The 112,681-nt window shown below is 72.2% G+C and carries 102 protein-coding genes and 8 pseudogenes (2 of these 110 only partly in view); 57 read left to right on the top strand and 53 right to left on the bottom strand.

Features of this window, described 5'->3' with window-relative positions; translation table 11 throughout:
* Positions 1–694 carry the 3' portion of an FAD-dependent oxidoreductase gene (locus AB0C59_RS02905; protein WP_363000351.1) on the top strand. The gene continues 653 nt to the left of window position 1, outside the view, so 694 of the gene's 1,347 nt are visible here — the last part of the coding sequence; the start codon falls outside the window, past its left edge; it ends in the stop codon at positions 692–694.
* 554 nt (positions 695–1,248) lie between these two features.
* Here AB0C59_RS02905 and AB0C59_RS02900 read toward each other — a convergent pair.
* Positions 1,249–1,854: a hypothetical protein gene (locus AB0C59_RS02900; protein WP_363000350.1), complete on the bottom strand. Its 606-nt coding sequence runs from the start codon at positions 1,852–1,854 to the stop codon at positions 1,249–1,251.
* Positions 1,855–2,134: 280 nt separating this feature from the next.
* On the opposite strand from AB0C59_RS02900, the gene AB0C59_RS02895 reads away from it, so the two are divergent.
* From AB0C59_RS02895 to AB0C59_RS02885, 3 genes are all read left to right on the top strand, one after another.
* Positions 2,135–3,220, top strand: coding sequence for an exo-alpha-sialidase (locus tag AB0C59_RS02895; RefSeq protein ID WP_363000349.1), 1,086 nt, complete (start codon positions 2,135–2,137; stop codon positions 3,218–3,220).
* Between the two features lie 123 nt (positions 3,221–3,343).
* On the top strand, positions 3,344–4,021 hold the full coding sequence (locus AB0C59_RS02890) for a uracil-DNA glycosylase (RefSeq protein WP_363000348.1): 678 nt from the start codon (positions 3,344–3,346) through the stop codon (positions 4,019–4,021).
* 247 nt (positions 4,022–4,268) lie between these two features.
* On the top strand, positions 4,269–5,192 hold the full coding sequence (locus AB0C59_RS02885) for a hypothetical protein (protein ID WP_363000347.1): 924 nt from the start codon (positions 4,269–4,271) through the stop codon (positions 5,190–5,192).
* Positions 5,193–5,421: 229 nt separating this feature from the next.
* Here AB0C59_RS02885 and AB0C59_RS02880 read toward each other — a convergent pair whose 3' ends face one another.
* Both AB0C59_RS02880 and AB0C59_RS02875 read right to left on the bottom strand, forming a co-directional pair.
* The gene (locus AB0C59_RS02880; RefSeq protein ID WP_363000346.1) at positions 5,422–6,477 is read right to left on the bottom strand and encodes a lactonase family protein; all 1,056 of its coding nucleotides are present in this window, start codon (positions 6,475–6,477) and stop codon (positions 5,422–5,424) included.
* Between the two features lie 90 nt (positions 6,478–6,567).
* A complete protein-coding gene (locus tag AB0C59_RS02875; RefSeq protein WP_363000613.1) occupies positions 6,568–8,067 on the bottom strand; it encodes an FUSC family protein in 1,500 nt (499 codons plus the stop codon).
* Between the two features lie 231 nt (positions 8,068–8,298).
* Between AB0C59_RS02875 and AB0C59_RS02870 the strand changes: the two genes are divergently transcribed.
* Positions 8,299–8,775, top strand: coding sequence for an Lrp/AsnC family transcriptional regulator (locus AB0C59_RS02870; protein ID WP_363000345.1), 477 nt, complete (start codon positions 8,299–8,301; stop codon positions 8,773–8,775).
* 182 nt (positions 8,776–8,957) lie between these two features.
* Here AB0C59_RS02870 and AB0C59_RS02865 read toward each other — a convergent pair whose 3' ends face one another.
* Complete coding sequence (locus AB0C59_RS02865) at positions 8,958–9,782, bottom strand: LysR family substrate-binding domain-containing protein (RefSeq protein WP_363000344.1); 825 nt, start codon at positions 9,780–9,782, stop codon at positions 8,958–8,960.
* A 58-nt stretch (positions 9,783–9,840) separates the two neighbouring features.
* Here AB0C59_RS02865 and AB0C59_RS02860 point away from each other — a divergent pair, with 58 nt between their 5' ends.
* Positions 9,841–10,254 (top strand): DUF5997 family protein, encoded by a 414-nt coding sequence (locus AB0C59_RS02860; protein WP_363000343.1) that lies wholly within the window; start codon positions 9,841–9,843, stop codon positions 10,252–10,254.
* A gap of 108 nt (positions 10,255–10,362) precedes the next feature.
* A pseudogene (locus AB0C59_RS02855) lies at positions 10,363–10,485 on the top strand (SAM-dependent methyltransferase); the annotation flags it as partial.
* 75 nt (positions 10,486–10,560) lie between these two features.
* Here the strand turns inward: AB0C59_RS02855 and AB0C59_RS02850 are convergent.
* The 3 genes from AB0C59_RS02850 to AB0C59_RS02840 form a co-directional block, all read right to left on the bottom strand.
* On the bottom strand, positions 10,561–11,688 hold the full coding sequence (locus AB0C59_RS02850; RefSeq protein WP_363000342.1) for a DUF5954 family protein: 1,128 nt from the start codon (positions 11,686–11,688) through the stop codon (positions 10,561–10,563).
* Between the two features lie 84 nt (positions 11,689–11,772).
* Positions 11,773–12,996 (bottom strand): SpoIIE family protein phosphatase, encoded by a 1,224-nt coding sequence (locus AB0C59_RS02845; protein WP_363000341.1) that lies wholly within the window; start codon positions 12,994–12,996, stop codon positions 11,773–11,775.
* Positions 12,996–14,573 carry an ATP-binding protein gene (locus AB0C59_RS02840; RefSeq protein ID WP_363000340.1) on the bottom strand — a complete coding sequence of 526 codons (1,578 nt, stop codon included), beginning with the start codon at positions 14,571–14,573 and terminating at the stop codon, positions 12,996–12,998. Before AB0C59_RS02840 ends, AB0C59_RS02845 begins: the two co-directional genes overlap by 1 nt.
* Positions 14,574–14,691: 118 nt before the next feature.
* Between AB0C59_RS02840 and AB0C59_RS02835 the strand changes: the two genes are divergently transcribed.
* Both AB0C59_RS02835 and AB0C59_RS02830 read left to right on the top strand, forming a co-directional pair.
* Positions 14,692–15,072 (top strand): hypothetical protein, encoded by a 381-nt coding sequence (locus AB0C59_RS02835; protein WP_363000339.1) that lies wholly within the window; start codon positions 14,692–14,694, stop codon positions 15,070–15,072.
* Positions 15,073–15,075: 3 nt separating this feature from the next.
* Complete coding sequence (locus AB0C59_RS02830; protein WP_363000338.1) at positions 15,076–15,510, top strand: response regulator; 435 nt, start codon at positions 15,076–15,078, stop codon at positions 15,508–15,510.
* A gap of 18 nt (positions 15,511–15,528) precedes the next feature.
* On the opposite strand, the gene AB0C59_RS02825 is transcribed toward AB0C59_RS02830, so the two are convergent.
* Both AB0C59_RS02825 and AB0C59_RS02820 read right to left on the bottom strand, forming a co-directional pair.
* Complete coding sequence (locus tag AB0C59_RS02825; RefSeq protein WP_363000337.1) at positions 15,529–16,413, bottom strand: serine hydrolase; 885 nt, start codon at positions 16,411–16,413, stop codon at positions 15,529–15,531.
* Entirely contained in the window at positions 16,410–17,348 is a 939-nt protein-coding gene (locus AB0C59_RS02820) for a LysR substrate-binding domain-containing protein (protein ID WP_363000336.1), read from the bottom strand. Before AB0C59_RS02820 ends, AB0C59_RS02825 begins: the two co-directional genes overlap by 4 nt.
* A 115-nt stretch (positions 17,349–17,463) precedes the next feature.
* Between AB0C59_RS02820 and AB0C59_RS02815 the strand changes: the two genes are divergently transcribed.
* The 8 genes from AB0C59_RS02815 to AB0C59_RS02780 all read left to right on the top strand — a co-directional run bounded on the left by AB0C59_RS02815 (position 17,464) and on the right by AB0C59_RS02780 (position 25,894).
* The gene (locus tag AB0C59_RS02815) at positions 17,464–18,477 is read left to right on the top strand and encodes a PHB depolymerase family esterase (RefSeq protein ID WP_363000335.1); all 1,014 of its coding nucleotides are present in this window, start codon (positions 17,464–17,466) and stop codon (positions 18,475–18,477) included.
* Between the two features lie 42 nt (positions 18,478–18,519).
* Entirely contained in the window at positions 18,520–19,566 is a 1,047-nt protein-coding gene (locus tag AB0C59_RS02810) for a DUF2804 domain-containing protein (protein WP_363000334.1), read from the top strand.
* A 442-nt stretch (positions 19,567–20,008) separates the two neighbouring features.
* Entirely contained in the window at positions 20,009–20,368 is a 360-nt protein-coding gene (locus AB0C59_RS02805; RefSeq protein ID WP_363000333.1) for a hypothetical protein, read from the top strand.
* Positions 20,365–22,473, top strand: a complete 2,109-nt coding sequence (locus AB0C59_RS02800) for a bifunctional polysaccharide deacetylase/glycosyltransferase family 2 protein (protein WP_363000332.1) — start codon at positions 20,365–20,367, stop codon at positions 22,471–22,473. Before AB0C59_RS02805 ends, AB0C59_RS02800 begins: the two co-directional genes overlap by 4 nt.
* On the top strand, positions 22,470–23,639 hold the full coding sequence (locus AB0C59_RS02795; protein ID WP_363000331.1) for an LCP family protein: 1,170 nt from the start codon (positions 22,470–22,472) through the stop codon (positions 23,637–23,639). Before AB0C59_RS02800 ends, AB0C59_RS02795 begins: the two co-directional genes overlap by 4 nt.
* Before the next feature lie 129 nt (positions 23,640–23,768).
* Complete coding sequence (locus AB0C59_RS02790; RefSeq protein WP_363000330.1) at positions 23,769–24,464, top strand: alpha/beta fold hydrolase; 696 nt, start codon at positions 23,769–23,771, stop codon at positions 24,462–24,464.
* Between the two features lie 99 nt (positions 24,465–24,563).
* Positions 24,564–25,148 carry a sigma-70 family RNA polymerase sigma factor gene (locus AB0C59_RS02785; RefSeq protein WP_363000329.1) on the top strand — a complete coding sequence of 195 codons (585 nt, stop codon included), beginning with the start codon at positions 24,564–24,566 and terminating at the stop codon, positions 25,146–25,148.
* On the top strand, positions 25,145–25,894 hold the full coding sequence (locus AB0C59_RS02780) for an anti-sigma factor (RefSeq protein WP_363000328.1): 750 nt from the start codon (positions 25,145–25,147) through the stop codon (positions 25,892–25,894). Before AB0C59_RS02785 ends, AB0C59_RS02780 begins: the two co-directional genes overlap by 4 nt.
* A 28-nt stretch (positions 25,895–25,922) precedes the next feature.
* Here AB0C59_RS02780 and AB0C59_RS02775 read toward each other — a convergent pair whose 3' ends face one another.
* The 8 genes from AB0C59_RS02775 to AB0C59_RS02740 all read right to left on the bottom strand — a co-directional run bounded on the left by AB0C59_RS02775 (position 25,923) and on the right by AB0C59_RS02740 (position 33,630).
* A complete protein-coding gene (locus AB0C59_RS02775) occupies positions 25,923–26,744 on the bottom strand; it encodes a DUF1295 domain-containing protein (RefSeq protein ID WP_363000327.1) in 822 nt (273 codons plus the stop codon).
* A gap of 82 nt (positions 26,745–26,826) precedes the next feature.
* Entirely contained in the window at positions 26,827–28,101 is a 1,275-nt protein-coding gene (locus tag AB0C59_RS02770; RefSeq protein ID WP_363000326.1) for a cyclopropane-fatty-acyl-phospholipid synthase family protein, read from the bottom strand.
* Positions 28,098–28,850 (bottom strand): DUF1365 domain-containing protein, encoded by a 753-nt coding sequence (locus tag AB0C59_RS02765; RefSeq protein WP_363000325.1) that lies wholly within the window; start codon positions 28,848–28,850, stop codon positions 28,098–28,100. Before AB0C59_RS02765 ends, AB0C59_RS02770 begins: the two co-directional genes overlap by 4 nt.
* On the bottom strand, positions 28,847–30,106 hold the full coding sequence (locus AB0C59_RS02760) for an FAD-dependent oxidoreductase (protein ID WP_363000611.1): 1,260 nt from the start codon (positions 30,104–30,106) through the stop codon (positions 28,847–28,849). The genes AB0C59_RS02765 and AB0C59_RS02760 overlap by 4 nt, the downstream gene beginning before the upstream one ends.
* A 205-nt stretch (positions 30,107–30,311) precedes the next feature.
* On the bottom strand, positions 30,312–30,971 hold the full coding sequence (locus tag AB0C59_RS02755; protein ID WP_363000609.1) for a fasciclin domain-containing protein: 660 nt from the start codon (positions 30,969–30,971) through the stop codon (positions 30,312–30,314).
* A gap of 97 nt (positions 30,972–31,068) precedes the next feature.
* The gene (locus AB0C59_RS02750; RefSeq protein ID WP_363000324.1) at positions 31,069–32,679 is read right to left on the bottom strand and encodes a molybdopterin-dependent oxidoreductase; all 1,611 of its coding nucleotides are present in this window, start codon (positions 32,677–32,679) and stop codon (positions 31,069–31,071) included.
* A 124-nt stretch (positions 32,680–32,803) separates the two neighbouring features.
* A complete protein-coding gene (locus AB0C59_RS02745) occupies positions 32,804–33,334 on the bottom strand; it encodes a hypothetical protein (protein ID WP_363000323.1) in 531 nt (176 codons plus the stop codon).
* Positions 33,331–33,630, bottom strand: a complete 300-nt coding sequence (locus tag AB0C59_RS02740; protein WP_363000322.1) for an Ada metal-binding domain-containing protein — start codon at positions 33,628–33,630, stop codon at positions 33,331–33,333. The genes AB0C59_RS02745 and AB0C59_RS02740 overlap by 4 nt, the downstream gene beginning before the upstream one ends.
* 153 nt (positions 33,631–33,783) lie before the next feature.
* Between AB0C59_RS02740 and AB0C59_RS02735 the strand changes: the two genes are divergently transcribed.
* Positions 33,784–34,767 (top strand): carbohydrate kinase family protein, encoded by a 984-nt coding sequence (locus tag AB0C59_RS02735; protein ID WP_363000321.1) that lies wholly within the window; start codon positions 33,784–33,786, stop codon positions 34,765–34,767.
* Positions 34,768–34,852: 85 nt separating this feature from the next.
* Positions 34,853–35,746, top strand: a complete 894-nt coding sequence (gene metF, locus AB0C59_RS02730; RefSeq protein ID WP_363000320.1) for a methylenetetrahydrofolate reductase [NAD(P)H] — start codon at positions 34,853–34,855, stop codon at positions 35,744–35,746.
* A gap of 35 nt (positions 35,747–35,781) precedes the next feature.
* Here the strand turns inward: metF and AB0C59_RS02725 are convergent, their stop codons facing one another.
* Both AB0C59_RS02725 and AB0C59_RS02720 read right to left on the bottom strand, forming a co-directional pair.
* Positions 35,782–37,290, bottom strand: coding sequence for an FAD-dependent monooxygenase (locus tag AB0C59_RS02725; RefSeq protein ID WP_363000319.1), 1,509 nt, complete (start codon positions 37,288–37,290; stop codon positions 35,782–35,784).
* A gap of 103 nt (positions 37,291–37,393) precedes the next feature.
* Positions 37,394–39,046 (bottom strand): FAD-binding protein, encoded by a 1,653-nt coding sequence (locus AB0C59_RS02720; protein ID WP_363000318.1) that lies wholly within the window; start codon positions 39,044–39,046, stop codon positions 37,394–37,396.
* Positions 39,047–39,263: 217 nt separating this feature from the next.
* Here AB0C59_RS02720 and AB0C59_RS02715 point away from each other — a divergent pair, with 217 nt between their 5' ends.
* The 4 genes from AB0C59_RS02715 (at position 39,264) to AB0C59_RS02700 (ending at position 43,622) form a co-directional block, all read left to right on the top strand.
* On the top strand, positions 39,264–40,070 hold the full coding sequence (locus tag AB0C59_RS02715; protein ID WP_363000607.1) for a 2-amino-3,7-dideoxy-D-threo-hept-6-ulosonate synthase: 807 nt from the start codon (positions 39,264–39,266) through the stop codon (positions 40,068–40,070).
* Positions 40,067–41,176: a 3-dehydroquinate synthase II gene (locus AB0C59_RS02710; RefSeq protein WP_363000317.1), complete on the top strand. Its 1,110-nt coding sequence runs from the start codon at positions 40,067–40,069 to the stop codon at positions 41,174–41,176. Before AB0C59_RS02715 ends, AB0C59_RS02710 begins: the two co-directional genes overlap by 4 nt.
* Before the next feature lie 66 nt (positions 41,177–41,242).
* A complete protein-coding gene (locus AB0C59_RS02705; RefSeq protein ID WP_363000316.1) occupies positions 41,243–42,625 on the top strand; it encodes an AMP-binding protein in 1,383 nt (460 codons plus the stop codon).
* A gap of 85 nt (positions 42,626–42,710) precedes the next feature.
* A complete protein-coding gene (locus AB0C59_RS02700) occupies positions 42,711–43,622 on the top strand; it encodes an Ada metal-binding domain-containing protein (protein ID WP_363000315.1) in 912 nt (303 codons plus the stop codon).
* Between the two features lie 458 nt (positions 43,623–44,080).
* On the opposite strand, the gene AB0C59_RS02695 is transcribed toward AB0C59_RS02700, so the two are convergent.
* Genes AB0C59_RS02695 through AB0C59_RS02685 form a run of 3 tightly spaced genes read right to left on the bottom strand, consistent with a single transcriptional unit; the run spans position 44,081 to position 47,476 of the window.
* Positions 44,081–45,301 (bottom strand): MFS transporter, encoded by a 1,221-nt coding sequence (locus tag AB0C59_RS02695; protein ID WP_363000314.1) that lies wholly within the window; start codon positions 45,299–45,301, stop codon positions 44,081–44,083.
* Between the two features lies 1 nt (position 45,302).
* The gene (locus AB0C59_RS02690) at positions 45,303–46,883 is read right to left on the bottom strand and encodes a 4-hydroxyphenylacetate 3-hydroxylase N-terminal domain-containing protein (protein ID WP_363000313.1); all 1,581 of its coding nucleotides are present in this window, start codon (positions 46,881–46,883) and stop codon (positions 45,303–45,305) included.
* Between the two features lie 26 nt (positions 46,884–46,909).
* Positions 46,910–47,476 (bottom strand): flavin reductase family protein, encoded by a 567-nt coding sequence (locus AB0C59_RS02685; RefSeq protein ID WP_363000312.1) that lies wholly within the window; start codon positions 47,474–47,476, stop codon positions 46,910–46,912.
* A gap of 202 nt (positions 47,477–47,678) precedes the next feature.
* Between AB0C59_RS02685 and AB0C59_RS02680 the strand changes: the two genes are divergently transcribed.
* A complete protein-coding gene (locus AB0C59_RS02680; protein ID WP_363000311.1) occupies positions 47,679–48,341 on the top strand; it encodes a class I SAM-dependent methyltransferase in 663 nt (220 codons plus the stop codon).
* 62 nt (positions 48,342–48,403) lie between these two features.
* Here the strand turns inward: AB0C59_RS02680 and AB0C59_RS02675 are convergent, their stop codons facing one another.
* A complete protein-coding gene (locus AB0C59_RS02675) occupies positions 48,404–50,077 on the bottom strand; it encodes an FAD-binding oxidoreductase (RefSeq protein WP_363000310.1) in 1,674 nt (557 codons plus the stop codon).
* Between the two features lie 222 nt (positions 50,078–50,299).
* On the opposite strand from AB0C59_RS02675, the gene AB0C59_RS02670 reads away from it, so the two are divergent.
* The 3 genes from AB0C59_RS02670 to AB0C59_RS02660 all read left to right on the top strand — a co-directional run bounded on the left by AB0C59_RS02670 (position 50,300) and on the right by AB0C59_RS02660 (position 53,857).
* A complete protein-coding gene (locus AB0C59_RS02670; protein ID WP_363000309.1) occupies positions 50,300–50,926 on the top strand; it encodes a cupin domain-containing protein in 627 nt (208 codons plus the stop codon).
* A 128-nt stretch (positions 50,927–51,054) separates the two neighbouring features.
* Positions 51,055–51,861, top strand: coding sequence for an SDR family oxidoreductase (locus tag AB0C59_RS02665; protein WP_363000308.1), 807 nt, complete (start codon positions 51,055–51,057; stop codon positions 51,859–51,861).
* A 493-nt stretch (positions 51,862–52,354) separates the two neighbouring features.
* Entirely contained in the window at positions 52,355–53,857 is a 1,503-nt protein-coding gene (locus tag AB0C59_RS02660) for an MFS transporter (RefSeq protein WP_363000307.1), read from the top strand.
* On the opposite strand, the gene AB0C59_RS02655 is transcribed toward AB0C59_RS02660, so the two are convergent.
* Positions 53,811–54,656, bottom strand: a complete 846-nt coding sequence (locus AB0C59_RS02655) for an AfsR/SARP family transcriptional regulator (protein WP_363000306.1) — start codon at positions 54,654–54,656, stop codon at positions 53,811–53,813. The two genes, AB0C59_RS02660 and AB0C59_RS02655, sit on opposite strands and share 47 nt — an antisense overlap.
* A gap of 83 nt (positions 54,657–54,739) precedes the next feature.
* Positions 54,740–56,503: an FAD-dependent monooxygenase gene (locus tag AB0C59_RS02650; protein ID WP_363000305.1), complete on the bottom strand. Its 1,764-nt coding sequence runs from the start codon at positions 56,501–56,503 to the stop codon at positions 54,740–54,742.
* A gap of 226 nt (positions 56,504–56,729) precedes the next feature.
* On the opposite strand from AB0C59_RS02650, the gene AB0C59_RS02645 reads away from it, so the two are divergent.
* The 11 genes from AB0C59_RS02645 (at position 56,730) to AB0C59_RS02595 (ending at position 68,788) form a co-directional block, all read left to right on the top strand.
* Entirely contained in the window at positions 56,730–58,448 is a 1,719-nt protein-coding gene (locus tag AB0C59_RS02645; protein WP_363000304.1) for a class I adenylate-forming enzyme family protein, read from the top strand.
* A 2-nt stretch (positions 58,449–58,450) separates the two neighbouring features.
* Positions 58,451–59,464: a methyltransferase gene (locus tag AB0C59_RS02640; protein ID WP_363000303.1), complete on the top strand. Its 1,014-nt coding sequence runs from the start codon at positions 58,451–58,453 to the stop codon at positions 59,462–59,464.
* 61 nt (positions 59,465–59,525) lie between these two features.
* The gene (locus AB0C59_RS02635) at positions 59,526–61,496 is read left to right on the top strand and encodes an FAD/NAD(P)-binding protein (protein WP_363000302.1); all 1,971 of its coding nucleotides are present in this window, start codon (positions 59,526–59,528) and stop codon (positions 61,494–61,496) included.
* Positions 61,493–62,902: a lyase family protein gene (locus AB0C59_RS02630; protein WP_363000301.1), complete on the top strand. Its 1,410-nt coding sequence runs from the start codon at positions 61,493–61,495 to the stop codon at positions 62,900–62,902. Before AB0C59_RS02635 ends, AB0C59_RS02630 begins: the two co-directional genes overlap by 4 nt.
* A 34-nt stretch (positions 62,903–62,936) precedes the next feature.
* Positions 62,937–64,157, top strand: a complete 1,221-nt coding sequence (gene metK, locus AB0C59_RS02625) for a methionine adenosyltransferase (RefSeq protein ID WP_363000300.1) — start codon at positions 62,937–62,939, stop codon at positions 64,155–64,157.
* Positions 64,158–64,615: 458 nt separating this feature from the next.
* Positions 64,616–65,443, top strand: coding sequence for an AfsR/SARP family transcriptional regulator (locus AB0C59_RS02620; protein ID WP_363000299.1), 828 nt, complete (start codon positions 64,616–64,618; stop codon positions 65,441–65,443).
* A gap of 52 nt (positions 65,444–65,495) precedes the next feature.
* Positions 65,496–66,086, top strand: a complete 591-nt coding sequence (locus tag AB0C59_RS02615) for an RNA polymerase sigma factor (RefSeq protein ID WP_363000298.1) — start codon at positions 65,496–65,498, stop codon at positions 66,084–66,086.
* Positions 66,083–66,883, top strand: a complete 801-nt coding sequence (locus AB0C59_RS02610; RefSeq protein ID WP_363000297.1) for an MGMT family protein — start codon at positions 66,083–66,085, stop codon at positions 66,881–66,883. Before AB0C59_RS02615 ends, AB0C59_RS02610 begins: the two co-directional genes overlap by 4 nt.
* Positions 66,884–66,920: 37 nt before the next feature.
* On the top strand, positions 66,921–67,466 hold the full coding sequence (locus AB0C59_RS02605) for a methylated-DNA--[protein]-cysteine S-methyltransferase (protein WP_363000296.1): 546 nt from the start codon (positions 66,921–66,923) through the stop codon (positions 67,464–67,466).
* Positions 67,467–67,642: 176 nt separating this feature from the next.
* Positions 67,643–68,329 (top strand): 2OG-Fe(II) oxygenase, encoded by a 687-nt coding sequence (locus tag AB0C59_RS02600; protein WP_363000295.1) that lies wholly within the window; start codon positions 67,643–67,645, stop codon positions 68,327–68,329.
* Positions 68,330–68,452: 123 nt separating this feature from the next.
* Positions 68,453–68,788: a beta/gamma crystallin domain-containing protein gene (locus AB0C59_RS02595; protein WP_363000294.1), complete on the top strand. Its 336-nt coding sequence runs from the start codon at positions 68,453–68,455 to the stop codon at positions 68,786–68,788.
* Positions 68,789–68,925: 137 nt separating this feature from the next.
* Here the strand turns inward: AB0C59_RS02595 and AB0C59_RS02590 are convergent, their stop codons facing one another.
* Together AB0C59_RS02590 and AB0C59_RS02585 are read right to left on the bottom strand one after the other, a co-directional pair.
* Positions 68,926–69,195, bottom strand: a complete 270-nt coding sequence (locus AB0C59_RS02590) for a hypothetical protein (RefSeq protein ID WP_363000293.1) — start codon at positions 69,193–69,195, stop codon at positions 68,926–68,928.
* Between the two features lie 592 nt (positions 69,196–69,787).
* Positions 69,788–70,354 (bottom strand): rhodanese-like domain-containing protein, encoded by a 567-nt coding sequence (locus AB0C59_RS02585; RefSeq protein ID WP_363000292.1) that lies wholly within the window; start codon positions 70,352–70,354, stop codon positions 69,788–69,790.
* Positions 70,355–70,438: 84 nt separating this feature from the next.
* On the opposite strand from AB0C59_RS02585, the gene AB0C59_RS02580 reads away from it, so the two are divergent.
* Positions 70,439–70,717: a metal-sensitive transcriptional regulator gene (locus AB0C59_RS02580; protein WP_363000605.1), complete on the top strand. Its 279-nt coding sequence runs from the start codon at positions 70,439–70,441 to the stop codon at positions 70,715–70,717.
* Positions 70,718–70,738: 21 nt separating this feature from the next.
* On the opposite strand, the gene AB0C59_RS02575 is transcribed toward AB0C59_RS02580, so the two are convergent.
* The 3 genes and pseudogenes from AB0C59_RS02575 to AB0C59_RS02565 form a co-directional block, all read right to left on the bottom strand.
* A complete protein-coding gene (locus AB0C59_RS02575) occupies positions 70,739–71,482 on the bottom strand; it encodes a sulfite exporter TauE/SafE family protein (protein WP_363000291.1) in 744 nt (247 codons plus the stop codon).
* Positions 71,479–71,843, bottom strand: a pseudogene (locus AB0C59_RS02570) (rhodanese-like domain-containing protein). Before AB0C59_RS02570 ends, AB0C59_RS02575 begins: the two are co-directional and overlap by 4 nt.
* Positions 71,844–71,881: 38 nt before the next feature.
* A complete protein-coding gene (locus AB0C59_RS02565; protein ID WP_363000290.1) occupies positions 71,882–73,246 on the bottom strand; it encodes an MBL fold metallo-hydrolase in 1,365 nt (454 codons plus the stop codon).
* Between the two features lie 434 nt (positions 73,247–73,680).
* On the opposite strand from AB0C59_RS02565, the gene AB0C59_RS02560 reads away from it, so the two are divergent.
* A complete protein-coding gene (locus AB0C59_RS02560) occupies positions 73,681–75,345 on the top strand; it encodes a serine/threonine-protein kinase (RefSeq protein WP_363000289.1) in 1,665 nt (554 codons plus the stop codon).
* On the opposite strand, the pseudogene AB0C59_RS02555 reads toward AB0C59_RS02560, so the two are convergent.
* From AB0C59_RS02555 to AB0C59_RS02540, 4 genes and pseudogenes are all read right to left on the bottom strand, one after another.
* A pseudogene (locus tag AB0C59_RS02555) lies at positions 75,304–75,621 on the bottom strand (transposase); the annotation flags it as partial. The gene AB0C59_RS02560 and the pseudogene AB0C59_RS02555 sit on opposite strands and share 42 nt — an antisense overlap.
* A gap of 60 nt (positions 75,622–75,681) precedes the next feature.
* Positions 75,682–75,897, bottom strand: a pseudogene (locus AB0C59_RS02550) (amino acid permease); the annotation flags it as partial.
* Positions 75,846–76,421 (bottom strand): DUF4118 domain-containing protein, encoded by a 576-nt coding sequence (locus tag AB0C59_RS02545; protein ID WP_363000288.1) that lies wholly within the window; start codon positions 76,419–76,421, stop codon positions 75,846–75,848. The pseudogene AB0C59_RS02550 and the gene AB0C59_RS02545, both read right to left, overlap by 52 nt.
* Positions 76,418–78,916: an ATP-binding protein gene (locus AB0C59_RS02540; protein WP_363000287.1), complete on the bottom strand. Its 2,499-nt coding sequence runs from the start codon at positions 78,914–78,916 to the stop codon at positions 76,418–76,420. The genes AB0C59_RS02545 and AB0C59_RS02540 overlap by 4 nt, the downstream gene beginning before the upstream one ends.
* Before the next feature lie 237 nt (positions 78,917–79,153).
* Here AB0C59_RS02540 and AB0C59_RS02535 point away from each other — a divergent pair, with 237 nt between their 5' ends.
* From AB0C59_RS02535 to AB0C59_RS02520, 4 genes are all read left to right on the top strand, one after another.
* Complete coding sequence (locus AB0C59_RS02535; protein ID WP_363000286.1) at positions 79,154–80,728, top strand: Na+/H+ antiporter; 1,575 nt, start codon at positions 79,154–79,156, stop codon at positions 80,726–80,728.
* A gap of 257 nt (positions 80,729–80,985) precedes the next feature.
* Positions 80,986–82,944, top strand: a complete 1,959-nt coding sequence (locus AB0C59_RS02530; RefSeq protein WP_363000285.1) for an amino acid transporter — start codon at positions 80,986–80,988, stop codon at positions 82,942–82,944.
* A gap of 109 nt (positions 82,945–83,053) precedes the next feature.
* Positions 83,054–83,572: a hypothetical protein gene (locus AB0C59_RS02525; protein ID WP_363000284.1), complete on the top strand. Its 519-nt coding sequence runs from the start codon at positions 83,054–83,056 to the stop codon at positions 83,570–83,572.
* Positions 83,573–83,958: 386 nt separating this feature from the next.
* On the top strand, positions 83,959–85,644 hold the full coding sequence (locus AB0C59_RS02520; protein ID WP_363000283.1) for a ribonuclease J: 1,686 nt from the start codon (positions 83,959–83,961) through the stop codon (positions 85,642–85,644).
* A 698-nt stretch (positions 85,645–86,342) separates the two neighbouring features.
* On the opposite strand, the gene AB0C59_RS02515 is transcribed toward AB0C59_RS02520, so the two are convergent.
* The 3 genes and pseudogenes from AB0C59_RS02515 to AB0C59_RS02505 form a co-directional block, all read right to left on the bottom strand.
* Positions 86,343–86,585, bottom strand: coding sequence for a DUF5302 domain-containing protein (locus AB0C59_RS02515; protein ID WP_363000282.1), 243 nt, complete (start codon positions 86,583–86,585; stop codon positions 86,343–86,345).
* Between the two features lie 205 nt (positions 86,586–86,790).
* Positions 86,791–87,520, bottom strand: a pseudogene (locus AB0C59_RS02510) (C-terminal helicase domain-containing protein); the annotation flags it as partial.
* A gap of 600 nt (positions 87,521–88,120) precedes the next feature.
* On the bottom strand, positions 88,121–88,291 hold the full coding sequence (locus tag AB0C59_RS02505; protein ID WP_171154443.1) for a hydrophobic protein: 171 nt from the start codon (positions 88,289–88,291) through the stop codon (positions 88,121–88,123).
* 139 nt (positions 88,292–88,430) lie between these two features.
* On the opposite strand from AB0C59_RS02505, the gene AB0C59_RS02500 reads away from it, so the two are divergent.
* A complete protein-coding gene (locus AB0C59_RS02500; protein WP_363000281.1) occupies positions 88,431–88,604 on the top strand; it encodes a CsbD family protein in 174 nt (57 codons plus the stop codon).
* 152 nt (positions 88,605–88,756) lie between these two features.
* Here the strand turns inward: AB0C59_RS02500 and AB0C59_RS02495 are convergent.
* Positions 88,757–89,020 (bottom strand): annotated as a pseudogene (locus AB0C59_RS02495) (MarR family transcriptional regulator); the annotation flags it as partial.
* A 303-nt stretch (positions 89,021–89,323) separates the two neighbouring features.
* Between AB0C59_RS02495 and AB0C59_RS02490 the strand changes: the two are divergent.
* The 3 genes and pseudogenes from AB0C59_RS02490 to AB0C59_RS02480 all read left to right on the top strand — a co-directional run bounded on the left by AB0C59_RS02490 (position 89,324) and on the right by AB0C59_RS02480 (position 91,104).
* Positions 89,324–90,088, top strand: coding sequence for a DUF4142 domain-containing protein (locus AB0C59_RS02490; RefSeq protein ID WP_363000280.1), 765 nt, complete (start codon positions 89,324–89,326; stop codon positions 90,086–90,088).
* A 53-nt stretch (positions 90,089–90,141) separates the two neighbouring features.
* A pseudogene (locus tag AB0C59_RS02485) lies at positions 90,142–90,558 on the top strand (PP2C family protein-serine/threonine phosphatase); the annotation flags it as partial.
* A gap of 9 nt (positions 90,559–90,567) precedes the next feature.
* A complete protein-coding gene (locus AB0C59_RS02480) occupies positions 90,568–91,104 on the top strand; it encodes a MarR family transcriptional regulator (protein ID WP_363000279.1) in 537 nt (178 codons plus the stop codon).
* 45 nt (positions 91,105–91,149) lie between these two features.
* On the opposite strand, the gene AB0C59_RS02475 is transcribed toward AB0C59_RS02480, so the two are convergent.
* From AB0C59_RS02475 to AB0C59_RS02465, 3 genes are all read right to left on the bottom strand, one after another.
* On the bottom strand, positions 91,150–91,494 hold the full coding sequence (locus AB0C59_RS02475) for an SPW repeat protein (RefSeq protein WP_363000278.1): 345 nt from the start codon (positions 91,492–91,494) through the stop codon (positions 91,150–91,152).
* Between the two features lie 160 nt (positions 91,495–91,654).
* Complete coding sequence (locus AB0C59_RS02470; protein ID WP_363000277.1) at positions 91,655–91,900, bottom strand: hypothetical protein; 246 nt, start codon at positions 91,898–91,900, stop codon at positions 91,655–91,657.
* Positions 91,901–92,004: 104 nt separating this feature from the next.
* A complete protein-coding gene (locus AB0C59_RS02465) occupies positions 92,005–93,684 on the bottom strand; it encodes a chloride channel protein (protein WP_363000603.1) in 1,680 nt (559 codons plus the stop codon).
* 418 nt (positions 93,685–94,102) lie between these two features.
* On the opposite strand from AB0C59_RS02465, the gene AB0C59_RS02460 reads away from it, so the two are divergent.
* Entirely contained in the window at positions 94,103–94,618 is a 516-nt protein-coding gene (locus AB0C59_RS02460; RefSeq protein ID WP_363000276.1) for a pyridoxamine 5'-phosphate oxidase family protein, read from the top strand.
* Positions 94,619–94,659: 41 nt separating this feature from the next.
* On the opposite strand, the gene AB0C59_RS02455 is transcribed toward AB0C59_RS02460, so the two are convergent.
* On the bottom strand, positions 94,660–95,565 hold the full coding sequence (locus tag AB0C59_RS02455; protein WP_363000275.1) for a universal stress protein: 906 nt from the start codon (positions 95,563–95,565) through the stop codon (positions 94,660–94,662).
* 218 nt (positions 95,566–95,783) lie between these two features.
* On the opposite strand from AB0C59_RS02455, the gene AB0C59_RS02450 reads away from it, so the two are divergent.
* Positions 95,784–96,440: a CBS domain-containing protein gene (locus tag AB0C59_RS02450; protein WP_363000274.1), complete on the top strand. Its 657-nt coding sequence runs from the start codon at positions 95,784–95,786 to the stop codon at positions 96,438–96,440.
* Positions 96,441–96,526: 86 nt separating this feature from the next.
* On the opposite strand, the gene AB0C59_RS02445 is transcribed toward AB0C59_RS02450, so the two are convergent.
* The 8 genes from AB0C59_RS02445 to AB0C59_RS02410 all read right to left on the bottom strand — a co-directional run bounded on the left by AB0C59_RS02445 (position 96,527) and on the right by AB0C59_RS02410 (position 105,480).
* The gene (locus AB0C59_RS02445; RefSeq protein ID WP_363000273.1) at positions 96,527–97,201 is read right to left on the bottom strand and encodes a CBS domain-containing protein; all 675 of its coding nucleotides are present in this window, start codon (positions 97,199–97,201) and stop codon (positions 96,527–96,529) included.
* A gap of 275 nt (positions 97,202–97,476) precedes the next feature.
* The gene (locus AB0C59_RS02440) at positions 97,477–99,861 is read right to left on the bottom strand and encodes a phosphoketolase family protein (protein ID WP_363000272.1); all 2,385 of its coding nucleotides are present in this window, start codon (positions 99,859–99,861) and stop codon (positions 97,477–97,479) included.
* A 254-nt stretch (positions 99,862–100,115) separates the two neighbouring features.
* Complete coding sequence (locus AB0C59_RS02435) at positions 100,116–101,507, bottom strand: nickel-dependent hydrogenase large subunit (RefSeq protein ID WP_363000271.1); 1,392 nt, start codon at positions 101,505–101,507, stop codon at positions 100,116–100,118.
* On the bottom strand, positions 101,504–102,295 hold the full coding sequence (locus AB0C59_RS02430; protein ID WP_363000270.1) for an oxidoreductase: 792 nt from the start codon (positions 102,293–102,295) through the stop codon (positions 101,504–101,506). The genes AB0C59_RS02435 and AB0C59_RS02430 overlap by 4 nt, the downstream gene beginning before the upstream one ends.
* A gap of 1 nt (position 102,296) precedes the next feature.
* The gene (locus AB0C59_RS02425) at positions 102,297–103,103 is read right to left on the bottom strand and encodes an FAD/NAD(P)-binding protein (RefSeq protein WP_363000269.1); all 807 of its coding nucleotides are present in this window, start codon (positions 103,101–103,103) and stop codon (positions 102,297–102,299) included.
* On the bottom strand, positions 103,100–103,576 hold the full coding sequence (locus AB0C59_RS02420) for a cyclic nucleotide-binding domain-containing protein (protein ID WP_363000268.1): 477 nt from the start codon (positions 103,574–103,576) through the stop codon (positions 103,100–103,102). The genes AB0C59_RS02425 and AB0C59_RS02420 overlap by 4 nt, the downstream gene beginning before the upstream one ends.
* Positions 103,573–104,742, bottom strand: a complete 1,170-nt coding sequence (locus tag AB0C59_RS02415; protein WP_363000267.1) for a 4Fe-4S dicluster domain-containing protein — start codon at positions 104,740–104,742, stop codon at positions 103,573–103,575. The genes AB0C59_RS02420 and AB0C59_RS02415 overlap by 4 nt, the downstream gene beginning before the upstream one ends.
* A gap of 213 nt (positions 104,743–104,955) precedes the next feature.
* Positions 104,956–105,480, bottom strand: coding sequence for a hydrogenase maturation protease (locus tag AB0C59_RS02410; RefSeq protein WP_363000266.1), 525 nt, complete (start codon positions 105,478–105,480; stop codon positions 104,956–104,958).
* 409 nt (positions 105,481–105,889) lie between these two features.
* Between AB0C59_RS02410 and AB0C59_RS02405 the strand changes: the two genes are divergently transcribed.
* Positions 105,890–106,333: a universal stress protein gene (locus tag AB0C59_RS02405; RefSeq protein WP_363000265.1), complete on the top strand. Its 444-nt coding sequence runs from the start codon at positions 105,890–105,892 to the stop codon at positions 106,331–106,333.
* A gap of 213 nt (positions 106,334–106,546) precedes the next feature.
* Here the strand turns inward: AB0C59_RS02405 and AB0C59_RS02400 are convergent, their stop codons facing one another.
* The 3 genes from AB0C59_RS02400 to AB0C59_RS02390 all read right to left on the bottom strand — a co-directional run bounded on the left by AB0C59_RS02400 (position 106,547) and on the right by AB0C59_RS02390 (position 108,809).
* The gene (locus tag AB0C59_RS02400; protein ID WP_363000264.1) at positions 106,547–107,014 is read right to left on the bottom strand and encodes a CBS domain-containing protein; all 468 of its coding nucleotides are present in this window, start codon (positions 107,012–107,014) and stop codon (positions 106,547–106,549) included.
* On the bottom strand, positions 107,011–107,769 hold the full coding sequence (locus AB0C59_RS02395) for a CBS domain-containing protein (protein WP_363000263.1): 759 nt from the start codon (positions 107,767–107,769) through the stop codon (positions 107,011–107,013). The genes AB0C59_RS02400 and AB0C59_RS02395 overlap by 4 nt, the downstream gene beginning before the upstream one ends.
* A gap of 62 nt (positions 107,770–107,831) precedes the next feature.
* On the bottom strand, positions 107,832–108,809 hold the full coding sequence (locus AB0C59_RS02390; protein ID WP_363000262.1) for a nitroreductase: 978 nt from the start codon (positions 108,807–108,809) through the stop codon (positions 107,832–107,834).
* Positions 108,810–109,156: 347 nt separating this feature from the next.
* Between AB0C59_RS02390 and AB0C59_RS02385 the strand changes: the two genes are divergently transcribed.
* The 6 genes and pseudogenes from AB0C59_RS02385 to AB0C59_RS02360 all read left to right on the top strand — a co-directional run.
* Entirely contained in the window at positions 109,157–109,411 is a 255-nt protein-coding gene (locus AB0C59_RS02385) for an SHOCT domain-containing protein (protein ID WP_363000261.1), read from the top strand.
* A gap of 109 nt (positions 109,412–109,520) precedes the next feature.
* A complete protein-coding gene (locus AB0C59_RS02380) occupies positions 109,521–110,153 on the top strand; it encodes a CBS domain-containing protein (protein ID WP_363000260.1) in 633 nt (210 codons plus the stop codon).
* A gap of 151 nt (positions 110,154–110,304) precedes the next feature.
* Positions 110,305–110,538 (top strand): annotated as a pseudogene (locus AB0C59_RS02375) (hypothetical protein); the annotation flags it as partial.
* A 105-nt stretch (positions 110,539–110,643) separates the two neighbouring features.
* Positions 110,644–111,384: a CBS domain-containing protein gene (locus AB0C59_RS02370; RefSeq protein ID WP_363000259.1), complete on the top strand. Its 741-nt coding sequence runs from the start codon at positions 110,644–110,646 to the stop codon at positions 111,382–111,384.
* Positions 111,385–111,426: 42 nt separating this feature from the next.
* The gene (locus AB0C59_RS02365; RefSeq protein WP_363000258.1) at positions 111,427–112,074 is read left to right on the top strand and encodes a pyridoxamine 5'-phosphate oxidase family protein; all 648 of its coding nucleotides are present in this window, start codon (positions 111,427–111,429) and stop codon (positions 112,072–112,074) included.
* A 171-nt stretch (positions 112,075–112,245) separates the two neighbouring features.
* Positions 112,246–112,681, top strand: the 5' end (the start) of a protein-coding gene (locus AB0C59_RS02360; RefSeq protein ID WP_363000257.1) for a universal stress protein. Its footprint extends 446 nt past the window's final position; the window shows 436 of its 882 coding nt (coding positions 1–436); the start codon lies at positions 112,246–112,248; its stop codon lies off the right edge, out of view.

The raw sequence follows: 112,681 nt of genomic DNA, 5'->3' as shown, positions 1-112,681 counted from the left end.
GGTCGTGGAGGAGGCCGAGCTGGCACTCGACCCCGGGTACGCCGACCCTTCCGGCCTGCCGGCCCCGCAGCGGCGCAACATCGAGGTGCTGCGCGACTGGGCCGCCGCTCCGCCGCGGGGCGCCCTGCGGCGGATCCGGCTGCGCTTCTTCCTGCGCCCCGTCGAACTCCTCTCCGACGCCGGCCGCGTGGGCGCGGTGCGGTTCGAGCGGACGCTGCCCGACGCGGCAGGCGGGATCACGGGCACGGGCCGGTACGAGGAGATCGAGGCGCAGTTGGTGCTGCGCTCGGTCGGATATCGCGGAGTGCCCCTGGAGGGGCTGCCGTTCGACGGGGCGGGAGGCACGGTGCCGCATGAGGCGGGCCGGGTGCTGCGCGAAGGCGGCGTCTGTCAGGGGGAGTACGTGGCCGGGTGGATCAAGCGCGGCCCGACGGGTGTCATCGGCACGAACCGGTCGTGCGCGAAGGAGACGGTCACGTCGCTGCTTCAGGACGCGCCCCGACTCCTGCGGCGCGAGGTTCCCGAGGACGCCCTGCCGGCGCTGCGGGCGGACGGCCTGGCACCCGTCGGATGGGACGGCTGGCTCGCGATCGAGCGCGCGGAGGCGGAACTCGGTGCCTCACTCGGCCGATCGGTGGTCAAACTCCCCGACTGGCCCTCCCTCAGGGCCGCGGCGAGCACCGCGGCCCCCTGAGACGACCGTCCGCCACCGACGCGGGGTCTGCCGCCGGATCCACGTGCCGACCACCGTGGCCCGGGGTCTTCGTACGGCCCCGGTCCCCGTACGGCCCCGGTCCCGTAGGGCTCGGATCTACGTGTAGCCCGGGGCCTCCGCACAGCCCGGCCGTCCGCGCAGCCCCCGGGGCCTCCCTACAGCCTGGGACTCCGTACAGCCCGGCCCTCCATGCAGCCCCCGGGGCCTCCGTACAGCCTGGGACTCCGTACAGCCCGGCCCTCCATGCAGCCCCCGGGGCCTCCGTACAGCCTGGATCTCCGCACGGCCCGGGGCTCCGTACAGCCCCCGGGGCCTCCGTACAGCCTGGATCTCCGCACGGCCCGGGGCTCCGTACAGCCTCGGGGTCTCCGTACGGCCCGACCCGTACGGCCTGGGACTCCGCGCGGCCCGGGGCCGCTGTATGGCCCGGGGCCTCCGTATGACGTGGGACTCCGTTGGCACCGGGGCTCCGAAGGGTCTGCGTCGCCGTAGCCCCCGAGGTGCCTTGCCGTCCGGGTGCGCCGGGCCTCGGGTCAGCCGGTTGTGCGTCCCCATGTCGGGCCGAACCGTGCCCATGCCTCGTCCCACTGCTCCATCCGCCGCCGTTCCAGGCGGTCGCGGACCACGCGCCCGGCCATCAGGGGGACCGCGGCGGCGCCTGCGCCCATCAGCGCGCCGAACAGGTTCGCGCGCGTCCGCGCCTCGGACGCGGTGTCGGGTGTGGTCACCAAGGAGCCTCCGCGGTCCGTCCACACCGTCACGGCGGTGCCTTCGGGGCTGCGGGCCGCCACGCGCACCTGGCCCGTGCGGGTGGAGCCGTCCGCCGACGTCCAGCGCGCCGTGGCCCACACCCTGCCCCCGCCGGCCGCGGTCGCGGCGGTCTCCTTCGGCGCGTCCTCGGCGAGCAGGGCCGCGAGCGGATGCCACGTGGCCCGCTCCCGGGCCAGATCACGCTCCACCGAGTGCGCCGCGGCCACGCCCGCCAGCACCCCCGCGATCACGGTCACGGTCCAGACCGCCAGCACGACCCACGCCTCCAGTGTGTCGACGCGGCGCCGCAGCGGACTGCTCCGCCACCGCCACAGCCACACCCCGAAGCCGCGACCGCGGATCGTCGTGGTCGAAGGCAGCCACCTCATCGATGGAATCCTCCTCAAGCGCGCCGGGATCACCTCGGACACCCCCGTCCGCCCTCCCATACGGGCCCGGCCGCCGCAGTGCTCAGTCCGCCCTCGGTTGCCCCTTGGTCCGCCCCGGCCGAAAACCGCCCCTCGACCGCCGCGCGATCCGGACGCCGGCCTCTCCCACTCCCGGCAACACGTCCTTTGACCTGCGTGGACACGATGCCCGAGGCTGGATGTCAGTGCCGCGGTGCACCTGGCCCGTGTCTGGAACAACGACGTTTCGGAGGTGACCGGCATGGCTGAGGTCCTGCTCGCGGTGGGCACGCGCAAGGGGTTGTTCATCGGGCGACGGCGAGGCGGAGCCTGGGAGTTCGACGAGAGCCCGTACTTCAACGCGCAGGCCGTCCCCTCGGTCGCCCTCGACACCCGGGCCCCCGTCCCCCGCCTGCTGGCCGCGGGAGACAGCGCGCACTGGGGACCGTCCGTCTTCCACTCCGACGACCTGGGCCGCACCTGGACCGAACCGGCTCGGCCCGCCGTCACGTTCCCCAAGGACACGGGCGCTTCCCTGGAGCGCGTCTGGCAGTTGCACCCGGCCGCCGCGGAGCCGGAGGTGGTGTACGCGGGGACGGAGCCGGCCGCCCTGTACCGCTCCGAGGACCGGGGGGAGAGCTTCTCCCTGGTGCGGGCGCTGTGGGAGCACCCGACGCGCGGCAGCTGGGTGCCGGGCGGCGGAGGCGAGGGGCTGCACACCGTGGTCACGGACGAGCGGGACCCCAAGGCGGTGACGGTCGCCGTGTCGACGGCCGGAGTCTTCCGCACCCAGGACGGCGGCGAGAGCTGGAGACCGTCGAACTCCGGTGTCTCCGCGGTGTTCCTGCCCGACCCGCACCCGGAGTTCGGCCAGTGCGTCCACAAGATCGCACAGGACGCGACCGCCCCCGACCGGCTCTATCTGCAGAACCACTGGGGGGTGTACAGAAGCGACGACGCGGGGGCCCACTGGACGGACATCGGCGCGGGACTGCCGTCGACCTTCGGGTTCGCCGCGGCGGCCCACCCGCACCGCGGGGAGACGGCCTACGTATTTCCCATCACCGCGGACGCGGACCGTGTCCCGGCCGACCGCCGCTGCCGCGTCTTCCGCACCGCGGACGCGGGCGGAAGCTGGGAGCCGCTCACCGCCGGGCTGCCGGAGGAACACCACTACGGCACGGTGCTGCGGGACGCGTTGTGCACGGACGACGACGACCCGGCGGGCGTCTACTTCGGCAATCGCAACGGCGAGTTGTTCGCGTCGGCGGACGACGGCGACAGCTGGCGGCAGCTCGCCTCGCATCTGCCGGACGTGCTGTGCGTACGAGCGGCGGTGATCGCCTGACGACACCGCCCGCGCGGGGCTGGGGCTGGGGCTGTTGCGAAGGTGGCCTCGGGCCGATCATCCAGCGTCGCCCTCGGGCCACCGGTTGATCGCCGACGCGTGTACGGCAGTAGGGTGACGGCCGTGGCACCACGACCGTTGCATGAGATCGTCGAACCCGGCTGGGCGAAAGCCCTGGAACCCGTGTCCGCGCGGATCGCCGACATGGGGGACTTCCTGCGTGCGGAGATCGCCGCGGGACGCACCTACCTCCCCGCGGGCGCGCACGTCCTGCGGGCGTTCCAGCAGCCCTTCGACGACGTCCGCGTCCTGATCGTCGGCCAGGACCCCTACCCCACTCCCGGGCACGCGGTGGGGCTGTCCTTCTCGGTCGCACCGGAGGTACGGCCGCTACCGGGCAGTCTGATCAACATCTTCAGAGAACTCAACACGGACCTGGGCCTTCCCGCACCATCCAACGGCGATCTGACGCCCTGGACCCAGCAGGGGGTGCTGCTCCTCAACAGGGCGCTCACCACGGCCCCTCGACGGCCCGCGGCACACCGGGGCAAAGGGTGGGAGGAGGTCACCGAACAGGCCATCAGGGCGCTGGCCGCGCGCGGCAAGCCGCTCGTGTCCATCCTGTGGGGGCGCGACGCCCGCAATCTGCGGCCTCTGCTCGGCGATCTGCCCTCGGTGGAGTCGGCTCATCCGTCCCCGATGTCGGCGGATCGGGGGTTCTTCGGTTCGCGGCCGTTCAGCCGGGCCAACGACCTGCTGGTGCGACAGGGCGGCCAACCGGTGGAATGGGGTCTGCCGTAGCGTCGTCGCGTTCTTCGAGGCGCTCGAACCTCCGGGCACCGAAGACGTGTTGTGGCGGAACGGGCGAGAAGGGCGACTCATCCCCCGTGCCGGAAAAGGGTGGTTGATCCCGGTTCGCAAGGGAGAAGTCAGACCGTGACGATCGTTTCTTATCGGTACGTCACTCATCCGACAAAACCGGACGGATACCGCTCAGCCGACCCCTCCCCGAACAGGGGAACCGACAAATTGAGTAGCATGCGGCGCCATGAGCTCCTCCACCGGCCCCGCTTCCGGCCTGCCCGTACGAATGCCGCGACCCCGCCAGCCCGGTCGGCACCGCCGCCCGGAACCCATGGCGGCTCCTGAGGGGGCGCCCGCGCTGGTCCTCGCGGTGCCGGGCACGCCCAGCGCCGCCACGCGCGGCCTCGCCGAAGAGGTCGTCAGCATCGCGCGTTCCGAGCTCCCCGGCCTCGACGCCCGGATCGGCTACCTGGACGGGGACGACGCCGAGTTCCCCCTGCTCCAGTCGGTTCTCGCGGGCGCCGCCGAGGAGCGCACCGCCCGCTTCGAGCAGGCCGCTGCCGCGGGTATGGACGTCAAGGAGCCGGACGGCCCCGTCGCCGTGGTGGTGCCGCTGCTGGCCGGACCGGACAGCGCTCTGCTGCGCCGGGTGCGCCAGGCCGTCATGGAAAGCCGCGTCGCGGCCGATCTGACCGACTCGCTCGGCCCGCACCCGCTGCTCGCGGAGGCCCTGCACGTGCGCCTGTCCGAGGCCGGCCTGGCCCGCGCCGACCGCGCCCGGCTGTTCACCGTGGCGACGGCCGCCGACGGCATCATCCTCGCCTCGGTGGGCGGTGACGAGGCCGTGCAGGCGGCCGGGATCACGGGCATGCTGCTGGCCGCGCGCCTGGCCGTGCCGGTGATGGCCGCGGCCCTGGACGAGGAGGGCTCGATCGCCTCCGTCGCCGAGCAGCTGCGCTCCTCCGGTTCGCAGCAGCTCGCGCTCGCCCCGTACCTGATCGGCCCGGAGCTCGAGGCCGGGCTGCTCGACGCCGCCGCCGAGGAAGCCGGCTGCCCCGCCGCCGAGGCGCTCGGCCCGTACCCGGCGATCGGCAAGCTGGCCCTGGCCAAGTACACGACGGCGCTCGGTATCGCCCCGCAGCAGATGCAGGGCGCCCCGGTGCGCTGAGCCCGGACGGGCCGAGTGCCCACCTCGCGCAGGGCGAAGGGCCCGTTCCGGAAGTCCGGAACGGGCCCGTCGCCGCGTCGCCGGGTCGGTGGCCCGAACACGTCCCACCGGGAGCCCCCGCGGCCCCGGGCAACCGCACCGGCCACACGCGGCTCGCCGGTCCTACGACATCGCCCCTGACCAGCACCCCTCGCCGAACCGTCCGGCTCCCAGCGCCCCGGGCCCCGGCTCAGCGGAACACGATGCAGGACGCTGCCGGGGCCGGCACCGAGCCGCGGTGTCGTGGGACGCCCGTGCTCGGGTCCGGGGAGAACCAGGTGATGTCGCCGGACCGTTCGCCCGCGACGTACAGGAATCCGCCGTGCAGGGCGAGCGCCCGCGGCCAGACTCCCCCGCACGGCACCGTGCTCACCAGCCGCAGTCCGTCGTCCGCGACGGCGAACACGGAGATCACGTCCGGCCCGCGTGTCGCGGTCCACACGAAGCACCCGTCGGGTGAGACCACGATCCCCGACGGCCAGGCGCCGCCCGCGGGCACCTCACGCAGCACGGGCGTCTCGAAGAGCGGTTCGAGCACGCCCCGCTCGGCGTCCCAGCCGCAGCCGACGACGGTCGGCGTCAACTCGTTCAGGACGTAGGCCCGTCTCCCGTCCGGGTGGAACGCCAGATGGCGGGGCCCCGAACCGGGACGCGAGCGGATCTCGCGCCTCACCGCCAGCGCGCCGCCCTCGAAGGATCCCACCCGCACGGAGTCCGTTCCGAGGTCGACACTGAGGATCCACCGGCCGTCCGGGTCGGGCAGGACCTGATGGGCGTGCGGGGACCGCTGGCGGTCCAGGACCGGCCCCGAGCCCTCGTGCCGCAGCACGGCCGCCGCACCGGCGACGAGGGTGCCGTCCTCGCGCAGCGGGACGGCCGTGACGCTTCCGGAACCGTAGTTGGCGGTCAGGACATGCCCCGCGTGCACGCTCAGGTGCGTGGGCCCGTCGGCGGCGACGGGGACGGGCGGACCGGCGGGCAGCAGCCGGTCGCCGTGGCGGTGGTAGGCGGCGACCCTGCCGTCCGGCGTCTCCGACACCGCGTACAGCAGGGCGCCGGACAGTGCCAGGTAGGACGGGTCGGGCAGGTCGTCCACGGCGCTGCGCACGCTCAGCGCGCCGCTGCCCGGGTCGACGTCGGCCACGAGGATCCCGCGGCCGCCCGCCGACGTGAACGAGCCGATGTACGCCCTGCTCTCCGGCTTCTCCGGCTTCTGCGGCTGCCGCCGCTCGCGACCGTCCACCACTGCCGTTGCCTCCCGCCGCCGTCCCCTCGGGTGCGCCCCTCGGGCTCGTTCACCGCGCCGCCGACGGTACCGGCGACGCCGCCGGCGGCGTCAGGCGGGCAGCGGCGAAGGGCCGCCCAGGGGCGTACCCAGATGCGGAGCCAGGGACACAAGAGCCTGTTCGAGGCCATGGAGGTGCCCGAGAGCCCGCTCGGCGCCCGGATGCCGCCCGGGGGCGCCCGCGTGAGCCGTGAAGGCGTCCTCGGGAACCGCGCCGAGCAGTGCCTCGACGGCCGTCTCGACGCGGCGGCACGCGGCCGTCAGGCGCGCGTCGTGCGAGGCGTCCGGGTCGGCGGCGACGGCGGCCAGCCCCCGGGCCCGCAGGGCGCACTCGTCGAGCAGGGCGAGCACATGGCGGGCCCGCGCCTTGCGGCCCCGCAACGGGTTCAGCGGATGCACCAGGGGCGCGAGGGACGGGCGCACCCGCCCCAGCAGCGCCTCCAGCTCCGCAGCCCGAGCCGCGGGATCCGCCTCGGCGTCACCCGCGAGCCGTCGGGCCGACGCCGCGGTGCAGCCGTGCACGGCCCGCACGGCGCGGCGCACCCACTGGTCGGTGACGGCGTGGGTGGTGACCGGCAGCACGAGGGCGACGGCCAGGGCCGCCCCCAGCGCTCCCGCACCCGTCTCGGCCAGACGCAGCCCGAGCAGCCCCGGACGGAGCACGCCCAGGAGCCCGTACAGCAGTCCCGCCATCACGGTCACGAAGAACATCATCCAGCTGTAGGACAGTGCAGCCGTGTAGAAGATCCCGAACACACTGGCGGCGATGAGCACGGTCGTGGGCGCCGGGGCGCCGTGCAGCGGGAGGGCGATCAGGAGCCCGGCGACGATGCCCGCCACCGTGCCGACCAGCCGCCGCAGCCCGCGCACGAGCGTCTCTCCCCGTGAGGCGGTGTTCACGAAGATCCACCAGGCGGCGCCGACGGCCCAGTACCAGCGGTCGTGGGACACCGTCTCGCCCGCGACGATCGCGAAGGCGCACGCGGCCGTCACCTGGCAGGCCTGGCGGGTGGTGGGCCTGGCCAGTCCGCGCCCGGTCAGCGGGACGGGCGGGGCGGGCGGCGGGGTGCGGCGCTCGACGCACCACACCCCGAACCGCACCGCCGACGCGGTCGCGAGGGACAGCGCCACGGCCGCGTACAGCTGCGGGATCTGCTGCGGGACCGCGCGCAGGAACTGGGCGGCGAAGAACATCATGAAGGCGAAGACACCGAGCGCATGGCCGCGCGGCCCCCAGCGGCGGGCGTACGCGCCGGCGAACACCACCGCGAGCCAGGCCGCGTCCCGCGCGGTCGCGGTGCCGTGCAGGGCGGCGGCGACGGCGAGGACCGGCAGACCGGCGACGGGCAGCAGCACGGTCGTGACCGCCTGGCCGCGCACCGTCGGGTCGGCGACCGTGAACAGCGCGAGGAGGGCGGCGAGGCCGCCGGTGACCGTGGCCGGCAGCGGCAGTCCGGCCGCCTGGCACACGGTCACGGCGAGGCCGATGCCGAGCACCGCGCGCAGCGATGTCCGCAACCGGACCAGCCCCGGGTCCGGAGCCATGAACATCTTCTTCACCGTCGGATTCACGTCGGACGCCCGCCCCGCTCCGTGCCTGTGGACATGGAAATGGCGCCGCGGGCACGGATTCCGGCTTCGTCACCGGTCCTGCGCTGCGCGGCGCCATTGATACGTGTAAGCAAACCATCAGAAGGTCGGTGGCTCAAGTGACCCTTCTTCCCTTGAGCCATTGGTACAGTCATGGACGATCGACTCCGGTGACAGGGAGGCCAACGGACCATGCCCGTCGACGCACTCGACACCCGCATCCTGCGTCTGCTGCTCGAACAGCCGCGGACGAGCGTGCGCGAGTACGCGCGCGTCCTGGGCGTCGCCCGCGGCACGCTGCAGGCACGGCTGGACCGCCTGGAGCGCGACGGGGTGATCACCGGCACCGGGCCCTCCCTCTCCCCCGCCGCGCTCGGCCACCCCGTGCTCGCCTTCGTGCACATCGAGGTGACTCAGGGCCACCTGGACGACGTGGGCGACGCCCTCGCCGCCGTCCCGGAGATCGTCGAGGCCTTCTCGATCACCGGGGGCGGCGACCTGATGACCCGGGTCGTGGCGCGGGACAACGCGCATCTGGAGGACGTCATCCAGGCGATGATCAGCCTGCCCGGAGTGGTCCGCACCCGCACGGAGGTGGCACTGCGCGAGCGCGTGCCCTACCGGCTGCTGCCCCTGGTGGAGTCGATCGGCCGCACGGCGAGCCGCTGACCGGCCCACCGACCGGCGGGCAGGCACCCGTGCCGCGCCGGACACGGGAGCCGCGACAGGTCTGATGCGGGCGAGCACACGGCGCCGGACTGCCCTCGCGGCGGAGTCACGCGGGCGCTCCGGCAACGCGACGGGCGTGCGCGCCGGACGCCGCGAAGCAGACGGGACCGGCCGGACAGCCCTTAGGAGCGTCGGCGAGGCTTGCCGCGGCCGCCGCCTCGGGCGCCGCCCGATCCTCCGGCACCCCTGGCGCCGCCGGAGCCCTTCGTACCGCCGGAGCGCTTGGCGCCGCCGCGCGGGTTCGAGCCGGAGGACTTCCGGCCCCCGCCCGCCGCGGGCTTGCCCCGGGTCGCCGAGGAGTCGGACCGCCCGCGCTGGGACGGTGCCGCCGGTGCGGCGCGTCCCCGGGTGCTGTTGACCGTCCGCCCGCGGACGATCCCGATGAAGTCGTCCACCAGATCGGTGGTCGCGTCCTCGGGCCAGGACAGGGCCACGTCCGACTGCGGAGCGTCCACGACCGTCCGGTAGGTGAGGTCCCTGCGGTGGTGCAGCCGGGCGAGGGACTGGGGCACGACGAGGAGGCCCACACCGGCCGCGACGAGCTCGACGGCGTCCTCCGTCGTGGCGGGACGCTCGAAGGCGGGCTCACCCGGCGGCCGCTCCCAGTCGAGCACGTCGTCCAGCGGATGGAGGACGACCTCGTCGGCGAGATCCTCGACCGAGACCTCCTCCGCGGCCGTGATCACATGGTCCTTGGGGACCACGACCACGGTCACCTCGGTGTAGAGCGGGATCGCGCTGAAGAACGCGCGGTCGACGGGCAGCCGCACCAGGCCCGCGTCCGCCCCGCGCTCACGCAGGAGGTCGCAGGCCTGGCCGGCCGGCACCTGGAGCAGGGTGAGCGGGACGTCGGGCAGGCGCTCGTTCCAGATCCGCACCCATTTGGCGGGCGTCACCCCGGGGACGTACGCGAGCCGGAACGAGGGGGATTCTTCCGAGCCTGTCACCCCGCCAGGTTACCGGGCGTGGTCGGAGCTCTCGTACAGGGCCGATATCCTGGAGACCATGAAGTCGCACCAGTCCACTCAGACGATGAAGCCGGCCACCGCCGCGAAGAAGCTGGGTGTGTACCTCCCCGCCACGCCCGCAGAGTTCCAGGAGGGCGTCGTCTCGCGCGCCGAGCTGAACACGCTGCAGACCGATCCGCCCGAGTGGCTGCTCGAGCTGCGACGCACCGGACCGCACCCGCGCCCGGTGGTCGCGGCGAAGCTGGGTGTGTCCATCGCGGGCCTGGCGCGCGGCGGGGTCACGGAGCCGCTCACGACCGAGCAGATCGAGGCCCTGAAGCAGGACGGGCCCGAGTGGCTGGCGAAGGAGCGCGCCACGCAGGCCGAGGTCCGCAAGGAGTCGGCGCGCATCAAGAAGAGGGACGCCGAACGCGCGGAGGCCTCCGACCAGGCCCAGGAACCGCGCCGCTGACCCCGGGCGGCCCGGCGCCCTCACGTCGCCTCGCTCCACGGCGGCCGAGTCCCCGGGCCCCTCGCCGTAGGCGGCGATCAATGGCGTCGACAACTCCTCGGCGCGGCGGACAGAGTGGCCCGGATCGCGGGACTCGAACCGGAGCGCCGGGTCGCGGACTGGGACGGGACGCCGTTCACCGAGCGGCCGACGAGGCACATCTCCGTGTGGCGCAGGCCGGCGGCCCGCTGAGCCGGCGGCACCACCCGACGGGTACGGCCGCGGCGCCGGCCCGGGAGCGTCGGCGCCGCAGCCCGCGGCGCGCCCTCAGCGGCCCCTCCCCTTCTGTCTCCTGCTCTCCCGGACCGCCGCTCGACGCGCCTCCTCCTGCTCCCACAGGGCCTTGAACTCCAGGTCCCTCTCGTCGAGTTCGACCGGCTCGTCCTCCTCCGCCCACAGCCCCTCCTCCTTCAGCTGCCGGGTGTGGACCGCGACGGGGGGCTGCGAGTCGTAGTCGCTGGGCCGTGGACCCTCCGGGCCGTCGGGGCCGATCCGGATCAGCCGCTCGACCCGGGTGATCCGGAACCGGCGTCCGTCCACGCTCACGCTGTTGCCGCGTCTCGCGTCCAGCGCGTCGGCCACCCGCGCGTACTCGGCGCGCTTCTCCTCCGACAGCCGCAGGCTGAACGGCGCCATCACCCGCAGCCACGAGGCCAGCGCGTCACGCGCCTGCTGCGGCGTGCCGTGCGACGCGCCGGGGTTGTGGGCCACCCAGTCGCCCTCCCGGCGCTCGGCGGTCATGTACACCGCGGGCAGCAGGACACCGCCCGGGTACCGCGCGGCCGCGCGCAGCGAGTCCGCCCGTACGTCCGGGGGCGTGCCCTCGGCGACACCGACGAGTTGTACGAGGTCCAGCTTCAGCAGCCCTTCGGACATCCCGGTCCCGACGGATGGGTCGACGACGAGCCCCTTGGTCCGGGACGGTGTCCGGTAGGCCTCGCCGACCTCGCCCGGGTCGGGGTCGGAGGGGCGGGGCGGCTCGGGGCCGCCGTTGCCCATCCGGATGTACCTGGACGCCCGCACGATGCGGAACCGCTCCCCGCACACCCGGAGTTCGTCGACGACCTCGCGGTCCATCCGCAGCGCCGCCGCCATCCAGGCCTTCCCCGCCTTCTCGTCGCCGGCGCCCTCGGCCGCCTTGGCCCGCACCCGGAAGTGGTGGCCGAGTGAGTCCCTGGCCCCCTGCGGTTCGGTGCTGCCGTACTCCGACAACTCCCAGCCGCCGGCCTCGTGTTCGCGCGCGTGGAAGAACTCGGCCAGCCCCACCCCCCGCACCTCGGGGTAGAGCTCGCGCGCCCTCCACGCCTCCTGATCGACGAAGGCCGCGATCGGCCCTTCCTGAGCGCAGACACGGAAGGTGAGGTAGGCGGGCACTCGGTCCTCGTAACCGTTCATGCACTGAATGTGCCCGATCGGCCGGCGGTCGCGCCGGAGAACCGGACAATCGGCCATGAACCGGAGCTCTGATCGTGCAGGGCCCTACTCGCGCGCCTCCTCCAGGGACCCTTGCCAGGCGCTCGCGGGACGGCCGGTCGGGCCGGTGTTCCAGTCCAGGCGCAGGACGGCGAGGTCGTCCGTGTGCCGGTCGGCGTTGAGCGTACGGGTCCTGGCGATCAGTTGGTCGAGGTGCGCGCCGGGGTCGGGGGTGCGCAGGGTGCCGATGATGCGCAGCAGGCCCTCGACGCCGAGTCGGGCGCCCGTGCCGTCCGCGAAACCCTCGACGAGGCCGTCGGTGTAGGCGACGAGGGCGCCCTGGGCCGGCAGGGCGAGGGTGGTGGCCTGCCATGCGCCCAGTCCCGGCGCGATGCCGAGCGCGACGCCGTGGACCGCCGCGACCTCGTGGACCCCCTCGGGGGTGACGAGGAGCGGAGCGTGGTGGCCCGCCAGGTGCAGGGTGAGGGTGCGCGCGTGCGGGTCCAGGGTGATGAGGGTGCAGGTGGTGAACAGGTCGCTGCCGGTGCGCTCGGCGATGTGGATCTGCTCCAGGAGGCGCAGCAGCGGCCGGTCCCGGTGGCCGCCGAGGATCAGGGCGCGCCAGGCGATGCGGAGGCAGACACCGAGCGCGGCGGCGTCGGGTCCGTGGCCGCTGACGTCTCCGATGATGGCGTGGACCTGTCCCTCGTCGGTCTGGACGACGTCGAGGAAGTCGCCTCCCAGCAGCGCCTGCGCCCGGCCCGGGTAGTAGCGGCTCGCGGCGGTTACCACGGCGGAGGACAGCAGCGGCTCGGGCAGCAGGCCGCGCTCCAGGCGGGCGTTCTCCTCGGCGCGCAGGCGGCCGAGCTGGAGAGCGGCGTTGGCGCGCTCCGCCTGCTTTCGCTGAACGGCGTAGCGCACGGCGCGTTGCATGAGGTCGGGGTCGACCTTGCCCTTGACGAGGTAGTCCTGGGCGCCGGAGGCGAGGGCGTCGACCCCCGCTCGGGGCTCGTCCAGCCCGGTGAGGACGATGATGGGGGCGTCCGTGACCGCCTGGATCGCCTGGACCGTCTCGACTCCGGACGCGTCGGGCAGATGCAGGTCGAGCAGGACGCAGTCGACGGGGTTGGCCGCGAGTGCCGTGTGCGCCTCGGCGGCCGTGCGGGAGCGCGCCAGGGTGTGGGGCAGATCGGTGTCGTAGAGGAACTCCTCGACCAGGAGGGCGTCTCCGTCGTCGTCCTCCACCAGGAGGACGCGGACGTGTTCTGCGCCGCCTGCGGCTCGGTCCATCACGGCTGCGGCTCTCTCTCCGGGGCCGCGGGCCGGTCCCCTGCGGCGGGAAGGGTGAAGACGATGCGGGTGCCCAGCTTGTAGTCGGGGTCGATCCTGATCGTGCCGCCGTGGAACTCCACGACCTTCTTGCACATGGCCAGGCCGATGCCGGTGCCCGGGTAGGCGTCCTTGGTGTGCAGCCGCTGGAAGAGGACGAAGACCTTCTCCTGGAACTCCGGCGCGATGCCGATACCGTTGTCACTCACCGCGAACTCCCACATGCCGTCGGCCGACGCGGCGCCGACGTGGATGTGCGGCGGCCGGTCGGGGCTGCGGAACTTGACGGCGTTCGACAGCAGGTTCTGCCACAGCATCCCCATCTGGGTCCGGTCCCCGACCACGGTGGGCAGCGCGTCGTGGGTGATCTCGGCGCCGGTCTCCGCCACAGTCACGCTGAGGTCGTCCAGGACCGAGCCGAGCACCGCCTCCAGGTCGACGGACTGGTGGTCGTTGTGCACCCGGCCGACCCGGGAGAAGGCCAGCAGGTCGTTGATCAGGGTCTGCATACGGTTGGCGCCGTCGACGGCGAAGCCGATGTACTGGTCGGCCTTGTCGTCCAGCTGCCCGCCGTAGCGGCGCTGCAGGAGCTGGGTGAAGCTGGACACCTTGCGCAGGGGTTCCTGCAGGTCGTGCGAGGCGACGTAGGCGAACTGCTCCAGTTCCGTGTTCGACCGCTGGAGGTCCCTCGCCTGCTCGTCCAGCAGCCTGCGTGACGCCTCGCTGAAGTCCAGCTCCTTCACCAGCCGCCTGCGCATCGACTCCACGTCCGAGGCGAGCAGACGCAGGTCGGCGGGGCCGGTGCCGGTCAGGGAGCGGTCGAACCTGCCCTGCGCGACCTCGCGCGCGGCCGTGCCGAGCCGGCTGAGCGGCCGGGTGATGCCACGGCGCAGCCCCTCGAAGACGAGGGCCGCCACCAGGACGATGACGAGGGCGATGACCGCGAACACCCAGTTCCGCAGGGTGACGGCCTGCCGCAGTTCGTCGGCCGACGCCACCCGTTCGGCCTTCAGACGGGTCTGCTGGCGGTCCATGGCCTGCCGCAGCGCGTCGAAGGAGGACTTGCCCTCCGCGGCGCGCTCAAGAGTGATCTTCCGCGCGTCGGCGGCAGGGGTCGCGGAGACGGGGTCGGCGATGCGCTGCCGCCACACGGCGGCCCGCTTCTCGACCTCGGCCAGGTCGGCGCGCGCCCGGGGGTCGCCCGCGACCAGGGGACGCAGACGCCGCAGGGCGGCCTCCTGGTCGTGCACTCCCTGCGCGTAGGGCTGGAGGAAGTCCGTGTGGCCGGTCAGACCATAGCCGCGGACGCCGGTCTCCTGGTTGACCAGGGCCTCCTCCACCCGCACGGACTCGATGAGGGCCGGGGTACGCCGGTCCACCAGTTCGGCCGTGATCACCGACGTACGCCACATCGCCCACCCGCCCAGCGACCCCAGCACGGCGAGGACGGCCAGGGTGGCGGCGACCCCCACCCTCAGCCAGCGCCGGGTGGTCCAGCGGGAGAAGGCACCTTCGGTGTCGGACGGTGTGCTGGTCATCGCGGTTCTGAAGTCCCCCTCGGCGATCCGGGCCGCGAGCGTACGCGGCAGGCACACTTTACCCACCGCACGACAACGCATGTTGTCCCTGTCGAGCGCGACGCCCTAGGGTTGCACCATGCCAGGTCCGACTCCTCCTCGTTCCCGTCCGGCCGGCGACCGTCCGACCGGAGAGACCACCGCCCTGGTGACGCAGGTGGTGGACGAGCTCACCCGGCGTCTCGCCGCGGACGCCGTCCAGTGCCCCGAGTCCCCGGGCGCGGCCGGCGAGGCCCGTCGGCGTGCGCTCGCGCGCCTGCGGATCCTGGCCGGTGTCAAGGAGGCCGTACGGCACCTGGAGGACCAGGCGGCGCACGTCGCGGCCACGAGCGGAGCCGGCTACCCCGAGATCGGCCAGGCCCTGGGCATGAGCCGGCAGGGCGCCCGGCGCCGCTGGCCCGGGCTGGTCACCGGAAACACCCGCAATCTCACCTTCCGTCCCACACCCCGGAGCTCGTGAACCATGGCTGCCGCCTCAACCCGCCCCTCCGACGTGCTGCTCGTCGAGGACGACATCGCCGACGCGATGCTCATCCAGGACGCGCTCACCGAGCGGGGCACCCGCAACCTCACGCAGGTCTCCGACGGGATCGAGGCCCTGGACTATCTGCGCGACCCGGACAACGCGCGCCCCGACCTCATCGTGCTCGACCTCAACATGCCGCGCATGAGCGGACGCGAGTTCCTCGCCGTGGTCAAGGAAGACGCCGACCTGCGCACCATTCCGGTCGTCGTGCTGACCACCTCGGCCGCCCCCGACGACGTCACCGGCGCCTACCGGCACCACGCCAACGCCTACGTCACCAAGCCCGTGAACCTGGAGGAGTTCGAGGCGGCGGTCCGCAGCATCGACGCGTTCTACCTGGACATCGCCGTCAAGCCCCCGCGCAACGACTAGGGGGCAGGCTCGCGCACGTCAGGTGGGGCCCGCGGTGAGACGGAGCGCGTCGACCGCGAGACGTGCGGCCGTGCCGATGACGGCGTCCGCCGCGGGGAGGTTGACCGCGGTGCCCGCGCTGCGGGTGAAGACGGCGACGGCGTAGCGTCCGCCGTCGGGGTACTCCACCACCCCCACTTCGTTGCGCACGGTCGGCAGGCTGCCGGTCTTGCCCGCGACGTGGACGTCGTCGAAGGGGAAGCCGGACGCCATGCGGTGCGGCCAGACCTGCAGGCCGAGGAGGCGGCGGATCGCGGCGCCGTGCTCGGGTGTGCACGCCTCGTCGCGCCACAGGGCCTTCAGCAGCCGGGTCATGTCGCGGGGCGTGCTGTGGTTGGTGCGGGTGGGGTCCAGCGCCCTGAGCCGGGAGACGACCTGCGGGTCGGCCAGTGCCTGGGCTCCGCCGGGGCCCGCGTCCTGCCTGATGGTGGCGAGGAGTTCGCCGAAGGTGTGGACGGCGTGCGTGTGGCGAAGGCCGAGACGGGTCATGGTGTGGTTGACGGCGTCGAGGCCGACACGGCCCAGCAGCAGGTCGGCGGCGGCGTTGTCGCTGACGGCCATCATCAGGTAGGCCATGTCGCGCAGCGACATGCGGACCGGGTCGAGCATCGCCGCGAGCCCGGTGGGGCCCACCGTCCGCTCGGCGGGGGCGCATTCGATCCGCTCGGTGAGATCCAGCCGCCCGTCCGCCGCGTGTGCGTGGAGGGTGACCAGGCAGCACAGCTTGTGGACGCTGGCCGTGGTCACCGTGTGGTCCCCCCGGACGTCGATCTGGGCGCCGGAGTCGATGTCGAGCGCGTGCAGCCAGCCGGTGACCCCGGCGTCGGCGAAGGCCGCCTCGATGCGGTCGAGGATGTCGGTCACAGCCAGAACTCCGCCGCCGGGCGCAGGCGCAGCGGGCGCGTCGGGGCGTCGGCGCTCGCGGTGGTCGTGGTCCGCAGCGCTCCCGTGGCCGCGTCGGCGAAGGCGCCGACGGCCGCGTCGCCGGTGCCCCGCGGCCAGGCGGCGGAGTGCCGCCACACCAGGGGCGCGCCTACCAGGGGGCGCCACACGAGGCCCGTGTCCGGCTCGGGGGTGTCGGCGGGCCGGGCGTCGCGCGGGCTGAAGGCCACGGCCTTCGTCGACAGCACCAGGCCCCGGACGAAGCTCGTGCCCTGGCCGTGCCGGACGGCGGGCGGGGTGTAGCCGTTGCGGGCGCAGGTGGTCAGCACGTCGTCGTACACCGCCGGAGCGCCGGCACGGGGGAAGAGGATCAGGTCGTGGTCGCTCAGCGAGGCGAGGGGGACCTCGGCCAGGCGGGCGGGTGCCGCGTCGCGGGGCAGCAGCACGCCGAGCTCACGCCGCAGCACCGGGCCCAGCTCCAGGCCCGCGACGTCGCAGGGGTGGTGGATGAGGCCGACGTCCAGCTCCCGCGCGGCGAAGCGGGCGAGTTGCTGGGCGGTGGACAGTTCGTGGAGTTCCAGCTCCACCCCGCCGCGCCGCCCCGCGAAGCCGGTGAGAAGCGCCGCGACGGTCTCGCCCGCGAGGTCGGGCGGCAGGGCGGCGCGCAGGAGGCCGCTCTCGCCGTTGCGGATGCGGCGGGCGGTGGCTCTCAGGGTCTCCGAGCGGGCCAGCAGTGCACGCGCCTCCTCCAGCAGGAGCGTCCCGGCCTTGGTGATCGCCACCTGGCGGCTGGTGCGATCGAACAGGCGCACTCCGAGCTCCCGTTCCAGCCGCTGGATGCGTTGCGACAGAGGTGGCTGCGCCATGTCGAGGCGAGCCGCGGCACGTCCGAAGTGTGACTCTTCCGCAACAGCCACAAAGCACTCCAGGTGCCGGATCAGGTCCACGACCAGCAACGATATCCCACATTGATCGATCGCGAATCGATAGCGAACTTGGACATGCCGGATTCCGTGCTGCTCTTCTCGTGCCATGACCCACCGCGACGCGTCCTCCCGCAGAAACCTCCCGTTCCCCGCACGTACCGCGCTGTCCTGGGCCGCCGCCCTGGCCCTGGGACTCACCGCCGCCGGCTGCGGCTCGGCGCCCGAGCGGCCCGACCCGCCGTCCTCGCCGCCCTCGGCCGGCGGTGCGACGCGGACCGGTTCGGCCGCGGCCGACACCCGCGCCCAGCTGCGTGTGGACGGCGGCGTCCGCTCGTACCTGCTGCACCGCCCCGGCGGACACGACGGCGGGGCCAGGCCGCTCGTCGTCGCCTTCCACGGGCGCGGTTCCAGCGCCCAGGAGCTGCGCGAGCAGACCCGCCTCGATGCCGCCGCCGACGCGCGCGGCATGCTGGTGGCCTACCCCGAGGGCCTGCGCAAGGCGTGGGGAGCCGGCAGCGGGGCCACCCGACAGCGGCCGAACCCGGACGCGGACGTGCGGTTCACCACGTCACTGGTCGCCGAGCTGGTGCGCTCCGGGCAGGCCGACCCCCGGCGGGTGTACGTCACCGGCTTCTCCAACGGGGGCTCCATGGCGCTGCGTGTCGCGGCCCAGTGCCCCACGCTGCTGGCGGGAGCCGCCTCGGTCTCCGGCGAACTGCCCACGGGCAGGGCGGCCGTCACGCCCACCGGCGCCCTGCCCGTCATGGTCGTCTACGGCGAGGACGACCCGGTGCGCCCGCCCGCCGGACTCGCCACCCCGGGACCGGCTCCGGCGGGCGAGGAGCCCATCACCCCCACCATGTCGGTCAGGGCCGGCGCCGAGGCGTTCGCCCGGGCGGGCGGGGAGGGCCCGCCGGCCACCAGGACCGGTCCCGGGTACGACCGCACCGTGTGGGGTCGCGAGGCGTCCAGGGCCACCGTCGAGGTCCTCCTCGTGCACGGCGGCGGCCACACCTGGCCCGGCTCGCACCACACCCCTCCCGCCGGTTTCGGCCGTACCAGCACCGCGTTGGACGCGACCCGCACGATCCTCGACTTCTTCGCCGCCCACCGGCGTTGAGCACCGGCCCCGGCCCCGGGCCGCCGGGGGTAGGGTCCGGCCATGGCCACGCACGAACGTGAGATCACCGCTCCGGTCGACCTGTGCCGTGCCGACGGGAGGGTCGATCCCGCTGCGATCGGCTGGTCACGCCACCCCCTGCACCGCTGCCGGATTCCGGGCTGGGGGCGGACCAAGCGGTGGGAGTACTGGTGCGTGACCACGCCGACCCACCTCGTGGCCCTCACCGTGAGCGATCTCGACTACCTGGCCCTGAACTCGATCTACGTCCTGGAATACGCCCGCGCACCACGCGCGTTCGAACGCACCGCGATCGTGCCCGGCGGGTTCGGCGTCCGGCTGCCCGACGCCATCGCCGGAACGCCGGGCTGCCCCGCGCTCGTGGTCGGCCCCCGGCGGCCGGTGGGAGGGCAGGTGCGGATCGAGATCCGCGCCGAGGCCGCCGCCACCCGGCTGCGGGCGCGCTGCGTGGGCCCTCGGGGGCTTCCGGTGGAGGTGGACCTCCTCGTGGCGCTCCCCGAGGGGCACGAGACGCTCTCCGTGGTCGTGCCCTGGGGGGAGCGCCGCTTCCAGTACACCTCCAAACACACCGCCCGGCCCGCGTCCGGGACCCTGCACATCGGCGGTGACGTGCTCGAGTTCGGCCACGACGCCTGGGGCACCCTCGACCATGGACGGGGCCGGTGGCCCCGCTCGACGGCGTGGAACTGGGGCGCCGCGTCCGGGCGCACCGACGGCCGGACCGTCGGGCTGCAGTTCGGCGGGGGCTGGACGCGCGGGACCGGGGCGACGGAGAACGCGGTGTGCGTCGACGGCCGGATCACCAAGCTGGGCCAGGAACTGGCATGGCACTGGCTCCCCGACGACCCCCTGGCACCCTGGTCGATCCGCGGCCCCGGGTCGGCCGACGTGGACCTGGTCTTCACGCCGTTCCACAACCGGTCCACCCGCACCGACCTCGGACTCGTCGCGAACCGCACGGACCAGTGCTTCGGCCACTACACGGGGTCGATCCGCACCGACGACGGTGAGCGGATCGCGGTGGACCGGCTGCTGGGGTGGGCCGAGGACGTGCGCATGCGGTGGTGATCCGCCACGACGCGAATCGCCGGAGCCGGGATTTCACACGGGCACATCGCGGGAATCCCGCAACCGCCCTGTGTGCGAATAATCACCGCCGAGGCCGTCTCCGAGGCGTCCGCCGTTCCGGTGTGCGCGCAGGCGAATCGGAACATTCACCGGGCAATGCGCCATCTCGCCCCCGACGCCCTGTCATCTCCCGTTGTTTCCGGCCGATTCCGGCGGTTTCCGGGATGTTGCCGGATCGTGCCCGGATCCCGGAAAAGGTGAGGGCGCTATCGGGTTCTGTGGAGATTCTCGGGATGTTCCACGCGTCGATTCCCCTCCCGCCGTCCACCTGGTGGACGCCGCGACTCCCGCTCCCGTCCCGGTTCCGGCTTGTCAACATCCTTCGTGAGCCGCCGAGTCGTTCCTGCTGACAAACCGGCGAACCTAATTAGACTCACCCGTCATGTATCTCACCCCCCACGGTAAGACGCAGTCCGAGCAGAGCAACCACCCCATATTCGTGGAGCGTTCAGGTAAACGAAGGAAGGTCCTGCGGTACACGGCAGTGGCTCTCGGCGGGGCCTGCGGGGCCTACCTGGTGTTCGCCGCGGTCGTCATGGCCGGACTGTGGCAGTCCCTCGGCCACCAGCCCTCCGGCACCGGTGGCACGATCCCCGCGGCCCCGGCGGGCCACCACGTCCAACCGGGCGCGGCGAAGGGCTCCGGGAGCGGCCGCCAGCCGGTGCCTCCACCGGCGGACGCCTCCTCGCACCCACGCGGCGGCACCCCCTCGCCCGACCCGGACGAGGTCGCTCGCGGATGACGCCCCGGCACGCATTGCGCCGTCCCCCACGCGGGCACTGGGTGCTGTTGTTCCTCGTTCTCACCGTCGTCGTGGTCACACTCCTCTTCGAGGGCTGGACCACGCACGAGGTCGACGCCGCGCGCACCAAACGCCCCTGCGCCACACCCATACCGCGCAGCGCGGACACCGGAAGACCGGTGCTGAGATTCACCGGCACCGGTGTCGAGACGGCGGCCGTGCCCCCCGGCACGGCCGCCCTGACCTTCGACGGCGGACCTGATCCGCTGTGGACACCGCGCCTGCTGGACCTGCTGGCGCGGCACAGGGCCCATGCCACGTTCTTCCTGTACGGCAGACAGGCCGCCGAATACCCGGAGTTGGTCCGCCGCATCCGGGCGGAGGGCCACGAGATCGGCTCCTACACCTACACCGGTGGCGATCTGGGAGCGGCTTCCCGTCCCCGCGCCCGTATGGAACTGGGCTTCACCCAGACGGTTCTGGCGGGCGTGGCGGGTGAGCACACCTGGCTGCTGCGGCTGCCCCACACCACCACCGCGGACACCCTGTGCGGCGCCGAGTGGCCGGCCGCCCGCCGCGCGGCCGGCGAGGGCTATCTCATCGTCGCCGCGGACCGGATGGACCGGAAGGACACCGACGGGGTGGTGCGCCAGTACAGCCACACCGAACTCGGTTTCCAGGAGGCGCGCTCGCTGCTGCGCGATCCCGGGGTGCGGCGGTTCACCACCGTCTCGGCCGGACTCGGGCTGCCCGAGTCCACCAGTCGGGCGTCGCTCGCCGAGCGGCTGAAGGGCAGGGGTCTGATCGAGGTCCAGGACCTGGGGCGGGCCTTCTCCCGCGCCATGGCCTGGGCGCTGGTCGTGGCGGGAGTGCTGGGCCTGCTGCGCCTGGTGATGCTCGTCTGGTTCGCGCGGGTCCATGTGCGCCGGCGCGGCAGACTGCGGCCGGGCAGCCCCCGGTTGCGTGCCGTGACCGGTCCGGTGTCCGTCCTGGTGCCCGCGCACAACGAGGAGGCGGGCATCGTCGCCACCGTCCACTCGCTACTCGCGTCCACGTACCCGGACCTCGAGATCGTGGTGATCGACGACGGTTCCACGGACGGCACGGCCGCCGCGGTCGCCGGTGTCGGCGATCCGCGGGTGACGCTGGTGCGCCAGTCCAACACCGGGAAGCCGGGCGCCCTGAACACCGGACTCGCCCACGCCTCGCACGACATCGTGGTGATGGTGGACGCGGACACGGTGCTGGAACCGGATGCCATCCACCACCTGGTGCAGCCGCTGGCCCATCCTGCGATCGGGGCGGTCAGCGGGAACACCAAGGTGGGCAACCGCCGCCATCTGCTGGGCAAGTGGCAGCACCAGGAGTACGTGCTCGGCTTCAATCTCGACCGGCGCATGTTCGAGGTGCTGGAGTGCATGCCGACCGTGCCCGGCGCCATCGGCGCCTTCCGCCGGGACGCGCTGCTGGGCGTCGGTGGTGTCAGCGACGAGACCCTCGCCGAGGACACCGACCTGACCATGGCGCTGTGGCGGGCCGGATGGCGGGTCGTCTACGAGGAGTCGGCCGTCGCCTGGACCGAGGTCCCGCACACGATGAGGCAGTTGTGGCGGCAGCGCTACCGCTGGTGCTACGGCACCCTCCAGTCGATGTGGAAGCACCGGCGGGCCGTCACCGAGGTCGGCACGGCGGGACGGTTCGGCCGGCGCGGGCTCAGCTATCTGGCGCTCTTCCAGGTCGCCCTGCCCCTGTTCGCGCCCGCCGTGGACGTCTTCGCCCTGTACGGCGTGTGCTTCCGCGACCCGTCCGAGGCGGTCGTCGTCTGGTTGGCGTTCCTCGTCGTCCAGATGGGCACGGCGGGGTACGCGCTCTGGCTGGACGGCGAGAAGCTGGGCGCGCTGTGGTCGCTGCCGCTGCAGCTCTTCGTCTACCGGCAGATGCTGTATCTGGTCGTCTTCCACTCGGTGATGACGGCGCTGCTCGGCAGCCGCCTCAAGTGGCACCGCATGCACCGTACCGGCAGCGCCGATCCGTACCGGCTCGACGGCCTGCCGTCGGCCGACCGCGGTCCGGCTCTCGAGACCCTGAAGGGAGAGCTGCGATGAGCCACCCGTTCGACACCGCGGACGGCGCTCCCGCCTCCTGGAGCCACCAGGCCGACACGTACGTGAAGCCGGACGCCCCCGTGGTGTCCGAGGCGCGGTCGGCGCCCGCGCGGCGACAGGCGTACGGCTGGCGGGGCACCACGCCCCGGCGTCCGCGCCGGTCCCGGAGCCGCCCCCGCCGCGTGCGCAGGGTGATGCGCACCGTGCTCGCGCTCACGACCGGTCTGGTGGTGGCGGCGTGCGGAACGTACGCCTGGGCGCAGACCGAGCTGCACCGTGACGTGGACCTCGGCGCGTACGGCCACGACCGGGCGTCGGGGAAGGGGACGAACTACCTGATCGTCGGCTCTGACAGCCGGGACGGCCTCTCGGACTCCGATGTCCGCGACCTGCACGCGGGGGGTGGCGGTGGGCGGCGCACGGACTCGATCATCGTGCTCCACACGGGCGCCCGGGGCCCGGTGATGCTCAGTCTGCCGCGTGACTCGTGGGTGACGATCCCGGGATTCCACGATCCGGCGACCGGCAAGCAGGTGCCGGCGGCCAAGGACAAACTGAACGCGGCGTTCGCGTACGGCGGGCCGGAGCTGCTGGCGCACACCGTCGAACGCAACACCGGGATCCGCATCGACCACTACGCGGAGATCGGTTTCGCCGGCTTCGTGAACGTCGTGGACGCGCTCGGCGGCGTGCGCTTCTGCCTGGACCGGGACATCAAGGACGACAAGTCGGGCGCGGACCTGCGCCGCGGCTGCCGCACGCTGAACGGCACGCAGTCGCTCGCGTTCGTCCGCGAACGCCATCAGGAGGCCGAGGGCGATCTGGGGCGCTCCCGCAACCAGCAGCGGTTCCTCTCGGCGCTGGCGGACCAGGCGGGCAGGTCGAGGACGTTCCTGGACCCGACGCAGATGTACCCGGCCCTGTCCGCCGGACTCGACGCGCTCGTCGTGGACCGGAGCATGGACCTGGAACGGCTGATGGGCATGTTCCGGTCCCTGCGAGGTCCCGGCGGTGCGGCCAGGCAGGTGGGCATGCCGGTGGACGCCGTGGGTCTGCACACCGCGAAGGGCAGCGTCATCCGCTGGGACGCCGATCGCGCCGCACGGCTGTTCCAGCAGATCCGCGCGGATCGGCCGGTGACGGTGCGGGGCGGCCGGAGAGGCTGACGCCCCGCGTCGGTGCGGCCGGGCTCCCGCCCGGCCGCACCGGCGCGTCGCGGACCAAGCCGGGCGGGCCTGTGCGACGGATTCTCATCGGGGGTGTCCGACCGGCTCAGGGGAAAGGGTGGCACGTCGATGGCGCGACCGTACGGCGAGGACGAGAGGCACCGGCTGAGGGTGCGGCACCGGCCCCCGTGCGCCGCGGCGGCGGTGATCGCTCTGCACGGCGGTCGGGCGGACAGCTGCGCGCCGTCCCGCCCGTGGCACCTGGCGGCGCTGCGTATGCGTCCCGTCCTGCGCGCCGCCGCGTCGGGCCTGCCCCTGGACCGCGTCCTGCTCGGTGAGGTGCGCTACCGGCACCGCGGCTGGAACCAGGGCGACCCCGTCGAGGACGCCCTGGACGCGCTCGACGAGCTCAGGCGGGTCCACGGCGCCCTGCCCGTCGTGCTGATCGGCCATTCCATGGGAGGCAGGGCGGCCCTGCGGGTCTCGTCCCAGCCGCAGGTCCAGGGCGTCGTGGCGCTCGCTCCCTGGCTGCCGTCCGACGAGCCGAGCGATCATCTGCGGGGCGGGCGGATCGTCGTGATGCACGGCGACCGGGACCGTGTGACCAGCGCCCCCGCCTCCGTCGCGTACGTGGAGCGGGCCCGGGCCGCCGGTGCGAGCGCCGGCATGGTGCTGATGCGGGGCGGGGATCACGCGATGCTGCGCAGGGCCGGGCTGTGGCACCGGTCCGTGGCCGAGGTCATCGGCGATCTCGCCCGTCCGGGTGGCCGGCCGACGGGACTGGCCGCTCGCTGCGTGACGGGCGGGAGCGCGGTCGTGTTGTAGTCGTGAGCGCGCCTCGGCCGCGCGACCAATCCACGAGCCCTGCGGCCCCGGATTACGCGAGCACAGTCCGGTCCGTCGCACACCCTGGGGAGATCCGTTGTGAAGGAAGCCGTCCACATCGGACGAAATCCGTCGTCCAAACCCGACCTGCAGCAACTGGTGCACGAGGTGGCCCTCGGGGACCAGGAGGCGTTCGCCGCCGTCTACGACGCGGTGGCCCACTCGGTGCTCGGCGTCGTCCGGGCCGTGCTGCGCGACCAGGCGCAGTCGGAGGAGGTCACCCAGGACGTGCTGGTGGAGGTGTGGCGTACGGCGCCGCGCTACCGGCCGGAGCGCGGTACGGCCATCAACTGGATCCTGACCCTGGCCCACCGGCGTGCGGTGGACCGGGTCCGGTCGGTGGAGGCCGCCGCGGCGCGGGACACCAAGGCCGCGCTGCTGGACCGGACACCCGCGTACGACGAGGTGACCGAGCAGGTCGAGACGCGGCTGGAGCGGGAGCAGGTGCGGCGCTGTCTGCGCACCCTGACCGACCTGCAGCGCCAGGCGGTCACCCTCGCGTACTACCGGGGCCTGACCTACCGGCAGGTCGCCGAGGCGCTCACGCTGCCCCTGGGAACGGTGAAGACCCGGTTGCGCGACGGACTCATCCGGCTGCGCGACTGCCTGGGGGTGACCGCATGACCACGGCCGATCCGCACCTGCTGACGGGTGCCTACGCCCTGCACGCGCTGCCCGACGAGGAGCGTGCCGCCTTCGAACGCCATCTGTCCGGCTGCGAGTCGTGCGCGCAGGAGGTGGCGGAGTTCACGGCGACGGCCGCCCGGCTCGCCTCGGCCTCCTCCGTGCCCGTGCGGACCGCGCTGCGCGACCGGGTGCTGCACCGCATCACCACCGTGCGCCAGGCGCCCCCGGGCAGCCCGTCCCTGGAGCGAGTACGGCACCGTGTGCCCGGCTGGGGTGGCCTGGCCCGGTGGGGGCTGGCCGCCTGTCTGGCCGCCGCGGCGGCGTTCGGCGGTACGGCGGTGTGGCAGTACGAACGCGCCCAGGACGCCCGGCAGCAGGCGACGCGGGCCGAGCGAACGGCGGACGAGGTCGCCGGGGTGCTGAGCGCGTCGGACGCGAGGACCCGGTCGGCGCGGGTCGGGGGCGGCAACGGCACCCTGGTGGTGTCCGCCCGTCGCGACCGGGCCGTGTTCGTGGCCTCGGACATGCCCGCGCCGCCCGCGGGCAAGGTCTACCAGCTGTGGTTCGCCGACGGGGGGAGGATGCGCTCGGCGGGGCTGATGGACCCGGACCGTGCCGGCCAGACCGTGCTCATGCGGGGGCGGGTGGACGGCGCTTCCGGTGTCGGGATCACCGTGGAGCCCGCCGGTGGTTCGCCGGAGCCGACCACCACGCCCGTCGGCCTGCTGGACATCCCGTCCTGAGCACCGCGGCGGCGTCGCGGTGCTCGGTTCAGCCGCCGGCCCGGCGGTCCCTACGGGGCGGGCGGGGGAAGAAGCCGCTGGTGCGGGCGGCGTAGGCCGCCCAGCCGGGACGCCCGGCCATGTGCCGCTCCAGCAGCCGTTTCCCGCTGCCCCCGATCAGCAGCGCGCTCATCGCCAGCGGGGAGACGACGGAGACGGCGGCGGGGGCCGCTCCTCCGTCGCAGGCGACGAGGAACAGCCCCCACCAGACGCAGAAGTCACCGAAGTAGTTGGGGTGCCGGGTCAGCGCCCACAGCCCCTGGTCCATGATCCGGCCCCGGTTGGCCGGATCGGCCTTGAACCGGGCCAGTTGGGCGTCGCCGACGGTCTCGAAGAACAGGCCCACGGCCCACACGGCGGCGCCGGCCCAGGCCAGGGCGGACAGGGGGCGGGGCGCGTACGCGGCGGCCTGGACCGGGAGGGACACCAGCCACACCAGGGCGGCCTGCAGCAGGTAGACCGTCCGCAGGGCGTACCAGGTGCGGTTGCCCGGTGCGCGGGAGAGCAGGTTCTCGTAGCGGGGGTCCTCGCCGTGGCCGCGTCCACGGCGCGCGATGTGTGCCGCCAGGCGCAGTCCCCACACCGCCGTGAGGGCGGTGACCAGGGCGCGTCGGCCCGGGTCGCCCTCGCCCGCCGAGGCGTACCAGGTCGCCACGGCCACCGCGGCGAAGGCGACCCCCCAGGCCGTGTCGACGATCCGGTGGACGCCCTTGCGCAGGGCGATCGCGAACGTGGCGAGGAGGACCGCCAGGGCGGATGCCGCGGCCCAGGCGAGGTTCACCGCGAACGCGTCCCAGGGGAACGGGCCCATCACCGCACCACGCTCCCGTGCCGGTCGGCCGGCTCCGCGGGGGCTGGCAGGCGCCGGGCCGTGGTGCTGGTGGGCGCGGTGCTCATGGGGTGGGGGCCTCCTTGGTGAGCAGGTACTGCTGGACGTCGAGGTAGCCGGAGCGGAATCCGGCCTCGGAGTAGGCCAGGTAGAAGGTCCACAGGCGGCGGAAGGTCTCGTCGAAGCCGAGGGCGGCGACGTCGTCGGCGCGCTCGGTGAACCTCTCGCGCCACAGGCGCAGCGTCTCGGCGTAGTGCGCGCCGAAGGCGTCGCGTGCCGTGACGGTCAGCCGGGTGTGGTCGCGGACCGTCTCCTCGATGGCCCGGGTGGAGGGGATGAGGCCGCCGGGGAAGACGTACTTCTGGATCCAGGTGTGGGTGTCGCGGGCGGCGAGCATGCGGTCGTGGGGCATGGTGATGGCCTGCAGGGCGGCCCGGCCGCCGGGGGCCAGGCGTGCGTCGAGGGTGCGGAAGTAGTCGGGCCAGAACTCGGCGCCGACGGCTTCGACCATCTCGACGCTGACCACCGCGTCGTAGGTGCCGCGCGCTTCGCGGTAGTCGCACAGATCGACGCGGACGCGGTCGGCCAGTCCGGCGTCGGCGGCGCGCCGCAGGGCCAGTTCGCGTTGTTCCCGGGACAGGGTCAGCGAGGTGACCCGGGCTCCGCGGGCGGCGGCCCGCAGGGCGAGTTCGCCCCATCCGGTGCCGATCTCCAGCAGCTCGGTGCCCTCGCGCACGTCGGCGAGGTCGAGCAGTCGGTCGATCTTGCGGTGCTGGGCGGCGGCGAGCAGCGACCGGTCCGCCGGGAAGCCGCGGAAGACGGCGCTGGAGTAGGTGAGGGTCTCGTCCAGGAAGAGGGAGAAGAGGTCGTTGGACAGGTCGTAGTGCCGGCTGATGTTGTCCCGGGCGCCCTCGGGCGTGTTGCGCTGGCGCGCCGGCTGCCGTACGGCCCACACGCCGCGCAGCCGCTGCAGCGGGGCCGGGACGAGGTCCGCCGCGTGGGACGCCAGTACGGTCAGGGCGCCGACCAGGTCGGGGGCGTCCCACTCCCCCGCCATGTAGGACTCGCCGAACCCTATGAGTCCTCTGCCGCCGACACGGGCGTAAAACGCCTTCGGGTCGTGCACGTCCACGAGGGGGCCGCCCCGGCCGAGCGTGGCGCCGTCGGCCAGACGCACCCGCAGGGGAAGTCGCCGCAGTGCGCGCCCGAGGACGGACGCGGTGACGGCCCGCACGGGCCAGGAGGCCCCGGGTGGGGCGGCCACGTCCGGCCAGCGGTGCGGGTCGGCCCGGGGGGCGGCCGGGCGGTGGCGGGTGGGGCGGAGCGGGGCTGTGGTCATGTCGCACTCTCCGGGGAGCGGTGGCCGGGGCGCGGTTGCACCGGCAGGCCGCGTAGCAGCAGACGGATACCGTGGAAGCGGATGGCGGCCGACACCGCGAGGGTCGAGAAGGGGTGGCGGGCCGCGAGACGCAGCAGCGTGGGCACGGTCGCCTCGCGCCGGGTGCCGTGGACCGCGGCCGTGAAGGGCGGGTTTCCGGGCCGCTCCAGTCGTACGGACAGACGCAGGCGCTCGCCGGGCGGTGGGAGCCGCATCTCGTAGTGGCCGTCCACGGGGAAGAACGGCGAGACGTAGAAGTCCTTGCCGACCGTGGCGGTGCCGGCCGCGTCGGTGTGCAGCAGATAGGCGTGCCGCCCGCCGTAGGTGTTGTGGACCTCGGCGACCACGCAGCGGAGGGTGCCGTCCGGGCCGTGGCACCAGTACAGGGTCAGCGGGTTGAAGACGTGCCCGAGGACCCGGGCGTGCGCGAGCATCGTCACCCGGCCGCCGTCGAGGTCCACCCCGTGCTCGGCGAGGAAGCCGTCGAGCGCGGCCCGGATCGAGGGCGAGCGGCCGGTGAAGTGGTCGGCGGCGCGGAAGCGGGCGAGCGGTCGCAGCGGACGCGGCAGCACCGGTAGCCGGTCGAGATCGACCAGCCATAGGTAGGTGCGGTGCCGCAGAGCGTATCGGGAGGGGGCACGGCGCACATGGCTGACCGTGCAGGGGTACAGGGCGGGCAGCCGCGGACGGGGAGGTGGCGTGGGGTTCACCAGACCACCCCCAGCGCGGCGGCCGCCTCGACTCCGCTGCGGCAGCCGTCCTCGTGGAACCCCCAGCCGTGGTAGGCGCCGGCGAACGCGGTGACGGGTGTGCTCAGCCCGGGCAGTCGGTGCTGGGCGGCGACCGACTCCGGTGTGTACACCGGGTGTTCGTACGTCATACGGGCGAGCACCCGCTCGGGGGCGACCCGGTCCTGGCCGCCGAGGGTGACGACGAACGTGTCCGTGGCGTCGAGGCGTTGGAGCCGGTTCATGTCGTAACTGACCCGGACCCGGTCGGCGTCGGCGGCGCAGGAGGGCATGAGGTAGTTCCAGGAGGCGCGGGCGCCGGGGGCGCGCGGCAGGAGGGTCGTGTCGGTGTGCAGCAGCGTCGTGTTGCGGGAGTAACGGAAGGCGCCGAGGACCTCCTTCTCCCGCGGGGTGGCGTCACCGAGCAGCCGGAGCGCCTGGTCGGGATGGACGGCGACGACGAGGTGGTCGTAGGAGGCGGTCGTCCCGTCGTGAGCGGTCACCTCGATGCCGTCCGCGTGGCGCAGCACCCCGCGGACGGGCGTGCCGGTGCGCACGTCGGGCAGACGGGCCGCGATCCGGTCGACGTACACGCGGGAGCCTCCCGTGACGGTCCGCCAGGACGGTGAGCCGGTCACCGAGAGCATGCCGTGGTGCGCGAGGAACCGGAACAGGTACGCGGCCGGGTAGCGCAGCGCAGTCCGTGCGTCGCAGGACCACACGGCGGAGACCAGAGGGACCATGAAGTGGGCCCGGAAGTACGGGGAGAAGCCGGCTCGGTCGAGGAACTCGCCCAGGGTGAGGGCGTCGTCGCCACGGCCCTCGTCCAGGAGTCGGCGGGCGCCGCGGTGGAAGACGGGAACCTCGGCCAGCATGCGCAGATAGGCCCCACGCGCGGCGTTGCGCGGCTGGGCCAGCAGGCCTCGGACGCCGCGAGCACCGGCGTACTCCAGACCGCAGCCCTCGCACCGCACCGACATGCTCATCTCCGAACCCTGGGTGGACACGCCGAGTTCGTCGAAGAGCCGCAGCAACTGCGGGTAGGTGCGTCGGTTGTGCACGATGAAGCCCGAGTCGACCCGGTGCGTGCGGCCGTCGGACGCGGTCAGGTCGTGGGTGTGGGCGTGGCCGCCGAGCCGGTCGTCGGCCTCGTACAGGGTGACCTGGTGCTCTCGGGCCAGGATGTACGCGGCGGTGAGTCCCGCCACGCCGCTGCCGACGACCGCGGTGCGCGGCACGCCGCCGCTGCCGCCCGCCCGGCCCTTCGGTCGCGCCTGGGGCCCGGCGTCGGACGGTCCACGCATGGTCTTCTTCCTTTCCCGGACGTTCTCGGCCTCCTGCCATGACTTCTGCCGGCGGAGGCCGGACGGATGCAGATCGGACGAGCTGCGAGGGCGGGGGCGGCCCGCGGCCCGAGGGCCTGCGGGCCGGCCCGCGGATGGGTCAGCCCTTGGGCATCAGGACCGAATCGACGATGTAGACGTTGGCGTTGGCGGTCTTGACGTTGCCGCAGACGACCTTGGCCGAGCCGTTGACCGTGTAGGACCGGCCCGAGCCCATCGTCGTCACCTTCGACTTCTCCAGCGTGTCGAAGGAGCCCTTGGCCAGGTCGTCGGGCGTGAGCTTCTTGCCGACGACGTGGTAGGTGAGGATCTTCGTCAGCGCGGCCTTGTCGTTCAGGACCTTGTCCAGGGTCGCCTTCGGGATCTTGGCGAAGGCGTCGTTGGTCGGCGCGAACACGGTGATGTCCTGGGCGTTGTTGAGCGTGTCGACCAGGCCCGCCTTCTTCACCGCGGACACGAGCGTGGACAGCGCGGGGTTGTGGGAGGCGGCGGTGGCCACCGGGTCCTTGGCCATGCCGTCGAAGGAGCCGGCGCCGTCCTGCGGCACGGCCGAGCAGGCGGGTCCGAACGGCTGGTCCATGGCGGCGGTCGCGCCGGTGGAGCCGGCCATGCCGCCGCCGTCCTGCGAGGCGGACGGCTTGCTCGACGAGCCCGACGCGCCGGAATCACCGCCGTTGTCGCCCGAACAGGCGCTCAGGGCGAAGGGCAGCACCGCGGTGGCGGCGAGGGTGACGGCGAGACGACGGGTACGGGTGTTCAACATGGATTCTCCTGATCGGTACGCGGCGGGTGCCACGGAAACGGGTGGTGCGGGAGGGTGGTCTTCCGGGGGGGGAGGGCATGGAGGCCTCGCGCGGCTACTCGACGGTGACCACCACCGAGTGCCGGCCGCTCGCGCCGTCGGGGATCGTCCCCGTGCGCCGTTCGGTCTGGAGCCGGCCGGTGCGGTCGGTGGCGCGCACGGTCAGGGTGTGTCCGCCCACGGTGGCCTGCCACGGGAAGGACCACTGCCGCCAGGTGTCACGGCTGTCCTCGGCGGCCAAGTGGGCTTCTTGCCAGGGCCCGTCGTCGATTCGTACTTCGACCTTGTCGATGCCCCGGTGCTGGGCCCAGGCGACGCCGGCGACCATCACCGTGCCGGTCCTGGGCCGGGCGAAGGGCTTGGGGGTGTCGATTCGCGACTCGGTCTTGATCGGGGCCTTGCGAGCCCAACCCCGCTTCACCCAGTAAGGATCGTAGGAATCGAACGTGGTGAGTTCGATGTCCTGGATCCACTTGCAGGCGGAGACGTAGCCGTAGAGGCCCGGGACCAGCATCCGCACGGGGAAGCCGTGTTCGAACGGCAACGGCTCGCCGTTCATGCCGAGTGCCAGCATCGCGTCGCGGCCGTCCATCACCTCCTCGACCGGCGTGCCGAGCGTCATGCCGTCGGTGGAGCGCGCCACCAACTGGTCGGCCGGGCCGCCCCGCGACGGGGGTCGCACCCCGCACTCGGCGAGCAGGTCCGCGAGCCTCACCCCGATCCACCGGGCGTTGCCGACGTAGGGGCCGCCGACCTCGTTCGACACACAGGTGAGGGTGATGTCCCGCTCGATCAGCTCCCTGCGCAGCAGGTCGTCGTAGGAGTGGACGACCGGCCGCGGGACGCCTCGACCGTGCACGCGCAGGCGCCAGGTCGTCGCGTCGACCTTGGGCACCACCAGCGCCGTGTCGACGCGATAGAAGTCGGTGTTCCCGGTGATGAAGGGGCTGATCCCCGCGACACGCAGCCCGGCACGGGCGGGGACGGCCCGCGCCGGTGAGGCGGGCCGGGGCAGTGCCACCCGTGCGCGCGAGGCGACCGCGTCCTTGCCACTCGCCGCGGTCAGCGACCTGCCGACGGCCCCGGCGGCAGCCGAGGCGGCAGCGGCGGCCGCGGCGGTGAGGACGAAGCCGCGACGGTCGAACCCCTCGGTCCCGCCGGTCGCGGCGGCCGGCCGGCCGCCGACCGATCCGCGCTCACGCCGCACCACCCGGAGGCGGCCCACCAGGACGTACAGGAGCAACGCCCCCGCGACGGCACCGAGTGCCGCCGGGAGCGCGTCCGCGAGGTTCGTGGAGTCCGGGCGGCCGACCGCGGCCACCGCTCCGACGATCCCGAAGAGAAGGATCCCGGCGGCTCCCGCCCGCCTCGACCGTACGGCCAGCACACCGAGCCCCACGGCCAGGAGGGCCAGCACGATCACGATGCCCACCTGCAGCACCAGCTTGTCGCTGGTCCCGAAGTGGCGGATCGCCCAGTCCTTCACCGCGGCGGGGGTCGCGTCGATGGCCGCACCGCCCACCGCGACGACGGGGCCGGCCTGCGGACGCACCGCGGCGGCCGCCAGTTCGGCCGTCGCCAGTGCACCGAATCCGGCCAGCAGCCCGCTCAGCGCACCGAGCGCCGGGCGCCACGGCCCCGCCAGGTCCCTCTCTTCGTCCCTCACGCCGGGAATCCGGTGCCGCGGGCGGCCCGGATGGGTGGTTTCCCCGGATCAGGTGAAAAACTTCAGCGACCCATCCGCCCGGCCCGCGGCGACGTATTACCTGGTTGAGGCCGGCGGTCGGCCCTCACTCGCCGTCGGACTCGACCACCCAGCCCCGGCGGATCGTCCACACCCTCCCGTCCGCCGTCGCGCCGCGCATCCCCTCCAGCACCCCGGGACCCGCGGCGGTCACCAGACGCGAGTCGCCGGTGGACGCGAAGCCGAACGTGCGGCGCGGGTCCCAGGCGGTGCTGTGCCGCAGCCGGCGGCTCATCTGGGCCCAGCCGACCGGCGCCGCGGCCACCACCCAGGCGTCCGGCTCGGGGCGGGTCAGTCGGCGGGCCTGACGCAGCCACGAGGCGGCGTCCTCCGGCCAGTCGACCACCGCGGCGAGATGTCCGCCGCTCCTCCGCCAGGCGTCGGTGAACGCGAGGGCGGCGGCCTTCGACGCGGCGTCCCGGCCGTGCCCCAGCGCGACACTGCCGCCCCGGAAGCCGCAGCCCTCCAACAGTGCGATCAGACGGGCCAGTTCCCGGTCGGTGTGCGGTCGGGTGGGGGGCCAGGGCGCGTAGTCGGACAGGGCGGCGGGACCCAGTCGGGGAGAGGGCTCGCTCATGACGGCTCCCCCGTCCGCCACGCCCGGTGGCGGTGGGGCAGGCAGACCGCGCACGGCCGGTAGCCCGCCGCGACGGCGGTCGCCTCGTCCGCGAAGAACACGCGATGGCGCACGTAGTTCCCGCGGGCGATGTGCCGCAGAGCGGAGGGGCAGTCCAGCCGTCCGTAGATCCGTCCCCGCCGGTAGCCGCCGAACCGGCCGGCCACGGCGCTGCGGTAGGGCTGCCCGTCGCCGCCCGTCAGCGTGTAGCCGGGAGCCACCACCGCGTCCGTGCCGTCGACCCGTCGTCTGTCCACGAAGGCACTGTGCACCATCCCGGGGCGGATCTACCGGCGGTATCCGGACATCCACCCCGCGGCCGGTGGCGGCCGGCTTCGATCGGCGCTTCAGCGGCGGGCGGCAGACTCGGGCCGCATCCTTCGACCCCGGGTTCAAGGAGAGAGACCGCCGTGCGAATCGCCGTCACCGGCTCGATAGCCACCGACCATCTGATGTCCTTCCCCGGTCGGTTCACCGACCAACTGATCGCCGACCGGCTGGAGCGGGTGTCCCTCTCCTTCCTCGCCGACCGACTCGACGTGCGGCGCGGCGGTGTCGCCGCCAACATCGCCTTCGGACTCGCGCGGCTCGGGCTGACCCCGCGTCTGATCGGCGCCGCGGGGGTCGACTTCGCGGAGTACGGTGCCTGGCTGCGCGCGGCCGGCGTGGACACGGACTCCGTCAGGATCAGCGAGACCCTGCACACCGCCCGGTTCGTGTGCACGACGGACGAGGCGCAGAACCAGATCGCCACCTTCTACGCCGGTGCCATGGCCGACGCCGCGAAGATCGACCTCGCCGAGGCGGCCGCCCGCTGCGGCGGCTTCGACCTGGTGCTCGTCGGCGCCGACGCCCCGGAGGCGATGCTGCGGCACACCGAGACCGCTCGACGCATGGGGATCCACCTGGCCGCCGATCCCTCGCAGCAGCTCGCCCGCCTGACCGGCACCCAGGCCCGTCACCTCGTGGGCAGCGCGCACCTGCTGTTCACCAACGAGTACGAGTCCGCCCTGCTGCGGGAGCGGACCGGCTGGAGCGAACGGGACGTCCTGCAACGCGTCGGTACGTGGATCACCACCCGGGGCGCGGACGGCGCCTCCGTGGCGCGGTGCGGTCAGCCCCGTCTGGACGTGCCCGCCGTCCCCACCGCGAAGGTCGCCGACCCGACGGGGGTGGGGGACGCGTTCCGGTCCGGATTCCTCGCCGGCCTGAGCTGGGACTGGGCCGAGGAACGGGCGGCGCAGCTCGGCTGCGCGCTGGCGTCGGTCGTGCTGGAGACGGTCGGCACCCAGGAGTACAAGCTGCTCGCGGCGGATCTGGTCGAACGCGTCGGGCGCGTGTACGGGCACGGCACGGCCCGCGACATGGAGCCGCGCCTGGCGGGCCTGTCATGAGCGGGCTGCGCGACGGCGCGCCGCTCCGAGAACTTCCGGCTCCGCTCCGCCCGAAGGCGAAGTACGCCCGTCCGGGAGGCCGTTCATGAGATCCGTGCGCGAGGCCTTGGCGGGCGGCGCACCCTCGTTCTCGTTCGAGTTCTTCCCGCCGAGGACCGACAGGGGCGAGCGCGCCCTGTGGAACTGCGTCCGCCGGGTCGAGCCCCTCTCCCCCGCCTTCGTGTCCGTCACCTACGGCGCCGGCGGTTCGTCGCGCGAGCGCACCGTCGAGGTCACCCGGCGCATCGCCGCCGAGACCGACCTGCGGCCCGTCGCCCATCTGACGGCCGTCGGGCACTCGGTGGCCGAACTGCGGCACATCATCGGCCAGTACGCCGACGCGGGGATCAGGGACGTCCTGGTGCTGCGGGGCGATCCGCCCGGCGATCCCGACGGCCCCTGGACGCCGCACCCGGACGGCTTCACCCACGCCCGGGAACTGGTCGAACTGGTCCGCTCACTCGGGGACTTCACCATCGGTGTCGCGGCCTTCCCCGAGATGCACCCGCGCTCACCGGACTGGGACCACGACATCCGGCACTTCGTCGCCAAGTGCCGGGCGGGCGCCGACTACGCCATCACCCAGATGTTCTTCCACGTCGAGGACTACCTGCGGCTGCGCGACCGGGTGGCCGCGGCCGGCTGCGACATCCCGATCATCCCGGAGATCATGCCGGCCACCGACGTCCGCCAGATCCGCCGCTTCGCCGAACTGTCCCACGCGGCCTTCCCCGAGGACCTCGCCCACCGGCTGGAGAGCGCCCACGACGACGCCGCCGAGGGCCACCGGATCGGCGTGGAGCACGCCACCGCGATGGCCGTACGCCTCCTCGCGGAGGGCGCTCCCGGCCTGCACTACATCACGCTCAACAAGTCGACCGCCGCTCTCGACATCCATCGCGACGTGCTGTCGGCGCGGATCACGAGCAGCGTCGGGTGAGCTGAGCCCAAGGGGGGTGGGGAGGGGGCCCGCCACTACGCGGGGTCCCCGAACCAGCACCCCAGCGCCCCGGCCAGGGCGTCCGCGTCACCGGCGCCACCGCGGGCCGACCAGGCGATGTATCCGTCGGGCCGCACCAGCACGGCGTCCGTGCCGAACTGCTCGGTCGCCGTCGCCGTCACCACGTTCACCCGGCAGCGCCACGGCTCGACGGCCTTGAGCAGCTCCTCCGAGTCCGTCAGCAGCAGCAACAACGGCTGCGCACCGTGCAGGAGTTCGGCGAGGCTGGTGACCGAGTCGGCGGTCTTCACCAGCACATCGGGGGCGAAGCGGCCGGCCAGCGGGTCGCCGGGTCCGCCGGTGTCGTAGTGGACGTCGACACCGCTGATCATGCCGCCGAGGTACTGGTTGACGTCGTCGAAGTGCATCATCCGGGCGAACAGGGTGCGCAGCGAGTCCATCCGGGGGTCGGGGTCCATCAGGGCCACCTGGGCGCGCACGTTCTCCAGGACCGCCTCGGCGACGGGCGCGCGCTCGGTCTCGTACGTGTCGAGCAGTCCGGGCGGCGCCCAGCCGTGCACCTCTGCGGCGAGTTTCCAGCCCAGGTTGACGGCGTCCTGGAGGCCGAGGTTGACGCCCTGCCCGCCGGCGGGGAAGTGGACGTGTGCCGCGTCGCCGGCCAGCAGGACCCTGCCGACGCGGTAGTGCTCGGCCTGCAGGGCGGCGTCGCTGAAGCGGGTGAGCCAACCCGGTGAGTCCATCGGCACCGGATGACCCGCGATCCGCTCCACCTCCGCCCGGAACTCGTCCAGGGTCACCGGTGCCCGCCGGTCCGCGTGCGGGCCCCGGAAGTCGTAGGTGCACACCCGGCTGCGTCCGAACAGGTTGAGCCACACCAGGGTCCAGCCCCGCGGGTTGCGCTGCCAGCCCTGCGGCGCCCGCGCCGGGTCCAGCAGCCGGACCTCGCCGATCAGGGCGCCGACGCGGGCGGGCGTGCCGGTGAAGGGGATGCCGGTCAGTCGGCGCACGGCGCTGCGGGCGCCGTCGGCCCCGACCACCCAGGAGGCGCGCAGCGCGCCCGTGACGCCCCGGGAGTCGCGTACGGTCAGGCGTATCGCGTGCGGCTCCTCGTCGAGGCCGACGAGTTCGCAGTCGCGCCTGACGCGCGCGCCGAGCCGTTCGGCGTCGGCCGCGAACACCTCCTGCGCCCAGGCCTGCGGACTGCCCACCATCACGGGGCCCTCGGTGACGACACGACTGAGGTCGAGGTCGAACATGCCGGAGAAGTGGAACGGTACGGGGCCGGGGCCCACCGGCGGGGCGGGCGGGTGGGGCTGCACGGCGTTGAGGAGTCCGCGCCGGTGCAGGGTCTGCGCGGTGCGGGCGTGCAGCGTCCCCGCCTTCGACTCGCCGGTCGGCGCGGGCAGCTTCTCCAGGACGGTGACGCGCACGCCCAGCAGGGCCAGTTCCCGGGCGAGCAGCATGCCGACGGGCCCGCCGCCGACGACGGCGACCTGGGTGTCCACGGCGAAGCTGTGCGGCATCGGGGCTCCTACGGCGGTAGACGGCGCTCTGGGCATCCGCTGGGATGCGGTACGTCAGGAGGAACACCGGCCCGCGCCGGCGGGTTGCACGGCGGGCGCCGGCTCAGCTGCCCGGCAGCCGCACCGACTGCCGGTGGCGGAAGACGTTGCCGGGGTCGTACGTCTGCTTGACGCGCTGCAGGCGGCGGTAGTTGCCCTTGTAGTACAGGTCGTGCCAGGGCGTGCCGGAGCGGTTGAACTCCGCCGAGCCCAGGTCGGCGTCGGGGTAGTTGACGTAGCAGCCGTCGGTGACCGCGCCGGGTACCGGAACGCCGCCGGTGTCGGCGTACATGTCGGCGTAGAACTCGCGCAGCCAGCGCACGCAGTCCTTCTCGTCGGCCGGGTCGTCCCACCAGATCATCCAGGCCAGCTTGTAGGCGGCGTCGCGGTGGGCGCTCGCCGTGGCGTCCTGCGCGACGGCCGAGACCTGGCCGGCGAAGGAGCTGAGCATGACCGAGCCGGTGGGGTTGCCGATGTCCGTGCGGGTCAGGTGGTGGTACAGCGCGGCCAGTTGGCGCTGGGGGAAGCCGGCCTTCATGTACGCCGACTTGAAGTCGCTCTTCTGGGTCGGGTCGTTGGTGGTGGGGTTGGCGGTGCCGAGGTAGCGGGCCGCCTGCAGCCAGGGGAGGCGGCGCGGTGCGGCCAGATCCGGCAGCGCGGTCAGCTCGCCCATCCGCGTGGTGACCGGTCCGTGCGCGACACCGACGCCGTCGGTGACCGCCGCGAGGAACTCGTCGTACAGCCGGGCGGCGCCGGGCACGCTCGCGTCGACCTGCGTGATCAGGCCCACGGCTCCGTTGGAGACGTGGTTGAGGGAGAGCAGGCTGCACACGGCGGTCGCCGGGTCGCCGGGGGCGGCGTGCCGCACGTGCCAGTCCGCGTAGTTCTGGACCAGCCGGGTGAAGGACCGCTCGTCCAGGTCGGACCACTTCCACGAGACGGCGCCGACCAGGACCTCCGGGGGCGGGGCCGGCAGCAGCCGGGCCGGGTCCGTGCCGCTCGCACCGGGGGTGCGGAACCAGTAGCGGGTCACGACGCCGAAGTTGCCGCCGCCCCCGCCGGTGTGGGCCCACCACAGGTCCCGGTTCGGATCGTCGTCGTCGCGGGTGGCGACGACGGTGCGCACGGTGCCGTCGGCCTTCACCGCCACGACCTCGACCGCGTGCAGGTGGTCCACCACCAGGCCGAGCCGGCGGCACAGCAGTCCCCAGCCGCCACCGCTGACGTGGCCGCCCGCCCCGACCTGGAAGCACATGCCGGCCGGCACGATGACGCCCCAGGTGCGGTACAGACGCTCGTAGACGTCCAGGAGCTGGGCGCCGGGCTGCACCACGAAGGCGTTCATGGACGGGTCGAAGTCCACGTCCCGCATCGCCGACATGTCGATGACCGCCTGGACGTCGGGGCTGAAGACGAAGTCCTCCCAGCAGTGCCCGCCGCTGCGCACCGTGAGCCGCTTGCCGGCCCGGACCGCCTGCCGGACGGCGGCGGCGACCTGGGCGGTCGAGCGGGGGACGTAGACGGCCTCGGGCCGGCCGACGTAGCGCTGGTTCCAGCCGCGGACGAGGTCCGGGTAGCGCGCGTCGCCCCGGGTGACGGTCACCAGCTCCTCCGGCTGGGCCACCGCCTGCCCGGCGGGCAGCAGCACACCACCGCCGATCGCGGCGCCCGCCGCGATCACCCCCCGCCTGCTCACCCCTTGTCCGCCGTGCGTCATACGGCTTCCCCTCCCGTTGCGGCGTGCGGATCGCACCCGGATGCCGCCGACGCTAGGCATCCGGGGACCGGCGCCGCACTCCGCATCTTGCGGGCGTGCTCGGCCCGGAGCACCTGGCTCGATTCTTCAGAGGCCACTGAAACAGTTCGGTCCGGGACCCGCAGCGGAATCCCACCCGAACCTGTGACCAGCAACGAGGAGGGGTGTCATGTCGAGCATGCCGCTCACCGGTAAGTCGGTGCGCCTCGCGCGATTGTCCCGGCCGGGAGACGGCCGGTTCCTGTTCGTGCCGCTGGACCACTCCGTGTCCGACGGGCCCGTGACCACCGCCGCCGGCTTCGGCGACCTGGTGCGTTCCATCGCGGACGGCGGCGCCGACGGTGTCGTCGTCCACAAGGGCAGGGCGCGCATGATCGCCCCGGCGCTGCTCACGCGGTGCTCCCTCGTGGTGCATCTGAGCGCGAGCACCGCGCACTCCCCCGACGTCGACGCCAAGGTGCTGGTCGGTGACGTGGAGGAGGCGGTCAAGCTGGGCGCGGACGCGGTCAGCGTGCACGTCAACATCGGCTCCGACACCGAGGCGGAGCAGCTCCGCGACCTGGGCACCGTGGCCGCGGCCTGCGACCGCTTCGGCATGCCGCTCATGGCCATGATCTATCCCCGTGGCCCCCGGGTGACCGATCCGACCGACCCGACGCTCGTCGCCCATGTGGTGAGTATCGCCGCGGACCTCGGCGTCGACATCGTCAAGACGGTGCTCGCCGCCCCGGCCGAACGCATGGAGGAGGTGATCGCCTCCTCACCGCTGCCGGTGGTGGTGGCGGGCGGCGGCACCACCGACCGGAACCTGGACGAGTTCGCGGTCACCGCCATGGACCTGGGTTGTGCCGGACTCGCCGTCGGACGGCGGGTGTTCACCAGCCCGTCGCCCGAGAAGGCGGTCCGGGAACTGGCCTCAATCATTCACCGCCGCGCGCTCTCCTCCGAGCCCGCGCCGCAGACCGAGATGGCAGGTGTGTTGTGAAGTTTGCCTGGATCGACCTCCGGACCGTGCCCGCCGAACAGCGCGAGGCGGTCGTCGACGCCGCGATCCACGCGCGGGTCGACGGCATCGTGGACAGCGACCCGGAGCGACTCTCTGTGCTGCCGAACACCGTCAAGCGCATCCTCGCGCCGGGCGCGCGTGTCGGTGAGGAGGTCCCGGAGGACCTGATCGTGCTGCGCGAGGTCGTCGACCTCGACAGCCTCGGCGCGCTCGGGAGCCTGCACCGGGGCGGCGCGAAGGACACGGCCGCCTGGGTGAACGTCGTCGACGACCCCACCCTGAAGCTCGCCTGCGAGGCCGCACGCGAACTCCCCTTCACCGTGGTGGAGTTCAAGGACCCGACGAAGATCCCGCTGGAGATCGTGATCGCCGCGGCGGACGCCTCACCGGGGCAGCTGATCTGCCAGGCCGCCGACATCGAGGAGGCGCAGATCATCATCGACGTCCTGGAGAAGGGCTCCGAGGGCGTCCTGGTGGCCCCGCGCTCCGCCAACGACGTCTTCGCGCTGATGGAGATGCTCCGGGTGAAGACCCCGGACCTGCAGCTGCAGACGCTCACGGTCGAGTCGATCGAGCACCTCGGCCTCGGTGACCGGGTCTGCATCGACACGTGCACGCACTTCGAGAAGGACGAGGGCATGCTGGTCGGCTCCTACGCGCACGGCTTCGTGCTGTGCGTGAGCGAGACGCACCCGCTGCCGTACATGCCGACCCGGCCCTTCCGCATCAACGCGGGCGCGCTGCACAGCTACGTGTTCGGGGCGGACAACCGCACCAACTACCTGAGCGAGCTGAAGGCCGGCTCGCCGGTGCTCGCCGTCGGCGCCGACGGCCGCACCCGCCGCATCGTGGTGGGCCGCATCAAACTGGAGTCCCGCCCGCTGCTCGGCATCAAGGCCGTCTCCCCGGAGGGCGTCGAGGTCAGCCTGATCGTGCAGGACGACTGGCACGTGCGGGTGCTCGGCCCCGGTGCGGCGGTGCTGAACGTGACGGAGCTGCGCAAGGGCGACCAGTTGCTGGGTCACGTGGCCACCGACAAGCGCCATGTGGGCTGGCCGGTCGGCGAGTTCTGCGTCGAGAAGTAGGCGGCAGGTGTCCGGGGCCGCCCTCGCCGCGGCCCCGGCGCCGCGGCGAGGGGTCCGGAGGAGTCGATGACGCGACGGTCCTGGTGGGGTGCCGAGCTGCTCGGCCGCCACGCCGACGACATGGTGTGGGCGCGTGCCGCTGACCGCGAGGTCACGTTCGGCAGGCTGCGCCGCGAGACGGCCTGGCTGGCCGATGTCCTGGAGCGGTACGGCATCCGCGAGCGGAGCACGGTCGCCCTGTACGGCAACGCGAGTTTCACGCACGTGTGGGCGCTGTTGGCGCTGTGGTCGCTCGGCGCCCAGGTGGTGCTGACGGAGGCACCGTCCGACCGGTGGTCACGAGGTGTCCCGCCCGGGCCCGAACGGGTGCGGTTCTCGGTGTCGCTCGGCGAAGGCGGGCGGCCCCACGACTTCGTCGACGAGTGCGAGGTGCTGGTGCGCCGCCACGCCGGCGGCGGTCCGCGGGTGAGCGAGCACTGCCTGGTGCAGTTCTCGTCGGGCACCACCGGGCGCCCCAAGGCGGTCGGCAGGAGCGCGCGGTCGCTGCTGGAGGAGCTGGACCGGTTCGCCGCCGTGGAGGGTGTACCGCGCCACGGCGAGCGGGTGGCCGTGCTGGAGCCGGCCACGCGCTCGTTCGGGCTGATCGGTGGGGTGCTGCACTCCCTCGCGGTGGGCGCCACCGTGGTGATGCCGACCGCCCGCACGGCGGCGGCGACCGTGCGGGCGGCGGCCGACGCGCACGTGGTGCTCGGCAATCCGCACCACTTCCAGCGGCTGGCGCGGGCCGAGCCCGGGGAGCTGCCGCGGCTCCGGCTGGCCGTGTCGAGCGGTGACGCCCTGCCGCCCGAGATCCCCGCGCTGTTCCGCGGCCGCCACGGTGTGCGGCTCGGCCAGGCCTACGGCACGACCGAGACGGGCCTCGTCGCCGCCGACCTCACCGGCCGCTTCGGCCCGGCGGGCGTCGGCGTGCCGGTGCCCGGCGCCCGCACCCGGGTGGTCGGCGGCGTGCTGGAGGTGCACGTCCCCGAGTCTCCCTACCTGTACGACGACACGCCCTGGACGGGCGGCTGGATGTCCACCCGGGACCTGGTCACGCGTGATGCCCGTACCGGTGCGCTGCGTCTGCGCGGAAGGGTCCAGGGCGTCGGGGACGCCTCGGTCGACCTGCTGCGCATCGAGTCGGTGCTGCGGGCCCACCGGCACATCACGGACGCGGTGGTCCTCGGGGTCGGGCCGATCGAGGCGCACGTCGCGAGCAGCGCGGAGCTGAACGGCGACGAACTGCGTTCCTGGTGCCGCCGGTTCCTCGGCGGCGCGCCGGTGCCGGACCGATACCACCTGCTGCGGGAGCTGCCCCGCACCGCCAACGGCAAGGCCGTGCGGGACCGCGGCGTCCTGCGCCGTCACCGCACGCATCCGCCCGGGGCGTGCCGCTGCATCAGCTGGTGAACGGCGGCGGCCGGGGGCCGCGGCCGGCCGCCGCCATGCCCTCAGAGACGACCTCCTGGACAAGTGGAAGGCACGGAGTATGACGGTGACGACGACCGCCGCGACGCTGTACACCGGTGACGAGGCACGCTGGCGGGCCGTGCGTGACCGCGACGCCCGCGCGGACGGCCACTTCTGCTACGTGGTGGTCACCACCGGTGTGTACAGCCGGCCCTCGTGCACGGTGAAGCTGGCCCGACGCGAGAACGTCCGGTTCTTCCCGGCCCCCGAGGACGCGCGCGCCGAGGGATACCGGCCGTGCCGCCGCTGCTGCCCCGACGACTCCCGCCGGCACGCCGCGGCGGTCGAGGCGGTCGCCCTGGCCTGCCGGATCATCGATGAGGCGCCGCTGCCGCCGAGCCTGGACGAGCTGGCCCGCCAGGTCGGCTACAGCCGCTTCCACTTCCACCGCCTGTTCAAGTCGTTCACCGGCATCACACCGCACGCCTACCTGGCGGCGGCGCGGGCCCGCCGGGTACGCGAGGCGCTGCCGCTGTCCGGGACGGTCGCCGACGCCATGTACAGCTCGGGGTTCAACTCCGGCGGTCACTTCTACGCCGCGGCGACGGAGATCCTCGGCATGACGCCGAAGGAGTACCGCGCGGGCGGCGACGGCACGGACATCCGGTACACGGTGGCGGGTTCGTCGCTGGGGCCGGTGCTCGTCGCGGCGACGGACAAGGGCGTGTGCGGGGTGCTGACGGGGGACGAGGTCCCGGCGCTGCTGCGCCGGCTCCACACGATGTTCCGGCACGCCCGGCTCGTCCCCGCGGACGACGACTTCGCCGCCGCCGTCGCCGCGGCCGTGAGCGAAGCGGAGCCCCCGCAGCTGGCCCGGGAACTGCCCCTGCGCATCAGGCGCTCGGCCCTCACCGTGCGCGTACGGCGCTCGGTGCCGCCGGCCCTCGCCGTCCGCCTGCGACGCACCGCGCCGACGCCCCCCGTCCCGAGCGGCTAGCCCACCCGACGCGTCGCCCCCGACCGGTCCACCCGGCCCAGGACCACGCGCAGACCTACGAGCGACACTCCATCACAGCGGCACCCACCCACCGGGCGCAACCACCCCACGCCCAGGTGGCGGCCCCATGCACGCGGCCGGTCCGGCTCCAGCGCCGCCGCCGTCGGCCAAGCCGCCCGGCCCGGGACCACGCGCAGGCCCGGCCGGGCCAGGGCCGGGCTCAGACCTGCGAGCGCGGCCGTCACGGCGGCGGCCAGCCGCCGGGCGCAACCGCCCCCACACCCAAGTGGCGGCCCCATGCTCACGGCCGGGTCGCCCGGCCCGGGGCCGCGCTCAGGCTTGCGAGCGGGGCTCCGTCACAGCAGCGGCAGACCGCCGCGCGGCCACCGGGCGCAACCGCCCCACGCCCAGGTGACGGCCCCGCGCAGGCGGCCGGTCCGGCGGGCCCAGGGCCGCGCTCAGGCCTGCGAGTGGGGCTCTGGCACGGCGGCGGGCGGCCGTGGGGCGGGTGCTGGGCGCAGGTGGCCCGATGCCCAGGTGGCGGGGAGTGCCGCCACGCACACCAGGAGACCGGTGAGCACCGCGTCCGCCGCGCCGCCGTGCGAGACGGCCGCGCCGCCGGTGACCGCACCGACCGCGATGCCCGCGTTGACGGCGGACGCCGGCAGGGTCGCCGCCAGGTCGCGCCCCGGCCCGGCCAGCAGCCCGACCCGGTACTGCAGTGAGGGGACCAGGCCGAACCCGACCACTCCCCACAGCACGAGGGCGAGAGCCACCAGGGCCCGGGAGGCACCGGCGACGTGCAGGACCGCCAGCGCCGCGACCAGAGCGAGGTTCGCCGCGACGAGCGTGCGCGCCGCGTCCCGGTCCGCGGCCCGGCCGCCCACGAACGTGCCGGCGGCCGTCGCGGCCCCGTAGGCGAAGAGGAAGGCGGTCAGCCAGGTGCCGGACACCCCGGTGACGTCCTCCAGGAACGGCGTGATGTAGGTGAACGCCGCGAACTGGGCTCCCATCAGCAGGAACCCGACGCCGAGCACGGCCAGGACCCGGGGCGCCAGCGCATGCCGGGACTGCGCCCACAGGCCGCCCGTGCCCGCGCCCTCGACCGGCGGGACACACACCGCCGTCGCCAGCAGCGCCAGCGCGCCGAGGACCACGACGGCCGTGAACGCCGCGCGCCAGCCCAGGTGTTGGGCCGCCAGGGTGCCGAGCGGGACGCCGAGCGCGGTGGAGACGGCGATGCCGCCGAAGACCACGGAGATCGCCCGCCCGGTCCGCTCGGGCGGCACCAGGGCGGCCGCCACCGTGAACGCCGCCCCGAGGAACAAACCCTGCAGCGCCCCGGTGAGGGCCCGGGCGGCGAGCAGTGTGCCGAAGCCCGGGGCCAGGGCGGCCAGCAGGTTGCCGGCGACATAGCCGGCCAGGGACGTCCACAGGAGGGTGCGGCGCCGGATCCGGATGGTGAGCGCCGTCAGCAGCGGACCGCCGACGCAGATGCCCAGCGCGTACGCGGTGACCAGGGTGCCCGCCGTGTCCGTGGACACGGCGAGGTCCCCGGCGACGAGCTTCAGCAGGCCGACGACGACGAGTTCGGCGCTGCCCATGACGAAGGTCGCCAGGAAGAGTGCGGCGAGGGCCGGGCCCGGTCGTCGCCGCACGGCGGGGGGAACGGAGGCCATGTCAGTGCCAGAAGTTCTTCCTGGCGCCGCGCAGGCCCTGGAACGAGTCGAGGTCGGGGACGGTCCACCCGTCGAGGTCGTACTCCTGGAGGCACTGCTCGGCGAATCCCTTGTACGCGTCGAGCTGGCCGGTCTCCAGCTGGGTCATGAAGATGTCGGTGCGCACCGACTCGTGGTTGCCGGAGTAGTTGCGTTCGTACAGCTCGTGCCGGCCGCCGAACTCCGTGCCGACCGCGTCCCACAGCAGCTTCATCAGCTTGACGCGGCTGACGGCGTCGTAGCCGTTGGAGCCGCGCACGTACTTGTCGAGGTACGGGCGCACCTCGGGGTTCTTGAAGTCCTCGGCGCTGGAGTTGACGTAGATGAGGCCGCTGGCGACGTCCTGCTCGATGATCTCCTTGATGCGCGGGTAGCCGAGGGTCATGAACCAGCGGTAGGCCATGCCGTACTCCAGGCGCGGCAGCAGGGCGCCGTCCTTCCACTCCTCGGGGTTGCGGGCGGCGGCGTCGGTCAGCGCCCAGAACATGTTGCGCCAGGCGAGCACCTCGCCGACGCGGGCCTGGATGCCGCGGAAGTCCTTGGTGCCGGTCATCTCGACGGCCTTGGCCAGCAGCCCGGCGATGAAGTCGATCTTCACCGCGAGGCGGATGCAGCCGTGGAAGGTCAGGCGCGGGATGAAGCCGGATTTCGGGGCGAATCCGTTGACCTGGTCGACGTCGCCGTAGAGGAAGACGTTCTCCCAGGGGATGAGGACCTTGTCGAGGACGAAGATGGTGTCGTTCTCGTCCAGGCGCGAGGAGAGCGGGTAGTCGAAGGGGCTGCCCATCACGGCGGCCGTCGCGGCGTAGGAGGGACGGCAGATCAGCTTCAGGCCGGGCGCGCCCATCGGGATGGTCGCGACGAGCGCGAACTCCTTCTCCTTGAGCGGCAGTCCGTAGTGCGAGATGAAGTTGTAGTGGGTGATGGCCGAGCCGGTGGCCACGACCTTGGCCCCGCTGACGACGAGACCGGCGTCGGTCTCCTTCTCCACGTGCACGAAGACGTCCTTGACCTCTTCGGACGGGCGGTGCCGGTCGACCGGCGGGTGGATGATCGCGTGGTTCCAGAACAGCACCTTCTCCTGGGACTCGCGGTACCAGCGCCGCGCGTTGTCCTGGAAGGGCGCGTAGTAGTCGGAGTTGGCGCCGAGCGTGCCGAGGAAGGCCGCCTTGTAGTCCGGGCTGCGGCCCATCCAGCCGTAGGTGAGGCGGGCCCACTCGGCGATCGCCTCGCGGTCCTCGACGACGTCCTGGACGCTGCGCGGGGTGCGGAAGAACTTGTGCGTGTATCCGTCGCTCCCGGTGTCGGTGCGGGTGGTCAGCACGTCGCGGCGGCCCGGGTCGTGCAGGGCGTCGTACAGACGGGCCGTCATCCGGGCGGGGTTGGCGAACGCCGGGTGCGTGGTGACGTCGTCGACGCGTTCGCCGTAGATGTAGACCGCGCGGTCGTCGCGCAGGCTGTCCAGATACTCGTCACCGGTCAGGGGGCGGGTGGTACGGGGAGCCGGTGCGGAGGCGGAGGCCTCGCCCTGCTGCAGCGTCATGGTGTGTCCTTGTCCGGTCGTGGCGGTCAGTGACCCAGGGGGATGTGGAGCGCCGCTGTTCCCGACGACCACACGCCGTCCGCCGGTCCGTCGAGGGTGCCCGCCCACGCGTGGTGGCCGGGTGCGGGGTCCAGGTGGCGGAAGGCGCCGCCGTGGAAGACCAGAGGCTCCGCGTCCCAGGTCGTGAAGGACCGCACCTGCCCGATGTGCAGCAGGTGGTCGCCGCCGTCGTGCGCGGCCCACGGCACGCAGTCGAGGTGGGCGGCGCACCCGGCCAGGCGCGGCCCCGCGGCGTCCGGGTCCCAGGGCACGGGGGTGTCCGCGGGCAGTGGCCGGCCCGCGAAGTGCAGGGCCAGGTCCTTCTGGTGCGCGGCGAGGATGTTCACGCCGAACGACGACGCGCCCGTCAGCAGGTCGCACATCCGACTGCGCCGGTCCAGGGACACCATCACCAGCGGGGGGTCGAGGGAGACGGAGGTGAACGAGCCGACCGTGGCGCCGTGCACGCCGGCGCCGCGTTCGACGGTGACCACGGTGACACCCGTGGCGAACCGGCCGAGGCAGTCGCGAAAGCGGCGCTGGTGGTCGCCCATCGGCACTCCTCGAAAGGGAAGTGAGCCCTCGAATTCGGCGCTCTGTCAGCGGCATTGTGCCGGTGGCCGCTGAAGGATCAGTCGAGGGAGCGGCGGGCGGTTTCTGCGCAATATCCAGGAGCCCGGAATCGGTTGACACCGGTCCGTACGGGCGCCTGTAATTCCCTCTCGGATTCGAGTAACCGACACGAGGTGGCCCATCATGAGACTCCAGGTCGAGTTGACCGACGCACTCCAGGACTACGTCGCCGATGTCTCGCTGCGCGAGCCCGAGCTGCTCCGGAAGCTGCGCGAGGAGACCTCGCAGCTTCCCCTGCACCTGATGCAGATCTCGCCGGAGCAGGGCCAGTTCATGCGGACCCTGCTGAAGGCGACCGGGGCCAGGCGGGCCCTGGAGATCGGCGTGTTCACCGGCTACAGCCTGCTGTCGACGGCGCTCGCGCTGCCCGTCGACGGCCGGGTGGTGGGGCTGGACATCAACGAGGAGTGGGGCGCCATGGCGCTCGACTACTGCAAGCGGGCCGGTGTCGCGGACCGGGTCGACCTGCGCATCGGGGACGCCCGGGCCTCCCTGGAGCGGCTGTTGACGGAGGAGGACGCCGCCGGCACGTTCGACTTCGTGTTCATCGACGCGGACAAGGAGAACTACACGGCGTACTACGAGTACGCGCTCCGGCTGCTGCGCCCGGGCGGCCTCGTCGTCGTCGACAACGTGCTGTGGCACGGCGCCGTGCTCGACGAGTCCGCCCAGGACTCCGAGACGCGGGCGCTGCGCGCCTTCAACCCGCGGCTGCACCACGACGACCGGGTGGAGCTGAGCGTCATCCCCTACGCGGACGGGCTGACGTTCGCCGTCAAGCGCTGAGTTCCGCACCGCGCACGCGTGAAGGCCGCCCCGGCAGTGCCGGGGCGGCCTTCACGTGCGGGTCAGGGCAGGCGGACGGACTGGGCGTGGCGGAAGAAGTTCGTCGGGTCGTAGGTCTTCTTCACCTGCTGCAGCCGCGGGTAGTTGCCCTTGTAGTAGAGCGAGTACCAGGGCGTCGACGACGTGTTGTACCGCGGGTCGTTCAGGTCGTTGTCCGGGTAGTTGACGTAGCAGCCGTCGGTGACGGCGTTGGGCACGGGCACACCGCCGGTGTCGGCGTAGACCTCCGCGTAGCACTGCCGGTTCCAGGAGATGTAGGCGGCGTCCTCGGCCGGGTCGTTCCACAGGGACATCCACATCATCTTGAAGAACGACTCGCGGTGCGGATAGCCGGTGGCCGACGGCGCGACCCGGTTGACCTCGCCGCCGTAGGAGCTGAGGGTGATGGACGCGCCGGGCAGGGTGGCGTCCGTGCGCGTCAGGTGCTTGTACAGCGCCGCGAGCTGGCGGTCGGGGAAGGCCGCGCGCATGTACGCGGACTTGTACTCCTGCCGGAAGGTCGGGTCGGTGAGGTTGGTGTTGGTGGTGCCCAGGTAGCGGGTGGCCTCCAGCCAGGGCAGCTTGCGGGGCTCGGCGTAGGCGGCCATGGGGCCGAACTCGGCGAACCGGCGGGTGACGGCACCCGTCGGCACGTCGACGCCGTCGCCGATCGCGGCGAGGTAGCCGTCCAGCAGTTGGCGGGCGCCGGGAACGGTGGCGTCGACCTGGGTGACCATGACGATCTGGCCGGCGGACCTGTGGGTGAGCACGAGGAAGCTGGCCAGGGCCAGTTCGGGGGCGCCCGGGGCGCTGTGCGCGGTGAACCAGCGGGCGTAGTTCTGTGCCAGCCGGGAGAACCTCGCCTCCGTCATGCTCTCCCACGGCCAGGCCTGGGCCACCAGGTACACCTCGCGGGGCGGCTTGGGCAGGAGCTTCTTCGGGTCGGTGCCGGTGGCGCCGGGGGTGCGGAACCAGTAGCGGGTGACGACGCCGAAGTTGCCGCCGCCACCGCCCGCGTGGGCCCACCACAGCTCGCGGTTGGGGTCGCCGGGATCGTTGGTCGCCACGACGGTGCGCACCTTGCCGTCGGCCCCGACCACGACGACCTCGACGGCGCACAGGTAGTCGATGATCAGGCCGAGCGGGCGGCAGAGCAGCCCCCAGCCGCCGCCGCTGACGTGGCCGCCGGCCGCGACCGAGTAGCAGATGCCGCCGGGCACGGTGACGCCGTACACCTGGTAGAGCAGGGTGTAGACGTCCAGGAGCCGGGCGCCCGTCTCGACGGCGAACGCGCGCATCCTGGAGTCGTAGTAGACCTTGTCGAGCCGCGACAGGTCGAGCACCACCTGGACGTCGGGGTTGAAGACGAAGTCCTCCAGGCAGTGCCCGCCGGAGCGCACGGTCAGTCGCTTGCCGGCGGTGACGGCCGCCTGCACCACGCCCGCCACCTGGGAGACGTCGTCCACGATCCGGACGGCCTCGGGGTTGCCGACGTAGCGGTTGTTCATGCCGTGCACGAGCTCGCCGTACTGGGCGTCCGCGGGCGTCACCGTCACCGGGGCGAACGTGACGGTCGCGGCGTCCTGCCCCGACGCCGCCGCCTGACCGGCGAAGGCTCCGCCCACGGCGGCCGTGCCGCCCAGCGCCGCGGCGGTCGTGAAGAACCGCCTACGGGCTATCCCACTGTTGTCGCGCACTTTATGTCTCCCCTTCTCGCCAATTTCGGCGGACCACTTCACGCGCTCTCCTGCGCCGCGACAGTACGAATCAGCCATCTCGGGAAACACTCCGGATCTTGCGGTCGAATCCGTGAACGGCGGATTCCGCGATACGACCGCAAGATGGGGAGTGTCGGACGGCTCACTGATCGCCACCATCGAAGTCAGGCTGAATTCACCAGGGTGAAAGGAGGCGGGCCGGTGACGGTCAGCGTCGGTGAGGTGTACGAGAACCCGCGGTGCAGGGAGCGGGTCGTGATCAGAACGCCGTCCTCGCACACGGGCGGGGCGCGCACCGTGATGGACGTGTACTCCGAGCCCGGCGGCGCGGTGTCGGGCGAGCATCTGCACCCGGTGAGCGAGGAACGCTTCACGCTGGTGCGGGGCAAGGTCGCCTTCCTGATCGGCGGGCGCCAGGTGACCCTGGACAAGCCCGGGCAGAGCGTGCTCATCCAACCGGGCATCAGGCATCGCTGGTGGAACTGCAGCGGCGAACAGGCCTTCCACATCTGCGAGGTCCGCAAGAACAGCGACCGTTTCGAGCAGTTGGTGCTGCGTCAGCTGTTCGGGCTCGCGCAGGACGGCAAGACCACGCCCGAGGGCATGCCCCGCCTGCTGCAGCAGGCGGTGACCACGCTGGAGTTCGGTGACGTGGTGCGGTTCACCTCTCCCCCGTGGGCGCTGCAGCGCGCGCTGTTCACCGTGCTGGCCCCGGTCGCCCGGCTGCTGGGGCACCAGGGGTGCGACCCCCGCTACATGGACCGCAAGCCGTCCGAGATCGCGGATCTGGAGGAGCTTCCGGAGGAGGTCATGCGCTGGCACCGCTGACCCCGCGGGGCCCGGTGCGCGCCTTGCTGCAACACCTTGGCGCATCGCGGTGTTTCCGTAGGTGAGAGCACATCGCACCGCGCTCCTCCCCCTTGGCAGGGCGGGGCCGACCATCGAGAAGGAACCTTATGGATCTGCAGCTTTCCGGCCGGGTCGCCGTCGTGACCGGCGCCTCCAAGGGCATCGGCCTGGCCGTCGTCAGCACGCTCCTCGAAGAGGGCGCCAAGGTCGTGGCCACGTCCCGCAAGAGCACCCCGGAGCTGGATGCGCTGGCCGGCCCGAACCTCGTGCACGTCCCGGCGGACTTCATGGACGAGGACGCGCCGGCGCAGGTCGTCGCCCGCGCCGTGGAGCAGTTCGGCGGGCTCGACATCCTCGTGAACAACGCGGGCGGTCCGCCCCCCGGTGTGACCCTGCCGCGCGGCTCGTTCCTGCACGCCTCCGACGAGGAGTGGCGTGCCATGTTCGAGTTCAACCTGTTCTCGGCCGTGCGCGCCATCCGCGCCGCCATCCCGCACCTGCTGGAGCGCGGCGGCGGCGCGATCGTGAACATCTCCTCCGGCAACGCCCGGCAGCCCTCGCCGATCAACGTCGACTACGGTGCCGCGAAGGCCGCGCTGAGCAACATCACCAAGGTGCTCTCGGGCGAGTTCGCGCCCCAGGGCATCCGCGTGAACACGGTGTCCCCCGGTGTGGTGCGCACGCCGTGGTGGACGGACGAGGGCGGCGTCGCCGACATGATCGCCTCGCAGGCCGGCACCGACAAGGACAACGTCATCAAGACCATCGTCCCGGAGATGCTGAACCTGGCCACGGGCCGCTTCGTCGAGCCGCAGGAGGTGGCCGACGCCGTCGTGCTGCTGGCGTCGCCGCGCTCCGGCAGCACCACGGGCGCCGAGTTCGTCGTGGACGGCGGGCTCCTCAAGGAGCTCTGAGCACCAGCGTGCGGGAGGGTCGGCGAGCCCCGGCCCCTCCGCGCGTGTCCGGCCGCCGCACGGCGGCCGGACACATGACGTAGAACGGTTCGCCGGCGGCGTGCGGTGGCCAGACCCCCGCATGCCGTCGGCGGCTCCGGCCGCGTCCCCCTCGGGCGACCGGCCGGACTGTCGTCTCCTCCCGGACCGGCGTGCCGATCGGCACCTCCGTCCTCCCGCGGATCTCCGCAGCGCCCCGCCGTCGCGGGCGCCCCCTTCCTTCCTGTTCCGCCCGCGCCGTGCCGTCCCGCGGCCCCAGGGCCGCTCGTCCGGATCGCCGACCTCACGTGACCCGGCGTGCGCGCGTGCCGTGTCACCGTCGGCCGCCACCGCACCGCGTGGGCCTTTTCCGTGCCCCGCGCCGATCCGGACGGCAGGCCGCGGACCGCTCTTCCTCGTCCGCCCCGCACCGGGGCCCGTACGGCGGCATCGGTGTCCACTCCCGGGAGCTGTCATGGCCTTGTCCGCCCCTGCCCGCCCACGCGGCGACGCGGTGCCCCCGCTGGACCGCCGGCTGCTCGCGCTGGCCGTCCTCGCACCCCTGCTCGCCAACGCCGACTCGGGCATCGTGACGCTCGCCCTCAGCGACATCCGGCGCGACCTGTCGATGTCGCTGGACGCCGTGCAGTGGGTGACCAACGTGTACGTGCTGCTGGTGGGCGGGTTCCAGCTGCTGGGCGGCCGGTTGGCGGACCTGGCCGGGGCCCGGCGCCTGTACCTGCACGGCATGGGCGCCTTCGCCGTGGCGTCGGCCCTGTGCGGCGCGGCACCCAGCGGCCCGCTCCTCGTCCTCGCGCGCGCCGGGCAGGCGCTGGCGGCCGCCGTGCTCGTGCCCGCCGCGATGTCGCTGCTGGTGACGGCGGTCGCGCCGCCGCAGCGCGCCCGGGCCCTGGCGCTGTGGGCGGGCGTCGGCGGCGTCGGCTCGGTGGCCGGGGTGCTGTGCGGCGGTCTCGTGGTCAGCGGCCTCGACTGGCGCTGGGCGTTCTGGCTGAACGTCCCCGTGATAGCCGTCGCCCTGGCGGCGTCCCGTCGCATCCCGCTGCCCGACCCGCCCCCCACCCGCGGTGTCCGCCTCGACCTGGCCGGGGCCGTCGCGCTGACCGGTGCCCTGCTCGTGGCCGTGTACGCCCTGGTGCGGCTGGCCGCCCACGGCACGGACCGGTACACGGCCTGCGCCGCGCTCGGCGCGGTGGCGCTGGGCGCCGTCTTCGCCCACCGGCAACGCAGCTGCCCCGACCCGCTGCTGCCCCCGGCCCTGCTCCGCGACCGGAACCTGGTGTGCGGCGCGGCGGGCATCCTGCTGGTGTCGACGGCCGCCGCGCCCCTGGCCTTCCTCGGCGGCCTGCGGCTGCGCGACACCTACGGGTTCGGTGCGCTGGCCGCCGGGATCGCCCTGCTGCCGGTGGCCGGGGGCGTCCTGGTCGTGGGCCGGGCGTGCAGTGTGCTGCTGACCCGGTACGGTGCCCGCCTTCCGTGCGCGCTCGGCTGTCTGCTCCTGGGGGCCGGCCTGTGGACGCTGGCCGCCCGCTCGGATGCCCCGGGGTACGTCTCGGGCATGCTGCCGGGGCTGGTCCTCTCGGGCGGGGGGCTTCCGTTGATCTGGATGTCGTGCGAGGTCGTGGCGCTGGACCGGTTCCGGGGCGCCGGCACCGGGCTCGCGGCGGGTCTGGTGCAGTGCGCGGGGCAGTTCGGGACCGCGCTGGGCACGGTCCTCGCGGTGGCGGTGTGCGGCCGTGGCACCGGGGTGGCCGCCGGGGCGGGGCAGGCGTTCGGGGCGGCGGCCCTGCTGATGGGCCCGGCGCTGGTGGGCGCCCTCGTCTGGCTGCCCGGCCGCCGCCCGCACGCCTCGGCCGGCCTCGTGTCGGCCGCACGGACGCCGGAGCCCGACCGGCCGGGCGTCCCGGAGCAGGTCACGCCACGCGGACACCGTGCGCCATACGCTCGGCCGGCAGGTTGAGCGACTCCCGGGCGCGAGTGCTCGACGGAGGCTCCAGTTGGGGATGCCCGGAGAGTATGTGGGTGTGCAGGCGTTGCAGCCGGGCCGACGGTGTGGTGCCGAGTTCCTCCCGCAGCCGGGCCCGCAGCCGGTGGTAGGCCGCGAGCGCGTCGACCTGCCTGCCCGACCGGTACAGGGCGAGCATGAGGTGGGCGACGAGGTCCTCGTGCGTCCCGTACTGGTGCACCAGCGCGGTGAGTTCACCGAGGATCTCGTGGTGCCGCCCGAGCCTCAGCTCGGCGCCCAGACGCTGGGGCACGGCGTCCAGCCGGTCGCGCTCGACCACCTCGATGGCGGCCCTGAGCAGCGGGCCGGTGGGCACGTCGATGAGCATCGGCCCCGTCCACATCATCTCGGCGGCGCGCAACTGCCTGGCCGCCTCGGCGTACTCGCCCGCCTCCAGCGTGGCGCGCGCGGCCCGCACCTGCTGCTCGTAGCGGTCCAGGTCCAGTTCCCCGGCGTTCAGCTTCAGCACGTACCCCTGGTCGCGGGTCTGCAGCCGGCCGGGACCGCGGCCCGGGCCGCGCCGGGCTCCGTCCAGGGAGCGGCGCAACTGCACGACGTACGTGTGCACCGCCGCGACCGCGCTCGACGGCGGCCGGTACTCCCATATCTCCTCGACTATCTGTGCCACGGACACGACGTGGTTCGTGTGGAGTGCCAGGAGCGACAGCAGTTGCCGTTGTTTCGGCGCGGTCGGAGTCCTGTGGCGGCCGTCGTCGTCGCGCACACTCAGAGGGCCGAGAACGCGAAATTCCATGTGATCCCCCATCGTCGCCCAGCCGGGCCAGCGAGAGGTCATCTCCCGACATACCCGGTCGAACATCCCGATCCGCGTGGATATTACCGTTGCTCAGGCTTCGTCGGCCCCGGCGCGGGGACCTGGATCGCGCCCGACCGCCACCGCCCGCGGCCGGTGACGGGCGACGGCCCCGCCGCCCTCTCGTGCGGCCCCCCGGTGACCTGCGCCCAGAGCGCCCCGGGGTCGTCGGGCTCCCGGTCGGCGCGCCAGGCGACGTACTGGTCGGGGCGGATCAGCACCAGAGCGCGCTCGTACAGCTCACGCGCGAGCGGGTCGTCGAGCGCCAGCACCCGCAGCGGCACGCCCCGGGCACGGGCCGCGGCCTCGATCCGTCCGGTCCGCGGTGGCCGCGGGCCGAGGCGCAGCAGGGTGAACCCGGGGCCGAACCGGTCGAACAGCGAACTGCCGTCCGTGCGGCGGTCGTCGAGCCACAGGTGGGGTGCGCGGCCGCCCGGTACGGCGCAGGGCGCGTACGCGGCGAAGGAGTCGGGCAGCGCCCCGGTCCCGTCCCCGGCGACGAGCGGGGAGCCGTCGTAGCGGGCACCCAGCTGCACCCCGAGGGTGTCCAGGGTGCGCGTCCCGTACTCGGCGAGTTCCGCTCCGGTCCTGGCCCGGGCGGCCTCGCCGGCGGCCGAGTCCGCCTCCAGCCAGGCGGGCCGGTCGACGGCGCCGAGTCCCTGGCCGAGGGTCCGGGCCGCCGAGGTGTTGCGCAGGGCGATCGGCCGGCGTTCGCTGCCGTACGTGTCCAGGAGGCCCGGGCCCGCCCAGCCCTGCACGGCCGCCGCGAGCTTCCAGGCGAGGTTGGCGGCGTCGTCGACACCGGTGTTCATGCCGAAGCCGCCGTTGGGCGTGAACAGGTGCGCGGCGTCACCGGCGAGCCGGATGCGGCCCCTGCCGAAGGATTCGGCGACCAGCGCCGCGCCCGCGGTCCAGGGCCGGTGGCTGAGCACCTCGACCGGCAGGGGTTCCCCCGCCGCCCGCCGCACCAGCCGCACCAGTTCGCCGGGGGTCGCTGTGTCCGGGTCCACGGAGCTGGTGAGCAGGAAGAACTCGTCCACGCCGTTGAGCGCGATCAGGTTCAGCGCGAGGTCCGCGTTGACGACCCAGTTGCTCCATGCGCCGCTGTCGTGCAGGAAGTCCCGGTAGAGCGTGGGCACGCGCAGGTGGGCGGCGGTGGAGCGGCGCCCGAGGATGTCCTGGTCGAGGGTTCCCTCTCCCTCGTACCGGATGCCGAGGTGGCGTCGGACCAGGCTGTGCCCGCCGTCGCAGCCCGCGACGAACGCGGCCCGGAACGTGCGCCGGGCGCCGTCGCGTTCGGCCACGACGTCGACGTGCTCGGCGCTCTCGCGCAGGGCGGTGGCCGTCCAGCCGTAGCGCAGGGTGATGCGCGGCCGGGTGCGGGCGTGGTCGAGCAGCAGCCGCTCGACGTACATCTGGTTCGCCCGGTGCATCGGTTCGGGGGACGGGTCCGTGCGGTCGGCCGCCGCCCGCCGGCGCAGCACCTCACCGCTGCCCGGCCAGGGCAGCAGGGCCAGTCGGTGCGCGTGGTAGCGGGTGAAGAAGGAGATGCCGGCCGAGTGACCGGCGGGAAGTCCGAGCCCGCGGATCCGCTCGGCCAGTCCCAGGGTGCGGTAGTGCTCCATGGTCCGCGCGTTGTGGGTGCTGCCACGCGGCTGATCGGGCACGTCCTGCTGGGAGTTGAGGACGACACAGGGGACGTGTTGCCGGTCCAGCAGCAACGCGAGCATCAATCCGACCGGACCGCCTCCGACCACGGCGACCGGGGTTGTCAGCGGGGCGTCCATCCGACGCGGCCTCCAGCCTGTTCTCGATCGAACTGGTTCGATCGTTGCAACCCCCTCTGAAGAACCAATCAAGATCGGCCAACGGGGCTGCTTTCGCTCGGCCCTTTAGCAGCCGGTTGGAGACTCCGCCACGAACCTTCCCGAATCGCTGGGGTGTCACGGGCCGCGCTGTCTCAACCGGTGACCGGGGAACTCGGCGCATCACTGCGGAGTGTGAGGTATTCCCATGTTCCTGTTCGGCACGCACAGGTCCGTCGCGCAGCGCCTTCGCCTCCACGCCGACCGGGATCTGGGGGCGGGGAACTTCTTCTGGCACGCCTGGCACGTCGCCCGGGACCGGGACCGTCCGCTGCTGTTCCACCCCGACGTGTCCTCCCCCACCTGGGCGACGGACGAGCCGTCGGCGATGTCCCTGGACGACGTGCGTGTCGCCGTGATCCGCCACGCCCACTGGTACCGCGGCCGCGGGGTGCGGGCGGGGGCTCACGTGGGACTGCACACCCGCGACGGGCTGCTGGGCCTGATCCACCACATCGCCATCACGTCGCTGGGTGCCGCCGCCGTGCACTGCAACCCCCGGATGGCCCCGGCGACGGCCGCGGAGTACTTCCTGCGCACCCGGACCACGGTGCTGGTGGGCGACGGCGACCTGCTCAAGGGTCTCGCGGACGCCTGGGCGGCGGACGCCCCCGGACAGGCCACGCCCGAGGTCGCGGACATCGCCTCGCTCGCCGCCACCGCTCCCCTGCCGCCCCGGCCGATACCCGACTTCCCGCACCGGCACGCCGACGAAGACCTGATCATGATCTCGCACTCGTCGGGCACCACCGGTCGGCCCAAGGCCCCCGTGTTCCACCACGGTTCGTTCTTCGCGGGCAAGCGGGAACGGCTGTGGTCCTTCCCGTCGCTGCGCTCGGACCGGCTGCTGACCGCGCTGCCGCACAGCCACTCGGCGGGCATCAGCTACCTCAGCCTGGCGCTCCTGCTCGGCATCCCGACGCTGGTCCTGGACGACGCGAGCGGCGAGGCCGTGGCGCGGGCGATCGACCTGTTCCACCCCACCACCGTGCTGGCCTTCCCGCTGACCCTGGCCGAGGTGCCCGCCGACAGGATCGGCCCCGAGGCCGCCCGGCACATCCACACCTGGCACGGCATGGGCGACGCCTCCCACGAGCGGCACATACGCCCGCTGATCGCGCTGGGCCGGCGCACCGAGAACGGCAGGGTGCTGAACGGCTCGCGCTACCTCGACGGACTCGGGTCGTCGGAGATGGGCATGGTGCTGTTCAAACAGGCCTACACACCAGAGACGACCCGGTACGCACGCCACATCGGGCAGCCCGCGAAAGTGGTGCGCAAGGCGGCGGTGCTCGACGAGCAGGGCCGTGAACTGCCCGACGGGCAGGCCGGCCGGCTCGGTGTGCGGACCCCCAGCATCACCGCCGGCTACCTGGACGAGCCGGACCTCACCCGGGAGTCGACGGTCAACGGCTACTTCCTCACCGGCGACGTCATGCGCCGCGACAGCGACGGGACCTGGTACCACCTCGACCGCACCCCCGACGTGATCCACACCGCCGAGGGGCCGGTCCACAGCCTCCCGGTGGAGGAGGTCGTCCTGCTCGCCACGCAGGCGCTGGACACCGCGGTCGTCGCGGTCGACGATCCCGCCGCTCCCGGTCGCTCCCGTCCCCTGGCGGTCGCCCTCTTCTCCGACGGCACCCGGCGTGACGCGGCCCGGTTGCTGAGGGCGTGCAACGCGGCCCTGGCCCGCGAGGGCCTGGCACCGCTCGGCGGGCTGCTGGTGGCCGCCGACCGCGCCGAACTCCCCGTCGGCGTCACGGGGAAGGTCCTCAAACGTGTGCTGCGCGAGCGCCTGCGCACGGCCCTGTCCCGCACCGGCGACCCCGCGCTCGCCGTGTCCGCCCCCGTACGGAAGGTCTGATCATGCCCGGTACCGAGACGACGGCGGCACGTCAGGTGGTGGACCTGATCACCGGCACCTGGCGGGCCCAGGCCCTGCACGCGGCGGCCGCGCTGTCCCTGCCCGACCACATCGCCGCGGGACACGGCACCGTCCCGGCGCTGGCCGAGGCCACGGGTGCCAGCGAGGACGGCCTCGCGCGGCTGCTGCGGCTGCTCGCGGCACTCGGCGTGTTCACCGGCGACGAGGAGGCGGGCTACGGGCTCACCGACGTGGGCGCGCTCCTCGTCGCCGACGGCGAGCAGTCCATGCGCGACATGGTGCTGCTGTACGGGGAGGAGTTCCACCGTGCGTGGGGCGCGGTGGTGCCCGCGATCCGCACCGGAACCTCCGGCTTCGAGCACGCCTTCGGCACCACGCTCCACGCCCACCTGCGCGAGGAGCCCGACGCGGGGCCGCGGTTCCTGCGCGCCATGAACGCCGGCAACGTGTTCTTCCCCGAGGCGGCGGCGGCCTTCGACTTCACGTCGGCGCACACCGTGGTCGACGTGGCGGGCGGCAGCGGCCTGCTGCTGTCGGCCGTGCTCCAGGCCCACCCGCACCTGACCGGTACCGTCTTCGACCTGCCGCACATGCTGCCGGTGGCCGAGGGGCACCTGGGCGCCACCGTCGACGCGCACCGCTTCGAGACCGTCGCGGGCGACGTCTTCGACAAGGTCCCCGCGGGCCACGACGTGTACCTGCTGTCCCGGGTGCTGCAGGACTGGGACGACGAACGCTGTGTGACGCTCCTCGCCAACATCCGTGAGGCGATGGCGGACTCGGGCCGGCTGCTGGTGCTGGAGCGGGTCGTCGCCACCGACGGCACGGCACCCGTGCTGCCGCTGCTGTGGGACCTGCATCTGCTGATGGCCGCGGGCGGCCGCGAGCGCACCCTCGAGGGATACCGCTCCGTCCTGGGCGCCGCGGGCCTGCGGCTGCGGAGCGTGCACTCCCTCGCCCTCGAGACGAGTCTGCTGGTCGCCGCACCGGTCTGAGGTGACCCCACCGTCCCAGCCCTCTCCTGACACCAAGGGAGTACACCTATGGAGTACACCTATGCTCAGCGGTGACCTCGACCTGTGCCTCGTCGGTGCGGGACCGCGCGGTCTGTCGGTACTGGAGCGGCTGTGCGCCAACGAACGCGCCGCGCCCGCCCACCGGGCGGTCACCGTGCACGTCGTCGACCCCTACCGCCCCGGAGCCGGGCGGGTGTGGCGCACCGGGCAGTCGCGGGTGCTGCTGATGAACACCGTCGCCTCGCAGGTGACCGTGTTCACCGACACCAGTGTGCAGATGGCCGGCCCCGTCGAGCCGGGGCCCAGTCTCTACGAGTGGGCGCGCACGCTCGGTCACGGCCTCGGCGGGGCGCCGCTGTACGACGAGGCCGTCCTCGCCGAGGCGCGCCGGCTCGGCGAGGACGACTACCCCTCCCGCGCCTTCTACGGCCGCTACCTGGAGGACGCCTTCGCCCGGGTGGTGTCCGACGCCCCCGCGCACGTGCGGGTGCGGGTGCACCAGGCCCGGGCCGTCGCCCTGCGGGAGCGGTCCGAGGACGGCGCGCAACAGGTCGCCCTGTCCGACGGGAAGGTCCTCGACGGCCTCGACGCGGTCGTCCTGTCCCAGGGCCATGTGCCGGTCGACGTCTCCCCCGCCGAGCGGCAGCTGTGGCAGCGCGCGCGAGCCCAGGGGCTGCTGCACGTCCTGCCGTCCAACCCGGCCGACCTGGACCTGTCGGACGTGCGGTCCGGCGAGACCGTGCTGCTGCGCGGGCTCGGCCTGAACTTCTTCGACCACATGGCGCTGCTCACCGTGGGGCGCGGCGGCCGCTTCGACCGCGTCGGCGACCGGCTCGTCTACCGCCCCTCCGGCCGGGAGCCGCACATCGTCGCGGGCTCCCGGCGCGGCATCCCCTACCACGCCCGCGGCGCCAACGAGAAGGGCGCGCACGGCCGTCACGAGCCGCGTGTGCTGACCGAGAAGGTGGTGTCGGCGCTGCGGGAACGCGCCGTGGACGGTGAGCGCGTGTACTTCGGCAGCGACCTGTGGCCGCTGATCACCCGGGAGGTGGAGAGCGTCTACTACGGGGCGCTGCTGACCGCCCGGGGCCGGGGGGCCGAGCGGGAGGAGTTCGTGGAGCGGTTCGTCTCGCTGCCCGAGGGCCTGGCCCCCGCCGACGAGCTGCTCGACGCGTACGGCATCGCACGTGAGGAGCGGTGGGACTGGGACCGCGTCTTCCGGCCGCACGGCGGCGGGGAGTTCGCCGATCGGGCGGAGTTCCGCGGCTGGATGCTGGAGTACTTGCGCCAGGACGTGCGCGAGGCTCGGGCGGGCAACGTGAGCGGGCCGTTGAAGGCGGCGCTGGACGTGCTGCGCGACCTGCGCAACGAGGTGCGGCTGGCGCTCGACCACGGTGGCCTCGACGGCACCTCCTACCGGGACGAGGTGGAGGGCTGGTACACCCCGCTCAACGCCTTCCTGTCGATCGGGCCGCCCTTCTCCCGCGTCGAGGAGCTGATCGGGCTGCTCGAGGCGGGTGTCCTGGATCTGATCGGTCCGGGCATGCGGGTGCGGGTCGACGGCACGGCGGGAGCGTTCGTCGCCGAGTCGGAGGGGGCGGGGGCCGCCCCCGTGCGCGCCCGGGTGCTGGTCGAGGCGCGTCTGCCGGCACCGGACCTGCGCCGGACCTCCGATCCGCTGCTGCGCGAGCTGCTGTCCACCGGCCAGTGCCGTCCCTTCCGCATCCCCGGCGCGTGCGGCACGAGTTACGAGACGGGCGGGCTGGAGGTCACCGACCGCCCGTACCACCTGGTCGACGCCTACGGCCGCAGCCATCCGCGGCGCTTCGCGTACGGGGTGCCGACGGAGGCGGTGCACTGGGTGACTGCGGCCGGCATCAGGCCCGGGGTCAACTCGGTGACCCTCGGCGACTCCGACGCCATCGCGCGGGCCGTACTGGCCCTCGCACCCGCTTCCCCGGACGCCTCCCGACGGCGTTGCGGCATGACACTGACGGAGGCATCGGCATGACGGCACATCAGGCGGGGCTGGACTCCGGGCTGCTCTCCCCGGTGCGGGCGGGCACTCCGGTGGAGCGGGCGGTCGGCGACGAGGCCTGGCTCCAGGCGATGCTGGACGCGGAGGCGGCGCTGGCGCGCGCCCAGGCCGGGCTGGGCACGCTGCCCGCCCCGGCCGCCGCGGCGATCACCAGGGCCGCCCGCGCGGAGCGGCTCGACCTGCGCGGGCTCGCCGTGGCCGCGCGGGAGAGCGCCAACCCGGTGGTGGCCCTGATCCGCGCGTTCACCGCGGTCGTCGCCGAGGAGGACCCGGAGGCCGCCGAGTTCGTGCACCGCGGCTCGACCAGTCAGGACATCCTCGACACCGGCGCCATGCTGGTCTGCGACCGGGCGCTGCGCCTGGTCCACGCCGACCTGCTGCGCACGGTGGCGGCACTGGACCGGCTGGCGGCACGGCACCGGGACACGCTGATGGCCGCGCGGACGCTGACCCTGCACGCCGTTCCGACCACGTTCGGGCTCAAGGCGGCGGGCTGGGGGCTGCTGGTGCGCGAGGCGGCCGACCGCGTGGGCCGGCTGCTCGACGGCCGGTTGCCCGTCTCACTCGGCGGTGCGGCGGGCACTCTGGCCGGGTATCTGCAGTACTCGGCGGTGGACGGCGCGCCGGCCGCGGACGCGGCGGCGTACGCGGCGGCGCTGTCGAAGGCCTTCGCGGCCGAGACCGGGCTGGCCACGGCCCCGCTGCCCTGGCACGCGTTGCGCGCGCCCGTCGCCGACGCGGCCGCGGCCCTCGCCTTCGTGACCGGGGCGCTCGGGAAGATCGCCGTGGACGTGCAGTCGATGGGCCGCACCGAGGTCGGTGAGGTGGCCGAGCCGCCCGTGGCCGGGCGCGGCGCCTCCTCGGCGATGCCGCACAAACGCAATCCGGTGCTGGCCACCCTGATCCGCTCGGCCGCGCTCCAGGTTCCCGCGCTGGCGGGCGCGCTGACGCAGTGCCTGGTGACCGAGGACGAACGCTCGGCCGGTGTCTGGCACGCCGAGTGGCTGCTGCTGCGCGAGTGCCTGCGGCTGGCGGGCGGCGCCTCGCACACCGCCGTCGAACTGTGCGAGGGGCTCGTCGTCCACGAGGAGCGTATGCGGGCCAACGCGGCCGCGACCGGCGACCTGATGTCGTCCGAGCGGATCGTCGCGGTCCTGGCGCCCCTGTTCGGCAAGGCGGAGGCCAAGCGGCTGCTGTCCGAGTCGACCGAGACGGCCACCCGCACCGGACGGCCCCTGGCCGACGTCCTCGCCGAACACCCCCGGATCGGGCCCGCGCTGGGCCCCGGCGAAACGGCGGACCTGCTCGATCCCGCCACCTACACCGGCGCGGCCGCCTCCCTGGTGGACCACGCCCTGGAACGCCATCGCACGTCCTGACGCACGCCTCGTCGTCCCGACACCAGGAGTTCCCATGTCTGCCCGGCTCTTCACCTCGGAATCGGTGACCGAAGGTCATCCCGACAAGGTCGCCGACCGCATCAGCGACACGATTCTCGACGCCTTCCTCGCCCAGGACCCCCTGTCCCGCGTCGCGGTGGAGACCCTGATCACCACCGGTCAGGTCCATGTCGCGGGCGAGGTCACCACCAGCGCGTACGCCGACGTCCCCGCCCTCGTCCGCGAAGCGGTCCTGGAGATCGGCTACGACTCCTCCGCCAAGGGCTTCGACGGCGCCTCCTGCGGCGTGTCCGTCTCCATCGGTGGCCAGTCCCCCGACATCGCCCGGGGCGTCGACACCGCCTACGAGCTGCGGCGTGACGACACCGCGCCGGTGCGGGAGGACCGGCCGGCCCACCAGGGCGCGGGAGACCAGGGCCTGATGTTCGGTTACGCCTGCGACGAGACGCCCAGCCTCATGCCGCTGCCCATCCACCTGGCCCACCGGCTGTCACGCCGCCTGTCGGAGGTGCGGCGCGACGGGACCGTGCCCTATCTGCGCCCGGACGGCAAGACCCAGGTCACCATCGAGTACCTGGGCAGCAAGCCCAAGCGCCTCGACACCGTCGTCGTCTCCTCCCAGCACGCCAGTGACATCAACCTGGACTCCCTGCTCACGCCCGACGTGCGCGAACACGTCGTCGAGCACGTCCTGGACGAGCTGGCCCAGGAGGGCGTCAAGCTGGAGACCGAGGGCTACCGCCTGCTGGTCAACCCCACGGGCCGCTTCGAGATCGGCGGCCCGATGGGAGACGCGGGCCTGACCGGCCGGAAGATCATCATCGACACGTACGGCGGTACGGCCCGCCACGGCGGCGGCGCCTTCTCCGGCAAGGACCCCTCCAAGGTCGACCGCAGCGCCGCCTACGCGATGCGCTGGGTCGCCAAGAACGTCGTCGCCGCGGGACTGGCCGCCCGCTGCGAGGTGCAGGTCGCCTACGCCATCGGCAAGGCCGAGCCCGTCGGCCTCTTCGTCGAGACCTTCGGGACCGCCACCCTCCCGCAGGCCACCATCGAGAAGGCGGTGACGGAGGTCTTCGACCTCCGCCCGGGCGCCATCATCCGCGACCTGGACCTGCTGCGCCCCATCTACGCCCAGACCTCCGCCTACGGTCACTTCGGCCGCGAACTGGCCGACTTCACCTGGGAGCGGACCGACCGCGTCGACGCGCTGCGCCGGGCCGCCGGGCGGTAGCCGACCCCGCGAACGCGGCCCCGGACCCCTGCGGTCCGGGGCCGCGTCGTCATTTCTCCCTATCGAAAAAACCGGTCAGCCGACCTGATTAACCGCCCCGGAAGGATTCCGGAACTGGCCGAGCGACCCGGCCACGCGCGCGTGAAACCTTCCGCGGCCTGCGCCGAACTCGGGAAATCCCCGAAGGATCATGTTCACCCCCCGGATACGGCGGAGACCGATCCGGCCACCCGCCGATGAACACTCCTGAACACCCGCAACACCTGACTCCCGGGCGGTGTTTGTCCCAGTGATGGACGTGACAGAGCGGCTGACGTCGGCACCCGGTTCGCCGGGGGCCTCCGAGGCGTACCACGGCGCCGACGGGGCACCGGTCGCCACGGAACGAGAATCCGCCGGATTTCGTTGCCTGAACATCGGATTGACACCGATACGGCACCCTTCTAGCCTTACTCGAAATGGAATGCCAGTTCGAAGTGTTATGGCATTTACGGGGACGGAAACTCTTCATGGATTCAGGCATTCTTGGCCCCCTTTTACTGTGCGACACCGAGGAAAATCTGGTACCGAGCGCACCGAAACCCCGTCAGCTCCTCGCCTTTCTCATGCTGCACACGCCGCAGATGGTGCGCGCCAGCGACTGCATCACCGAGTTGTGGGGGACGACTCCCCCCAAGAGCGCGATGTCCACGCTCCAGACCTACGTGCTCCACATACGGCAGGCCCTGCGCGGCCCCCACAGCGACCGCAGCCAGCTGCTCCTGACCAGGAACCAGGGCTACCAGCTCTCCCTGGAGACAGCCGACTTCGACCGCTTCCGGTTCACGGAGCTGACCAGGCAGGGACGCCTGGCGGCCGCCTCCGGCGACCACCGGACGGCCTCGGAGATGTTCAGGCTGGCCCTCGCGCAGTGGCGCGGGCCGGCGCTGTCCGACGTCAGCGCGGGACCCCTCAGCTCACCGCACCTGGCGGAACTGGCGGAGACCCGGCAGGTGGTCCTGGAGCAGCGCATAGAGGCCGACCTGGCACTCGGCAGGCATCGCGAGCTGGTCGACGAGCTGAAGGACCTGGTCGCGCGCCACCCCACCCACGAGAACGTGCACGCCCAGTTGATGGTGGCGCTGTACCGCTCGGGCGAGCCCAAACGCGCCAGCGACGTCTTCCACAGCCTGCGCCGGACGCTCGGCGACTCCCTCGGGATCGAGCCCGTGCCCCGGTTGCGGCGCCTGCATCAGGCGGTCCTGGTCGGCAGCGCGGCACTGGACGCTCCGGTCACCCGTCGATGACCGCTCCTGGACGTGTGCAACACCTGACCCTCGGACGGTGTTTGTCTCAGTGATGGACGACAAGGCAGAGCAGCTGACCGAACTCCTGGCGGCGCACCTCGAAGCCGGCTTCACCGAGCTGGTCCGAGTGCACGCCGGGGCGGTGCACGCGTTCCTGTACCGGGTCTCCGGCTCGTCCGCCGAGGCGGACGACCTGGGACAGGACACGTTTCTGCGCGCCTACACGGCCCTGCAGGAGTACGCCCCCGCACGGCGACGTGAGCTGCGTCCCCGTGCGTGGCTGATGACCATCGCGGCGAACGTGTGGCGCAATCACGTCCGAACACGGAAACGGCGCCCGGTCACGGCCGGGCTGCCCGTGGAGGACACCATGGACGTCTGGCCGGACCTCAGCCCCGGCCCGGAGGAGCGCGCGGCGACGACGGAGGACCGGTCGCGCCTTGTCACGGCGCTGTCGGCCTTACCCGAGCACCATCGCATACCGGTCGTTCTCCACCATGTCGTCGGTATGAGTTACGCGGAGGTGGCCGAGGTGCAGGGCTGCGCGGTCGGCACCGCCAAGGCCCAGGTCTCCCGCGGGCTGGCCGCCCTGAGACGCTTGCTCGACCTGGAGCCGAAGTCGCTGAAGGAGGTGACGATGTGAACGAAAGCAACGGCGACGCGGTCGCGCGACGTCTGCCGGACCTCGCATCGGCCGCGCCGGAGGACTTCGCGCTGCGCGTGCTGCGCCGTGTGGGCATCTCCGCGGACCACTACGACAGCTACGTGCGCCTCGACACGGCCGCGGGCGGGCTGTTCGTGGCCGCGAGCCCTCAGGCCGTGACCGGTGCGTGCCTGGACTCGGCGGGCCTGACCCCGACCGGCTTCGAGGAACTGCACCGTGAACGCACCGGCCGCTCGGCGATCCCCGGCAGCAAGCCGTTGCCCGGGCTCATCCCCGCGCTGCGCACGGGCCGGGGCCGCCGACTGCCCATCGACCTGTCCGGGCTGCCCGCGCAGCAGCGCGCGGTCCTGGAGGCCGTGCGGAACATCCCCGCGGGACAGTTGCGGCCGCTCAGCTGGATCGTGCGCGAGGCCGGCACCGCGAGTCCGCCCTCGGCCTCCGACGTCCTGCGCGCGCTGGCGGCCAACCCGGTCGCCGTGCTCATACCGTGCCACCGGGTCACGCACGACAACGGATCGCCGTGCGACGCCGCCTACCTGCCGAAGGCCGGCGCGGCCCTGCGCCAGGCGGAGCACATCGACATGCGCCGGGTGAAGGAGCTGTCCCAGGCCGGGGCGGTCTTCCTCGGCAGCGACACCACCTTCATCTACTGCCATCCGACCTGCGCCCACGCCCGCCGCATCACTCCCGGGCACCGGGTGCACTTCCGCACCGCGCAGGACGCCCGCGAGGCGGGCTACCGGGCCTGCAAGAGCTGCCGGCCCATCACCGTCTGACCCGGCGCGCCCCTGAGCACCAGAAAGGTCCCGCCCCATGCGCACCCCCTCCACCGCGGCACTCGCCACGCACCGCTCCCCGTTGGGCCCGCTGACCCTCGCGGCCACCGACGACGCACTGGTGCTGTGCGTCTTCGACGACCGCGAGAAGGCGCGGGCCCGGCTCACCCGCGGTGGCCTCACCGCCGTGGACGCCGACGCGGCCGGCCCCGCCCAGCTGCGCATTCTGGAAGAGGCGGCCCGACAGCTGGACGCGTACCTCGGCGGCCGCAGCCGGACGTTCACCGTACCCGTGGACCTCCGCCTGGCCACACCGTTCAGCCGCACGACCGTGGAACGGCTGGACGGACTTCTCCCGTACGGGGTGACGGGCACCTACGCCGAGCTGGCCGCCGCGCTCGGACGGCCGCGGGCCGCGCGCGCCGTGGGCACCGCACTCGGCGCGAACCCTCTGTGCGTGGTGCTTCCCTGCCACCGGGTCGTCGGCTCGGGCGGTCGCCTGACCGGCTACGCCGGCGGTGTCGCCGCCAAGCGGTTCCTGCTCGACCTGGAGCACGACCGCACCCCCGCGGCCTCCCTCTGAACCGGCGGGCGCCGGAGCACTTCCCCCGCCTCCGGCGCCCGTCCCCGTCCCCTTCCACGACCGCGGAGCCGACACTGACCAGCTACCACACCCCTCACCTGCCGGGCCTGGAACACGGCCGCACTCCCCCCGCGCCCGACGCCGCCGGCACCGACGACACGATCGACCTGCCCGCCGTGGACGCACTGGACTGGCCCTCGCTGACCACGGCACTGGACACCGAGGGCGTCGCCGTCACTCCGCCCCTGCTGTCGCCGCACGCCTGCGAGGAGATCCGCGGGCTGTTCGACCGGGACGAGGTGTTCCGCAGCACCGTCGACATGGGCCGCCACCGCTTCGGGAGCGGCCGCTACCGCTACTTCGCCGCTCCCCTGCCTCCGGTGGTGACCGCTCTGCGCGCGAAGCTGTATCCGCCGCTGGCCCGGATCGCCAACCAGTGGGCGGAGCGCCTGGACCGGCCCCGGTTCCCGCAGACCCACGCCGAACTCACGGCGGCGTGCGCCGCGGCCGGACAGACACGGCCCACGCCGCTGCTGTTGCGCTACGACCCGGGCGACTACAACTGCCTGCACCAGGACGTCTACGGCGAGCTGACGTTCCCGCTGCAGGTGGCGGTGATGCTGGACCGTCCCGACATCGACTTCACCGGGGGCGAGAGCGTCTTCGTCGAGCAGCGTCCGCGCGCCCAGTCCCGTCCGACGGTGAAGCGACCGGGCCAGGGGCAGGGCCTGATCTTCGCGGTGCACGACCGTCCGGTCCGGTCGACACGGGGCTGGAGCCGCTTCAACCTGCGCCACGGGGTCAGCGCGGTGCACGACGGCCAACGGCACGTCCTCGGCGTGATCTTCCACGACGCCCCGTGACACGACGAGCACTCCCTCCGAGGAACCCGGCACCGGCGGGAACGGGGAGCGCGGTTCTCGCATCTCCACAACTGCATGTTCGCAACCTGCACTTCTGCACATCCGCATGTTGAAGGAGACTCGATGAATCGCGCGATCAAGCGGATCGGACTCACCGTCGCCGCCACGGCCGCCCTGTCCGTGCTCATCCCGGTGAGCTCGGCTTCCGCGCTCGGCCGTACGGACTGCGGCGGCCGCAGCGACTTCCTCAAGGTCACGAACTACAACGGTTCGGGAGTGCTCTGCTTCGCCAACGCGGGCTCCCAGTACGTCCACATCTACAACGTGAACAAGATAGAGGCGGGGAACAACCGCGTCCTGGTCACGCTCGGCGGCCGCAACTACACCATCGAGAAGAACCAGTCGATCACGGACGTCGAGGGCCTCAACCAGGAACTGACGTACATCAAGATCTACTAGAGCTGCCGCCGCCACGACCGCGGCCTCACTCCCGTCAGAAACGAAGGAGCCCCACTGGCACGACCAGTGGGGCTCCTTCGACACAACGAGCCCTCAGGTTCGGGGGATCGTCCGAGGCAGGTCCGTGAGGAACGGGCTCAGCGCATCCACTCCGCGTAGAAGTCGGGGAGACCGGGCTGCGGGTCGCTGACGCAGGTGGCCTCGTGGTACTTGGGGTTCTGCTTCAGGTCGCTCTGCATCTGGTCGTAGCACTTCTGCCAGGAGTCGAACGACTCGCCCCCGACCGCCTGCCAGCCGTCACCGGGCGGGGGGCCGGCGGCGAACGCGGTCGCCGCGGTCACCGGCACGGTGACCGCGGCGGCACCCACGGCGAGACCGAGAGCGATACGTGTGCGCCAGGACTTCATGAACTCCTCCATCGGTATCTTCGCTACCGGGCAGGAAGTTCACCGAGCGGCGGGACTTTTCACGGCGGTACCGACCGGAGCCGGGAAGGAAGGTTCCCGCACAACAGCAGTGCGTACCAACCCACTTGGCGCGGCGCGACACGCCGCTGCGCCGGGCGCCCTGCCACAGCCGGGGGCCGACCGGCTCCGACTCCAGGGCCCCCCGCACGCCACCTCTCGGCGGCCGCCGCGGTGAGGACCGCAGCGCGGGCCTGCCGGGGCACCATCTGTCGCGGCCAGCGCCCTCGTCGCACGGGTGGTGTCTGCGGCCCTGCCCCGACAGGGCCGTGACGACGTCGTGTCGACGGCTGCCGGCACCGAGGCCGTCGGCTGTCCTCCACGACTGCTCGCGCTCGGCGGACTCGTCCGCCTCACGGCTGCCGCTTGACACACGGGCCACCGGCCAGGACCAGGCTATCGGACGGACCAGAGGAAGATGCCCGCGTCCCTCGCCCGCCTGCCGCACTGCCGCCGGTCGGCGTGCCGGTCGGCCTGCCGGTCGGCCGGAGAGCACGCGCGACCAGTGCAGCGGCTTTCACCCGCGACGGCCGTATCAGTCCTGCAGCGCTCGGAGGGTGGCGTGGAGGTCGGTGGCGCGGGGCTGGTTGTGGGGGAGTTTGGCGAGGGCGGCGGCCAGGCCGCAGGTGTTGGTGGCGGCGGAGAAGACCAGGCCGCCTCCGATGGCCGCGGAGAGCCAGCGGGCGGGGCGCCAGCGGGCGCCGACGGTGAGGCCGAGGACGACGAGGGCGCCGGCGGCGAGGCGGACCTGGCGTTCCATGGGCCAGACGGCCGCGGCGTCGTCGGGGCGGTGGAGGGTGTGGCCTTCGCCGGCCCAGGCGGTGGTGCCGCCGGTGAGGGTGGTGGCGGGGATGTCGGCTGCGGCGAGTTCGGTGCGGGCGGTGGTGGAGCGGTTGCCGGAGGCGCAGACCATGAGGAGGGTGCTGCGGGCGGCTGCTGCCCTGAGGGCGGGCAGCGCGGTGTGGAGGTGGTCGAGGGGGATGTTGTGGGCGCCGGGGAGGTGGCCGGAGGCGTATTCGCCGGGGGTGCGCACGTCGATGACGGTGCAGTCGTCGAGGCGGGCGGCGGCCTGGGCGGGGATGAGGGCGTCGGTGGTGGACATGTGGGGGCGGTCCTTCCGCTGGCGTTCCGGGAGCGGTTGCCGAACCCGGTATGATACCCCTAGGGGTATTTATGGAGGTGGATGGTGGAGCTTGAGATGGCGGCCGACGAGCTGAAGTTGGTCCTCAATCGGCTGCGGCGGGCTCAGGGCCAGATCGCGGGGATCATCAGGATGATCGAGGAGGGCCGGGACTGCGAGGATGTGATCACGCAGCTCGCGGCGGTCTCCCGTGCGCTCGACCGGGCCGGGTTCGCGATCATCGCGACCGGGCTGCAGCACTGCATGGCCGAGGGTGGCCAGGCGGCCGGTGACCGCGATGAGATGCGGGCGCGGCTGGAGAAGCTGTTCCTGTCCCTGGCCTGACGGACGCGGTGGCCGTGGTGCTCATGCGATCACGTCGATCAGCATGAACAAGGCCACCGCCAGGAGCACCCCGGCGAAGACCTTTTGCAGGCTGTCGCCGGAGACTCCGACGCTGAGGCGTCTGCCGTCCCAGGCGCCGAGGATCGCCGCTCCGGTGAACGGCCCGATCAGCGCCCAGTCGAGACCACCACCGGTCCCGGTACGGGCGATCAGGGCGGCGAGTGAGTTGACAGTGATGACGAGCAGGCTGGTGCCCACCGCCCGCCGCATGGTCAGGCCGAGCACGCTCACCAGGGCCGGGACGGCGAGGAAGCCGCCGCCGACGCCGAGGAAGCCGGTCACCGCGCCGAGTCCGGCGCCTGCCCCGGCCGCTCTGCCGGGCCGTATCCGCCGCGGCGGCCTCGATGAGGACGGGCGGAACATCCGCACGGCCGCCAGTGCCGCGATCACCGCGAAGGCGACGGTCAGCACGGCTTCCGGCACACGCCCGGCGGCGGCTCCCGCGAGGTAGGCGGGGATGATGCCGGCGGCGACGAAGAGCAATCCGACTTTCCAGGCGACGTGGCCGTCGCGGGCGTGGGCGTACAGGGCGGTGGCGGAGGTGGCGGCCACGATGATCAGGCTGGCTGCGGTGGCCGCCGACGGGGTGAAGCCGAGCAGGTAGATCAGGGCAGGGACGGCCAGGACGCTGCCGCCGCCGCCCAGGGCTCCGAGGGCGAGGCCGACGACGGCTCCGGCGATGAGGGCGAGAACGAGGGCGGTCACGCTATTCGGCCGTGGTTCCCGCGTTCGTCGAGGACGGGGTGTCCGGCGCGGCCCACGCGTTCATGCCGCCCTTGACGTCGACGGCCTGCCGGCCGCGCTGGATGAGGAGTTCCACTGCCTGCCGGGAGCGGTGTCCACTGCGGCAGATCACCACCAGGGAACGGTCGGCGGCTTGGGCCGGTGGGCCGGCTCCGGCGACGAGGTGCGACAGGGGGACGTGGACGGCGCCGGGGGCGTGGCCCGCGTTCCGTTCGGGCCTTTCGCGGACGTCGAGCAGGATCGCGTCCGGGGTGTCGCCGCTGGTGCGACTGTGGGCCTGGTCCACGTTGACGCGGGGCCGGCCGCGGCGGAAGAGGAACATCGGGTTCTCCCCTTTCCTTCTCGTGCGGTGGGCGGGTGTCAGCCGGCGGTCAGGGGCAGGCCGGCGTCGGCGGCGGCGGCGAAGCCGTCGTCTACGGCGACGACGTCGCGGCCGGTGGCGTCCAGCAGGGACGCGGCGATCGCGGCCCGCATACCGCCTGCGCAGTGCACCCACACCGTCCCGGGTGGAACCTCGGCGAGGCGGCCGTGGAGCTCGTGGACGGGGATGTGCACCGACCCTTCGATCCAGCCGTTCGCCCGCTCGGAGTCACGGCGCACATCCAGGACCACTACCCCGTCGCCGCTGTGTGCGGCGAGTCCGGCGAAGGTCGAGCGGGGGAAGGAGGCCGGGGCCTGTCCGGCGGGCAGCCAGGCGGCGGGGGTGCCGGTGGCGGCGGCGGCCGGGCGGTCGATGCCCACCCGCACCAGCTCACGCTGGGCGTCGGCGAGCTGCTCGGCGGACTCGGCGAGCAGGGTGACCGGCTTACCCCAGGGGATCATCCAGGCGAGGTAGGTGGCGAGCTTGCCGTCGGCCTCGAAGTTGAACGACCCGGCCACGTGCCCTTCGGCGAACGCGACACGGTTGCGCAGGTCGACGACCCATTCACCGGCCACGAGGCGGGCGGCGATCTCGTCGGCGTCCACGAGGGCGGGCGGGGTCAGGTCGAGCGGTGCAGGGCCGTCAGCGTTGGCCGGGCCCATGTGCGCGTAGTAGGCGGGCACGACCTCCAGGCCGGCCAGCAGGTCCGCGACGAAGGTGTCCACGTCGACGGTCAGCGCGGTGTTCGCGCTCTTCTCCTTGCCTATGGTGCTCCCCTCCCCCTCCGCCTGGGCCGAGGAGCAGAAGCTGCCGAAGCCGTGCGTGGGCAGCACCGCCGTCTCGTCGGGAAGATCGGAGGCCAGGCGGTGGGCGGAGGCGTGCTGGGCGCGGGCCAGCCGTTCGGTCAGCCGAGGCTCGACCAGGTCCGTCCGTCCCACCGTGCCGATCAGCAACGACCCGCCAGTGAAGACGGCCACCGCACGCCCCGCCTCGCGCAGCGCGTAGGAGGTGTGGTGCGGGGTGTGTCCCGGGGTCGCGATCGCCTCCAGCGTCACCCCGCTGCCGGGGTCGATGTCCGCGGTGTCGCCGTCCGCCACGGGCACGCGGTCGTAGGCGACGTTCGCGTCGGTCGGTACGAGGTAGCGGGCTCCGGTGATCCGGGCGAGTTCGAGGCCGCCGGTGACGTAGTCGTTGTGGACGTGGGTCTCCACGACGTGGGAGATCCGCACACCGCGCCGGGCGGCGGCCGCCAGGACCTGGTCGATGTCGCGCGGCGGGTCCACCGCTACCGCGGCGCTCTCACCGCCGGCCAGATAGCTGCGGTTGCCGAGACCTTCCAGCTCGATGGTGTCAACGAAGAACACGCCGGTACTCCTTACAGTGGAAATTACCCCCGGGGGTATCTGCTCACCACCGTAACAGATACCCCCGGGGGTATATTCCGTCAGGAGCCGCCCCGATCGGCCGGCCGCCGGACATGGAGGACCACCTGATCCTCGGCACCTGCAACCCGCCCCTGGCCCGTCCCGGGCCTGCCGGCGGGTGCGGACAGCTCTTTGCGGGGAGTCCGGTGGCGTGGGCGGTACAGCAGGCGCCGGAGGGATCGTGGGGCTTGGTTGCCGATGCGGAACTCCGTCAGCGATGCGGGGCGGGTCGGCCCGCACGGTAGGTCGGTAGGGAAGCGGCGCCGCGCCCTGGCCGGTGCGGGTGGCGCGCTGGGCGGCACGTCCCTGGGTGCGGGTGGCCAGGGGGAAGTCCCAACGGGCGGCGGTCGCGGAGGGGATCGTAGTCTTCGGCCATGAGAAGTCTGGGGGAGGCCGACCCCGCGTGGGTCGGGGGATATCCGTTGTTCGCACGGCTGGGAGCCGGGGGGATGGGCCAGGTGTACCTGGCGCGAACTCCGGCCGGACGTCCGCTCGCGCTCAAGACCGTGCGGCCGGAGTTCGGGCTCGATCCCGCGTTCGGGGAGCGCTTCGCCCGTGAGATCCAGCACGCCGACCGGGTACGGTCTCCCTGGACGGTCACCGTGGTCGACTTCTCGCCGGCGGGCTCCCAACCGCAATGGCTCGCCACCGAGTACGTCGCCGCGCCCTCGCTCGCCGACTGGGTGACGGAGCACGGGCCGCTCCCGACGCACAGCCTGACCGCGCTCGCAGCCGAACTGTGCGGGGCGCTGGACGCGGTACACCGAGCCGGCCTGGCTCACCGTGACGTCAAGCCGTCCAACGTGCTGCTGGCAGGCAACCGGCCGCTGCTGATCGACTTCGGCATCGCCCGCGCCGGGGACGACTCCCGGCTCACCACGACCGGCGGGGTCATCGGCTCACCGGGATACATGGCACCCGAGCAGGCCACCGGGGGCATATCGGCACCGCCGGCCGACATCTTCGCCCTGGGCGCGGTGCTGGTGTACGCATCCACCGGCCGCGGACCCTTCAGCCGCCCCGGTGGGCAGCCCTCCGCGCAGGCGCTGCTGTACTGCGTCGTCCACGAGGAGCCCGACCTGGAGGGGGTTCCCGAGGCGCTGCTGCCGCTGATAAGGGCGTGCCTGGCGAAGGGGGCCGGGGACCGTCCGACGGCTGGGGCGGCGGCCGAGTTGCTGCCGGAGCCGGACCGGTCCGCCGGGCACTGGGCTCTGCGTCGGCCACCGGGCCTTCCGGCGGAACTGGCGACGCGCGAGGCGGACGCACGGGCGGCGCTGGACGGTGTGGCCGCCTCGCCCTCCGTTCGCCATGCCGTCCTCGCCGCCGACGGCACCACTCCCCCGTCCGATCCGCCCGGTGACACCGCGGGTTCCGCTTCGGCCCGCTCCCCGTACACGGTGACGCGGACGGCACACGACCACCTTGCCCACCGCGACGAACCGGCCCCGACGCCCTTGCCCGAGCCACCTCCAGCCCCCGCGGGACGCAGAGTCCTGCCCATCGCCGCGGCCGGCGCGCTGGTCCTTCTGGTGCTGGCCGGCCTGCTCGTGCACACCGTGCTTGACCCCGGCTCGGGCCACACGGGCTCGACCCGCGGCAGCGAGGCGTCGACCGCCCCGCCGGCCGGCGGGGCGAGCACGGATCCGAACGCGTTGCCCGCCTCCTGGGTGGGCACCTGGGTCGGCACCGGCCCGGGTAATCCGGACGGCAGGTACTCGTTCGGGCTGCACACCGACAGCTACCACGTCACCCTCACACTCCACGCGGGTCGGCTCGGTGAGTTGGTCGGACAGCAGGTGAGCGACGTACACGACCAGGACGACGGCAAGAACGACGGCTGCACGGAGTCACTTGAGCTCAAGGCGGTCAACGCGGACGGTGTGGAGTTCGCCGCGAAGTCACCCCACACCACGGACCCCGCCAGCACGCTGGTCTGCGTGCCCGGCAACTCCTACGAGTTGAGCATGATCGACGGAACGCTCCGACTCGGCCCCGGCTCACAGGGACTCGGCGCCCCGACAACCTTCACCCGCCGGTAACCTCCGCACGATGGCGGTGTCCACCGACACGGCCCATTCCAGGTCCTCTTGGGCGTCGGCCCGGGCCACCAGGGTGGTGAACACCCGCTCCCAGGTGCCCTCGACGACCCACATTCGCGGTGGGTTGGAGACGCCCCGCCAGCTGCCGTACTCAGTCGGTAGACGCATCCACTGGGTCCCGGTCTGGAACGTGCAGGCGATCGCGTCCATCGCCTCACGACCGGGGGTCCGGGCGGCCGCACCCTCATCCGTCGCGCCGCACGCCTGGCGGAGGAGGGCCCGTACGAGCTGCGGGGTCGTCCTCCACCCCTACCCGTCGTAGCAGAGTGCTTCTCCTCAGAGCAGCCGGAAGCGCAGTCGGCAGATCACCGCGTCGGTCTCCCGCCGCACGGCGTGCGCGACGACCGCACCCCGCTGGTTCTGCAGCAGCCGCTGCCACAGCCGCTCCGGCTCGGTCTCCGGGATCAGCACGGTGACCCGCGTGGCCGGCTCGGCGGCGGTCACCTCACGGACGTACGCCGCGATGGGACGTCCCAGGCTGCGCCGCTCGCACGGCAGGTACGCAGGGCGAGCAGGTCGGTCAGCTCGGTGCGGACGTGGTCGACGACGATGTCCGCCGAGTTGGCGGACCGGGCGAGGTCGGCCGTGCGGTGAACGCGCGCCAGATCGGCGGCGTCCGTCACGGTCATGGCCTCCAGCCGACGTGCATGGAAGGCGAGTCGGGCGACGATCACGCCGACGACCAGCAACAGCACCGCCGTCTCGATGTCGGCGGTCGCGTTGATGTCGAAGGTCTCGTACGGCCGGGTGAGGAAGAAGTCGAACCAGGCCGCCGCCGACAACGCCGCGACCACGCCCGCCGTACGACTGCCGAGCGCGGCCACCGCGACCACCACCACGACGAGGACCAGGGCGGCGTTCGTGTGCGACAGGCTCGTGCGGAACGGGACGAGGGCGAGGACCGCCAGGAAGGGGGTGGCCAGGCCGGCGGTCAGGGCGAGCCGGTCACGCGGTGGCCCGATGCGGGCCGGGGTGCGTGTGCGGTGCGGTCTCCAAGTGCCTGCGTCCGTGCTCATCGCGCGCCTCCTGCGTTCTGCTCGATGGATCCGGCCCCCACGGCCCGCTCCGCGAGCGGCAGCGATACGACCATCGTGAGGCCGCCGCCGGGAGTGTCCTCGGGGGTGAGGGTGCCGTTCATCGCCTCGGTCAGGCCCCGGGCCAGCGCCAGACCAAGGCCGAGACCAGTGGTGTTGTCGTCGTCGCCGAGCCGCTGGAACGGTTCGAAGATCCGCTCCCGGCCGATCTGCGGGAGTCCGGGGCCCCGGTCGACCACCCGCAGCTCCATGCGTCCGGCCAGGGCACTGGCGGTGACGAGCGCCTTCCGCCCGGACGGGGTGTGGCGGGCGGCGTTGGAGGCGAGGTTGGCGATCACGCGCTCCAGCAGCGGCGGGTCGGCGAGCACCGCCGGGATCTCCTCCACGTTCGCCGTCATCACCTCGGGGACGTCGGTGAGTGCCATGGGCAGGACCTCGTCCAGGGAGGTCGGGCGCAGGTCGAGGGTGAGGGCGCCGGCCTCCAGGCGGCTGAGGTCGAGGAGGTTCTCCACGAGGCGGTTGAGCTTGGCCATGGACTCGTCGGCGGTGGCGAGGAGTTCGTCGCGGTCTTCCCGTGTGAAGTCGACATCTCGGCTGCGCAGCGAGGTGACGGCTGCCCAGCCCGCGGCGAGCGGGGTGCGCAGGTCGTGGCCGACGGCCCGCAGCAGGGCCGTGCGCAGCCGGTCGGCGGCCTTCACCGGCTCCACCTCGGCCGCCGCCTCGGCCAGCCGGGTGCGCTCCACCGCCGAGCCGACGTGCGCGGCGAACGCGGCCAGCACCCTCCGCTCGGAGGAGGACAGGGGACGGCCCCGCAGTACCAGGTACGCGCCCGGACCGGCCGGCACCGATGCGGCACCCTCCATGTCCGGTGGCTCGTCCGCCAGTTCCGCCGACTCCATGCCGAAGGTCTCCCGGGTGCGCTCCAGAAGCGCCGGGATCGTCGCCTCGCCCCTCACGATCGTGCCGGCCAGGGACGACATCGTCTCCGCTTCGGCCGCGGCCCGCGCCGAGCGCCTGGACAGCCGTAGCGAGCGGTCGACGACCCCGGCCACGGTGGCCGCGACGACCGCGAACACCGCGAGGGCGAGCAGCGCGTTCGGGTCGCTGAGCGTGAACCGGCCGATGGGCGGGATGAACCAGTAGTTCAGAAGCAGGGACGCCGTCACCGACGCGATCACCGCCGAGGCGACCCCGCCTATGCACGCCACTCCCACCACGGCGAGCAGGAACAACAGCGCCTCACTGGTCAGGTCCAGCTTGCCGCGCACCTGCGCGAGCACAGCGGTGAGCAGCATCGGCAGGACGAGCCCGGCCAAGGGTCCGGCGATCCGCCGGGCGGTCGAAAGCGTGCGGCGGCGCGAGGGCAGGAGGGTGCCGCGCCCGGCCCGTTCGTGGGTGACCCGGTGGACGTCGATGTCGCCGGACAGCTCGGTCACGGTCTCCCCCGTGCCGGGCCCGGTCAGGAACCGCTGCAGACGACCGCCTCTGCTGCTGCCGAGGACGAGCTGGGTGGCGTTCTCGGCGCGGGCGAACTCCACCAGGCTGGTGGCCACGTCGTCACCGACGACCGAGTGGTAGCTGCCGCCGAGGTCCTCCACGAGCCGGCGCTGGCGGGCGAGGGAGGCTGCCGAGACACCGCCGGCGAGGCCGTCACTGCGGGCCACGTGCACCGCGAGCAGGTCGCCACCGGCCGACCGGGCGGCGATCCGGGCGGCCCGTCGGACGAGCGTGTCGCCCTCGGGGCCGCCGGTCAGAGCGACGGCGACCCTCTCCCGGGTCTCCCACACCCCACCGATGCCGTGCTGCGCGCGGTAGTCCTGGAGCGCCTCGTCCACCCGGTCGGCCACCCACAGCAGGGCCAGCTCCCGCAGGGCGGTGAGGTTGCCGGGGCGGAAGTAGTTCGCGAGGGCCGCGTCGATCTTCTCGGGGGCGTAGACATTGCCGTGCGCCATCCGGCGGCGCAGGCCCTCGGGCGGCATGTCCACCAGCTCGATCTGCCAGGCCCGGCGTACGACCTCGTCGGGGACGGTCTCGGCCTGCGGAACGTGGGTGATCTTCTCGACCACGTCGTTGAGGGATTCGAGGTGCTGGACGTTCACCGCTGTGATGACCTCGATGCCCGCGGCGAGGAGTTCCCCGATGTCCTGCCAGCGCTTGGGGTTACGGCCGTCACCAGGGACGTTGCTGTGGGCGAACTCGTCCACGATCGCGACCTGCGGGCGGCGCGCCAGCACCGCGGCCAGGTCCATCTCCTCGAAGCCCCCGCCGCGATAGGCGCAGGACGTGCGGGGGACGACCTCAAGGCCGTCGATCATGGCCTCCGTGTGCCGGCGCCCATGGCACTCCACGAAACCCACCACCACGTCCGCTCCGCGCGAGGCACGGCGCCGCCCCTCGTCGAGCATCCGGTAGGTCTTGCCGACTCCCGGGGCCGCCCCGAGATAGACCTTCAGTCGTCCGGGCCGTACGTCACTCATCGCCGCCGACGCGCTCCGCTCACTGGCTCAACTCCCCCGTGGTCGAGGGGGACTGCTCCTACGGAAGCCCTTCGGAGGGCCGGGTGGGGTGTGCGCTGTCGAATCCTTGGCGCCTGCCCCGAGGACCTTGACGCTGTCTTGATGTGACCTGGCCGATAAGGTGGCCGCGGTGTGCCGGGAAGTCTGGTCGGCAGGGGAGCCAGGGTGGCTTCCCTTCTCAGCCCCCAGGGGGACGGCATGCGAAGCGTCGGTACGGTTCTCGCCTTGGTCATTCTGGCCACCGTGGTGGCGACCTTCGCTCGCCGCTGGCGGATGCCCGCCCCCTCGCTGCTGGTGGTCGCCGGTCTTGCCGTGGCACTGCTGCCGGGCACCCCGCAGATCGAGATCAGCCCGGAGATCATCGGGCTCGTCGTCCTGCCGCCGCTGCTCTACGCGAGCGCCGAGGACATGCCCTGGCGCGAGCTGCGCGCGGTGTGGAAGCCGGTCGGTGTCCTCGCCATCGGTCTCGTGCTCGCGTCCGCGGCGGCCGTCGCCGCGGTGGCGACGCTGCTCACGCCCCTGTCCTGGCAGATGGCGTTCGTGCTGGGCGCGGTGCTGGCCAGCACCGACCCAGTGGCGGTGACCGCGCTCGGCCGACGGCTCGCTCTGCCGCCGAAGGTGCAGGTGCTCGTGCAGGCGGAGAGCCTGTTCAACGACGCGACCTCCCTGGTGCTGGTCAGGGTGGCGGCCGGTATCGCGGTGGCGTCGGCGGCGGCGAGCTGGGGCACGGCGGGGGGTGAGTTCCTGCTGCTGGCGGGCGGCGGCACGGTGATCGGCGCGGCCGTGGCCGGTGTGGTGGCGCTGATCCGGCGCCGTACCGAGGAACCGGTGCTGGAGACGGTGATCGCCCTGGTCACGCCTTACGCCGCGTACGTGCTGGCGGAGGCTGCGCACACCTCCGGAGTGACCTCCTGCGTGGTGGCCGGGGTGATCCTGGGCGGCCGGGGCGACCGGCTCACCAACGCCCGCATAAGACTCCAGCTGCACGCCGTCTACGGCACGGTGGTGTTCCTGCTGGAAAGCGTGGTGTTCAGCCTCATAGGGCTGGCGCTGCCCGCGCAGGTGCGCGCACTGGCCGACGGCGACCGGGCCTGGCCGGTGTACGCCCTCGCCATCGCCGCCACGCTCATCGCCATACGCCTGCTGTGGCTCGCTCCCCTGTCCGCGGTCGTCCAGCGCAAGGGCGGGATCGGCCGCATGAACTGGCGGGTGCCGGTGGTCCTGACCTGGGCCGGCACACGCGGCGTCATGCCGCTGGCGGCCGCGCTGTCCATTCCCGAGGTCGCCGACAACGGCAGCGGCCTGGCGGACCGTCCCCTGGTCCTCGTCCTGACCACGTCCGTGGTGGTCATGACGCTGGTCGTCCAGGGTTTCACGCTCGCCCCGGTCGTCAGCGCCTCCGGCATCGCCCTGGAGCCCGCCCATACCGAACGCGAGGAGATCGAGGCCCGCTCCCACCTCGCCCGCGCCGGGCTGGCCCGCCTGGAGGAACTCGCCGAGTTGGAGGCCGTACCCGACATCGTCCTCGACCGGCTGCGCCGCAGCCTGACAGCGCGCCTGGACGACGCCCGGGACCGCATGGCCGAGCACAACGGCACCGTCGCCGCCACCGAGTCCGCCGACCTGGTCCATCGCCAGCTGCGCCGTGACCTGATCACCATGGAGACCGAGGAGCTCCAGCGCCTCTACGACACGCACCGGATCAGCGACACGACCCGGCGGCGGCTCCAGCGGTCCCTGGATCTGGAGGAAGCACGGCTGGCGGATGCCTGACGGAACTCCGCCAGCCGTGGCCCCAGCCCCCAACCTCGGCGCAGAAGAGGGAGCAGTCGGTACCCAAGGGCCGGCAGCCTCAGCGGGCTTCCGGCCCTGAGGGCTCGCGGCACGCGGCGTGCTCGACCTTAACGCCGTCCTGACGCGTAACGAGGACATTCACGTGGGCCCGTGCGTCACTCCCTGCTTACGCTGGTGCCGCCGTCCGTGTGATGGCCGGAACCCCACGCTGAGCCACACATCAGGAGAGCCCGCCGATGGCCACGACCGATCGCCCTCCCCGTACCGGCCGCCTGCGGACATGGATGCTGGAGGGCCTGTCGGACATGGGCAAGCACGGCGGCCACACCGGGCCCCACGCCGAACCCGGACCTCCGCACAAGGGTCAGCGCTGGTACCGGGTGATGTGCCTGACCGGTGTCGACTACTTCTCCACCCTCGGCTACCAGCCCGGCATCGCCGCCCTGGCGGCCGGCCTGCTCTCCCCGGTGGCCACCCTCGTCCTCGTCGTCGTCACCCTGGCCGGCGCCCTTCCCGTGTACCGCAGGGTGGCCGAGGAGAGCCCGCACGGCGAGGGCTCGATCGCCATGCTCGAGCGGCTGCTGACCTTCTGGAAGGGCAAGCTGTTCGTCCTGACCCTGCTGGGCTTCGCCGCCACCGACTTCCTGATCACCATCACCCTCTCGGCCGCGGACGCCTCCACCCACCTCATCGAGAACCCTCACCTGACCGGCACCCTGCACGGTCAGCAGATGATCATCACCCTGCTGCTGGTGGCGCTGCTGGGCGCGGTGTTCCTCAAGGGCTTCCTGGAGGCGATCGGCGTAGCGGTCGCACTGGTGGCGGTCTACCTCGGTCTGAACGTCGTGGTCGTGGTCGTCGGAATGTGGCATGTCCTCAGCGCCGGGCACGTGGTCACCGACTGGACCAGTGCGCTGACCACCGAGCACGGCAACGTCTTCGCCATGGTCGGCGTGTCCCTGCTGGTCTTCCCGAAGCTCGCCCTCGGCCTCTCCGGCTTCGAGACCGGCGTCGCCGTCATGCCGCACGTCCAGGGCGACCCGGACGACAACGAGGACAGCCCGAAGGGACGGATCCGCGACACGAAGAAGCTGCTGACGGCCGCGGCACTGATCATGAGCGTCTTCCTGATCGCCACCAGCTTCATCACCACGGTGCTGATCCCGGCGAACGAGTTCAAGACCGGCGGCCAGGCCAACGGGCGTGCGCTGGCCTTCCTCGCGCACCAGTACCTGGGCAACGCCTTCGGCACGGTCTACGACCTCTCCACCATCGCCATCCTGTGGTTCGCCGGCGCCTCCGCGATGGCCGGCCTGCTGAACCTGATGCCGCGCTATCTGCCCCGCTACGGCATGGCCCCGCACTGGGCACGGGCGGTGCGCCCGATGGTCATCGTCTTCACCCTGGTCGCCTTCCTGGTGACCTGGATCTTCGACGCCAACGTCGACGCCCAGGGCGGCGCCTACGCGACCGGCGTGCTGGTCCTGATGTCCTCCGCGGCGATCGCGGTGACCATCGCCGCCCGCAGGGCCGCTCAGCGCGGCTGGACCCTCGGGTTCGCGGTCGTCTCGGCCGTCCTGCTCTACGTGACCGTCGCGAACGTCGTCGAGCGCCCGGACGGTGTGAAGATCGGTGCCTGCTTCATCGTCGGCATCATCCTGGTCTCGCTGGCCTCCCGGCTGGCCCGCGCCTTCGAGCTGCGCGTCACCCATGTCGAGCTGGACGACATGGCGGAACGATTCATCCGCGACATCGCCAGCCGGAAGATCCGGTTCATCGCCAACGAACCGGGCCGGCGGGACAAGGCCGAGTACCGCGACAAGGTCGAGCAGATACGGGCCGACAACGAGATGCCCGAGCAGGAGGACTTCGTCTTCGTCGAGGTCACGGTCACCGACCCCTCCGAGTTCGAGGCAGGACTGACCGTGCGCGGCGAGGTTCTCCACAACCGCTACCGCGTCCTGACCGTGGAGTCGTCCTCCATCCCCAACGCCCTGGCCGCGCTCCTCCTGCACGTCCGGGACCGGACAGGCTGCACCCCGCACATGTACTTCGAGTGGACCGAGGGCAACCCCTTCGCCAACTTCCTGCGCTTCTTCCTCTTCGGCCAGGGCGAGGTCGCCCCGGTCACCCGTGAGGTGCTGCGCGAGGCGGAACCGAACCGGGAGCGCCGCCCGCGCGTCCACACCGGATGAGAACCAGCGTGGGCGACCGCGTCAGGATTCCGTCAAAGCCCGCCCATACGCGTCAGGGGCCCGTCAGCGGCGCTCGCCGCGCCGAGTGCGGGCGCCTAGCGTCGGCGTCATGCGACGGATCAGGCTGCCGGGCTCGGCCGGCGACCGCAACTGGCGAGGCAGCGCCCGGCTCGCGGCGAGCTGCGCCCTGCTGTTCTGCACCCTGAGCCTTCTGGTCGACTGGGACGCCGGAAGCCTGACACCCCTGCGTGCCCTGCTCTGGATCACCCTGTCGGCCGCGGTGTGCACTGTCCTGCTCCCCCAGCGGGTCAGCGCGGGCCCCGATTGGCTCGCGGTACGCACACCCTGGCGCCGTTGCACGGTCCGCACGGAGGCGCTGGTCTCCGTACGGCAGTACGACGGCGTCTCCTCCCATCTGGTTCTGCGAGACGTCCACGGCAACCGCCTGGAACTCGACCCCCGCGTCCTCACCGCCAACCCCCTGCTCTGGCACGAACTCGACACGGGCGTCCGCCGTTCCATTCAACGCGGCACCCTGCACCAGGGAATCGGCGCTCTGCAACGGCTGGGCCACCGCATCGACGACGAGGCGCTGCGGGCGGTCCTCCGGTCCTCGGGACTCTCCTGACCCGCAGATCGCGCCCTGGCGCCGAGCACGCAGGGTACCGAGAAACGGCGGCAGCACCCCTGACCGATCTCGCTCAGGCAAGGAAGCCCAGTCGAACCTGACGGCCCGGATCGTCCTTGTTCGTGTCCACCGACCTCCGTTGAGGCAACCCTGAGCATAGACGGGCTCCTGTCCGGGAGGGAGTCACTGTCCACAGGGCCGCCCCGAAGGAGCCGGTCCACTCCGCTCCGGCCCGCCGCACCGCGCCCAGCCCCCTGGCCCACTCCAGCAATTCGCTGTATCCGACCGCAGTGGCCGGGAAGACCTCGTTGCCGGACGCCTCCCCCACAGAGAGAGTCACACAGGCAGTGGATCACCCTGTGCCGCTCTCCGGGTACCGTCAGGGTATGAGTCATCCACACCCCGAGCTGAAAGCCGCCCCGCCCCTTCCCGAAGGAGGGCTGCGGGCCATCGCCCTGGGCGGCCTGGGGGAGATCGGCCGCAACATGACCGTCTTCGAGCACGCGGACAAGCTGCTCATCGTCGACTGCGGCGTGCTGTTCCCCGAGGAGACCCAGCCCGGCGTGGACGTGATCCTGCCGGACTTCACCTCGATCCGGGACCGGCTGGACGACATCGTCGCCGTCGTCCTCACGCACGGCCACGAGGACCACATCGGTGGCGTGCCGTACCTGCTGCGCGAGCGGTCCGACATTCCCGTCGTCGGCTCCAAGCTGACGCTGGCGTTCCTGGAGGCCAAGCTCAAGGAGCACGGCATCCGGCCGCGCACGGTGCGGGTACGGGAGGGCGACCGGCGGAGCTTCGGGCCCTTCGACTGCGAATTCGTGGCGGTCAACCACTCCATCCCCGACAGCCTCGCGGTCGCGATCCGCACTCGGGCCGGGATGGTGCTGCACACCGGCGACTTCAAGATGGACCAGTTCCCTCTCGACGACCGCATCACCGATCTGCGCGCCTTCGCCCGCCTCGGCGAGGAGGGCGTGGACCTGTTCCTCACCGACTCCACCAACGCCGAAGTACCCGGCTTCACCACCTCCGAGCGAGAGCTGAACCCGGCGATCGAGCAGGTGATGCGCACCGCGCCGCGCCGGGTCATCGTCTCCAGCTTCGCCAGCCACGTACACCGCATCCAGCAGGTCCTGGACGCCGCCCATCAGCACGGCCGCAAGGTCGCCTTCGTCGGCCGGTCGATGGTCCGCAACATGGGCATCGCCCGTGACCTGGGCTATCTGAAGGTCCCCTCCGGTCTGGTCGTGAGCACCAAGGAGCTGGAGAAGCTCCCGGATCACAAGGTCACTCTGGTGTGCACCGGCTCCCAGGGCGAACCGATGGCCGCGCTGTCACGGATGGCCAACCGCGACCACATGATCCGCATCGGCAAGGGCGACACCGTCCTCCTCGCCAGTTCCCTCATCCCCGGCAACGAGAACGCCATCTACCGGGTGATCAACGGACTCACCCGCTGGGGCGCCCACGTGGTCCACAAGGGCAACGCCAAGGTGCACGTCTCCGGGCACGCCAGCGCCGGCGAACTCGTCTACTGCTACAACATCGTCAAGCCCCGCAACGTCATGCCCGTCCACGGCGAATGGCGCCACCTGCGGGCCAACGCCGACCTCGCCATCCGTACGGGTGTCGACCCCGAACGAGTCGTCATCGCCGAGAACGGCGTCGTCGTCGACCTGGTCGACGGGCGCGCATCCATCACCGGCAAGGTCCCCGCCGGCAACGTCTACGTGGACGGCATGGAAGTCGGCGGCGCCACCGAGGCGTCCCTCAAGGACCGCCTCACCCTCGCCGCCGAAGGCGTGGTCACGGTGGTGGCGATCGTCGACGCGGACACCGGCGCCCTCGCCGAGGCCCCCGACTTCCTGGCCCGCGGCTTCGTCCACGACGACAGTACCTTCGAGCCGGTGATCCCCGTCATCGAGAAGGCCCTGGCCACCGCGGCCGAGGAAGGCGTCGGGGACGCGCGCCAACTCGAACAACTCGTCGCCCGCGCCGTGGCGAACTGGGCGTTCCGCACCCACCGCCGCAAGCCCCTCATCATCCCCGTCATCATCGACGCCTGAGCCCCGGCCTGGCAGCACGGTCCCCGTTGCGGTAGCGGCCCCGCGAGTATCGAGGTCGGCCACGGCCGGACCGGTCGCGTGGCGAAGCCGCCGGGCTCCACGAGGCGGATCGTCTCGCCGTGGGCGGCCGACAGGTCCACGAGGGAGTCGGTGGTGGGGGCGACGGCCCTGTCGCCGACTCCACGGCAGACTGCGCGAACTCGCGGCCGAAGCGGCGAGAGGACCCGGTGACACAGCGGCGGTGCACCGCGCCCAGATGTTGCACCAGAGAGCGCCCACTCGAGGCAGGTCGGCACCTGCACGTCGCAGCTGGGCACGAAGGCGACCGCTGCCGGGAACGCGATCGACTGCGCGTCGATCAGCCGCAGCAGGACGGGGAACGAATGTTGTCCCTGCCACGCGGATGCCTACCGTCACGCCGGACAACCGCAGTCGATCTTCACAGCGGTACAGGGGCACGCCCAGGCGCGCGACACACGCCGCTTACCCTCGGACAAGACAGTGCCCTCATCCCGGATTCCGGTTCGGCGGCGCCACCGACCCGAGCCAACCGCATCTGGGCCATTCCCCCCAGGCGAGTCCGCCGGCTCCGCCCGCGACGCGCGCCCGGACAAGCGCACGTCGCGGGCGACTGCACGGAAGGCACGACCGGACAGCGCGAGTGCCCGCGAAGCCGTCAGGTCGCGGGACTCACCGACTCAGCCGCCGCTCTTGCGCCTGAACGACCGCTGGCTCGCAGCCGGGCCGTGCGCCGAACGCACCTTCGACGCATCCGACTTGGCGGCAACATCAGCGGCGTCCGCCTGCACACCGCGCTTGCGCGCCAGGGCTTCGCGGAACTTGCGCTTGAGGTCGTAGTTGCCGTCGCTGTCCGGCTCCAGAGGGGACGTCTCGGGGGCAGCAGGCTCCGAACCTTCCGTAGATACGGGCTCTGCGGTCATGGTGTCCTCCTGGGTTCGGGGGTGGGCAAACACAGCTTGTCATGCTGCGCGCAGCGCGAGGCGCCGGCAACATCATCCTGCTCCGTTTCGGCGGGTATCCCTCTCGCGGCCAAGGGCCTTGCCTCCGCAGGTGAGGCTCGCAGGACGGCTTCGGGCCGGGCCGAGGGTCGTCGATCCCGTGGCCAGGCTGCCAGGGCAACGGCTCTCAGCCGTTGCGACGCACGAGGGCGGCCCTGCGGGCCTCGGCGAGCTTGCGGGCCTCGCCCGTCTTTCGGGACTTGCCGCCGGCGCCGCGGGAGGAGTCCTTGCTGGTGCATGTTCTTGGGCCGGGGGACGGCGGGCCCGCCGTCGAGCAGGATCCCGGAGGGAGACTTGGCGCCGGTGATCCGGCTCAGTTCCGCCTCGCCCGAGCGCACGTTGGTGACGGTCGGTTCGATGCCGGCCCCGGCCCCGGCATGAGGCTCGTCTCGCGGCGCTGGCCCGCCAGCACGAGCGTAACCACGCTGCCGGACTCGCCGGCGCGGGCGGTGCGGCCCGCCCAATGCACATAGTCCTTGGCGCCGGTGGGCGGGTCGACGTTGACCACGAGATCGAGGTCGTCGACGTGCAAGCCACGGGCCACGACATCGGTCGCCACCAGAACGGTGATGTGGCCGTTCTTGAACTGCCCCAGGGTCCGTGTGCGCTGCGGCTGGGACTTACCGCTGTGTAGGGCTCCGGCGTGCACCCCGCTGGGTGAGCTGGTCGACGACGTGCTTGGTGTCGAGGAACAGCAGTACGCAGCCGTCGCGGGCGGCGATCTCCGTGGCGGCGGCGTAGCGGTCGGGGCCGTGGACAACCAGAACGTGGTGCTCCATCGTCGTGACCGTGTCCACGGCCGGGTCGACCGAGTGGACGACGGGGTCGTGAAGGGAGCGGCGGACCAGCTGATCGACGTGCCGCCGACGACCGTGGCCGTCGGCAGCCGTAGTGCCTCGGCGTACGACGTCAGCGCCTGGATGACCTGTTCGATCGACTTCTGGTGTGGCTGTAGACGCCGCCGAACTGATTGCCCTGTTCATCGTGCCCGGGAGACAGGTCAGGAAAAGGTCGTATCGAAGGCACGGGCAAACAAAGTGACGGCAGGGTGAAGGTCGTCGATGGAGTCGAGTTGCCCACGTCGACACGCTCTCGAACTCGTGGTCTCTGCCGGTTGCGCTGTCGCCGCCTTCATCCACGTCGACGACGACACCATCCATGGCGGCCACGGCTGCGCATCGGACAACTATTCCCTCGCCACGAGCTGCCCCCGCCCCGGCTCAGCCCGCTTCCGTCACGTCCGGCAGGCTCGGTAGTCGGGGGCCGGCGGCGCTGGAAGGTTGCGCGGGTTCCGGCACGCATGCGCCCCGCCCCCGACGCAATACGCCTACCCCGGTCCCGTTTGGAGACTCCTGCGGCCGATTCGGTGGGATGCAACTCCGGCTCACCGGGCAAACGTGGGGGCCTGGCCGTCGCGACGGCCAGGCCCCCACAAAAGCTATACGCGCGACGTCAGGTCACCATCGATACCAGCGACCACGACCACCTCCGGCGTTGGTGGATCGCATGACGAAGCCGAGCAGCCACAGCACGAGGACCGCGACGGCCACCCACCACAGAATCTTGATGGCGAAACCGGCACCGAAAAGGATCAGGGCGAGCAGCAGGACGAGAAGCAGGGGAACCATAGTTATCAACCTCCTGGCCGCCGTGTGCCCTGCCGATGAAGACCCAATCATCAAACGATCCTTGTTTGTGAAGGAAGCCCCGGGGCAGCTGGTGGGTTACCGCGACAGCGGAATCCGAAGCGACGAGGAGGCGTGTTTCATGAGTGCCGGCGAGAAGGCCAAGGCGAAGACCGAGCAGGCGCAGGGCAAGACCAAGGCCACCCTCGGGCGCACCCTCGGCAACGAGCGCATGACTGCTGAGGGGCGGGCGGAAAAGAGCGTGGGCGACGCCCGCGAGGCCAAGGAAAAGAGCAAGGACGCCTTCAAGCACTGACGCTCTTCTCGGCGAGGGCCTCCCCGGAGTTGTTCCGGGGAGGCCCTCGCCTTGCGTGTCTCCTCGCAGAAGAGGGTGCAGTCGCGGTCTGTCGGTTTTCGACGCAGCCCGCGTTCCCTTCCGGACGGGACGAGACGTGCTCCAGGAGCAAGCTACGCCCCGTCGTCGCCCTCACGCAGGGAATGGATCATGCTCTGCAGGACACGGAAGGCACCTGACCGCTCGGTCTCGGTCATGCCGGACAGCATTCCGACCTCGACGGACCGGACCGCCACGGTCGCCTTCTCGAGGCTCCGCCGGCCACTGGGGGTGAGCCGCGCGGGAAGGACCTTCCCGACGGGTGCCTCCGCGGGCCTGGTCACGTAGCCGTCTCGTTCCAGGGCTTGGAACAGCACGTTCATCGACTGCCGCGTGACGCCCAGCCCCGTATCGGCGCCGCTCATCCACAAGGCGCATGACACCCAACCCGCCGACGCACCTCGGTGAAAATTGCGTAATGCAAGAAATGATTCAGTAGGCCTTCCGCCTCACGTCGCGCCGGCCCCTCCGCATCGGGCCCGCGGTCCATGACGTGAGCGGATGATGGCATCCGCTCGCGAAGCGCCCCCTGTTGGGCCGCCCTTACGTGGCATCATGCAATCTTTACCTACAGCAAGGGTTTTCTTTCCGTGCTGCCTGCGTACGGGCTGTCAGCACGCTGTCCGGACACAGGAGACGTCATGCCCATCTCGCGCAACACGATCGGATACCTCGTCGTCGGCGGGGCCCTCACCGCCACGCTCGCCGCCCTCGTCTACCCGAGTGTGCTCGGACTGCAGACCACGACTTCCGACCAGTCCCGGATCATCGCCAACACGCAGTGGGGGCCGCTGACCGAGGCCGACCGCAACTTCGTCGTCTTCGTACGCTCCGCCGGGCTCTGGGAGGGTCCCTCGGGAGCGTTGGCCATGAAGAAAGGCACGACCGCGGCCGTGCGCGAGGCCGGACGGCACCTGGTCATCGGTCACGCCGCGCTGGACGCCAGCTGCCGGAAGATCGCCCCCGAGCTGAACGTCACCATCCCCAACCAGCCCACGCCACAACAACAGGGTTTCCTGGCGAACTTCCAGTCCGACACGGGCAAGCAGTTCGACACCGACTTCGCCAACACCCTGCGCATCACCCACGGCTCGATTTTCAACACCATCGCCAAGATCCGTTCCACCACACAGAACACCCTCGTGCGCGAACTGGCCGACCAAGCCAACGACGTGGTCCTGGACCACATCACACAGATGGAGAAGACCGGATTGATCAACTTCAACCAGGTCAACTTCCAGGAGACGACTCCACCCAAGTTGCCGGCCGCGCAGGTCACACCACCCGTGCCGCAGCCGGGCGCGCCCGTGGTCACGCTCACCGTGCCCCCCGAACTGTCGACCCAGGGAGTGCCGACAGGCCCGGACTCGACACCCACCCCCACCGCATCCCCGACCACGGGGTGACCCGCCGCGGGCATCGCACGGCGGGGGCATCGCCCTGCAGGGGTGTGCAAGAGCAGCTCGTGTTCCTCAACCACGGTCATCCAGCCCCGGTGATCGTCAGGGAGAACGGCAGCGTCGGCTTTCCTGAATCTCAGACCTTCGCGCTGCCTCTGGGGCTGGGCGTTCACGGGGGTGAGGGGCCGCGACCCCACCGGGTGGAGTTCGCCCCCGGTGACCAGTTGCCGTTGTACACCGACGGCGTCACCGAGGCCCGCGATCCGGACGGGTCCTTCCACCCGCTGGGCGAGCGGGCGAGCCTGTTGAAGGAGCCTGACGCGGATCGCGCCCTGCGGGCTCTGCGCGAGGACCTGGTCCGCCACGCCGCCGGGCCGCTCCAGCAGAACGCCGCCATGGTCTTGCTCCGATATCACAGCGAAGTGGGAGGAGAACCCGACCTGCCGGGTGAGGAAGCGGCGACCTCGGCACGGTAGAAAGGACGTATGCCCGAGCGAGAGAACCCCCTGGACGCCTTGGATGATGTCGATGACGTCACCAAGGCGGTGCTGACCGCTTCCCGTCTGCTGGTGGCGGTCTCCGCGCGCTCGCTCGCCGCTGTGGAGGAGCGGGTGACTCTGGCGCAGTTCCGCATGCTGGTCGTGCTGTCCACCCGGGGGACGACCAAGCTGGTCGAGCTCGCCGAACTGCTCCAGGTGGCACCGTCGACCGCCATGCGCATGGTGGACCGGCTCATCGTCGCAGGACTCGCCGACAGAAGGCCGAACCCCACCAGCCGTCGCGAGACCCTCCTGGCCTTGACGGGCGAAGGCATACGCACGGTCGAGGACGTCACCGCCCGGCGCCGTGCCGAGATCGCCGCCATCGTCGAACGGCTCCGCCCCACCCAGCGCCTGGCACTCGTCGAGGCCCTCAACGCTTTCAACGAGGCTGGAGGGGAGCCTTTGGCCCCCGGGCCGGACGACCCGGAGCCCCACCCCCTGGGTTGGATGGTCGACGGCACGGTGGCTCACGACGCGTGAGGCGCTCTTCGGAGCACGGGGTCCGGGAATCCGGGGACTGGTCCGCTATCCCAGTGTTCCCAGGCCCAGAGTCGTGGTGATCAGGCCGGAAAGGATCAGGACACCGCCTGTGCAGCTGTTGTTCCAGACGATCGCGGTCGAGACATCGTGGGATGCGGTCACCAGGGACGGGGCGATGATGAGCCAGAGGCCCATGGGCAGCATGGTCCATGAGAGGTGGTTCATCCGCGACGGCATCAGAGGAACTCCGAACGCGAGCACGGTGACGGCGAGTCCCACGATGACGTTGTTGGCCGTGAGATAGGGATTCGTTCCGGCGAAGTGGATCACCCAGGGGGAGATCGCCGCGTAGACGCCGACCAGCAGAACGAGGCCGTCCAGAGGGAGCACGCGGGCGCCGGTTCTCGGCCCGGCGCTGCGCTCTGTTCTTGCCGACCGAGTCTCACCCCTGTCGGTCGAGTGGAGTGAAGGCAGCATGGGGATCATGTTTCATACCGTTTGGTGCAGTTCGCCAGTCCAGCGCCGCACCGGTGGCGCCGCCCTACCGGCCTCAGTGCTCGTACCCGCGGGCTGAGGACACTCGTCCCGCCCGCATGATGCGGATCTTGCCGCGCTCGCAGGCCGGACAGCGAGGTGACTGGAGCGGGGAGGGTACGAGCCGGCCGTCGAGGTGGTATGTGGCGATGGTGTGCTGGTGATCGTCGACAGTGACGTCTATCTCGAACGTTCCCTCCCATCCGTGTCCGCAGTCGAGGCACACGAACGAGTAGGAACGCTGGACATGCTCGGTCTCCATGGTTTCGCCTCCTGGGAGTCGTCTGCTCGTGGAGTCCTGCTACCCATTCTTGCACAGTGCAAAAGCATGGGTTCGGGCACGGCCCGGCGACGTCCCCGACTCGCTCAGGCGGCCTTGTGCACGGCACGTAGTGCACTCTGGTGGCTGAGCCAGCCGACAGGCTGGCCCTGCAAAGTGTCGAGGACGGGCAGGCCGGTCCCGGGCGCTGACAGCAGGGCGTGGAGGGCTTGCGCCAGTGGCTGGTCGGTGGTGACCGGCACGGGGGGTTCGGCGAGCCGCCCGACCGTCGTGGGGGCCGCGTCCGGTTGTTCGGCGAGTGCCTCGGCCACCGCCTGGGCGGTGACGACACCGACGTACTCGCCGGTGGCGTCGGCGACCGGTAGCGCTCCGTGTCCGGACAGGCTGAGCAGGTCCGCGGCGTCCGCCAGGGCCGTGGTCGCGGGCAGGGCGGAGGGCAGGGGTTCCATGACGGCGCCGACGTGCTGGGCGCCGATCGGCGCACCGGGGGCGGGGCCTTCGAGGTCGATACCGCGGCGGCGCAGTTTGAGGGTGTACACGGTGTCCCGGGAGAGCAGGTGGCTGGTGGCGGTGGCCAGCACGATGGCAAGCATCAGGGGCAGGATGATCGAGTACTCGCCGGTCAGCTCGAAGAGGATGACCACCGCGGTGATCGGGGCCCGCGCCGCACCGGCGAAGACCGCTCCCATCCCGATCAGGGCGTAGGCGCCGACGGCGCCCGCCGTGCCGGGCAGCAGGTGGCTGACACCGGCCCCGTACGCCGAGCCGAGCATCGCGCCGATGAACAGGCTGGGTGCGAAGACCCCTCCCGAGCCGCCGATGCCGATGGTCAGGCTGGTGGCCAGCATCTTGCCGACGAGGAGCAGGAGGAGGAAGCCGACCGCGTAGCCGCCTTCCGTGGCCTTCTCCAGGACCGGGTAGCCGACGCCGTACATCTGGGGCAGGGCCAGCAGCACCAGTCCGAGCACGAGGCCACCGACCGCCGGGCGCAGCCATTCGGGTCCCCGCCAGAGCCAGTCGCAGGGATCCTCGACCAGGTACAGGAAGCGCGCGAAGCCCATGCCGACGACCGCCGCGAGCACGCCGAGCAGGGCGAAGAGGCCGTACTGGGTGAGATGCTCGACGTGGAAGTCCGGGAGGTTCAGGAAGGCCGTGTCGCCGAAGGTGGCGCGCCCGATGATGCTCGCGGTGACGCTGGCCAGTACCGTCGCGCCGAACGCCTCCGCCGAGAAGGTGCCCAGAATCAGCTCCATGGCGAAGAAGACGCCGGCCAAGGGCGCGTTGAAAGTGGCCGCGATGCCACCCGCCGCACCGCAGGCGACCAGGAGTTTCATGCGGCCCTCGGTCGCCCGCGTCAAACGGCCCAGGGTGGAGCCGAGCGCGGAGCCGATCTGCACGATCGGCCCCTCACGGCCGACCGACCCTCCCGATCCGATGGTCAGGGCGGAGGCGAGCGTCTTGACGACGGCGACCTTGGGGCTGATCCGGCCACCACGCTGGGCGACCGCCAGCATCACCTCCGGCACACCGTGACCACGGGCCTCCTTGGCGAACCGGTTGACCAGGGGCCCGTAGAGCAGGCCACCGACCACCGGAGCGAGCAGGACGAAGTACGGGCCGAGCCACGGCACATGCGGATTGCCCGCGCCGGGGAAGGCGGAGTAGTCCGTCCGGCCCGACAACAGCCGGGTGAACGTCTGGATGCACCACCGGAAGACCACCGAGCCCGCGCCCGCTCCCCCTCCGACCACCACGGCCAGAGCCATCACACCCCACGACGCGAGACGCAGCCCCGCGAGCCTCGGTGCCGGCGTGACGGTCCCCGTGGCCTCACCGCTGGGCGCGTGCTGCGCATCCCTGGGTGTCGGTACGACGCTCACCTGTTCTCCTCCCTCACCTTTGCAGTATGCAAAGATAGCGGATCGGGCGAGCGGTGCCGGCACCAGGAGAGTGCGCCGCCGGGAGGGGACGGCACCGACCTCGCTGCCGTCCTCAGCGGGTGAGGGGGACCTCTGGTCCCCATCGGGCCCGACAGGCACTGGAGAGCTGGTGCGTGGTGGGCGACAGTGGAGGCGGATCCGGCACTGGCCTCCCCAACGCCCTCCGCCCGCATCGCGCGCCGGCGCTCACGAACCGACCCGGAGCCCGCGGGAAGCCCGTCACTCCGTCCCGAAGAAGCAGGCCATGCCTCGTACCCACACCCCGCGGCACCACCAGTGGACAGACCTCGACCCTGCCGAGGCACTGCGGTTGCTGGGCAGTGTGTCCCTGGGAAGGATCGTCTTCACCCGGCATGCTCTTCCCGCCGTTCATCCGGTGAATCACATCCTGTGCGGCGGGGACATCGTGCTGCGCACCCGCGAGGGCACGGTTCCGGCATCTCACGCGGGGGACGGGGAGAACATCGGTGTGGTGGTCGCCTACGAGGCCGACGCCATCGACCCTGACACCCATCTGGGCTGGAGCGTGGTGGCCGTCGGCTATGCCCGAGCAGTGGCCGACCCGGCCGAACTGGACTACGCCCGGCAGCTGTTGTGCCCCTGGATGCCAAGTGAAGGCACGGACCAGACGGTGCGCATCCGGCCCGAGTTGGTGACGGGCATCCGCTCGGCGGAGTCGGACCCGACCGCGACCGCACCTCCTGCGGGTCGCTCACCGCACGCACGCACGAACGCACCAGGACGATCGGGCCCTCGCTGACTGCGTCCGGGGGCAGGCAGCCGCGTTCCGCGCGGGAGCGGTCAGCCGTGTGCGACGACCGCGACAGGTGCGGCGACGTGGTGCAGGGCCGCGTGCGCGACATGGCCGATGTGCGCGCCGAAGGGGCTCTTGCGCACACCCCGGCCGACGACCACCAAGGAGGCGTCACGGGAGTCGTCGACGAGAACCCCGGCGGCGCTCCCGCACCGACTGACCTCGATGACCTCGATGTCGGGGAACTTCCGCCGCCAGGGATGCAGCAGCTTCCCCAGGAGGGTGGCCTGTCCGCGTCTGAGGGAATCGTCGAACCCGGTGTCGCCGTGGAAGCCGTGCAGGGCGGTCGGGGGCTCGGGCCAGGCGTGGACGACCCGTAGCGGAGCTCTGCGGCGCGCGGCGGCGTCGAAGGCGAACTCCAGCAAGGCGTCGTGCGGGTGATCGATGTCCAGGCCCAGCACGACGGGCCGGAACGGCGCCGTGGCGGAGGGCACCCCCATCGGATCCATCCTGTGCTCGTCGGCGGCCTGCTCTCCGGCCCTCACCAGCACCGTCGGCCGTTCCGCGCGGGCCACGACGCGCAGGCTCACCGAGCCGACCATGAACCCCTCCAGGCCGCCGAAGGCCCGCGAGCCGAGAACCAGCAGCTCGGCGAGGGCCGCCGCCTCGCACAGGACGTCGGCCACGGCACCGGTCAGCTGCTCGGTGGTCACCTCGACGCCGGGGTGACGAAGCCGGAGTCCTTCGGCGGACTCGAGCGTCAGCTGCTCGGCCCAGGGTTGGTAGATCTCGGGGTCCAGCAGGGGGTTCCTCGCCACGAACCTGTGAGTCGGCTCCCTGACGTGCACGAGCTTGAGGGGCAGCCCACGCAGCAGGGCCTCACGTGCGCCCCACTCCCCCGCGGCTCGGCTCTCGGGCGAGGCGTCGAGAGCCACGGTGATGGTTCGGGACATGATCTCCGCCTCCGGGAAAGGGGATCCCCCTGCCACCGTGACGCCAGCGTCCGAACCGGGTCAGGGGCCACACGACCCCCATCGGAGACCAGCCGGCCCTCCACCCGGTCCACACGCCGGACGCGTCACACGAGGGCCAGGCGGCCCTGGCCCTCACCCACGTTCCGGCGCACTCTGGGAGGTGCGCCGAATCCCCGTCGAGGTCTCACGGAGTCACCATGTACGGCACTGCCCGCATTGTCGGCGATGTCATGACCCGGGCCGTCGCAGCGACCAGCCGTCGGGCCCCCTACAAGGAGATCGTCCGGCTGCTGCAGGACAGACGAGTCAGCGCCCTGCCCGTCATCGAGGGCGAGGGCCGGGTGGTCGGTGTGGTCTCGGAAGCCGATCTCCTGCCGAAGGAGGAGCTTCGGGACGAGCCCGAGGAGGCATATCTCCGGCTGCGACGGCCCGTCGACGTGGCGAAGGCCGGTGCCCTCACGGCGGGTGACCTCATGTCGTCCCCCGCCATCACGGTCCGGGCCGACTGCACCCTCGCCGAGGCTGCGGGCGTCATGGCTCGCGAACGGGTGAAGAGACTGCCCGTGGTGGATGACGCGGGTCTGCTGGCGGGCATCGTCAGTCGCGGCGACCTGCTGAAGGTCTTCCTGCGCGATGACGAGGAGATCGCGCGGGAAGTGCGGCAGGACATCGGCTCGTACCTCGTCCCCCCGCTGTCGTCGGAGGTGCGGGTCGAGGTGCACGACGGAGTCGTGACCTTCGCCGGGCGGTTCCGTGACACCTCCCTCGTCCCCGTGGCGGCACGCCTGGTCAGAGCGATCGAAGGCGTGGTGGACGTCGAGTTCGACCCCACGCGCGACACGGCTACCCGGTAGCGGCAGTACTGGGCCCATGACAGCGGGGATGGCTGGGGCGGGTGGGCAACGGACGGGGCGGGCCGGCCGGCGGCGGGCCACCGCACTCAAGCTCCGATGGGTGACCCTTCGGAGTCGTCCTTCCGATAGGCAAGATCCCCGGAGACCGACACCACGCCGTCGACGCCCCGGCACAACTGCTCGATGACGGGAATCAGGCTCTTGCACTCGACGGTGCCCGCGAGGGTGACCCGTCCCTCGCGGACCTCCGCGGTCACATCCCGTTGATCGAGGCCCAGAGTGCGTCGCAACAGGTCCCCGGTGATCTCCTCCCGGATGCCCTCGTCCCTACGAAGAAAGATCCTCAACAGGTCGCCACGGCTGACGATGCCCAGGAGCCGGTCGACCTCGTCGACCACCGGAAGGCGCTTGACGTGCTGGGTCTCCATGAGGCGGGCGGCCTCGACAACGGTCCACTCGGGTCGTGCGCACACCGCGGGGGCGGACATCAGTTCCTCGGCCCGGGCCCCCTCGGCCTTCGCCCGCTCCCAGGCCTCCAGATGCGGAAGCGGAGTCCTCCCCGACGGATCGGCCTGGTCCGCGCTCTTGCGCAGCAGATCGGCCTCCGACACCACGCCCATCGGCCGGTCGAGCTCGTCCACCACGGGTACGGCGGTGACGCCGTTCTCCTCCAGCAACCTGACGAGGTCCTTGAACGGCGTGTCGGGACGCGCCCGGATGACGCCGCGCGTCATGAGTTCCTCGACTGTTCGATGGTGCATGTCGCCTCCCGGGCGCGGAGCGCCCGCCTCGCGGATGCGGCGCCGCCACCCGGTACGGGTGCGGCCCGCGTGGCAGTCGGATACACCACCATTCTGCGGACAACGGGTCCACCACGCGAGCCATGTCCGCAGCTCACCGGGCATCGAGAGGTCGACGGCCGGCCCCACCGGGCACGACTGCGGACCCCACGACGCGGCGGCGGGCGCACTGTGCGCCTGTTTCTCGACTGGGTCCGGGACTCCGAGCGTGTCCCGGACCGGGCCGGAGGACCTGCTCAGCCGTCCCATGTCCAGTCGGCGACCTCGGGCAGATCCACACCGTGCTCGCGGATCCACAGATGGTGGCGTTGCCGGACGTCCTCCATGTGCTGGCGTACGGCGGCCGCGCGGACGCCCAGGCCTGGGACGCGGTCGACGACGTCCATCACGAGGCGGAAGCGGTCGACCTCGTTGCGGACGACCATGTCGAACGGAGTGGTGGTGGTTCCGATCTCCTTGTAACCGCGCACGTGCAGGTTGCGGTGGCCGGTGCGCCGGTAGGCGAGGCGGTGGATCAGCCACGGATACCCGTGGTAGGCGAAGATCACCGGCTTGTCCGGGGTGAACAGCCCGTCGTACTCGAAGTCGCTCATCCCGTGCGGATGCTGCTCGCCGGGCATGAGCCGCGCGATGTCCACCACGTTGACCACCCGCACGGCGAGCTCGGGAAGATGGCGCCGCAGGAGCTGGGCGGCGGCCAGGACCTCCTGAGTGGGAACGTCGCCCGCGCAGGCCAGTACGACGTCCGGTTCACGAGAGCTGTCCACGGTGCCGGCCCACTCCCAGATGCCCGCTCCGCGCGCGCAGTGGACCCTCGCTTCCTGCATCGGGAGCCAGTCGAAGCAGGGCTGTTTGCCCGCCACGATCACATTGACGTAGTCGCGGCTGCGCAGCACGTGGTCGGCCACCGACAGCAGAGTGTTGGCGTCCGGCGGGAAATAGACGCGCACGACTTCGGGACTCTTGTTGAGGATGTGGTCGACGAAGCCGGGGTCCTGGTGGGAGAAGCCGTTGTGGTCCTGACGCCAGACGTGCGATGTCAGAAGGTAGTTGAGGGAGGCGACGGGGGCACGCCAGTCCAGGCGGCGTGTGGTGCGCAGCCACTTGATGTGCTGGTTGACCATCGAGTCGACGATGTGGACGAAGGCTTCGTAGCAGGAGAACAGTCCGTGCCGGCCGGTCAGCAGGTAGCCTTCCAGCCAACCCTGGCACGTGTGCTCTGAGAGGATCTCCATCACCCGGCCGTGGGGGTCGAGGTGTTCGTCCACGTCGAGAGTGTCTGCTTGCCAGGCTTTGCCACTGGCCGCGTAGACGGCCTGAAGGCGGTTGGAGGCGGTCTCGTCGGGGCCCACCAGCCGGAAGTCGCGCCGTTCGGCGGTCGCCGCCATGACGTCCTGGAGCATGGCGCCGAGGACACGGGTGGGCTCGTGCAGGCTTGCGCCCGGCTTGTCGACGCCGACAGCGTATTTCTCCGGTCCGGGCAGCGGAAGCTCCCGCGTCAGCAGACCGCCGTTGGCGTGCGGGGTGGCGCCCAGGCGCCGGGAGCCCTCGGGGACGCAGGCCAGAACCTCCGGGCGTGGAACGCCGTGTTCGTCGAACAGCTCCTCCGGCCGATATGAGCGCAGCCACTGTTCCAGCTGCCGCAGATGCTCCGGGTTGTCGCGTACGGCGGCCAGCGGCACTTGGTGGGCACGCCAGGTGCCCTCCATCGGCAGGCCGTCGACCTCCTTCGGGCCGGTCCAGCCCTTCGGGGTGCGCAGCACGATGACGGGCCAGCGGGGCCGGCCGTCTTCCCCGTCCTCACGCGCGCCACGCTGGATCGCCGCGATGCGGTCCAGCGCGGTGTCCATCGCCTGAGCCATCACACGGTGGACGGCCTCGGGGCGGTCGCCGGTGACGTGGATCGGGTCGTGGCCGTAGCCGCGCAGGAGGTCGTCGAGTTCGGACTCGGGGATCCGGGACAACACCGTCGGGTTGGCGATCTTGTAGCCGTTCAGATGGAGGATGGGGAGCACGGCTCCGTCGTGCACGGGGTCGAGGAACTTGTTGGAGTGCCAGGCGGCGGCCAGCGGTCCGGTCTCCGCCTCTCCGTCGCCGATGACGCAGGCGACCAGCAGGCCGGGGTTGTCGAAGGCGGCGCCGTAGGCATGGGAGAGCGAATAGCCCAGTTCGCCGCCTTCGTGGACCGAGCCGGGCGTCTCCGGCGCGACGTGGCTCGGGACGCCGCCGGGAAAGGAGAACTGCTTGAAGAGCCTGACCATGCCGGCCGCGTCCCGGGTGACGTCGGGATAGGTCCCCGAATACGACCCTTCGAGCCATGAGTTGGCCAGCACGGCGGGTCCACCGTGGCCGGGGCCCCAGACGCACAGGGCGTCCAGACCGCGGGCCTTGATGACTCGGTTGAGGTGGGTGTACACGAGGTTCAAGCCTGGAGACGTCCCCCAGTGACCCAGCAGCCGCGGCTTGACGTGCTCGGAGCGCAGGGGTTCGGTCAGCAAAGGGTTGGCCATCAGGTAGATCTGTCCGGCAGCCAGGTAGTTCGCGGCGCGCCAGTGCGCGTCCAGAGACCTCAGCTCTTCCTGATCCGGCGGGCCGGGCGCCTGGTGCGTGTCGACGGACATCGGTGGTCCCTTCCCTGCGGGGTCGGCGTACGAGGTGACGTGCGTGCGGGGTGCGCGAACCACCCTCCGCCAAAGCCGGGGGCGCCGGACAGGGCCGTACGGGCCACACCCGAGGGGCGACCGGAATGGAGCATCGCTCAGGAGGCACCCCTACCGCCACCGACACACCCGGCGGTCTCCTCGCCGGTCCGGGCGGCGTGCGTGCGCTCCTCGCGGGGTCGCTTCAGCTCCCCCTTCCGAGCAGTCCCGAGTCGTCACGGGTTCCCGCCGTGAAGGGGGTCGGTCGACGCCTGATCGATGTCCAGGTCCAGGAAGTGCGCCGAGCAGGAGATGCAGGGGTCGTGGTTGCGGATTGTCCTCTCGCAGAGGGCGGCGAGCTCGGTGTCGGACGACTCCCCACGTGCGAGGGCCGCCTGAACCGTGGCACGCAGGTCCGCCTCGATCGCGCCCTGGTTCTGTGCGGTCGGCGGGATGAGGCATGCCTGTCCGATACTTCCGGTGGGATCGAGGTCGTAGCGGTGGTAGAGCAGGCCGCGCGGCGCCTCGGTGGCGCCGTGCCCGGCACCGGCGCGAGGAGGCACCTCCAGGTGCGGGTGCGGCGGCGGCTCGTACTCGTCGATGATCCGTAGTGCCTCCTCCACCGCGTACAGCACCTCCACGGCCCTGACGAGGATGCTTCGGAAGGGATTCCGGCAGATCTCGCCACGGAGGGCGCCGGAGGCCAGTGGAGGGTCTCCCAATCCGGCCTCCCGGGCGGCCTGGAGGGCCAGCGGGGAGAGCAGGTGACCGCTCACGGCATAGCGGGCCAAGGAGCCGGTGAGGTGCCTGCGCCCGTCCAGCCGGGAGTGGAGGGCGGTGGAGTGCGGCACCTGCGTCTCGGTGACGTGGTCCTGGAACGCACGGAGGGGAAAGGTGTACGACGGCAGGGCGGCGTCGGCCGGAAGGACCGTGGGTACGCCTGACTCGATGGCGTAGGTTCCGGGCTCGGTGAGAGCGAAGAGGTCGGCGTCGCACTCGGCTTCGGGGAAGTCGAAGCCGGCCACCCAGCGCACGGTGTCCCAGGCGTCGTCCAACGCGTGCCGCAGGCGCTCCGCCAGGGGACGGAGCTCAGGTCGAGCGGGGGCGCGGTGGAATCCGCCGAGGCGGACGTTGACGGGGTGGATGGCTCGGCCTCCGAGCAGTTCCAGGATGGCGTTGCCCGTCTGCTTCAGGCGCAGCCCTCGCTCGACGTGGACTTTCTGTGTGCGTGACATGCCGATCACGTCGTCGTAGCCGAGAAAGTCGGGCGCGTGGAGCAGATGGATGTGCAGGGTCTGGCTCTCGATCCACTCGCCGCAGTACAGCAGGCGGCGCAGGGCGGCCAGTTGGCCGTCCACGACGATGCCGCAGGCGTCCTCGACGGCACGGCAGGCGCTCAGCTGGTAGGCGACCGGGCAGATGCCGCAGATACGGGAGGTGATGTCGACGGGCTCGGTGTGGGCGCGCCCGCGAAGGAAGGCCTCGAAGAACCGAGGGGGTTCGTAGATCCTCAGCCGGGACTCGGTGACAGTGCCGTCGACGATCCGCAGATGCAGGGCGGCCTCGCCTTCCACACGGGTCAGCGTGGGAATGCGGAGGACGCGTGATGCGGCGGTGGGCTCGGTCACGGCCGGTCCTCCGTTTCCGCCGCGGTGAAGGCGGTGACGTTGAAGGTGTGCAGGAATCGCTCGATGGCCTGCTCGTTCATGCCCTCGTGGCGCAGAACGGGGATGAGGGCGGGGAGGCTGGTGGTCGCGGCGGGGCCGTAGCAGCCGTAGCAGCCGCGTCCGTAGGTGGGGCAGAGGGCTCCGCATCCCGCGTGAGTGACCGGCCCCAGGCAGGGGGTGCCGTGAGCGACGAGGACGCAGACGTTGCCGCGTTGTTTGCAGGAGAAGCAGACGCTGTGGTTCGGGATTCCGGGCTCGCGGCCCGCGAGGAAGGCCGTGATGACCTCCAGGAGTTGCGCGCGGTCGATGGGGCAGCCGCGGAGCTCGAAGTCGACGGGAACATGAGCGGAGATCGGGGTGGAGGTGGCGAGGGTCTCGATGTAGTCGGGGCGGGCGTAGACCGTCTGCGCGTACTCCGTCACGTCGGCGAAGTTCCTCAGGGCCTGGATTCCTCCGGCGGTGGCGCAGGCACCGATGGTGACGAGGTACCGGGACGCGGCGCGGACGCGACGGATGCGTTCCCTGTGCTCCGGAGTGGAGATCGAGCCCTCGACCAGGGCGAGGTCGTAAGGGCCGGGCACGACGTCACTGGATGCCTCGAGGAAGTGGGCGATGTCCAGCTCGTCGGCGACAGCCAGCAGCTCGTCCTCGCAGTCGAGCAGGGTGAGCTGGCAACCGTCGCACGAGGCGAACTTGAACACGCCGAGCCGGGGGCGGGGGCGCTCGGAGGACGCAGCGGTGTCGGTCATCTCACAGTTCTCTTACGGTCAGCAGTGGTTCGGCCGTGTCGTAGCCGACGACGGGCCCGTCGCGACAGAGCAGCAGGGGCCCCAGCTGGCAGTGACCGCAGTGGCCGGTCGAACAGCGCATGTTGCGTTCCAGGGAGACCCGGACGTGATCCCGGCCCACCCCTCGATGAACCAGCTCCCGGGCGGTGGCGCGGATCATCACCTCGGGGCCGCACACGAACGCGGTGGTGGCCGCAGGGGTGAACCGCGCCTCGTCGAGCAGGGTGGTGACGACGCCGACCCGGCCGTTCCACGCACCGGTGGGTCTGTCGACCGTGACGGCGCTGAAGGGCCTGCCCCAGGAGGAAGACTCAGACTGGTACAGCAGATCGTCGGGGGTCCGTGCTCCGGCGAGGACGTCCAGACGCCCGTACTCGTGGGGTTCTGCCAGGACGGCGTGGATCAGGGGGCGCAGCGGGGCGAGTCCGATGCCTCCGGCGACGACGAGCACGTCACGTCCCCGTGCGGCGGACAGGCCCCAGCTCGTGCCGAACGGGCCACGCAGGCCGACCGACGCGCCCGCCCGGAGCGCGTACAGGGCACGCGACACGGCACCGACCGAGCGGATGGTGTGGGTGAGGCGCCCGTTCTCGCTGGTGCGGGACACGGAAACGGGGATCTCACCGACGCCGAAGGCGTACACCATGGCGTATTGGCCCGGCGCGAAGGGACTCAAAGGCTTCCCGGTCGGCTCGAGGTCGAGTGTGACGGTGTCCGCCGTCTCCCGGTGCCGGTCCACGACGCGATGGATGAGCGGCACGAGGGTCATGGCATCGGGTGTCCTGTCTGCGGTCCGTACAGGTCCAGCAGCCGGGTGCGGGTTGCGCGCAGTCTGTCCCCGATCGTCCGGGCGACGACGATGACGACCGCCAATCCGAACTCAGGGTGCCCCGCGAACGTGCGGCTGACCGCTCCGGCGTCGAACTCCCAGGCCGACACGGGGCTCCTGGTCTCGGCGCCCAGATGCCACTCGCGCGGCGGGCACAGCCAGGACCATCCCAGCAGGCCGCCGGGACCGATGGTTTCGACGACGGCTGGTCCGCGGCCCGGGATCTGGATGTCGAGGGCGACCGACCCCGTCCGGACGATCCAGAAGCGGTCGGCTGCCCCGCCCTCCTCGAAGAGCCGGACGCGGCCGGGATGGTCGACCTCGCGCGCGAGACCCATGAGCAGGTCGCGGTGTTCCACGGGAAGGTCCGTGAGCATCCCGGTCAGAGGGGCGGGGTCCGTCCGCGGGCTCATCCCGGCGCTCCCTTCTGCGTGGCCTCCCGGTGCAGGGCATGGACCTCCTCCGTGAGGTCGATGCCGGTCGGGCACCAGACGATGCAGCGCCCGCAGCCGACGCATCCCGTACTGTCGAACTGGTCGTGCCAGGTGCCGATCTTGTGTGTCAACCACTGGCGGTAGCGGCTGCGCTGGCTCGCCCTGACGGGCCCGTCGTGCAACCGGGTGAAGTCGAGGTCGTAACAGGAGTCCCAGCGGCTCCAGCGTTCGGCGTGGTCGCCGCTCAGGTCGCTGACGTCCTCGGTGGTGGTGCAGAAGCAGGTGGGGCAGACCATGGTGCAGTTGCCGCAGTTCAGGCAGCGGGCGGTGACGTCGTCCCAGCGGTCGGCTTCGAGCGTGTCGCGCATCAGCGTCCGCAGGTCGACGGGCGGCATCGCGCGGCCCATCCGCTCGGCTGCCATCCGCACGGCATCGACCGCCGCGGCGCGCGTGACGTCGTCGGCGGGCTGCCGCGGGAGCTCGGCGAGCACGGCACTCCCCTCCTCGCTCCCACTCCGGCACAGGAACCGGTGTCCGGCGTCGTCCAGCACCTCGGTGAGGGCGAGGTCGTAGCCCATGTCGACAGCCGGTCCCGAGCCCATGGAGACGCAGAAGCAGGTGGCCCCGGGTTCCGTGCACTCGACGGCGATCAGAAATGCTCCAGCGCGGCGGGAGCCGTAGGCAGGGTCCTTGAAACGGCCCCCGATCATCACCCGGTCCAGGATGCGGATGGCCCGCAGATCGCAGGGCCGCACCCCGAGGAAGGCGTAGGACACACTCTGCGGCTCCTCCTCGTGCACTGTCACCTCGCCGTCCGGATCTCGATCGGCCGTCCATCGGCGGACACGCTGCGGGTGCAGGAACGGCTTCCAGGACTGGGGCCCCGCGCTGTGCGCGAACACGGCCGTATCGACTCGCCGGCGGATCCGGTACCGCCCCGCGTCCAACTCGACGCCCCAGCCGTGAGGCAGATCGTCGCCGGATTCCAGTTCACCGAGGACGATCGCCTGATCTCGAACCGTCGGCCCGATCACCGTACGGCCACGTCGTTTGAGGACACGCACCAGCGAGTGGAGGGCCTCGCGGTGGAGTACCACCGCAGGCTGCCCGTCGAGAGCCGCTCCGGCGTTCCCGGCATCGGTCATCGTCGTTCCTCTCGATCCCTACCGCCCGCCCCGGAGGACTGGACTTCGGCATCCGTCATGGCACCACGCCACCGAGCAAGTCCCCGAGCAGCCTACTGACAACCCGTCAGGTTCGATGGATGGCTGGATCAGGTCGGTGCGTCGCGTCCCGTCCGACGGGCGAGTGGGGCCCGCCCGGACCTCTGACCCTGCGCGGCGCCTGCACTGGGCGGATCAGACAGCGCGCGGCCCGTCTCGGCAGGCCTCGGCCTGTCGCACGACATCCCGCTCGACCATCTTCGCCAGCGGCCGCACCGCCTCCGCCACCGATCGCGTCAACCCGGTGCCCAGGGACCGGTCGGCTCCCTCGACCGCGTAGACGATGAGGCGGCCGGGGCCTCGCCCCAGAACTCGGGCGAGGTCCACGGTTTCGGCAAGCCCGAGTGCGTGCGTGCTGTGACGTCCCGAGGCGCCGGTTCGCCACATGGAGGAGGCCGGTGCGGGCTGCCACCGGTGGACTCGACCGGGATGCGCTGGAGAGGGGAAGCAGGCGTCCACCACCACCGTCAGGTGTGCGCCCCGCCACAGTTCGATCAACCGGCCGGGATCCCCGTCGCACTCCCGCACCACGGTGCCCGGCGGCAGTGCGCCGGCGGCGGCGCGCTCCCTCAGCAACGCGATCACGGCGTGCCCGACACCGTCGTCCCGCCGGAACTCATTGCCGATACCGATCACCACGGTGGTGACGGACTCGGTCACCGGTCTGCCTCCCGAACTCGTAGCGTGCGAGCCGGGTCATGTGTCCCGCATGCGACGCGGCTCGTTCGGTCAGTGTGAGGGGCGACCTGCCCCGTCCGCGGATGCCACGCGCCGCAACCTCCGGCACGCCTGCCCCACCTGGTGGTCTGCTCACGTGTGTCTCCGTGAGGACGGTCGAACTGCATGACACCCTGTGAGAATCCACGTCCGAAGGCGGAACGCGCCGGGTTCGCGGGCTTGGCGTCCTCTCCGTGCCTTTCCCACCGCCCTCGGTTCAGCCTCCGCCCACCGCTGCGGCGAGGTCCGTACCCCGACGTCATCCCCCCGGGTGCTGCGCAGGGCGCCGCTTCCGGTGGAGTCGCGCAGCGTGGAGTCAACGAGCATCAGCATCCGCTTGAGAGGTGAGGGTATGGACGGCACGACCCCGGATCCGCGCGTCGTGGTGGGCGTCGACGGTTCGCCGTCTTCGCACGAGGCGCTGCGGTGGGCGGCCCGGTACGCCGAGCTGATCGGCGCGCGCGTGGATGCCGTCGCAGCGTGGGAGCTGCCAGGTATGTACGGCTGGTCCGGGCCGGTCGTCGACGCCACCTTGGACGAGGAGAACGCCCGTGAGGAGCTGGTTCAGGAGCTGGCCAACGTGTTGGGCGGTGAGGGCGCCTCGAGGGTCAGGACCCTGTTGGTCCGTGGCAATCCGGCCGAGGTGCTGCTGCGGTCGGCGGAAGGTGCAGAAGTCCTTGTGGTGGGCAGCCACGGGCGAGGCGGCTTCGCCCGAGCTCTTCTGGGATCCGTCAGCCACCAGGTCGCGCAGCACGCGGACTGTCCCGTCGTGATCGTCCGTTCGAAGGCCACCTGAGCGACCGCGCGGTCAGGGGAAGTCAGGGCTCCGGGGCAGTGGGCCGACCAGCGCGTATCACAGCGGCGACGGGTGTGCCGGGTGGCCGCGTGGTCTCGGAGCCCCGGCGCTGATCGAAAGGCCAGGCGGTCCCAGGGCCGACGCGGGCGCCGAGAGCCCCGATCCACCGCGGTGGATGACGCGCCGACGACGTTCGTCCTCCCCGGCCCCGGATCAGGTCGATTCGCGCGCCTTGGCGCGAGCCTCGGCCGTCGGCGGCCCCGGGGGCTCTTCGAGGATGCTCCAGGCGACCGGACCGAGCAGGTCGGCCACTCGCTGGAAGACGTCCAGCAGCAGGTCGTCCACCGTCAGCATGCCGACGACCCGGCGCTCGTCGAGGACCGGCAGGCGGCGCACGCCTGATCGACGGAAGGTCCGATACGCCACATGGATGTCGTCGGTGACGCTCACCGAGACGACCGCCGGCGACATCACCGCCTCGATCGGCGTCTGCGTGTCGAGTCCGCGGCCGAGCCCCCGCGTCACGAGGTCGCGGTCGGTGGCGATACCCCGCAGCGACCCGCCTTCGACCACGAGGACGGACCCCACCGCGCACTCCTCCATTCGCCGGGCGGCCTCGGCCAAAGACGTCCGGGGTGAGACGACCACCGCCGGAGCGCTCATCGCATCGGTGACTTTCATGTCGCGGATCCTCCGACCCGGCCCCGTCGTGGACCGCGGTTCGCGGATGCCCCGCGAGGACGGTCTCCTGCCTCATGAGAGGGGGACGACTCCCGGCCGGGGCCGAGATCGTCGCGGGTGTAACGGAGCGACTGACGGACGGCGACCACGCCGTCGACGGAGCGGCACAGGCGCTCGACGAGCCTGGCCGAGGACCGCGTCTCGACCCGGCCGGTCAGGGTCACCGTGCCGTCGCGGACATCGACGCCGACGGTGCCCGGCCGAAGCTCGAGTGTCCCGATCAGCACGTCATGGTGGATCTCGTCGCTGATCGCCGTGTCGCTGCGCAGGAAGGGCCTGAGCAGGTCGGCTCGGCTGACTATCCCGACGAGCCTTCCGACGTCGTCGACCACCGGAAGACGCTTCACCTTGTGGCCGTACATGGTCCGAGCGGTCTCGACCACGTTCCAGCCGGGCCGTGCCGTCACCACCGGCGCGCTCATCATCGCCTCCGCGGTCTCGGCGCCGGCGCGTGCCACCTCGTCCAGGCTGAGCCGGTGCCCCACCCGCCGTCCCTCCGGATCGGGCAGACTCGCCGCCTTGCGCAGCAGATCCGCCTCCGACACCACACCGACGGGGTGCCCGTCGTCGTCGACCACCGGCACGGCCGTGACTCCGTTGTCGCTCAGCAGTTGAGCGATCTGTTTGAAGGACGAGTGAGGACGTGCCGTGACGACACCGTGTGTCATCACTTCGCTGACGGTACGGTGCTGCATGTTCCTCACTCCTTACGCGCCCGGGGCTCGTACGGCTTGCGCGCTCCCCGGCTCCGTCCGGGTCACAGAATGTCGAGTACTTCGTCCAAGGGCCGTCGGGGTGTGGGGTGCCCTGTCGGCCCGTATCCGAGGCGAATCACCATCTGTACGTGCGCCATGGCCGAGTTCGGGTCGCGTACCGCCCACCGGAGTTCGGGCCATTCCAGTGGCTGGGAGGTCAAGGAGGCCACGAGCCCGTCCACCGTGGCCTGCAGCCAGACTCGTTCCAGGGCCTGCCCCGCCCGGAGCCAGTCCACCGGCCGGTCATAGGCGGTGCCCAGCAAGGCGATGTGGGGGTGCTTTTCGAACGGTGCCCAGCCCCGACCGGCCACCGGACGGCCGGCGGTGAGGTCACGAACGGGCGAGGTCGCTCCCCACTGGCCGGGACCGAGCGCTTCGGCGGGAATCCCGTCAGGAGCCGGGCCCTCGCCACCGGAGGGCTCCGTTCTCACCCACTGCACGGTCTCGTCACGCACACCGGGGTCCCACGCCTCTTGGCATTCGGCGTCGTGGACCAGATCCAGTACCGACTGCACATGCCAGGCGTGGGGGAACACCAACCGCGCTCCCTCGAGGTCAGCCGCCACGCACAGTCCGTCCCTCAACACGACAGGTATGTCGTCCTCCAGGAACGGGCACCGGCTGGTGTGGCGGCGGCGGATCGCCGGCCCGAACACGGCGAGAGGGTCGTCGGACGCCGCCCTGCCCGTGAGGTCCACCTCGGCCAGGAGGGTCGGGTCGGAATCATCGGGCAAGAGCCGGACGACGGGTTCCCGGCCCGACGCCACGGCAGCCACGCGGAGGTTGAACAGAGCCGCACCACAGCTCAGATGCAGGCCGCGATCATGCGGATCCGTCTCGGGCAAGGCGCGTTCCAGGTCGGCGTGCAGTCGCAGATTGCCGCTGTCACGATGGAATCGGAACGTCCAGGGCTGCGCGTTGTGGAGGGACGGCGCGGCCGCGGCATCCTCGATCAGAGCCGTGACGGCGGGCGTGTCCAAGAGAGGTGCGATCACCGGAGGCTCCCTTCGGCATCCGGTGGCGGTGTCCGTGTGCCGCCGCCGGCGGCGCCGGTCGTACGTCGTGTCGGCCGCCTCGACGGCGGCTGAGTCCAGGCTGTGGCGCGCGGCGTGCTCGCGGTAGGGCCGGCCGGGCACGTTCGGGACGAATCGGCCCCCTTCTTCCGCCGAGGCGCGGCACTGTGCCCTTGCCGTGGTCCGCGCCTGGTACCCCGGTGAGCAGCTCGGCCACCATCGGTCCAGTGCCCGGTGACGGACGTCCCGGAGTTACAGTGAGTAGTCGTGGGGGTGGGAGGTGAACCGCCATGTATCACTGGAACCATCGGGGCATGGACGGATGGCCCTGGCTTGTCGCGTCGCCGGGAGCGATCCTGTTCTGGGTGGTGCTCGTCCTGGTGGTCGTTCTCCTGGTGCGCGCGAGCAGGCGCGGCTCCCCGGGCCCACGCGACGCCGCATGGGCGAGTGGGCCGGAGCAGGTGCTCGCCGAGCGATTCGCCCGTGGGGAGATCGACGAGGAGGAGTACCGACGCCGTCTGGAGGTTCTGCGCGAGGTCCGTTCGGATTCCGCGAAGCGCGGGCCGTAGCGCCAGGTGGACCAAGGCGACCGGCCGTAGCGCCGGGACACGCCGGGATGCTCCGGTGCGGACCTGTGGTGGAGCCGTCCCGACGGCATACGAGAAGGGATGCCGGGTGATGGGGCACCGCAGCGTGGGCGATCTGATGACCCCGACCGCCGTGAGCGTACGACCGGGCACCGCTTTCAAGGAGATCGCACGCGTCCTGGACGAGTACGACATCACCGCCGTCCCTGTGGTCGACGGCGATGAGCGGCCCCTTGGCGTGGTGTCCGAGGCCGATCTGCTGCGCAGGCAGACCTCGCGCGGCGTCGGCAGCACCGCCGGGGAACTGATGACCAGCCCCGCCGTGGTCGCGGAGCCGGAGTGGAGTGTCGTCCGAGCCGCACGGACGATGGAGAAGTGGAAGGTCAAGCGCCTCCCCGTGGTCGACGGTGACGGCCGCTTGATCGGCGTGGTCAGCCGCGGCGACCTACTGCGGCTGTTCCTCCGCTCGGACCACGCGATCCAGGAGGAGATTCTGGAGGACGTGGTCGTCGTGGCGCTCGGCCTGCCGCCCTCGTCGCTGACCGTCGAGGTCACCGACGGCAGGGTCACGCTGAGCGGCAGGGTGGAGCCCGCAAGCCTGCTCCCCGCCGTCGTGCTGCTGTGTGAGGGGGTCGACGGCGTGGTGGAGGTCGTCGACCGGCTCACCCGCGACCGGGACGATGCCGTGGACGAGGTTGGGGCGCCCCGCCGTGAGCGGTCATGAGCGAGTGCGGTGTTCCCGGCATGCCGTCGCGGGCGCTCTTCCGCGACTCCCGTTCAGGGCCGATCGGCGCCCTCGGCACCCCGGACAGCCCATGCGCCGCCTCCCTGTCCGCTGGATGCTCGTAGCGTCGACAGGCTCGGGAGGAGCCGATATGACGGACGGTGTACTCGCCCAGCGTCCGGTTCACGCTTTGCTCACGGACGGCAGCACCATGTGCATCCGCCCCATAGCACCTGGTGATCAGGAGAAGGTGCGGAAGTTCTACGAGGACATGTCCCCGGAAAGCCTCCGGCTGAGGTTCTTCGTGGCGAGCCCGCGCTCCGCGGCGATGGCGGCGGACCGGGCGTGCGACCCGAAGCGGCCCGGGCACCGGGCGCTGCTTGCCTGGCGGCACCGGGCGGAGTGACCGCGCTCGACGCACGGGTACACCTCGTGCCGAGCAGGCCTCACGACCCGTATCTGCGCCGACTTCGCTGAAGGGAGCACGGACATGAAGCACGACGAGGTCGGCTCCGTGATGACCACGGAGGTCGTCCGAGCCCGGTACGCCACTCCCCTCAAGGAGGTCGCACGGCTGCTCGCGGACCACCGGATCAGCGGCCTGCCGGTCGTCGACACGGACGGGAAGGTCATCGGCGTCGTCTCCGCGACGGACTTGGTGACCCGGCAGTCGGAAGCACTCGCGACGGTCGAGTCGACAAGAGACCGCGGGTCGGCCGAGCCGATGCCCCGAGGTCGTGCACGGACCACTCAGCCGGCGGCTTTCACCGCCGGGCGCCTGATGACCGTACCGCCCGTCACCGTGCACGCCGACGCGACCATCGCCCAGGCCGCCCGCACGATGGCCGAACGGCACGTGGAGCGGCTCCCGGTGCTGGACGAGGAGGACCGCCTCGTCGGCATCGTCACTCGACGGGACCTGCTCCAGGTGTTCCTGCGGCCCGACGCGGAGATTCGCGGTCAGGTGATGGAGGACGTGCTGGTCCGCGTACTGCGGCTGGCGCCCACGGCCGTCGACGTCTTCGTCGTGGAAGGAGTCGTCACCCTCGCCGGCCGCCTGGAGCGGAAGAGCGAGGCGGAGATCGCCGTCTCGATGAGCAAGCAGATCGATGGCGTGGTCGCGGTGATCGACCAACTCGACTACCGCTACGACGACTCCCGCACGCTACCGAACGAGCGGTCACCGCGCGGCGTCGCCGGCGGCCGGCCGCACTACCACGCAACCCCCTGAAAGGACGTGACGGTCATGGGCGCACAGCCCGCATAGGACGCGGTGAAGGGCCACCCGGCGGGCGACCTCGGACGCCGGATCGCCCGACGGCGTCAGGAACTCGGCTTGTCCCGCGAGCAGACCGCGGATCGGGCGGGCATGGCTTCCAGCTACGTGCAGTACCTGGAGGAACAGGCCCCGGCCACGCCCAGCGCGGCCTCGCTTCTCAGACTGGCCGGAGCACTGGAGACCACCGTCCGGGAACTTGCCGGTGGCGACGTCGACCTGCCGCCGGGGCTCGGGCAAGGCGGACACCACCCGAAGTTCACCGATCTGACGCCCCGGGAATGCCGGGACCTGCTGTCCACGCACGGTGTGGGAAGGCTTGCGGTCTCCATCGGCTTCGGACCGGTGATCGTCCCGGTGAACTACAGCCTTGTCGAAGGAGCGGTCGCTTTCCGGACGAAGCCCGACGCGACTCCGGCGCGGGCTGTGGGCTCGCAGGTGGCCCTGGAGGTGGATCACATCGACACGGCCTTGAGTCAGGGCTGGAGCGTCCTGGTCCGCGGCAACGCCCGCGCCGTGACGGACCCTGCCGCCGTACGGCGACTGGAGGAGCACGCGTACAGCGCACCGTGGGTGGGCGGGTCGCGTGACCTGTGGATCCGGATCGTTCCGCTCAGCGTCACGGGGCGCCGGATCACCATGTGAGGCGACCGGACGGAACCGTGCCGAATCATCCCCGGGAGCGGGGGCTCGTGAACGGACAGGGGCCGAACGTACTCGACGAGAGCCGATCCGCCTCTGCGGCAGCCGGGTCGCGGGTGCGACCGTGGGCATGGAGCCCGCCGAGCCACACACTCCTCGGCCCGACAACAGGCGGTGGGAAAGTTGACGGAGTTGCCCATGGTCGTGGGTGTCGACGGATCGGAGTCGAGCCTCGCGGCGGTCGACTGGTCGGCGGATGAAGCCGCTCGGCATGGCCTTCCGCTCCGGCTCGTGTACGCCTCCCTGTGGGCGCGCTACGAAGGCGTCACCCCGTCGAACAGCCCCGATCGTCCATCCGAGCAGGTGATGGCGGAGAACATCGTCGCGGTGGCGACGGAACGCGCGCGACGACGCCGACCAGAGGTGGACGTGTCCGGTGACGTGGTGCCCGAGGACGCGGTCTCGGCGTTGCTGCGCGAAGGCAACAACGCCTCTGTCCTGGTGACCGGATCCCGGGGCCGCGGGGAGCTGAAGGGGTTGCTCCTCGGCTCGGTCGGTCTGGCCGTCGCCGCGCGGGCGTACGGGCCGGTGATCGTCGTCCGCGGTGACA

The organism is Streptomyces sp. NPDC048664 (assembly GCF_040650555.1).
In the GTDB taxonomy this organism is placed as follows: Bacteria; Actinomycetota; Actinomycetes; order Streptomycetales; family Streptomycetaceae; genus Streptomyces.
The sequence above is the reverse complement of the archived record's forward strand: the minus strand, read 5'-3'. Positions and strand labels throughout refer to the sequence as shown.

Bases quoted from the DNA above. Each gene is read 5' to 3' on its own strand.
- AB0C59_RS02850 (WP_363000342.1), bottom strand. From the start codon at position 11,688: ATGAACGGTTACGAGGACCGAGTGCCCGCCTACCTCACCTTCCGTGTC.
- AB0C59_RS02870 (WP_363000345.1), top strand. From the start codon at position 8,299: ATGCCCGTCGACGCACTCGACACCCGCATCCTGCGTCTGCTGCTCGAA.
- AB0C59_RS02470 (WP_363000277.1), bottom strand. From the start codon at position 91,900: ATGGAGACCGAGCATGTCCAGCGTTCCTACTCGTTCGTGTGCCTCGAC.
- AB0C59_RS02450 (WP_363000274.1), top strand. From the start codon at position 95,784: ATGTACGGCACTGCCCGCATTGTCGGCGATGTCATGACCCGGGCCGTC.
- AB0C59_RS02800 (WP_363000332.1), top strand. From the start codon at position 20,365: ATGACGCCCCGGCACGCATTGCGCCGTCCCCCACGCGGGCACTGGGTG.
- AB0C59_RS02790 (WP_363000330.1), top strand. From the start codon at position 23,769: ATGGCGCGACCGTACGGCGAGGACGAGAGGCACCGGCTGAGGGTGCGG.
- AB0C59_RS02385 (WP_363000261.1), top strand. From the start codon at position 109,157: ATGGACGGATGGCCCTGGCTTGTCGCGTCGCCGGGAGCGATCCTGTTC.
- AB0C59_RS02490 (WP_363000280.1), top strand. From the start codon at position 89,324: ATGCCCATCTCGCGCAACACGATCGGATACCTCGTCGTCGGCGGGGCC.
- AB0C59_RS02430 (WP_363000270.1), bottom strand. From the start codon at position 102,295: ATGACCGACACCGCTGCGTCCTCCGAGCGCCCCCGCCCCCGGCTCGGC.
- AB0C59_RS02515 (WP_363000282.1), bottom strand. From the start codon at position 86,585: ATGACCGCAGAGCCCGTATCTACGGAAGGTTCGGAGCCTGCTGCCCCC.
- AB0C59_RS02665 (WP_363000308.1), top strand. From the start codon at position 51,055: ATGGATCTGCAGCTTTCCGGCCGGGTCGCCGTCGTGACCGGCGCCTCC.
- AB0C59_RS02885 (WP_363000347.1), top strand. From the start codon at position 4,269: ATGAGCTCCTCCACCGGCCCCGCTTCCGGCCTGCCCGTACGAATGCCG.
- AB0C59_RS02645 (WP_363000304.1), top strand. From the start codon at position 56,730: ATGTTCCTGTTCGGCACGCACAGGTCCGTCGCGCAGCGCCTTCGCCTC.
- AB0C59_RS02725 (WP_363000319.1), bottom strand. From the start codon at position 37,290: ATGCCGCACAGCTTCGCCGTGGACACCCAGGTCGCCGTCGTCGGCGGC.
- AB0C59_RS02650 (WP_363000305.1), bottom strand. From the start codon at position 56,503: ATGGACGCCCCGCTGACAACCCCGGTCGCCGTGGTCGGAGGCGGTCCG.
- AB0C59_RS02900 (WP_363000350.1), bottom strand. From the start codon at position 1,854: ATGAGGTGGCTGCCTTCGACCACGACGATCCGCGGTCGCGGCTTCGGG.
- AB0C59_RS02685 (WP_363000312.1), bottom strand. From the start codon at position 47,476: ATGGGCGACCACCAGCGCCGCTTTCGCGACTGCCTCGGCCGGTTCGCC.
- AB0C59_RS02595 (WP_363000294.1), top strand. From the start codon at position 68,453: ATGAATCGCGCGATCAAGCGGATCGGACTCACCGTCGCCGCCACGGCC.
- AB0C59_RS02840 (WP_363000340.1), bottom strand. From the start codon at position 14,573: ATGACCAGCACACCGTCCGACACCGAAGGTGCCTTCTCCCGCTGGACC.
- AB0C59_RS02860 (WP_363000343.1), top strand. From the start codon at position 9,841: ATGAAGTCGCACCAGTCCACTCAGACGATGAAGCCGGCCACCGCCGCG.
- AB0C59_RS02400 (WP_363000264.1), bottom strand. From the start codon at position 107,014: ATGAAAGTCACCGATGCGATGAGCGCTCCGGCGGTGGTCGTCTCACCC.
- AB0C59_RS02780 (WP_363000328.1), top strand. From the start codon at position 25,145: ATGACCACGGCCGATCCGCACCTGCTGACGGGTGCCTACGCCCTGCAC.
- AB0C59_RS02705 (WP_363000316.1), top strand. From the start codon at position 41,243: ATGACGCGACGGTCCTGGTGGGGTGCCGAGCTGCTCGGCCGCCACGCC.
- AB0C59_RS02640 (WP_363000303.1), top strand. From the start codon at position 58,451: ATGCCCGGTACCGAGACGACGGCGGCACGTCAGGTGGTGGACCTGATC.
- AB0C59_RS02500 (WP_363000281.1), top strand. From the start codon at position 88,431: ATGAGTGCCGGCGAGAAGGCCAAGGCGAAGACCGAGCAGGCGCAGGGC.
- AB0C59_RS02480 (WP_363000279.1), top strand. From the start codon at position 90,568: ATGCCCGAGCGAGAGAACCCCCTGGACGCCTTGGATGATGTCGATGAC.
- AB0C59_RS02405 (WP_363000265.1), top strand. From the start codon at position 105,890: ATGGACGGCACGACCCCGGATCCGCGCGTCGTGGTGGGCGTCGACGGT.
- AB0C59_RS02425 (WP_363000269.1), bottom strand. From the start codon at position 103,103: ATGACCCTCGTGCCGCTCATCCATCGCGTCGTGGACCGGCACCGGGAG.
- AB0C59_RS02530 (WP_363000285.1), top strand. From the start codon at position 80,986: ATGGCCACGACCGATCGCCCTCCCCGTACCGGCCGCCTGCGGACATGG.
- AB0C59_RS02520 (WP_363000283.1), top strand. From the start codon at position 83,959: ATGAGTCATCCACACCCCGAGCTGAAAGCCGCCCCGCCCCTTCCCGAA.
- AB0C59_RS02420 (WP_363000268.1), bottom strand. From the start codon at position 103,576: ATGAGCCCGCGGACGGACCCCGCCCCTCTGACCGGGATGCTCACGGAC.
- AB0C59_RS02590 (WP_363000293.1), bottom strand. From the start codon at position 69,195: ATGAAGTCCTGGCGCACACGTATCGCTCTCGGTCTCGCCGTGGGTGCC.
- AB0C59_RS02380 (WP_363000260.1), top strand. From the start codon at position 109,521: ATGGGGCACCGCAGCGTGGGCGATCTGATGACCCCGACCGCCGTGAGC.
- AB0C59_RS02525 (WP_363000284.1), top strand. From the start codon at position 83,054: ATGCGACGGATCAGGCTGCCGGGCTCGGCCGGCGACCGCAACTGGCGA.
- AB0C59_RS02715 (WP_363000607.1), top strand. From the start codon at position 39,264: ATGCCGCTCACCGGTAAGTCGGTGCGCCTCGCGCGATTGTCCCGGCCG.
- AB0C59_RS02845 (WP_363000341.1), bottom strand. From the start codon at position 12,996: ATGGACCGAGCCGCAGGCGGCGCAGAACACGTCCGCGTCCTCCTGGTG.
- AB0C59_RS02465 (WP_363000603.1), bottom strand. From the start codon at position 93,684: ATGGCTCTGGCCGTGGTGGTCGGAGGGGGAGCGGGCGCGGGCTCGGTG.
- AB0C59_RS02635 (WP_363000302.1), top strand. From the start codon at position 59,526: ATGCTCAGCGGTGACCTCGACCTGTGCCTCGTCGGTGCGGGACCGCGC.
- AB0C59_RS02690 (WP_363000313.1), bottom strand. From the start codon at position 46,883: ATGACGCTGCAGCAGGGCGAGGCCTCCGCCTCCGCACCGGCTCCCCGT.
- AB0C59_RS02605 (WP_363000296.1), top strand. From the start codon at position 66,921: ATGCGCACCCCCTCCACCGCGGCACTCGCCACGCACCGCTCCCCGTTG.
- AB0C59_RS02810 (WP_363000334.1), top strand. From the start codon at position 18,520: ATGGCCACGCACGAACGTGAGATCACCGCTCCGGTCGACCTGTGCCGT.
- AB0C59_RS02505 (WP_171154443.1), bottom strand. From the start codon at position 88,291: ATGGTTCCCCTGCTTCTCGTCCTGCTGCTCGCCCTGATCCTTTTCGGT.
- AB0C59_RS02835 (WP_363000339.1), top strand. From the start codon at position 14,692: ATGCCAGGTCCGACTCCTCCTCGTTCCCGTCCGGCCGGCGACCGTCCG.
- AB0C59_RS02415 (WP_363000267.1), bottom strand. From the start codon at position 104,742: ATGACCGATGCCGGGAACGCCGGAGCGGCTCTCGACGGGCAGCCTGCG.
- AB0C59_RS02560 (WP_363000289.1), top strand. From the start codon at position 73,681: ATGAGAAGTCTGGGGGAGGCCGACCCCGCGTGGGTCGGGGGATATCCG.
- AB0C59_RS02440 (WP_363000272.1), bottom strand. From the start codon at position 99,861: ATGTCCGTCGACACGCACCAGGCGCCCGGCCCGCCGGATCAGGAAGAG.
- AB0C59_RS02770 (WP_363000326.1), bottom strand. From the start codon at position 28,101: ATGACCACAGCCCCGCTCCGCCCCACCCGCCACCGCCCGGCCGCCCCC.
- metK (WP_363000300.1), top strand. From the start codon at position 62,937: ATGTCTGCCCGGCTCTTCACCTCGGAATCGGTGACCGAAGGTCATCCC.
- AB0C59_RS02395 (WP_363000263.1), bottom strand. From the start codon at position 107,769: ATGCAGCACCGTACCGTCAGCGAAGTGATGACACACGGTGTCGTCACG.
- AB0C59_RS02615 (WP_363000298.1), top strand. From the start codon at position 65,496: ATGGACGACAAGGCAGAGCAGCTGACCGAACTCCTGGCGGCGCACCTC.
- AB0C59_RS02455 (WP_363000275.1), bottom strand. From the start codon at position 95,565: ATGTCCCGAACCATCACCGTGGCTCTCGACGCCTCGCCCGAGAGCCGA.
- AB0C59_RS02460 (WP_363000276.1), top strand. From the start codon at position 94,103: ATGCCTCGTACCCACACCCCGCGGCACCACCAGTGGACAGACCTCGAC.
- AB0C59_RS02720 (WP_363000318.1), bottom strand. From the start codon at position 39,046: ATGACGCACGGCGGACAAGGGGTGAGCAGGCGGGGGGTGATCGCGGCG.
- AB0C59_RS02585 (WP_363000292.1), bottom strand. From the start codon at position 70,354: ATGTCCACCACCGACGCCCTCATCCCCGCCCAGGCCGCCGCCCGCCTC.
- AB0C59_RS02775 (WP_363000327.1), bottom strand. From the start codon at position 26,744: ATGGGCCCGTTCCCCTGGGACGCGTTCGCGGTGAACCTCGCCTGGGCC.
- AB0C59_RS02815 (WP_363000335.1), top strand. From the start codon at position 17,464: ATGACCCACCGCGACGCGTCCTCCCGCAGAAACCTCCCGTTCCCCGCA.
- metF (WP_363000320.1), top strand. From the start codon at position 34,853: ATGAGATCCGTGCGCGAGGCCTTGGCGGGCGGCGCACCCTCGTTCTCG.
- AB0C59_RS02370 (WP_363000259.1), top strand. From the start codon at position 110,644: ATGAAGCACGACGAGGTCGGCTCCGTGATGACCACGGAGGTCGTCCGA.
- AB0C59_RS02535 (WP_363000286.1), top strand. From the start codon at position 79,154: ATGCGAAGCGTCGGTACGGTTCTCGCCTTGGTCATTCTGGCCACCGTG.
- AB0C59_RS02895 (WP_363000349.1), top strand. From the start codon at position 2,135: ATGGCTGAGGTCCTGCTCGCGGTGGGCACGCGCAAGGGGTTGTTCATC.
- AB0C59_RS02620 (WP_363000299.1), top strand. From the start codon at position 64,616: ATGGAATGCCAGTTCGAAGTGTTATGGCATTTACGGGGACGGAAACTC.
- AB0C59_RS02680 (WP_363000311.1), top strand. From the start codon at position 47,679: ATGAGACTCCAGGTCGAGTTGACCGACGCACTCCAGGACTACGTCGCC.
- AB0C59_RS02660 (WP_363000307.1), top strand. From the start codon at position 52,355: ATGGCCTTGTCCGCCCCTGCCCGCCCACGCGGCGACGCGGTGCCCCCG.
- AB0C59_RS02445 (WP_363000273.1), bottom strand. From the start codon at position 97,201: ATGCACCATCGAACAGTCGAGGAACTCATGACGCGCGGCGTCATCCGG.
- AB0C59_RS02745 (WP_363000323.1), bottom strand. From the start codon at position 33,334: ATGAGCGAGCCCTCTCCCCGACTGGGTCCCGCCGCCCTGTCCGACTAC.
- AB0C59_RS02540 (WP_363000287.1), bottom strand. From the start codon at position 78,916: ATGAGTGACGTACGGCCCGGACGACTGAAGGTCTATCTCGGGGCGGCC.
- AB0C59_RS02875 (WP_363000613.1), bottom strand. From the start codon at position 8,067: ATGTTCATGGCTCCGGACCCGGGGCTGGTCCGGTTGCGGACATCGCTG.
- AB0C59_RS02830 (WP_363000338.1), top strand. From the start codon at position 15,076: ATGGCTGCCGCCTCAACCCGCCCCTCCGACGTGCTGCTCGTCGAGGAC.
- AB0C59_RS02630 (WP_363000301.1), top strand. From the start codon at position 61,493: ATGACGGCACATCAGGCGGGGCTGGACTCCGGGCTGCTCTCCCCGGTG.
- AB0C59_RS02795 (WP_363000331.1), top strand. From the start codon at position 22,470: ATGAGCCACCCGTTCGACACCGCGGACGGCGCTCCCGCCTCCTGGAGC.
- AB0C59_RS02655 (WP_363000306.1), bottom strand. From the start codon at position 54,656: ATGGAATTTCGCGTTCTCGGCCCTCTGAGTGTGCGCGACGACGACGGC.
- AB0C59_RS02545 (WP_363000288.1), bottom strand. From the start codon at position 76,421: ATGAGCACGGACGCAGGCACTTGGAGACCGCACCGCACACGCACCCCG.
- AB0C59_RS02695 (WP_363000314.1), bottom strand. From the start codon at position 45,301: ATGGCCTCCGTTCCCCCCGCCGTGCGGCGACGACCGGGCCCGGCCCTC.
- AB0C59_RS02805 (WP_363000333.1), top strand. From the start codon at position 20,009: ATGTATCTCACCCCCCACGGTAAGACGCAGTCCGAGCAGAGCAACCAC.